General features: G+C 73.1%; 101 protein-coding genes and 3 tRNA genes (1 of these 104 only partly in view). 57 read left to right on the top strand and 47 right to left on the bottom strand.

The features are described from left to right. Positions 1-27: 27 nt before the first annotated feature. A complete protein-coding gene (locus tag BLW85_RS14370; protein ID WP_074992257.1) occupies positions 28-711 on the top strand; it encodes an HAD family hydrolase in 684 nt (227 codons plus the stop codon). 7 nt (positions 712-718) lie between these two features. On the opposite strand, the gene BLW85_RS14365 is transcribed toward BLW85_RS14370, so the two are convergent. Continuing rightward, complete coding sequence (locus BLW85_RS14365) at positions 719-1,645, bottom strand: dihydrodipicolinate synthase family protein (RefSeq protein WP_074992256.1); 927 nt, start codon at positions 1,643-1,645, stop codon at positions 719-721. Between the two features lie 270 nt (positions 1,646-1,915). Between BLW85_RS14365 and BLW85_RS14360 the strand changes: the two genes are divergently transcribed. From BLW85_RS14360 to BLW85_RS14350, 3 genes are read left to right on the top strand one after another with little or no spacing between them, the layout of a single operon-like run. Beyond that, positions 1,916-2,338: an RlpA-like double-psi beta-barrel domain-containing protein gene (locus tag BLW85_RS14360; RefSeq protein ID WP_074992255.1), complete on the top strand. Its 423-nt coding sequence runs from the start codon at positions 1,916-1,918 to the stop codon at positions 2,336-2,338. Positions 2,339-2,352: 14 nt separating this feature from the next. After that, a complete protein-coding gene (locus tag BLW85_RS14355; protein ID WP_074992254.1) occupies positions 2,353-2,961 on the top strand; it encodes a cell wall protein in 609 nt (202 codons plus the stop codon). A gap of 17 nt (positions 2,962-2,978) precedes the next feature. Further along, positions 2,979-3,860: a MauE/DoxX family redox-associated membrane protein gene (locus tag BLW85_RS14350; RefSeq protein ID WP_244174860.1), complete on the top strand. Its 882-nt coding sequence runs from the start codon at positions 2,979-2,981 to the stop codon at positions 3,858-3,860. A gap of 73 nt (positions 3,861-3,933) precedes the next feature. On the opposite strand, the gene BLW85_RS14345 is transcribed toward BLW85_RS14350, so the two are convergent. The 3 genes from BLW85_RS14345 to BLW85_RS14335 all read right to left on the bottom strand — a co-directional run bounded on the left by BLW85_RS14345 (position 3,934) and on the right by BLW85_RS14335 (position 5,703). Next, positions 3,934-4,617 (bottom strand): TetR-like C-terminal domain-containing protein, encoded by a 684-nt coding sequence (locus tag BLW85_RS14345; RefSeq protein WP_074992252.1) that lies wholly within the window; start codon positions 4,615-4,617, stop codon positions 3,934-3,936. Between the two features lie 67 nt (positions 4,618-4,684). Continuing rightward, complete coding sequence (locus BLW85_RS14340; protein WP_074992251.1) at positions 4,685-4,888, bottom strand: DUF397 domain-containing protein; 204 nt, start codon at positions 4,886-4,888, stop codon at positions 4,685-4,687. Further along, positions 4,870-5,703, bottom strand: coding sequence for a helix-turn-helix domain-containing protein (locus tag BLW85_RS14335; RefSeq protein WP_074992250.1), 834 nt, complete (start codon positions 5,701-5,703; stop codon positions 4,870-4,872). Before BLW85_RS14335 ends, BLW85_RS14340 begins: the two co-directional genes overlap by 19 nt. A 115-nt stretch (positions 5,704-5,818) precedes the next feature. Between BLW85_RS14335 and BLW85_RS14330 the strand changes: the two genes are divergently transcribed. The 4 genes from BLW85_RS14330 to BLW85_RS14320 all read left to right on the top strand — a co-directional run bounded on the left by BLW85_RS14330 (position 5,819) and on the right by BLW85_RS14320 (position 7,955). Continuing rightward, complete coding sequence (locus BLW85_RS14330) at positions 5,819-6,034, top strand: hypothetical protein (RefSeq protein WP_070025171.1); 216 nt, start codon at positions 5,819-5,821, stop codon at positions 6,032-6,034. Continuing rightward, a complete protein-coding gene (locus BLW85_RS39390; protein ID WP_070025172.1) occupies positions 6,031-6,249 on the top strand; it encodes a hypothetical protein in 219 nt (72 codons plus the stop codon). The genes BLW85_RS14330 and BLW85_RS39390 overlap by 4 nt, the downstream gene beginning before the upstream one ends. Before the next feature lie 75 nt (positions 6,250-6,324). After that, a complete protein-coding gene (recO, locus tag BLW85_RS14325) occupies positions 6,325-7,074 on the top strand; it encodes a DNA repair protein RecO (RefSeq protein WP_070025173.1) in 750 nt (249 codons plus the stop codon). Positions 7,075-7,115: 41 nt separating this feature from the next. Continuing rightward, a complete protein-coding gene (locus BLW85_RS14320) occupies positions 7,116-7,955 on the top strand; it encodes an isoprenyl transferase (RefSeq protein ID WP_070025174.1) in 840 nt (279 codons plus the stop codon). An 83-nt stretch (positions 7,956-8,038) separates the two neighbouring features. On the opposite strand, the gene BLW85_RS14315 is transcribed toward BLW85_RS14320, so the two are convergent. Genes BLW85_RS14315 through BLW85_RS14300 form a run of 4 tightly spaced genes read right to left on the bottom strand, consistent with a single transcriptional unit; the run spans position 8,039 to position 11,152 of the window. Continuing rightward, complete coding sequence (locus tag BLW85_RS14315; RefSeq protein WP_070025175.1) at positions 8,039-8,455, bottom strand: Fur family transcriptional regulator; 417 nt, start codon at positions 8,453-8,455, stop codon at positions 8,039-8,041. A 59-nt stretch (positions 8,456-8,514) separates the two neighbouring features. After that, entirely contained in the window at positions 8,515-9,408 is an 894-nt protein-coding gene (locus tag BLW85_RS14310) for a metal ABC transporter permease (RefSeq protein WP_070025176.1), read from the bottom strand. Next, on the bottom strand, positions 9,408-10,181 hold the full coding sequence (locus BLW85_RS14305) for a metal ABC transporter ATP-binding protein (protein WP_074992249.1): 774 nt from the start codon (positions 10,179-10,181) through the stop codon (positions 9,408-9,410). Before BLW85_RS14305 ends, BLW85_RS14310 begins: the two co-directional genes overlap by 1 nt. A gap of 11 nt (positions 10,182-10,192) precedes the next feature. Continuing rightward, positions 10,193-11,152 (bottom strand): metal ABC transporter substrate-binding protein, encoded by a 960-nt coding sequence (locus tag BLW85_RS14300; protein ID WP_074992248.1) that lies wholly within the window; start codon positions 11,150-11,152, stop codon positions 10,193-10,195. Positions 11,153-11,313: 161 nt separating this feature from the next. Between BLW85_RS14300 and BLW85_RS14295 the strand changes: the two genes are divergently transcribed. Further along, a complete protein-coding gene (locus tag BLW85_RS14295) occupies positions 11,314-12,696 on the top strand; it encodes a glycine--tRNA ligase (RefSeq protein ID WP_070025179.1) in 1,383 nt (460 codons plus the stop codon). 93 nt (positions 12,697-12,789) lie between these two features. Here the strand turns inward: BLW85_RS14295 and BLW85_RS14290 are convergent, their stop codons facing one another. Both BLW85_RS14290 and BLW85_RS14285 read right to left on the bottom strand, forming a co-directional pair. Next, positions 12,790-14,070 (bottom strand): MFS transporter, encoded by a 1,281-nt coding sequence (locus BLW85_RS14290; RefSeq protein ID WP_074992247.1) that lies wholly within the window; start codon positions 14,068-14,070, stop codon positions 12,790-12,792. 65 nt (positions 14,071-14,135) lie between these two features. Continuing rightward, positions 14,136-15,191 (bottom strand): chitinase, encoded by a 1,056-nt coding sequence (locus tag BLW85_RS14285; protein WP_074992246.1) that lies wholly within the window; start codon positions 15,189-15,191, stop codon positions 14,136-14,138. A 214-nt stretch (positions 15,192-15,405) separates the two neighbouring features. Between BLW85_RS14285 and BLW85_RS14280 the strand changes: the two genes are divergently transcribed. Both BLW85_RS14280 and BLW85_RS14275 read left to right on the top strand, forming a co-directional pair. Then, positions 15,406-16,422, top strand: coding sequence for an aldo/keto reductase (locus BLW85_RS14280; RefSeq protein ID WP_070025182.1), 1,017 nt, complete (start codon positions 15,406-15,408; stop codon positions 16,420-16,422). Between the two features lie 26 nt (positions 16,423-16,448). Further along, positions 16,449-17,036 carry a TetR/AcrR family transcriptional regulator gene (locus tag BLW85_RS14275; protein ID WP_070025183.1) on the top strand — a complete coding sequence of 196 codons (588 nt, stop codon included), beginning with the start codon at positions 16,449-16,451 and terminating at the stop codon, positions 17,034-17,036. Here BLW85_RS14275 and BLW85_RS14270 read toward each other — a convergent pair. Further along, positions 17,029-17,562: a hypothetical protein gene (locus BLW85_RS14270; protein ID WP_074992245.1), complete on the bottom strand. Its 534-nt coding sequence runs from the start codon at positions 17,560-17,562 to the stop codon at positions 17,029-17,031. The genes BLW85_RS14275 and BLW85_RS14270 overlap by 8 nt on opposite strands. Positions 17,563-17,869: 307 nt before the next feature. Further along, positions 17,870-19,306, bottom strand: coding sequence for an MFS transporter (locus tag BLW85_RS14265; protein ID WP_070025185.1), 1,437 nt, complete (start codon positions 19,304-19,306; stop codon positions 17,870-17,872). Between the two features lie 101 nt (positions 19,307-19,407). On the opposite strand from BLW85_RS14265, the gene BLW85_RS14260 reads away from it, so the two are divergent. Next, positions 19,408-20,283 (top strand): helix-turn-helix transcriptional regulator, encoded by an 876-nt coding sequence (locus tag BLW85_RS14260; protein ID WP_074992244.1) that lies wholly within the window; start codon positions 19,408-19,410, stop codon positions 20,281-20,283. Between the two features lie 135 nt (positions 20,284-20,418). Beyond that, a complete protein-coding gene (locus tag BLW85_RS14255; protein WP_074992243.1) occupies positions 20,419-21,786 on the top strand; it encodes a S53 family peptidase in 1,368 nt (455 codons plus the stop codon). 72 nt (positions 21,787-21,858) lie between these two features. On the opposite strand, the gene BLW85_RS14250 is transcribed toward BLW85_RS14255, so the two are convergent. Beyond that, on the bottom strand, positions 21,859-23,304 hold the full coding sequence (locus BLW85_RS14250) for an MFS transporter (protein WP_074996072.1): 1,446 nt from the start codon (positions 23,302-23,304) through the stop codon (positions 21,859-21,861). Between the two features lie 162 nt (positions 23,305-23,466). Between BLW85_RS14250 and dusB the strand changes: the two genes are divergently transcribed. Continuing rightward, positions 23,467-24,597, top strand: a complete 1,131-nt coding sequence (dusB, locus tag BLW85_RS14245) for a tRNA dihydrouridine synthase DusB (RefSeq protein WP_074992242.1) — start codon at positions 23,467-23,469, stop codon at positions 24,595-24,597. Between the two features lie 75 nt (positions 24,598-24,672). On the opposite strand, the gene BLW85_RS14240 is transcribed toward dusB, so the two are convergent. Next, complete coding sequence (locus BLW85_RS14240) at positions 24,673-26,610, bottom strand: amylo-alpha-1,6-glucosidase (protein ID WP_074992241.1); 1,938 nt, start codon at positions 26,608-26,610, stop codon at positions 24,673-24,675. After that, on the bottom strand, positions 26,607-28,025 hold the full coding sequence (locus BLW85_RS14235; RefSeq protein WP_074992240.1) for an MGH1-like glycoside hydrolase domain-containing protein: 1,419 nt from the start codon (positions 28,023-28,025) through the stop codon (positions 26,607-26,609). Before BLW85_RS14235 ends, BLW85_RS14240 begins: the two co-directional genes overlap by 4 nt. A gap of 140 nt (positions 28,026-28,165) precedes the next feature. Here BLW85_RS14235 and BLW85_RS14230 point away from each other — a divergent pair, with 140 nt between their 5' ends. Together BLW85_RS14230 and ppdK are read left to right on the top strand one after the other, a co-directional pair. Continuing rightward, positions 28,166-29,395 (top strand): ROK family protein, encoded by a 1,230-nt coding sequence (locus BLW85_RS14230; RefSeq protein ID WP_177330077.1) that lies wholly within the window; start codon positions 28,166-28,168, stop codon positions 29,393-29,395. Positions 29,396-29,808: 413 nt separating this feature from the next. Next, positions 29,809-32,529 (top strand): pyruvate, phosphate dikinase, encoded by a 2,721-nt coding sequence (ppdK, locus tag BLW85_RS14225; RefSeq protein ID WP_070025192.1) that lies wholly within the window; start codon positions 29,809-29,811, stop codon positions 32,527-32,529. Positions 32,530-32,689: 160 nt separating this feature from the next. Here ppdK and BLW85_RS14220 read toward each other — a convergent pair whose 3' ends face one another. After that, the gene (locus BLW85_RS14220) at positions 32,690-33,025 is read right to left on the bottom strand and encodes an EthD domain-containing protein (RefSeq protein WP_070025193.1); all 336 of its coding nucleotides are present in this window, start codon (positions 33,023-33,025) and stop codon (positions 32,690-32,692) included. A gap of 68 nt (positions 33,026-33,093) precedes the next feature. Here BLW85_RS14220 and BLW85_RS14215 point away from each other — a divergent pair, with 68 nt between their 5' ends. Next, the gene (locus tag BLW85_RS14215; RefSeq protein WP_070025194.1) at positions 33,094-33,468 is read left to right on the top strand and encodes a MerR family transcriptional regulator; all 375 of its coding nucleotides are present in this window, start codon (positions 33,094-33,096) and stop codon (positions 33,466-33,468) included. Between the two features lie 156 nt (positions 33,469-33,624). Here BLW85_RS14215 and BLW85_RS14210 read toward each other — a convergent pair whose 3' ends face one another. Next, the gene (locus tag BLW85_RS14210) at positions 33,625-33,945 is read right to left on the bottom strand and encodes a hypothetical protein (protein WP_074992239.1); all 321 of its coding nucleotides are present in this window, start codon (positions 33,943-33,945) and stop codon (positions 33,625-33,627) included. A gap of 195 nt (positions 33,946-34,140) precedes the next feature. On the opposite strand from BLW85_RS14210, the gene BLW85_RS14205 reads away from it, so the two are divergent. From BLW85_RS14205 to BLW85_RS14195, 3 genes are read left to right on the top strand one after another with little or no spacing between them, the layout of a single operon-like run. Then, complete coding sequence (locus BLW85_RS14205) at positions 34,141-35,397, top strand: ABC transporter substrate-binding protein (RefSeq protein WP_208624840.1); 1,257 nt, start codon at positions 34,141-34,143, stop codon at positions 35,395-35,397. Continuing rightward, on the top strand, positions 35,394-36,296 hold the full coding sequence (locus BLW85_RS14200; RefSeq protein WP_074992238.1) for a carbohydrate ABC transporter permease: 903 nt from the start codon (positions 35,394-35,396) through the stop codon (positions 36,294-36,296). The genes BLW85_RS14205 and BLW85_RS14200 overlap by 4 nt, the downstream gene beginning before the upstream one ends. Then, positions 36,289-37,122, top strand: a complete 834-nt coding sequence (locus BLW85_RS14195; protein WP_070025196.1) for a carbohydrate ABC transporter permease — start codon at positions 36,289-36,291, stop codon at positions 37,120-37,122. Before BLW85_RS14200 ends, BLW85_RS14195 begins: the two co-directional genes overlap by 8 nt. 10 nt (positions 37,123-37,132) lie before the next feature. Here the strand turns inward: BLW85_RS14195 and BLW85_RS14190 are convergent, their stop codons facing one another. Together BLW85_RS14190 and BLW85_RS14185 are read right to left on the bottom strand one after the other, a co-directional pair. Continuing rightward, positions 37,133-37,807 (bottom strand): class F sortase, encoded by a 675-nt coding sequence (locus BLW85_RS14190; protein ID WP_074992237.1) that lies wholly within the window; start codon positions 37,805-37,807, stop codon positions 37,133-37,135. A gap of 154 nt (positions 37,808-37,961) precedes the next feature. Next, complete coding sequence (locus BLW85_RS14185; RefSeq protein ID WP_070025198.1) at positions 37,962-38,516, bottom strand: hypothetical protein; 555 nt, start codon at positions 38,514-38,516, stop codon at positions 37,962-37,964. A 625-nt stretch (positions 38,517-39,141) separates the two neighbouring features. On the opposite strand from BLW85_RS14185, the gene BLW85_RS39795 reads away from it, so the two are divergent. The 16 genes from BLW85_RS39795 (at position 39,142) to BLW85_RS14105 (ending at position 52,672) form a co-directional block, all read left to right on the top strand. After that, positions 39,142-39,330 carry a hypothetical protein gene (locus BLW85_RS39795; protein ID WP_070025199.1) on the top strand — a complete coding sequence of 63 codons (189 nt, stop codon included), beginning with the start codon at positions 39,142-39,144 and terminating at the stop codon, positions 39,328-39,330. Between the two features lie 78 nt (positions 39,331-39,408). Then, positions 39,409-40,515 (top strand): PqqD family protein, encoded by a 1,107-nt coding sequence (locus tag BLW85_RS14175; RefSeq protein ID WP_341867940.1) that lies wholly within the window; start codon positions 39,409-39,411, stop codon positions 40,513-40,515. A gap of 15 nt (positions 40,516-40,530) precedes the next feature. Then, positions 40,531-41,886: a TldD/PmbA family protein gene (locus BLW85_RS14170; RefSeq protein WP_074992235.1), complete on the top strand. Its 1,356-nt coding sequence runs from the start codon at positions 40,531-40,533 to the stop codon at positions 41,884-41,886. Continuing rightward, positions 41,883-43,217, top strand: coding sequence for a metallopeptidase TldD-related protein (locus BLW85_RS14165; RefSeq protein WP_074992234.1), 1,335 nt, complete (start codon positions 41,883-41,885; stop codon positions 43,215-43,217). The genes BLW85_RS14170 and BLW85_RS14165 overlap by 4 nt, the downstream gene beginning before the upstream one ends. Next, positions 43,214-44,161 carry an ABC transporter ATP-binding protein gene (locus tag BLW85_RS14160; RefSeq protein WP_070025203.1) on the top strand — a complete coding sequence of 316 codons (948 nt, stop codon included), beginning with the start codon at positions 43,214-43,216 and terminating at the stop codon, positions 44,159-44,161. The genes BLW85_RS14165 and BLW85_RS14160 overlap by 4 nt, the downstream gene beginning before the upstream one ends. Next, a complete protein-coding gene (locus BLW85_RS14155) occupies positions 44,158-44,949 on the top strand; it encodes an ABC transporter permease (RefSeq protein ID WP_070025204.1) in 792 nt (263 codons plus the stop codon). Before BLW85_RS14160 ends, BLW85_RS14155 begins: the two co-directional genes overlap by 4 nt. A 2-nt stretch (positions 44,950-44,951) precedes the next feature. Further along, on the top strand, positions 44,952-45,740 hold the full coding sequence (locus BLW85_RS14150) for an ABC transporter permease (RefSeq protein WP_070025205.1): 789 nt from the start codon (positions 44,952-44,954) through the stop codon (positions 45,738-45,740). Between the two features lie 50 nt (positions 45,741-45,790). Then, complete coding sequence (locus tag BLW85_RS14145; protein WP_239697830.1) at positions 45,791-47,071, top strand: hypothetical protein; 1,281 nt, start codon at positions 45,791-45,793, stop codon at positions 47,069-47,071. Between the two features lie 45 nt (positions 47,072-47,116). Continuing rightward, the gene (locus BLW85_RS14140) at positions 47,117-48,058 is read left to right on the top strand and encodes a nucleoside-diphosphate kinase (RefSeq protein ID WP_074992233.1); all 942 of its coding nucleotides are present in this window, start codon (positions 47,117-47,119) and stop codon (positions 48,056-48,058) included. Further along, positions 48,055-48,273, top strand: coding sequence for a (2Fe-2S)-binding protein (locus BLW85_RS14135; protein WP_070025207.1), 219 nt, complete (start codon positions 48,055-48,057; stop codon positions 48,271-48,273). The genes BLW85_RS14140 and BLW85_RS14135 overlap by 4 nt, the downstream gene beginning before the upstream one ends. Next, positions 48,260-49,231, top strand: coding sequence for an acetylxylan esterase (locus BLW85_RS14130; RefSeq protein WP_074992232.1), 972 nt, complete (start codon positions 48,260-48,262; stop codon positions 49,229-49,231). Before BLW85_RS14135 ends, BLW85_RS14130 begins: the two co-directional genes overlap by 14 nt. After that, positions 49,228-50,184 carry a nucleoside-diphosphate kinase gene (locus BLW85_RS14125; RefSeq protein WP_070025209.1) on the top strand — a complete coding sequence of 319 codons (957 nt, stop codon included), beginning with the start codon at positions 49,228-49,230 and terminating at the stop codon, positions 50,182-50,184. The genes BLW85_RS14130 and BLW85_RS14125 overlap by 4 nt, the downstream gene beginning before the upstream one ends. Beyond that, entirely contained in the window at positions 50,181-50,834 is a 654-nt protein-coding gene (locus BLW85_RS14120) for an MOSC domain-containing protein (protein ID WP_074992231.1), read from the top strand. The genes BLW85_RS14125 and BLW85_RS14120 overlap by 4 nt, the downstream gene beginning before the upstream one ends. Beyond that, complete coding sequence (locus BLW85_RS14115; RefSeq protein WP_070025211.1) at positions 50,831-51,496, top strand: hypothetical protein; 666 nt, start codon at positions 50,831-50,833, stop codon at positions 51,494-51,496. The genes BLW85_RS14120 and BLW85_RS14115 overlap by 4 nt, the downstream gene beginning before the upstream one ends. Continuing rightward, entirely contained in the window at positions 51,484-52,212 is a 729-nt protein-coding gene (locus BLW85_RS14110) for an HAD family hydrolase (protein ID WP_070025212.1), read from the top strand. The genes BLW85_RS14115 and BLW85_RS14110 overlap by 13 nt, the downstream gene beginning before the upstream one ends. Beyond that, positions 52,196-52,672, top strand: a complete 477-nt coding sequence (locus BLW85_RS14105) for a CYTH domain-containing protein (protein ID WP_079172334.1) — start codon at positions 52,196-52,198, stop codon at positions 52,670-52,672. The genes BLW85_RS14110 and BLW85_RS14105 overlap by 17 nt, the downstream gene beginning before the upstream one ends. Positions 52,673-52,769: 97 nt before the next feature. On the opposite strand, the gene BLW85_RS14100 is transcribed toward BLW85_RS14105, so the two are convergent. Further along, the gene (locus tag BLW85_RS14100) at positions 52,770-54,257 is read right to left on the bottom strand and encodes a membrane-associated oxidoreductase (RefSeq protein WP_074992230.1); all 1,488 of its coding nucleotides are present in this window, start codon (positions 54,255-54,257) and stop codon (positions 52,770-52,772) included. Positions 54,258-54,259: 2 nt separating this feature from the next. Continuing rightward, a complete protein-coding gene (locus tag BLW85_RS14095; protein ID WP_074992229.1) occupies positions 54,260-54,961 on the bottom strand; it encodes a SanA/YdcF family protein in 702 nt (233 codons plus the stop codon). Between the two features lie 182 nt (positions 54,962-55,143). Between BLW85_RS14095 and BLW85_RS14090 the strand changes: the two genes are divergently transcribed. The 4 genes from BLW85_RS14090 (at position 55,144) to BLW85_RS14075 (ending at position 60,924) form a co-directional block, all read left to right on the top strand. Beyond that, entirely contained in the window at positions 55,144-56,418 is a 1,275-nt protein-coding gene (locus BLW85_RS14090; protein WP_074996070.1) for a deoxyguanosinetriphosphate triphosphohydrolase, read from the top strand. Between the two features lie 104 nt (positions 56,419-56,522). Then, positions 56,523-57,788, top strand: coding sequence for an NAD(P)/FAD-dependent oxidoreductase (locus tag BLW85_RS14085; RefSeq protein WP_074992228.1), 1,266 nt, complete (start codon positions 56,523-56,525; stop codon positions 57,786-57,788). Between the two features lie 46 nt (positions 57,789-57,834). Beyond that, on the top strand, positions 57,835-59,742 hold the full coding sequence (dnaG, locus tag BLW85_RS14080) for a DNA primase (protein WP_070025216.1): 1,908 nt from the start codon (positions 57,835-57,837) through the stop codon (positions 59,740-59,742). A gap of 78 nt (positions 59,743-59,820) precedes the next feature. Next, complete coding sequence (locus BLW85_RS14075) at positions 59,821-60,924, top strand: RNA polymerase sigma factor (protein ID WP_403420185.1); 1,104 nt, start codon at positions 59,821-59,823, stop codon at positions 60,922-60,924. 48 nt (positions 60,925-60,972) lie between these two features. Here the strand turns inward: BLW85_RS14075 and BLW85_RS14070 are convergent, their stop codons facing one another. From BLW85_RS14070 to BLW85_RS14055, 4 genes are all read right to left on the bottom strand, one after another. Further along, positions 60,973-62,901 carry an ABC transporter ATP-binding protein gene (locus BLW85_RS14070; RefSeq protein ID WP_074992227.1) on the bottom strand — a complete coding sequence of 643 codons (1,929 nt, stop codon included), beginning with the start codon at positions 62,899-62,901 and terminating at the stop codon, positions 60,973-60,975. Then, the gene (locus BLW85_RS14065; RefSeq protein WP_074992226.1) at positions 62,901-64,634 is read right to left on the bottom strand and encodes an ABC transporter ATP-binding protein; all 1,734 of its coding nucleotides are present in this window, start codon (positions 64,632-64,634) and stop codon (positions 62,901-62,903) included. The genes BLW85_RS14070 and BLW85_RS14065 overlap by 1 nt, the downstream gene beginning before the upstream one ends. 163 nt (positions 64,635-64,797) lie before the next feature. Continuing rightward, positions 64,798-66,246, bottom strand: a complete 1,449-nt coding sequence (locus tag BLW85_RS14060) for an FGGY family carbohydrate kinase (RefSeq protein WP_070025219.1) — start codon at positions 66,244-66,246, stop codon at positions 64,798-64,800. Positions 66,247-66,300: 54 nt separating this feature from the next. Then, complete coding sequence (locus BLW85_RS14055) at positions 66,301-66,606, bottom strand: hypothetical protein (protein ID WP_070025220.1); 306 nt, start codon at positions 66,604-66,606, stop codon at positions 66,301-66,303. Between the two features lie 159 nt (positions 66,607-66,765). Between BLW85_RS14055 and BLW85_RS14050 the strand changes: the two genes are divergently transcribed. From BLW85_RS14050 to BLW85_RS14035, 4 genes are all read left to right on the top strand, one after another. Then, positions 66,766-66,838: transfer RNA gene (locus tag BLW85_RS14050), tRNA-Asn, on the top strand. 6 nt (positions 66,839-66,844) lie between these two features. Beyond that, positions 66,845-66,917: transfer RNA gene (locus BLW85_RS14045), tRNA-Asn, on the top strand. 177 nt (positions 66,918-67,094) lie between these two features. Then, positions 67,095-67,168: transfer RNA gene (locus BLW85_RS14040), tRNA-Ile, on the top strand. Between the two features lie 223 nt (positions 67,169-67,391). Continuing rightward, on the top strand, positions 67,392-68,459 hold the full coding sequence (locus BLW85_RS14035) for a fatty acid desaturase family protein (RefSeq protein WP_074992225.1): 1,068 nt from the start codon (positions 67,392-67,394) through the stop codon (positions 68,457-68,459). A 306-nt stretch (positions 68,460-68,765) separates the two neighbouring features. On the opposite strand, the gene BLW85_RS14030 is transcribed toward BLW85_RS14035, so the two are convergent. Then, positions 68,766-69,455, bottom strand: a complete 690-nt coding sequence (locus BLW85_RS14030) for an ANTAR domain-containing protein (protein ID WP_074992224.1) — start codon at positions 69,453-69,455, stop codon at positions 68,766-68,768. 174 nt (positions 69,456-69,629) lie between these two features. Here BLW85_RS14030 and BLW85_RS14025 point away from each other — a divergent pair, with 174 nt between their 5' ends. Then, a complete protein-coding gene (locus BLW85_RS14025; RefSeq protein ID WP_074992223.1) occupies positions 69,630-70,595 on the top strand; it encodes an anti-sigma factor RsbA family regulatory protein in 966 nt (321 codons plus the stop codon). 89 nt (positions 70,596-70,684) lie between these two features. Here BLW85_RS14025 and BLW85_RS14020 read toward each other — a convergent pair whose 3' ends face one another. Both BLW85_RS14020 and BLW85_RS14015 read right to left on the bottom strand, forming a co-directional pair. After that, the gene (locus BLW85_RS14020) at positions 70,685-71,212 is read right to left on the bottom strand and encodes a GNAT family N-acetyltransferase (protein ID WP_074992222.1); all 528 of its coding nucleotides are present in this window, start codon (positions 71,210-71,212) and stop codon (positions 70,685-70,687) included. 100 nt (positions 71,213-71,312) lie between these two features. Beyond that, the gene (locus BLW85_RS14015) at positions 71,313-72,161 is read right to left on the bottom strand and encodes an EamA family transporter (RefSeq protein ID WP_107409118.1); all 849 of its coding nucleotides are present in this window, start codon (positions 72,159-72,161) and stop codon (positions 71,313-71,315) included. A gap of 58 nt (positions 72,162-72,219) precedes the next feature. On the opposite strand from BLW85_RS14015, the gene BLW85_RS14010 reads away from it, so the two are divergent. After that, complete coding sequence (locus BLW85_RS14010; protein ID WP_074992221.1) at positions 72,220-73,083, top strand: MurR/RpiR family transcriptional regulator; 864 nt, start codon at positions 72,220-72,222, stop codon at positions 73,081-73,083. 18 nt (positions 73,084-73,101) lie between these two features. Here the strand turns inward: BLW85_RS14010 and BLW85_RS14005 are convergent, their stop codons facing one another. The 5 genes from BLW85_RS14005 to BLW85_RS13985 all read right to left on the bottom strand — a co-directional run bounded on the left by BLW85_RS14005 (position 73,102) and on the right by BLW85_RS13985 (position 81,334). Then, positions 73,102-74,139 (bottom strand): rod shape-determining protein, encoded by a 1,038-nt coding sequence (locus tag BLW85_RS14005; protein WP_070025224.1) that lies wholly within the window; start codon positions 74,137-74,139, stop codon positions 73,102-73,104. A 134-nt stretch (positions 74,140-74,273) separates the two neighbouring features. Further along, positions 74,274-78,080, bottom strand: a complete 3,807-nt coding sequence (locus BLW85_RS14000; protein WP_074992219.1) for an SAV_2336 N-terminal domain-related protein — start codon at positions 78,078-78,080, stop codon at positions 74,274-74,276. Beyond that, positions 78,070-79,113, bottom strand: a complete 1,044-nt coding sequence (locus BLW85_RS13995) for an AAA family ATPase (RefSeq protein ID WP_070025226.1) — start codon at positions 79,111-79,113, stop codon at positions 78,070-78,072. Before BLW85_RS13995 ends, BLW85_RS14000 begins: the two co-directional genes overlap by 11 nt. A 32-nt stretch (positions 79,114-79,145) precedes the next feature. Continuing rightward, the gene (locus BLW85_RS13990; protein WP_074992218.1) at positions 79,146-80,945 is read right to left on the bottom strand and encodes a VMAP-C domain-containing protein; all 1,800 of its coding nucleotides are present in this window, start codon (positions 80,943-80,945) and stop codon (positions 79,146-79,148) included. After that, positions 80,942-81,334, bottom strand: coding sequence for a CU044_2847 family protein (locus tag BLW85_RS13985; protein WP_074992217.1), 393 nt, complete (start codon positions 81,332-81,334; stop codon positions 80,942-80,944). The genes BLW85_RS13990 and BLW85_RS13985 overlap by 4 nt, the downstream gene beginning before the upstream one ends. Positions 81,335-81,573: 239 nt before the next feature. On the opposite strand from BLW85_RS13985, the gene BLW85_RS13980 reads away from it, so the two are divergent. Beyond that, positions 81,574-85,215, top strand: a complete 3,642-nt coding sequence (locus BLW85_RS13980; RefSeq protein ID WP_074992212.1) for a S8 family serine peptidase — start codon at positions 81,574-81,576, stop codon at positions 85,213-85,215. Positions 85,216-85,222: 7 nt separating this feature from the next. Here the strand turns inward: BLW85_RS13980 and BLW85_RS13975 are convergent, their stop codons facing one another. Genes BLW85_RS13975 through BLW85_RS13965 form a run of 3 tightly spaced genes read right to left on the bottom strand, consistent with a single transcriptional unit; the run spans position 85,223 to position 89,097 of the window. Beyond that, positions 85,223-86,566 carry a carboxyl transferase domain-containing protein gene (locus BLW85_RS13975; RefSeq protein WP_074992211.1) on the bottom strand — a complete coding sequence of 448 codons (1,344 nt, stop codon included), beginning with the start codon at positions 86,564-86,566 and terminating at the stop codon, positions 85,223-85,225. Beyond that, complete coding sequence (locus tag BLW85_RS13970; protein WP_070025231.1) at positions 86,559-88,004, bottom strand: acyl-CoA synthetase; 1,446 nt, start codon at positions 88,002-88,004, stop codon at positions 86,559-86,561. The genes BLW85_RS13975 and BLW85_RS13970 overlap by 8 nt, the downstream gene beginning before the upstream one ends. A 40-nt stretch (positions 88,005-88,044) precedes the next feature. Then, positions 88,045-89,097, bottom strand: a complete 1,053-nt coding sequence (locus BLW85_RS13965) for a MerR family transcriptional regulator (RefSeq protein WP_070025232.1) — start codon at positions 89,095-89,097, stop codon at positions 88,045-88,047. Between the two features lie 134 nt (positions 89,098-89,231). Between BLW85_RS13965 and BLW85_RS13960 the strand changes: the two genes are divergently transcribed. After that, positions 89,232-90,122: an ATP-grasp domain-containing protein gene (locus BLW85_RS13960; protein WP_074996069.1), complete on the top strand. Its 891-nt coding sequence runs from the start codon at positions 89,232-89,234 to the stop codon at positions 90,120-90,122. Here BLW85_RS13960 and BLW85_RS13955 read toward each other — a convergent pair. After that, the gene (locus tag BLW85_RS13955; protein ID WP_071828764.1) at positions 90,119-91,027 is read right to left on the bottom strand and encodes a LysR family transcriptional regulator; all 909 of its coding nucleotides are present in this window, start codon (positions 91,025-91,027) and stop codon (positions 90,119-90,121) included. The genes BLW85_RS13960 and BLW85_RS13955 overlap by 4 nt on opposite strands. A 101-nt stretch (positions 91,028-91,128) precedes the next feature. Here BLW85_RS13955 and BLW85_RS13950 point away from each other — a divergent pair, with 101 nt between their 5' ends. Next, positions 91,129-91,959, top strand: coding sequence for an SDR family NAD(P)-dependent oxidoreductase (locus BLW85_RS13950; protein ID WP_074992210.1), 831 nt, complete (start codon positions 91,129-91,131; stop codon positions 91,957-91,959). 11 nt (positions 91,960-91,970) lie between these two features. Here BLW85_RS13950 and BLW85_RS13945 read toward each other — a convergent pair whose 3' ends face one another. The 4 genes from BLW85_RS13945 to BLW85_RS13930 all read right to left on the bottom strand — a co-directional run bounded on the left by BLW85_RS13945 (position 91,971) and on the right by BLW85_RS13930 (position 97,489). Further along, positions 91,971-92,537, bottom strand: coding sequence for a hypothetical protein (locus BLW85_RS13945; protein WP_070025235.1), 567 nt, complete (start codon positions 92,535-92,537; stop codon positions 91,971-91,973). Between the two features lie 20 nt (positions 92,538-92,557). Further along, positions 92,558-93,784, bottom strand: a complete 1,227-nt coding sequence (locus BLW85_RS13940) for an MAB_1171c family putative transporter (protein WP_070025236.1) — start codon at positions 93,782-93,784, stop codon at positions 92,558-92,560. Then, the gene (locus tag BLW85_RS13935) at positions 93,781-94,407 is read right to left on the bottom strand and encodes a toxin-antitoxin system, toxin component family protein (protein ID WP_208624839.1); all 627 of its coding nucleotides are present in this window, start codon (positions 94,405-94,407) and stop codon (positions 93,781-93,783) included. Before BLW85_RS13935 ends, BLW85_RS13940 begins: the two co-directional genes overlap by 4 nt. Positions 94,408-94,522: 115 nt before the next feature. Further along, complete coding sequence (locus BLW85_RS13930) at positions 94,523-97,489, bottom strand: glycoside hydrolase family 35 protein (RefSeq protein ID WP_074992208.1); 2,967 nt, start codon at positions 97,487-97,489, stop codon at positions 94,523-94,525. Positions 97,490-97,563: 74 nt separating this feature from the next. On the opposite strand from BLW85_RS13930, the gene BLW85_RS13925 reads away from it, so the two are divergent. Next, a complete protein-coding gene (locus BLW85_RS13925; RefSeq protein ID WP_070025238.1) occupies positions 97,564-98,022 on the top strand; it encodes an RrF2 family transcriptional regulator in 459 nt (152 codons plus the stop codon). Positions 98,023-98,074: 52 nt separating this feature from the next. On the opposite strand, the gene BLW85_RS13920 is transcribed toward BLW85_RS13925, so the two are convergent. Continuing rightward, a complete protein-coding gene (locus BLW85_RS13920; protein WP_079172333.1) occupies positions 98,075-100,594 on the bottom strand; it encodes an SdrD B-like domain-containing protein in 2,520 nt (839 codons plus the stop codon). A gap of 188 nt (positions 100,595-100,782) precedes the next feature. On the opposite strand from BLW85_RS13920, the gene BLW85_RS13915 reads away from it, so the two are divergent. Then, the gene (locus BLW85_RS13915) at positions 100,783-101,535 is read left to right on the top strand and encodes a hypothetical protein (protein WP_244174859.1); all 753 of its coding nucleotides are present in this window, start codon (positions 100,783-100,785) and stop codon (positions 101,533-101,535) included. Positions 101,536-101,554: 19 nt separating this feature from the next. Here the strand turns inward: BLW85_RS13915 and BLW85_RS13910 are convergent, their stop codons facing one another. After that, complete coding sequence (locus BLW85_RS13910) at positions 101,555-102,898, bottom strand: right-handed parallel beta-helix repeat-containing protein (RefSeq protein ID WP_074992204.1); 1,344 nt, start codon at positions 102,896-102,898, stop codon at positions 101,555-101,557. 88 nt (positions 102,899-102,986) lie between these two features. Here BLW85_RS13910 and BLW85_RS13905 point away from each other — a divergent pair, with 88 nt between their 5' ends. Both BLW85_RS13905 and BLW85_RS13900 read left to right on the top strand, forming a co-directional pair. After that, positions 102,987-104,156 carry a Dyp-type peroxidase gene (locus BLW85_RS13905; RefSeq protein WP_074992202.1) on the top strand — a complete coding sequence of 390 codons (1,170 nt, stop codon included), beginning with the start codon at positions 102,987-102,989 and terminating at the stop codon, positions 104,154-104,156. Positions 104,157-104,294: 138 nt separating this feature from the next. Beyond that, on the top strand, positions 104,295-105,266 hold the full coding sequence (locus BLW85_RS13900) for an AraC-like ligand-binding domain-containing protein (protein WP_074992200.1): 972 nt from the start codon (positions 104,295-104,297) through the stop codon (positions 105,264-105,266). Here BLW85_RS13900 and BLW85_RS13895 read toward each other — a convergent pair. Next, a complete protein-coding gene (locus BLW85_RS13895) occupies positions 105,260-105,676 on the bottom strand; it encodes a hypothetical protein (protein ID WP_070025242.1) in 417 nt (138 codons plus the stop codon). The two genes, BLW85_RS13900 and BLW85_RS13895, sit on opposite strands and share 7 nt — an antisense overlap. 234 nt (positions 105,677-105,910) lie before the next feature. Between BLW85_RS13895 and BLW85_RS13890 the strand changes: the two genes are divergently transcribed. Together BLW85_RS13890 and BLW85_RS13885 are read left to right on the top strand one after the other, a co-directional pair. Next, positions 105,911-106,618: an SCO2400 family protein gene (locus BLW85_RS13890; RefSeq protein ID WP_070025243.1), complete on the top strand. Its 708-nt coding sequence runs from the start codon at positions 105,911-105,913 to the stop codon at positions 106,616-106,618. Between the two features lie 129 nt (positions 106,619-106,747). Continuing rightward, positions 106,748-107,908 carry a serine hydrolase domain-containing protein gene (locus BLW85_RS13885; protein ID WP_070025244.1) on the top strand — a complete coding sequence of 387 codons (1,161 nt, stop codon included), beginning with the start codon at positions 106,748-106,750 and terminating at the stop codon, positions 107,906-107,908. An 8-nt stretch (positions 107,909-107,916) separates the two neighbouring features. Here BLW85_RS13885 and BLW85_RS13880 read toward each other — a convergent pair whose 3' ends face one another. After that, positions 107,917-108,336, bottom strand: coding sequence for an organic hydroperoxide resistance protein (locus tag BLW85_RS13880; protein ID WP_070025245.1), 420 nt, complete (start codon positions 108,334-108,336; stop codon positions 107,917-107,919). A 95-nt stretch (positions 108,337-108,431) separates the two neighbouring features. Next, positions 108,432-109,442, bottom strand: coding sequence for an NADP-dependent oxidoreductase (locus BLW85_RS13875; RefSeq protein WP_074992198.1), 1,011 nt, complete (start codon positions 109,440-109,442; stop codon positions 108,432-108,434). 89 nt (positions 109,443-109,531) lie between these two features. Here BLW85_RS13875 and BLW85_RS13870 point away from each other — a divergent pair, with 89 nt between their 5' ends. Together BLW85_RS13870 and BLW85_RS13865 are read left to right on the top strand one after the other, a co-directional pair. Beyond that, positions 109,532-109,966 carry a MarR family winged helix-turn-helix transcriptional regulator gene (locus BLW85_RS13870; protein WP_070025261.1) on the top strand — a complete coding sequence of 145 codons (435 nt, stop codon included), beginning with the start codon at positions 109,532-109,534 and terminating at the stop codon, positions 109,964-109,966. 35 nt (positions 109,967-110,001) lie between these two features. Then, positions 110,002-110,787: an EI24 domain-containing protein gene (locus BLW85_RS13865; RefSeq protein ID WP_070025247.1), complete on the top strand. Its 786-nt coding sequence runs from the start codon at positions 110,002-110,004 to the stop codon at positions 110,785-110,787. 13 nt (positions 110,788-110,800) lie between these two features. Here the strand turns inward: BLW85_RS13865 and BLW85_RS13860 are convergent, their stop codons facing one another. Beyond that, positions 110,801-111,766, bottom strand: partial view of a GlxA family transcriptional regulator gene (locus BLW85_RS13860; protein ID WP_070025248.1) — the 3' portion only. 27 nt of this gene lie beyond the right edge of the window; the window shows 966 of its 993 coding nt (coding positions 28-993); its start codon lies beyond the right edge, outside the window — the gene reads right to left on this strand; the stop codon is at positions 110,801-110,803.

Raw genomic sequence — 111,766 nt, 5'->3', positions numbered from 1 at the left:
TTCAAGCGAGGTGCATAGGAGGCCACTGTGACCACCACGGCCCAACTGCTCGACTGGTCGCCACGAGCCGTCGTCTTCGACTGCGACGGCACTCTGATGGACAGCGAACGCCATTGGCAGGAAGCCCGAAACCTGGCCTTCCGGGAATTCGGGCTCCAACCGCCACCCGGCTTCGCGGAACAGGCCAAGGGAGTGCACTACGCGGACTGCGGCCGGCTGATGGCCGAGTCGGTGCACAAGCCCGAGCTGACGGACGGCCTGACGGCGGCCCTCCTGGACCACTTCCTGGAGCTGGTCACCGACGACCCGGTGACCATGCCGGGCGCCGCCCACCTCGTCCGGCTGCTGGCCGGCCGGCTGCCGCTGGCCGTGGCCAGCAACTGCCCGATGGTGGTGGTGGAGGGCAGCCTGGAGCGGGCCGGGCTGCGCGGGTACTTCCAGCACATCGTCGTCCCGGACACCGGGGACGCCGAGGTGCGCCCCAAACCGTGGCCCGACGTCTACGACCTCGCGGCCCGCCTGTGCGGTGTCCCGCCGGAGGAGGCGCTGGCCGTCGAGGACTCCCTCACCGGCGTGGAGGCGGCCCGCACCGCCGGACTGAGGGTGCTCGGGGTCGGCCCCCGCCCGCCCGGCGACGGCGCGGAGCGGGCCGACCTGTGGCTGCCCTCGCTGCACACGCCCGAGCTGCTGACGTGGGCCGAGGCGCACTGAGGCGGGGTCACAGCAGCCCGGCGCAGGCGAGGAACTTGGCGACCTTCTCCGTCTCCTCGCCGGACAGCGGCACCTGCGGCTCGGCCGTGACCGGACAGTCGATCACGCCCCGCAGGTGCAGGGCCGCCTTGAACGCGCCGAGCGCGGAGGAACCGCCGCCCATCCGCGCCGGATCACCGACCGCCGTCAGCCCGAACAGCGCGCACAGCCGCTCCTGTTCGGCCCGCGCCCCCTCCCAGTCGCCCGCCCGGCACTGCCGGTACAGCCGCACGTACCCGTGCGGGTCGACGTTGGCGAGCCCCGGCACCGCCCCGTCCGCGCCCAGTGCCAGCGCGGCGTCGGCGATCAGTTCCGAGCCGGTGAGCACGCCGAAGCCGGGGTGGGTGCGGGCGCCGGTGACCAGCTCCCGGAAGGCCGCCAGGTCCCCGCTGGAGTCCTTGATCCCGGCCAGCACCCCGTCCCCGGCGAGGCCGAGGACCAGCTCGGCCGGGAGCTTGGTGTGCACGGCGACCGGGATGTCGTAGGCGATCACCGGCACCGGGCTCAGGGCCGCGATCCGGCGGTAGTGGTGCACGATCTCCGAGGGGTGGGTGCGGGCGTAGAAGGGCGCGGTGACCACCACCGCCCCGGCCCCGGCCGCCGTGACCGCCCGCACGTGGTCGAGGACCCGGGGGGTGGTCATGTCGATGGCCCCGGCCAGCACCGGCAGCTGCCCGCCCAGGTGCCCGGCGACCGTCTCGACCACCCGCCGCCGCTGCGCGTCCGTGAGGAAGGCCGCCTCCGATGTCGAGCCGAGCACGAAAAGCCCGTGCACCCCCGCCCCCACCAGATGGTCCACCAGCCGCAGCAGCGAGGGCACGTCCACCTCCCGTTCGGGCGTCAGGGGCGTGCAGACGGGCGGGACGACTCCGGTGAGCGGCGCGGGGAAGGTCATCGACGGCTCCTGCGGGCTGGGTCGGGGATCGAGGGGTCCTCCTCCCAGGATGGTGACAGGGCGAGCGGTGTGCCAGGCGCGACGCGGCCGGCCGCACGGGCCGGGTCCGTCAACCGGTCCCTCTCCCGACCCCTGGCCAACGCGCGTAGAAACGAGCATCATTGGCAGGCGCCAACGCGCGACCCCCGCACCGTTTCGTTCGTCGTTTTGTCATGCACGCGCCATAGATCGCGGTGCCCGTGATCTCCCCGTCGACGAAGGGACACAGCAATGGCTTGCGGATCCACCAGTCTTTGGGCAGGAGAGACCTCCTGGTTCTGCTGCGGCAGTTCCTGGGGACCCTGCGGCAGCACCGGAACCGGTGCCTGCGGCACCTGCCAGTCCGGCAAGAACATGGCCGCCTGGCCCAATCTCTCGGCGGCCTGCTGGAGCGTCACCAACCCGGCGGCCTGCGGCGAGAACATGCCCAGACGCGGCTGCGGTTCGGTCGTCAACGTCAAGCACCAGTGCTCCGGCGCCACGGTCTGCGTCACCCTCGCCGACTGCGGCCCCAACACCCAGATGTGGTGCAGCGAGCAGACCTGCTGCAACGGCGCCTGCCGCACCCACCGGGTCATCGACCTGACGCCCGCCGCCTACTCCGCCATCGGCAGCCTCAGCTCCGGGCTGCTTCCCGTCTACATCTACGAGTGAGGAGGGACCCCGTCATGAGCGAACGCCACGGACTCGACCGGCGCCGTCTGCTGACCAGCGCGGCGCTCGGCGGTGCCACCATCGTGGGCGCCTCCGCGCTCGGCGGCCTGGACGCGGACGCCGCCTTCGCCGCCCCCATGCCCTCCCTCGACCCGGCGGTCTCCACGTCGGTGTTCGTCGACGGGCGGGTCAGCCAGATCAGACGCGGCGTCCTCGACGTCGTCGAGGCGGACGGCACGCACCAGCTGATCCAGCTCACCAACGCCACCAGCATCTGGAAGCTGGAGACCGTCACCGCCGAGGCCGTCGAGGTCGGCGACGGCCTGTACGCGCGCGGTGTGCAGATGCCCGACGGCAGCGTGGCCGCCGACGCGGTCTGGGTGAACATCGTCAACCTCTACGTCACCGTCCGCGGCATCGAACGCTCCCGGCTGCATCTGAGCCACGGCCGCAACGCCGTGGTCGGCAACATCGTGGCGAAGAGGACCACCGCCTCCTTCCGCGGCGGCGCCCTCACCTCCGACCTCTCCCAGCTGCGGATCGGGCACCACGCGCAGGTGCTCGGCGCCTGGCGGCCCGCCGACGACAGCGTGGACATCGCCCGTATCAGCGTCGGGCACTGAGGCAGGGGGATACGGAAGTGAGCGCATCGCTCGCCATGAACATCGCCCCGCTGCTGCTCGGCGCCCTGCTCGCCGGCACCGGCGCGGCCAAGGCGTTCGGCCGGCAGGTCGCGGCGCAGGCGGCCGGCACCGTGCTGGTCCGCGTCCTGAACGACGGCCGCCGCGCCACGCTCGTCCTGCGGGCCACCGGCGTACTCGAACTCGTCGTCGCCGCCGTGCTGTTGGGAGTGCCGGCCACCCCGGTGCCCGGCGTCGCCGCCCTGGTCCTGGGCGTCGGCTTCCTCGGCTACCTCGGCTACGCCCGGGTCACCGCCCCGCGGTCGTCCTGCGGGTGCACCGCCCGCGGCAACGGCCCGATCACCTGGCGGGCCTTCGTCCGCGCGGGGCTGGTCGCGGCGGGCGGCGCCGCGGCGGTCGGAGCCCGCACGGCCTGGTGGAGCCAGGTGGTTCGCGACCCGGTGGCGTCGGTGCTCTTCCTCGCCGCCGTCACCGCCGTCCTGGTCGCGGTCTCCAGCGACCTCGACCACCTGTGGCTGGTCCCGCTGCGCCGGACGCGGCTGAAGGTCTTCGGGCACCCGCTCGCCCCGGGCCGGGACGACGAGGTGCCGGTGGCCGCCTCCGTCGAACTGCTGGAGCGCTCGCTGGCCTGGGTGGCCGCCGCCCCCGTCGTCCGCTCCGGGCTGATCGACCACTGGGAGTCCGACGGCTGGCGCTTCCTCCAGTACGCGGGGGTTCACGACCCGGAGGGCGCCGCGCGTCCGGTCACCGTGCTGTTCGCGGTGGACCCGCGGCAGACCAGGGACACCACCGACAACCCGGCGATCCGCGTCACCCTGATCGACGACCGGACCGACGAGCCGGTGCCGGCCGACCTGCTCGGCGCCCTGCCCACGGGCTGAACCGCGGGGCGCCGCCGGGTGCGACCGCACGGGCCGCCCGCTCCCGAACCGGGAAGCGGGCGGCCCCTGCGGGTCAGTGGGGCAGGCCGATGTACTGGCCCATGGCCGTCGCCGCGTGCGTGAAGAAGGCGGCCGGGTCCGCGGCCACGCCCGCGATGTGGCCGTTGACCTCGAAGCCGACCATGCCGTGCAGCTGGGTCCAGATGATCAGCATGCGGGTGATGACGGGAGCGGGCAGGCCGCTCAGCATGCCCTGGGCCAGCGGCTCGATCGTGCGGGCCATGCCCTCGGACAGCTCCGGCATGGGGACGTGGTCCACCGCGAGCCGTCCGGCCGCGAGCGCCTCGCGCACCAGGCCGAGCAGGACGAGTACGGTCCGGGCGCCCGCGACCATCGTCTCCGGCGGGGCGTCGTAGCCGGGCACGGGTCGGCCCCAGATCAGCACGTACTCCTCCGGGTGGGCGAGCGCCCACTCGCGCACGCCCTCGCACGTGGCGACCCAGCGGCCCAGCAGGTCGGCGCCCGCCTTCTCCGCGTCGGCCGCGGCCCGCTCCGCGCTGTCGCCCATGGCGTTGTAGGCGGCCAGGACGAGATCGGTCAGCAGGCTGTCCCGGTCGGGGAACCGCTCCGTTATCGACGCCGGGTCGAGTCCGGCGTCCCGGGCCAGTCCGCTCGGGTCGAGGTCGACCTGGTGACGAGCCGCCAGGCGACGGCCCGCCTCGGCCTTCAGGAGGTCGTGAGCATCGGAAGTCGTCATGATCCCGACCCTGCCAGAGGTCGTTGGGCGCGTCGATTACGTCCGGGGTAATGCGGCGCGAATGCGCCTAGTTCTGGCCGGTGACGGAACCGACGAAGGCCGCCCACGCGACCGGACCGATGAGCAGCACCGGCCCGGTGGGCAGCTTGCTGTCGCGGACGGGGACGGCACCGGGGACTCCGTCGGCGACTTCGAGGCAGTCTTCGCTGGCGTCACCGGTGCTGTAGGTGCTCTTGCGCCAACGTGCGTTGGTCAGCTCGTACTCACGCATCGTCTGTAGTCCTCCGCCGCCGACTGGATCAGGGCCAGGGACGCCTCCGGCGACAGCGCGGCGGCCCTGATGTGATCGTAAGACGCCCAGGTCCGCCTAACCAGCGTCGGATCGTCCAGGAGACTTCCCGAAGCCACGCCTTCTGTATAGATAGTTGGCGGTGCGTCCTCGAAGTTCATCAACTTCATCATCTTGCCCATGCGGGGGTGCGCCCCTGCCGCGAAGGGCAGCACCTGCATCGCCACCTTGCGCTCCCGCATCAGAGATGCGATGTACTCCAGCTGGTGTGCCATGACCGCCTGGCCGCCGACTGGGATGCGCAGGGCCGTTTCGTGGAGCACCGCCCAATACTTGGGGCGTGTAGCGTCCTTCAGGAGCCGTGTCCGGTCCATTCGTACGTTGACCAGATCCTCGATGTACTCGTCGGTGGCGAACGGATTGCCTGCCAGGAACACGGCACGTGCGTAGTCGGAGGTCTGGAGGAGTCCCGGGATCACCGTCGGCGCGTACTCGTAGATTTCCGTCGCGAGCCGCTCCAGCTCAACCACGTGTGCGAAGTAAGCCGCGTACGGCTGCTCCTTGATGAGCTTCTTCCACAGCCGTTCGAAAAAGCCGTCGGTTTGTAGGATCTCGTCGATCCGCTGGGCCACGTCCAACTGCGGTTTCCTGATCGCCTGTTCGAACTGGCCGATGTAGCCGCCAGAGACAAAGACCCGCACCCCCAGCTCCGCCTGGGTGAGCGCCGCGTTCTCCCGCCGCCGTTTCAGTTCCGCGCCGAAGAACTCCCATGCCGCCTGCCGTGAACCGTTGGCCATGGCCAACCCCCTTTGACTGACTCGTACTTGTAGGGCCTGGATGGTCGCCGAGTGTAGAGCCGGAGCGTCACCATGGATGTGCGAAGCGTGAAAACCGAAAGAAAAGGGGAGCGGTATGGCGAAGCATTCGGCGATGTGTGTCCAGGAGGCGGAGGACGCGGTGCAGGAATTGCGGGGCGCGCTCGCGAGCGCCGGAATCGTGTTGCCCTCACTCGGTCTCGACCCGGTGATGCTCGCCCGGGAGTCGCCCTGCCCGCTGGTGGAATTGGGGCGGTGTTCCGTGGACGTCGCACGGCGGCTCGCCGTCGTGGTCGCGGGGGTGGCGGGGTGAAACCGCCGCCGGTCGGGAGCCATGCCGTCGACACCGGGTCCGGACGGGTGGGGATCGTGATGGCGTACGAGGGGGCCGGCGTGTGGCTGCGGCCCTACGGCGGCGGGCGGGAGTGGGAGGCCGAGGTGGGGGCCGTGCGGGCGGCCAGTCCCGCCGAGCGCATCCGGGCGGAGACGGCGTACGTCAACGCCCGCAGCCGGGGCGAGGTGCCCTGACCCGCCGCCGTACGGGCGCCCGGCGCCGCCGCCACCGGCGGCCGGGCGCCCGCGCCCATGGGGGAGAATGGGGCCATGAGTCTGTTCCGCGACGACGGCATCGTGCTGCGCACCCAGAAGCTGGGCGAGGCGGACCGGATCATCACCCTGCTCACGCGCGGTCACGGGCGGGTACGCGCCGTGGCGCGGGGCGTGCGGCGCACGAAGTCGAAGTTCGGGGCCCGGCTGGAGCCCTTCTCCCACGTGGACGTGCAGTTCTTCGCGCGCGGCAGCGAGCTGGTGGGGCGCGGGCTGCCGCTGTGCACGCAGAGTGAGACCATCGCCCCGTACGGTGGCGGGATCGTCACCGACTACGCGCGCTACACCGCCGGTACGGCCATGCTGGAGACCGCCGAGCGGTTCACCGACCACGAGGGGGAGCCGGCCGTGCAGCAGTACCTGCTGCTGGTCGGCGCGCTGCGCACGCTGGCCCGCGGCGAGCACGCCCCGCACCTCGTGCTCGACGCCTTCCTGCTGCGCTCCCTCGCGGTCAACGGGTACGCGCCGAGCTTCGGCGACTGCGCCAAGTGCGGCATGCCGGGTCCGAACAGGTTCTTCTCGGTCGCCTCCGGTGGCTCCGTGTGTGCCGACTGCCGGGTGCCCGGGAGCGTCGTACCCTCGCCGGGGACCCTGGTCCTGCTGGGTGCGCTGCTTACGGGAGACTGGGAGACGGCCGACGCCGCCGAGGCGCGGTACGTCCGCGAGGGCAGCGGACTCGTCTCCGCGTACCTGCACTGGCACCTGGAGCGCGGGCTGCGGTCGCTGCGCTACGTGGAAAAGTCCTGAAAGCCGTCGAGAGTCACACGTCGTAAGGGGAGTCGGAGCACATGGTGGTACGCGGGATCCTGGGGCGCCAGCGGCGCGAGTACACGGCACCGGAGCCGCACCCCTCGGGCGCCCGTCCGCCGAAGCTGCCCGACGAGCTGGTCCCGGAGCACGTGGCGATCATCATGGACGGCAACGGGCGGTGGGCCAAGAAGCGGGGGCTGCCGCGCACCGAGGGGCACAAGGTCGGCGCCGAGCAGGTGCTCGACGTGCTCCAGGGGGCGATCGAGATCGGCGTGCGCAACGTCTCGCTGTACGCCTTCTCCACCGAGAACTGGCGGCGCTCGCCCGAAGAGGTCCGCTTCCTGATGAACTTCAACCGCGACTTCATCCGCAAGAGCCGGGACCAGCTCGACGGGCTGGGCGTGCGGGTGCGGTGGGTCGGCCGGATGCCCAAGCTGTGGAAGTCGGTCGCCAAGGAACTCCAGGTCGCGCAGGAGCAGACCCAGGACAACGACCGGATCACCCTGTACTTCTGCATGAACTACGGCGGCCGGGCCGAACTCGCCGACGCGGCACGGGCGTTGGCCGAGGACGTGAAGGCCGGGCGGCTCGATCCGTCCAAGGTGAACGAGAAGACGATCCAGAAGTACCTGTACTACCCGGACATGCCGGACGTGGATCTCTTCCTGCGGCCCAGCGGTGAGCAGCGGGTGTCCAACTACCTGCTGTGGCAGAGCGCCTATGCCGAGATGGTCTTCCAGGACGTGCTGTGGCCGGACTTCGACCGGCGCGACCTGTGGCGGGCCTGCGTCGAGTTCGCCTCCCGCGACCGGCGCTTCGGCGGGGCCATCCCGAACGAGGAGCTGCTGGCGATGGAGGGCAACACCCCCGCGTCGTAGGGGTGGCGCCGGGGGCGCGGCCGGGTCAGGGTCTTTCGTTTGGATCAGGCCGGGCTGATCCGGCCTGATCCAAACGAGAGGCCCTAGTCGCTCCGGTCCGCGCACTCCGCGCACGTACCGAAGATCTCGACCGTGTGGGCCACGTTCACGTAGCCGTGTTCGGAGGCGATCGCCTCGGCCCACTTCTCCACCGCCGGGCCCTCCACCTCGACCGCCTTGCCGCAGGTCCGGCAGACGAGGTGGTGGTGGTGCTCGCCGGTGGAGCAGCGGCGGTAGACGGACTCGCCGTCGGACGTGCGCAGGACGTCGACCTCGCCGGCCTCGGCGAGGGACTGGAGGGTGCGGTAGACCGTCGTGAGGCCGACGGAGTCGCCCTTGTGCTTGAGCATGTCGTGGAGCTCCTGCGCGCTGCGGAACTCGTCCACCTCGCCCAGTGCCGCCGCCACTGCTGCCCGCTGCCGGGTCGCGCGGCCCTTCACGGGCGGTCCAGCGGTCGTCACCGTTGCCTCCTCACGTCACACCCTGACCGGGCCATTGTGCCAGCCCGGACCGCCCGGGGTCAGGCGTTGATCTCCTCCCCGGCGCCTCGCGCGGCCGGAATCACGCACTCCGCCGGGTCCCCCGGGGGGCCGCCCGCACGGGCGCGCCGACGGGCCACGGGCGTGGCGAGCACGGCCAGGGCGACGAACGCGGCGATGGTCAGCAGGACGATCGTCGCGCCGGGCGGCACGTCCTGGTAGAACGACGTGATCGTGCCGCTCACCGTCACCGTCACGCCGATCGCCACCGCGATCGCGAACGTCGCGGCGAAGCTGCGGGTGAGCTGCTGGGCCGCCGCCACCGGGACCACCATCAGCGCGGAGACCAGCAGCAGGCCGACGACGCGCATCGCGACCGTGACCGTGACCGCCGCCGTGACCGCCGTCAGCAGGTTCAGCGCGCGCACCGGCAGGCCCGTCACCCGCGCGAACTCCTCGTCGTGGCTCACCGCGAACAGCTGGCGGCGCAGGCCCACGGTGACCACGACCACGAACGCGGCCAGCAGGCAGATCGCCAGCACGTCCGACCGGGAGACCGTGGACAGGGAGCCGAAGAGGTACGTCGTCAGGTTCGCGTTGGAGCCCGTCGGGGCCATGTTGATGAACATCACGCCGCCCGCCATGCCGCCGTAGAAGAGCATGGCGAGGGCGATGTCGCCGCGGGTCCTGCCGTACCAGCGGATCAGCTCCATCAGGAGGGCGCCCAGCACGGAGACCGCCGTCGCCATCCAGACCGGGGAGGCGGACAGCAGGAAGCCGAGGCCGACGCCGGTCATCGCCACGTGGCCGATGCCGTCGCCCATCAGGGCCTGGCGGCGCTGGACGAGGTAGATGCCGATGGCGGGCGCGGTGACGCCGACCAGGACGGCGGCGAGCAGGGCCCGCTGCATGAAGGCGTAGTTCAGGAAGTCCATCAGCTCAGCAGTCCCGTGCGGATCGGATCGGTGGTCCCGGGGGCGTGCGGGTGCACGTGGTCGTGGCCGGGGAGGGCGTGCTGGCCCACGGCCCGCGGGGGCGGGCCGTCGTGCAGGACGCAGCCGTCCCGCAGCACGACCGCCCGGTCGATCAGGGGTTCCAGGGGGCCGAGTTCGTGCAGTACGAGGAGGACCGTCGTACCCGCCTCCACCTGGGCCTTCAGCGTCCGCGCCAGGATCTCCTGGCTGGCCAGGTCGACGCCCGCCATCGGCTCGTCCATGATCAGCAGCTCGGGCCGGCCGACGAGCGCGCGGGCGATCAGGACGCGCTGGTGCTGGCCGCCGGAGAGGGCGGTCACCGCGTCCTTGGCGCGGTCCGCCATGCCGACCCGCTCCAGGGCGTCCCGTACCGCCTGCCGGTCGCCGCCGCGGAAGAGGCCGAAGCCGGTGCGGGCGAGGCGGCCGGAGGAGACGATCTCGGTGACCGTCGCCGGGACGCCGCCCGCGGCCGTGGTGCGCTGCGGCACGTAGCCCACGCGGGCCCAGTCGCGGAAGGCGCGCCGGGGAGTGCCGAAGAGTTCGACGGTGCCGGCGGTGACGGGCACCTGGCCGATGACGGTGCGGACCGCCGTGGACTTGCCCGAGCCGTTGGCGCCGAGCAGGGCGACGACCTCGCCGCGGCGGACGGCGAGGTCGATGCCGCGCAGGACGGGACGGCCGCCGAGGTCGGCCCGGACGCCGCGCAGGGATATGACAGGCTCGCTGGTCTCCATGGGATCTCCCGTCACTTGGCGCCCAGCGCCTGCTGGAGCGCCTTGAGGTTGGCGTTCTGGACGGAGAAGTAGTCCGTGCCGCGGGACTTGGCCGTGATGCCCTCGATCGGGTCCAGGACGTCGGTCTTCAGGCCCGCGTCGTGCGCGATGGTCTTCGCGGTCTTGTCGCTGACGAGCGTCTCGTAGAAGACGGTGGAGACGTGGTCGGCCTTCGCCATGTGCTCCAGGTCCCGCACGCGCGCGGCGCTGGGCTCGGAGTCCGGGTCGAGGCCGTTGATCGCCTCCTCGGTGAGGCCGTAGCGCTCGGCGAGGTAGCCGAAGGCGGCGTGCGTGGTGACGAAGACCTTGGACCGGGTGTGCGCGAGGCCGTCGCGGAACCGCCGGTCGAGGTCGTCGAGCTGCTTGACCAGGGCGGCGGTGTTCTTCTGGTAGTCCGCCGCGTGCTGGGGGTCGGCCTTCTCGAAGGCCTTGCCGACGCCCTGGGCGACCTGCGCGTAGCGCACCGGGTCCAGCCAGATGTGCGGGTCCTTGCCCGCCGATTCCTCGCCCGGCCGGTCGTCGTGCGCGGCCGCGTGGCCGCCGACCTCGTTGCCGTGCGCCTCCAGCGTGGTCAGGGAGGCGGCGTCGATCTTCGTCGGCACCGAGGACTGGGCGACCGCGTCGTCCACGGAGGGCTGGAGGTTCTTGAGGTAGAGGACGGCGTCGGAGTCGTCGATCGCGGCGATCTGCTTGGGGCTGATCTCCAGATCGTGCGGCTCCTGGCCGGGCGTGGTGAGACTGGTGACGTGGACGTGGTCGCCGCCGATCCGCTCGGCGAGGAACGACATCGGATAGAAGGACGCGATGACGTCGAGCCTGCCGTCGCCGGTCGCCCCGGAGCCGCTCCCCGAGCAGGCGGTGAGGGTGCCGGCACCGAGGACGGCGACGGCGGCGAGGGCGGCGGCGGACAGCGGACGTCGACGTATGTTCATGACAGTCATTTTCAACAAAAATGGAAACCGTTGTCAACAAGCCCCTGTGCGGGGTCCCAGGCGGGGGCCGATTTGGTCGTGGGGGAGCCTGCGCCGGTAACCTGAATCATTCGCTGGAAGCATCTCGCTTCAACGCCCGTCGTCGTAATGAAGAGAGCACCGTGGCCGCCGACAAGATCGACACCATCGTCAGCCTGAGCAAGCGCCGTGGCTTCGTTTTCCCGTGCAGTGAGATCTACGGCGGCCAGCGTGCCGCCTGGGACTACGGACCGCTCGGTGTCGAGCTGAAGGAGAACATCAAGCGTCAGTGGTGGCGCTACATGGTGACGTCGCGCGAGGACGTGGTCGGCATCGACTCGTCCGTCATCCTGGCCCCCGAGGTCTGGGTCGCGTCCGGCCACGTCGCCACGTTCACGGACCCGCTGACCGAGTGCACCGCGTGTCACAAGCGGTTCCGTGCCGACCACCTCGAAGAGGCCTACGAGGAGAAGAAGGGCCACGCCCCGGCGAACGGCCTGGCCGACATCAACTGCCCGAACTGCGGCAACAAGGGCCAGTTCACCGAGCCCAAGCAGTTCTCCGGCCTGCTGTCGACGCACCTCGGCCCGACCCAGGACAGCGGCTCCGTCGCCTACCTGCGGCCCGAGACCGCGCAGGGCATCTTCACCAACTTCGCCCAGGTGCAGACCGCCTCGCGCCGCAAGCCGCCGTTCGGCATCGCCCAGATGGGCAAGTCGTTCCGCAACGAGATCACGCCGGGCAACTTCATCTTCCGCACCCGTGAGTTCGAGCAGATGGAGATGGAGTTCTTCGTCAAGCCGGGCGAGGACGAGAAGTGGCAGGAGTACTGGATGGAGCAGCGCTGGGCCTGGTACACCGGGCTCGGTCTCCGCGAGGAGAACATGCGCTGGTACGAGCACCCGAAGGAGAAGCTCTCCCACTACTCCAAGCGCACCGCCGACATCGAGTACCGCTTCCGGTTCGGCGGCTCGGAGTGGGGCGAGCTGGAGGGCGTCGCCAACCGCACCGACTACGACCTCTCCTCGCACGCCAAGGCATCCGGCCAGGACCTGTCGTACTACGACCAGGAGAACCAGGAGCGCTGGACGCCGTACGTCATCGAGCCGGCGGCCGGTGTCGGCCGGACGATGCTGGCGTTCCTGCTCGACGCGTACGTCGAGGACGAGGCGCCGAACGCCAAGGGCAAGATGGAGAAGCGCACCGTGCTGCGCCTCGACCACCGTCTCGCCCCGGTGAAGGTGGCCGTCCTGCCGCTGTCGCGCAACGCCGAGCTGTCCCCGAAGGCCAAGGGCCTCGCGCAGGCGCTGCGGCAGAACTGGAACATCGAGTTCGACGACGCGGGCGCGATCGGCCGCCGGTACCGCCGGCAGGACGAGATCGGCACGCCGTACTGCGTGACCGTCGACTTCGACACCCTCGAGGACAACGCGGTGACGGTCCGCGAGCGGGACACGATGAAGCAGGAGCGTGTGTCGCTGGACCAGATCGAGGGCTACCTGGCCCAGCGCCTCGTCGGCTGCTGATCCCGGTCCTCTCCGGCCTCGCGCCCGCCCCCCGGTCGATCCGTTCGGCCGGGGGGCGGGCGTTTTCGCGCATCCGACGGGCCCCGCGTCCGGTCAGGGCGTGCCCGCCGCCTCGTCCCGCGGCACCCCGCCGAGCGGACGGGTGCCGTCCGGGGCGGTGACGCGGGGCCGTTCGAGGCGCAGGTCGCGCACCCCGGGCGCCAGCGCGGTGCCGGCGCAGACGACGGCGACCAGGACGGCCGCGGCCGCGAAGGGCGGCTCGGCGCCCCAGGCGTGCAGGGCGATCGGGGCCAGGATCACGCCGAGCGGCTGCGCGGCGAGCGAGACCAGCCAGTCGTAGGAGGCGACCCGGGCGAGCACGTGCGGCGGAATGGCCGTCTGCACCGCGGTCTGCCAGGTGGGGTTGAGGAAGCCGAGGCCCGCCATCGCGATGCCGTACCCGGCGACGAGCACGGGCACCGGTGCCGCGACGGCGAACAGGGCCAGGGGCAGGGCGTAGCTCGCCAGGACCAGGTTGCCGGCCAGGATCGGGCGCCGGGGCCGGGCCCGTCCGGCCACCAGCGAGCCGGCCAGCAGGCCGATGCCGCCCGCCTGGGTCACCGCGATCCACGTGCCCTGTCCGCCGAGCCGGGTGACCGCGACGAGCGGACCGAGGGTGAGCAGCACGTTGGCGGCGAAGTTCCAGGTCGCGTGTGCGATCAGGCTGATCCAGTACCAGTCCCGGGCGCGCACCTCGGCCCAGCCCTCGGCCAGTCCCGCGAGGACCGGGCGCCGGGTGCCGGCCGGCGCCGCCTCCCCGTCCAGCCGGACGAGCAGCATCATGGTCGCGCTGACCGCGAAGGCGGCCGAGTCGAGCACGAACACCCAGCCGGTGCCGACCGCCCAGATCGACGCGCCGGCCAGGGCGGGGCCCGCCAGCTGGGAGATGCTCTTGGCCACCCCCATGAGCGAGTTGGCCTTCTGCCGCCGCGCCCCCGAGCCGGGCACCGCGCGGATGACGAGCGGCGAGAGATTGGCGAGACCGACGGCCGAGGCGACCCCCGCCACCGCCTGGGCCACGGCGATCAGCGCGATCGAGGGGTGCGGACCGACCAGCTGGACGGCGACCATCGCCTGCGTCAGCACCCGGACCAGATCGGCGGCGAAGGCCACCCGGCGGGTGTCGTAGCGGTCGGCCAGCACGCCGGCCACGGGCAGCGTGAGCAGCCGTGCCCCCAGCGCGCAGCCGAGCACCACGGCCAGCGAGGTCGCCGAACCGGTCACCTCCACCACGGCGAGACTCAGCGCGGTGGGCACCAGCGCGTCGCTGAGCGTGGACATGGTGCGGCTGACGAAGAGGAGCCGGAAGTCACGTGAACGAAGAGGGTGAGTCACCCCGCAACTAAACACCTGGGCGTCACCGAGCAGGTCTCACCCGCCGCCCCCGGACCTCCGGATGCTCAACGGCCCTGGAGCGCCTTGACGTTGTCGCCGAAGGTCCAGTTCTTCGAGCCGTCCCAGTTGACGGACCAGTCCATCAGGCCCTTGAGGGACGTGCCGTAGTGCTGCCAGGACTGGGAGACCAGGGACGGGGACATGTAGCCGCCGCCCGCGCCGGGCTGCGCGGGCAGGCCCGGGACCTGCTTGTCGTAGGGCACCTTGATCGTCGTGCCCTGCACCACCAGGCCCTTGTTCAGGCAGTCGGTCTGGGCGGTGAAGCCCGCCACCGTGCCGGCCCCGTAGGAGTCACCGGAGCAGCCGTACATGCTGCCGTTGTAGTACTGCATGTTCAGCCACCACAGCCGGCCGTTGTCGGCGTACTTCTTGATGATCGGCAGGTAGGCGCCCCAGATCGAGCCGTAGGTGATGCTTCCGCCGGTGACGTACGCCGTCTCCGGGGCCATCGTCAGGCCGAAGCCGGCGGGCATCCGGGCCAGGATGCCGTCGATGATGCGGATCAGGTTGGACTGGGACGCGGACAGCTGGTTGATGTCGCCGCTGCCGGTCAGACCCGTCTCGATGTCGATGTCGACGCCGTCGAAGTTGTACTGCTTCAGGATCGGCACGATCGTCGAGACGAACTTGTCCGCCACGGCGGTGGAGTTGAGGTCGATGCCCGCCGTCGCGCCCCCGATGGACAGCAGCACCGTCTCGCCGGCGGCCTTCGCGGCGCACATCTCCGCGGGCGTGGGCACCTTCACCCCGGAGTCCATGCCGTCCTGCCACAGCGCCGTGTCGTCGGAGAGGATCACCGGGAAGGCCGCGTTGATCACGTTGTAGCCGTGGGCGGGGATGCGGGAGTCGGTGATCGGGGTCCAGCCGAAGGGCGGGTGGACCCCGTTGGCGGCGCCGTCCCAGTTCTCCCAGTAGCCCTGGAGCACCTTGCCGGCCGGGCGGGACTTCACCGCGCAGGTGTCGGCGGCCGCGGTGGCCGAGGCGGTGGTGGCGGCGGGGAGCTGGGTGAGGCAGGCGGTCGCGAGCGCGGCGGCGAGCAGGGACAGGGTGCGACGGAACATGCGGGGCCTCCCGGTGGGGTGCGGTGAGGTGCCGGAGTCGGGGTCTCGGTGGCTCGGGTCTCGGGTCTCGGGCGTGGGGTGTTCTGCGCATGACAGTGGTCTGGTCCACCTCGTTCGTCAATAGGTCTGGACCAAAGAGCCGTGAGGAGCGATGGCTGACGGATGACAGCTGACAGATATTGAAATCTGTCAGCTGTCATGCCATTCTTGAGGCATGACGACGACGATGCACACCCGCTCTCTCGGCACCACCGGTCCCCACGTCTCCGCCCTCGGCCTCGGCTGCATGGGCATGTCCGCGCTGTACGGCGACGCCGACCGCGCCGAGTCCATCGCGACCATCCACGCCGCCCTGGAGGCCGGCGTCACCCTGCTGGACACCGGCGACTTCTACGCCATGGGCCACAACGAGATGCTGATCGGCGAGGCCCTGCGCGCCGCACCCGCCGCGCGCCGCGAACAGGCCCTGGTCAGCGTGAAGTTCGGCGCCCTGCGCGACCCGGACGGCGGCTGGAGCGGCTACGACGGCCGGCCCGCCGCCGTGAAGAACTTCGCCGCCTACTCCCTCCAGCGCCTCGGCGTCGACCACATCGACGTCTACCGGATCGCCCGCATCGACCCGGACGTGCCGATCGAGGAGACCGTCGGCGCCATCGCCGAACTGATCGAGAAGGGGTACGTGCGGCACGTCGGCCTCAGCGAGGTCGGCGCCGACACCATCCGCCGGGCCGCCGCCACCGCGCCGGTCTCGGACCTCCAGATCGAGTACTCGCTGATCTCGCGCGGCATCGAGCGGGAGATCCTGCCGACCGTCCGCGAACTGGGCATCGGCGTCACCGCGTACGGCGTGCTGTCCCGCGGCCTGATCTCCGGCCACTTCGGCCGCGACCGGCAACTGGCCGCGAACGACTTCCGCGCCCACTCGCCCCGCTTCCAGGGCGAGAACCTCCAGCACAACCTGAACCTGGTCGACGCGCTGCGCGCGATCGCCGAGCGCAAGGGCGCCACCGTCGCGCAGACCGCCATCGCCTGGGTGCTCTCGCGCGGCACCGACATCGTGCCGCTGATCGGCGCCCGCACCCGCGAGCGGCTGGCCGAGTCGCTGGGCGCGCTGGAGGTCACCCTGGACGCGGCCGACCTGGCGGCGATCGAGGAGGCCGTGCCGGCGGACGCGGCGGCCGGCGACCGCTACCCGAGCGCGCAGATGGCACACCTCGACAGCGAGCGCTGATCCCGCCGCCGGGTACGGTCTAGAACATGGCACCGACCAGCGAGACCCTGACCGCCGAGCGCATCCTCGAAGCGACCGAGGAGGTGCTGCGCCGCCACGGCCCGGCCAAGGCCACCGTGGTGGACGTGGCCCGCGCGCTCGGCGTCAGCCACGGCAGTGTCTACCGGCACTTCCGCACCAAGGCCGCGCTGCGCGAGGCGGTCACCAAGCGCTGGCTGGACCGGACCTCGGAGAAGCTCGCCCGGATCGTCGACGCGACCGAGCGGGACCCCGCGGCCCGGCTGCGGGACTGGCTCACCGCCCTGTTCGAGGCCAAGCGGCACAAGGCGGGCGACGATCCGGAACTGTTCGCCACGTACACGGTGCTGACCGACGAGAACGGCGCGGTCGTCGGCGAGCACATAGCCGAACTGACCGCGCAGCTGACGCGCATCATCACGGAAGGAGCCGGGTCGGGCACCTTCGCGGTGCCCGACCCGGCGGTTGCGGCCCGGGCCGTCTTCCAGGCCACCGGTCGTTTCCACGATCCCTGCTACGCCAGGGAGTGGACCCGGCCCGGGGTCGGCGAGGAATTCACGGCCCTGGTGGACCTGTTGGTGCGGGGTCTCAGCTGACCCGGACGACGATCGCCGCGGACTGGACGCGGCCGTCGCGGGTCACCACGCGCACCGTCTCGGTGCCCCGGGCGGTGAACGTCCGGCGGATGGTGAAGGTGCCGTTGCGGTTGACGAGAGCCGTGGTGCGCAGGGTGGTCCAGTGGCCGTTCACCCGGCGCTGGAGGACCAGCGTGGTGCCGGCCCGGACGTCCCGGACGCGACCGGTGAAGGCCACGGCGCGGCCGCGCCGCACGGACACCTCACGGGTCGAGACGGTGATGGAGCCCCGCGTGACCGTGCGCGTCGGCCGCGGCGCCATGGTCTCGGTGCGCGTCGCCCGCGGGCGCTCGGTGCGGGTCGGCATCGGAGCCGTGCGGGTGCGCATCGGGCTCGGCGTCGTGGTGGACATGCCCGTGCGGGTCGGGCTCGGGGTGGGGGTCGGGGCGGCGAAGGCTGCAGCCGTACCGCCGGAGAGCAGCGCCACAGTGATGGCGCCGGTGCCCAGCGCACGGCCGTAGCGGTGGTGGCGGAGTACGGAGGTCATGGTTCTCTCCTGTCGCTCGATCGTCGCTCGATCGGACGTCATCCAGGCTGACCCGACTTCGCTCCGTCGGCCACTCGAAGCGCTGCGTAACCGCCCTCGGTGATCTGTGTACACGCAGGTCGGGGGCGTATTGCGGGAGTTTTCCGAAGGCCCTTTCCCGGCCCGGGGCGAGCGGGGGCGGCACCGACCCGGGTTGCGCCGTACGGCGGTGCCCGGGTAGTGGCCCGGTGACGCCCCGCGGGCGCCCCCGGTGCTCCGCGGGGCCGCCGCCCCCTCACGGACGGCTCTCGGACGTCTCGCGGATGCCCTACGGCAGCTCCCCGACCGCCCGCGGCAGCCGCAGTCCGAGCAGCCCCGTCAGCGCGATCCCGCCCACCTGCGCGAGCAGCGTGATCAGCAGGGCGTCGCGCATGCCCAGGTGCGGGACCAGCGCGAGGAACAGCGTGCCCAGCGTGGCCACGCCCAGGGCGAGCGCCGACTGCTGGGTGGTGACCATCACCCCGCCGCCCACCCCGGCCCGGGCCGGCGGCACCTCGGACAGCACGATCCGCATGACGTTGGGGAGTTGGAGCGCCTGACCGGCCCCGGCCACGGCCATCCCCGGCACCAGCGCGACCACGTCGAGGTGCGGCCACTGGCGCCACACGGTGAGCGCGATCAGCAGCACGCCGACGCCCTGGACGAGGGACCCGGCGCTGACCACCCGGGTGCCGTAGCGGCCGATCAGCCGGGGCCCGGCGAGCGAGGTGAACAGGAACACCACGGCCATCGGAGCCAGCGCGAGCCCGGCCGGCACCGGACCGAGCCGGGCACCCTGCTGGAGCGCCAGCGCGATCACGAACATGAAGCCGCTGAAGCCGACCGCGAACGGCACGATCAGCACCAGCCCGCGCCGCAGCGACGCCGGCCCCAGCAGGCTCGGCGGCACCAGCGGGGTCCGCCCCGCCCGGTCCGCCCGCCGCTCCACCAGCCAGAAGGCGGCCGCCGCGAACGGGAACGCGGCCAGCGACAGCCAGGTCCACAGGGGCCAGCCCGTCGCCTCGCCCTCGGTGAGCGGGGCGAGCAGCGTCAGCAGGGACAGCCCGAGCAGCACGGTGCCGGGCCCGTCCACGGGCTCCGGGTGCTGCGAGCGGGTCTCGGGCATCACCCGCACGGCCAGGACCAGCCCGAGGACCACCACCGGCACGTTGACCAGGAACACCGCCCGCCAGCCGGTCCCGGCGACGTCGGCGGCGACCAGGACCCCGCCGAGTATCTGCCCGGCCACCATGGCCAGACCGGCCGTGGCGCCGTACAGGCTCATCGCCCTGGCCCGGCGCGCGCCGCGGGTCGCGGACTGGATGGTGGCGAGGACCTGCGGCAGCATCGCGGCGGCCGCGGCGCCCTGCGCCACCCGCGCGGCCACCAGCGGCCAGGCGCCGGGCGCGAGTCCGCAGGCCAGCGAGGTCAGCCCGAAGGCCGCCATGCCGCCGAGGAACAGCCGGCGGCGGCCGAACAGGTCCCCGAGCCGGCCGCCGAGCACCAGCAGCACGGCGTACGCCACCCCGTACCCCGCGACCACCAGCTCCAGCACGGCCTCGCCCGCGTGGAGGTCCGCGCCCATGGTCGGCAGGGCCACGTTGACGATGAAGAAGTCGACCAGCGGCAGCGCCGCGGCCAGCAGAACGGTGAACAGTCCGAGCCCGCCGAGCGCGGGCGGCGCGGTCGCCCGGCGTACGGCGTCGGCGGTGATGGTCTCACTCATGCCACCGAGCCTGCGGCCCGGCCCAGACGGGTACCAGAGTGTTCTCATCCTGGTACCAGCACCACCTGGAAACAGGATGGCCGCACCGGCACCCTGGAACCATGACGAGCACGGTCACCGTCCGGCAGCAGGACGCCGCCGCCGCGGGCGCGGAGATCCGGCGGCACGAACTGGCCGCCTTCCTGCGCAGCCGGCGCGAGCGCATCAGCCCCGAGCAGGTCGGGCTGCCGCGCGGCCCCCGCCGGCGCACGCCGGGGCTGCGCCGCGAGGAGGTGGCGCACCTGTCCGCGGTCGGCGTCACCTGGTACACCTGGCTCGAACAGGCCCGCAACATCCAGGTCTCCGTGCAGGTGCTCGACGCCCTCGCGCGCACCCTGCGGCTCGACGCCGGCGAGCGCGCCCACCTGTTCCAGCTGGCCGGCGCCAACGACCCGTCGCCCGCGGCGAGTTGTTCGAGCGTCACCCCGGCGATCCGGGAGCTGCTGGAGCGCCTCGAACCGGTCCCGGCCGCCGTGCAGAACAGCCGGTACGACATCGTCGCCTACAACCGGACCTACGGCCGCCTCATGGGCGACCTGGACGCGATCCCGCCCGAGGACCGCAACTGCGTGCTGCTCGCCTACACCAACGCCGACTGGCAGGCGGCGATCGTGCACCTGGAGGAGAGCCAGCGGCTGATGGCCGCCCGGCTGCGCGCCTCCCTCGCCGGTCATCTCGGGGAGCCCGCCTGGAAGATGCTGCTTGCGCGGCTGGAGGAGTCGCCGGTGTTCCGGGAGCACTGGGAGCGCTACGAGGTGGTGCGCCACCGCTCCAGGACCAAGGAGTTCCTCAACCCCTACGTGGGCCACCTGACGCTGGAGCACACCGATCTGTGGCTGGCCCCCGAGGCGGGCTTCCGGATGGTGACGTACACGCCGGGCAACGAGGTGTCGCGGGAGCGCCTGGAGCGGCTCCACCTGCTGGCGCGGGGGAGTTGAACGGTCCCCCGGGTACGGGTGGGCTTTCGGTAAAAGGTTCGACATCTACGGTTCAACAGGGTTGTCCTGTGCATGACCCGCCCGATGGGATGCGCACGACCACTTCGGTCGACACCGCATCTCTCAGGGGACTTCATGCACATAGCCCGTACCGGGCGAGGCGTCGCGGCCGCCACCGCGACCGCCGCCGCTCTCGTCGCCGCCGCGCTGGCCACCGCCGCCCCCGCAGGCGTCGCCGCCGCCCCCGCCGCCGTGCCGCACACCTTCGCGGCTCCGGCCGTCGCCGGGCACACCCTGGCCCACGACGTGGACAGCCCGATCTCCATCGCGCAGTGCCAGGCCAAGTGGCACATCAACTGCTACACGCCGTTGCAGTACCGCACCGCGTACCACCTCGACTCGCTGTACCGCAAGGGCGTCACCGGCAAGGGGCGCACGATCGTCATCGTCGACTCGTTCGGCTCCCCGACGATCCAGCACGACCTGGACGTCTACAGCAAGCAGTTCGGCATGCCGAGCACCAAGGTCGACGTGGTCAAGTGGGGCAAGGTGCCCCCCTTCGACCCGAAGAACTCCGACATGACGGGCTGGGCCGGCGAGTCCACCCTGGACGTCGAGATGGCGCACGCGGTGGCGCCGGGCGCGAAGATCGTCCTGGTGGAGACCGGCGTCGCCGAGACCGAGGGCGTCACCGGTCTGCCGGAGATGATGAGCGCCGAGAAGTCCCTGATCGACCACGGTGTCGGCGACGTCATCACGCAGAGCTTCGGCGCGACGGAGAACACCTTCCCGGGCTTCGGCAAGGGCGACTTCTCCAGCATCCGCAACCTGCGGTACGCCTTCGAGGACGCGGCCCGCAAGCACGTGACCGTGCTCGCCTCCTCCGGCGACGGCGGCGCCACCGACAGCACCGCGGACGGCAAGGGCTACTACAAGGAGCGGGTCAACTCCTGGCCCTCCGCCGACCCGCTGGTGACCTCCGTCGGCGGCACCCAGCTGCACCTGGACGAGCAGGGCAAGCGGATCGCGCCGGACAGCGTCTACAACGACTACGGCGCGGGCGGCGGCGGCCAGTCCCACGTTTTCACCCGGCCGGACTTCCAGAACGGGGTGAAGAAGGTCGTCGGCAGCCGCCGCGGCACCCCGGACGTCTCGATGGCCGCCGCGGTCAACGGCGGGGCCTGGGTGTACTCCAGCTACGACCCGACCGCGGTCGGCTGGGACGTCTACGGCGGCACCAGCGAGGCCAGCCCGCTCTTCTCGGGCATCGTGGCCCTCGCCGACCAGGTGGCCGGACACCGCGTGGGCGACATCAACGCGGCGCTCTACAGCCTGGCCAAGCACAAGGGCACCGGCATCGTGGACGTCAACGACGGTACGGACAACAGCTACCAGGGCGTCACCGGCTACAAGGCCGTCGACGGCTACGACATGGCCACCGGCGTCGGCACGGTGGACGCGCCCGCCTTCGTCGCGGCGCTGGCGAAGGCCTCCCGCCACTGAGGCGCAGCCCTCGGACACGAGTGAGCCGGCCCGGGATCGCGTACCCGGGCCGGCTCCGGCGTGTGCGGGCGGCTACCGGCCGGCGGCGACCACCTGCCGGATCTCGGAGGTCTCCAGCCGCGCCGCCGTCCGCTCGGCGGTGCGGTGGGCCCAGCGGCCGCTGGTGAGCAGGCCCAGGACGAGCACGGCGACACCGCAGACGGTGAGGATCCACCAGCCGGGACGGGCGGCGGAGACGAACGCGGCGCGGTAGGACGACGCGCCGATGCCGGAGGCGAGCACGGCGCCGATCACCGCGACGCCGAGGGCCTGGCCGAGCTGCCGGCTGGTGGAGGCGACGGCGGCGGCGACCCCGGCCTGGGTGCGGGGCATGCCGGAGACGGCCGTGTTGGTGATCGGCGCGTTGACGAAGCCGAAGCCGACGCCGAACAGCACGTAGCCGAGGAACAGGGTGACGTTCGAGGTCTCCGCCTCGAACACCGCGAACAGGACGGCGCTCACGGTCATCGCGGTACCGGCGATCAGCAGCGGCACCCGGGGGCCGCGCGTGCCGACCAGCCGGCCGGACAGCGGCGCGCACAGGAACGTCGGCACGGCCATGGGCAGCATCCACAGGCCCGCGTGCAGGGCGTCGAGGCCGCGCACGTTCTGGAGGTACAGCGTCGACATGAACAGGAAGCCGCCGAGCGCGGAGAAGGCGCAGATGGCGATCACGGTCGCGCCGCTGAACGGAGCGGAGCGGAAGAAGCGCAGGTCGATGAGGGGTTCGGCACGCCTGGGCTCGTACCAGAGCAGGGCCGCGAGGGCCAGGGCGGCGATCACGAAGTACGGCGCGACCGAGCCGGTACCGGACTCCGGCGCCTGGATGATGCCGTACGTCAGCGCGCCGAACAGGGCGATGACCAGCACCTGCCCGGCCGGGTCGGGACGGCGGGCCTTGGGGGCGCGGGACTCCGGCACGAAGCGCAGGGTGAGCAGCAGGGCCGCCAGGCCGATCGGAAGGTTGATCCAGAAGATCGCGCGCCAGCTCACGCTCTGCACGAGCAGCCCGCCGACCAGCGGTCCCGCGGCCATGGATATGCCGACCACGGCGCCCCAGGCGCCGATCGCGCGGGCGCGCTCACGGGCGTCGGTGAAGGTGTTGGTGATGATCGACATCGCGACCGGGTTGAGCATCGAGCCGCCCACCGCCTGGATCATGCGGAAGACGACGAGCAGCGACAGGTCGGGCGCGAGCGAACAGAGCACCGAGCCGATGGTGAAGACCGTGAGACCGGCCATGAAGACGCGCTTGCGGCCGATCCGGTCGGCCGTGGAACCCGCCAGCATCAGCAGCGAGGCGAGGACGAGGGTGTAGGCGTCGATGGTCCACTGCAGACCCGAAGTGGTGGCGTGCAGATCGCGCTGCATGGAGGGCAGCGCCACGTTCAGCACGGTGTTGTCGAGGCTCACGATCAGCAGGCTCATGCAGCAGATCGCAAGCACGAGCATGCGCCTGCGGTGACTCAACTCTGGCATGGCCGTCATCGTACGCCGATTTCGATAGTGCGTCTAACTAATGACTATTACACGGTGTCGGGCGGATTCCGGGCATGCGAGGGCTGGCACCCCGGCCGGTGAGGGACAATGGGTCCTGTCCCACGCCGTTCTTCCGTTGTACAGCCGTTCCGGAGCCGTCTGATGACCCACCCGCTGACCATCGGCCCGCACGCCGTGACGCCGCCCGTGGTGCTCGCACCCATGGCGGGCATCACCAACGCCCCCTTCCGCACCCTGTGCCGGGAGTTCAGCGGGGGCAAGGGCCTGTTCGTCAGCGAGATGATCACGACCCGGGCGCTGGTCGAGCGCAACGAGAAGACCATGCAGCTGATCCACTTCGACGCGAGCGAGACGCCGCGCTCCATCCAGCTGTACGGCGTGGACCCGGCGACCGTCGGCAAGGCCGTCCGCATGATCGCGGAGGAGGACCTCGCCGACCACATCGACCTGAACTTCGGCTGCCCGGTGCCCAAGGTGACCCGCAAGGGCGGCGGCTCGGCGCTGCCGTACAAGCGGAACCTGCTGCGGGCGATCCTGCGCGAGGCGGTCTCCGGCGCGGGCGACCTGCCGGTGACGATGAAGATGCGCAAGGGCATCGACGACGACCACATGACCTACCTCGACGCCGGCCGCATCGCCGTCGAGGAGGGCGTGACGGCGATCGCGCTGCACGGCCGTACCGCCGCGCAGCACTACGGCGGCACCGCCGACTGGTCGGCCATCGCGCGCCTGAAGGAGCACGTGCCCGAGATCCCCGTGCTCGGCAACGGCGACATCTGGTCCGCGCAGGACGCGCTGCGCATGGTCCGCGAGACCGGGTGCGACGGGGTGGTCGTGGGCCGGGGCTGCCTGGGGCGGCCGTGGCTGTTCGCGGACCTCGTCGCCGCGTTCGAGGGGCGCACCGACCACCGGCGGCCCACGCTGCGGGAGGTCGCCGACGTGATGGTGCGGCACGCCCGGCTGCTGGGGGAGTGGCTCGGGGACGAGTCCAAGGGCGTGATCGACTTCCGCAAGCACGTCGCCTGGTACCTGAAGGGCTTCGCCGTCGGTTCCGAGATGCGCAAGCGGCTCGCGATCACCTCGTCCCTGGAGGAACTGCGGGCCGGCCTCGACGAACTGGACCTCGCCCAGGAGTGGCCCGCCGGCGCGGACGGCCCGCGCGGCCGGACCTCCGGCAACAACCGGGTGGTGCTGCCGGACGGCTGGCTGAAGGACCCCTACGACTGCGCGGGCGTGAGCGCGGACGCGGAACTGGACACGTCGGGCGGCTGAGCCGTCCTCGCCCGCCCGGTCCGCGCCGCTCCCGGCTGCTCCCGGGGCTGCTCCCGCCCCGGCCGCCGATCCGGCTCAGGCGCCCCCCACCGCCGTCAGCAGCGCCAGGGGCGCCGCCGCCGAGCGTGACTCGCGGGCGCAGGCGTGCGGATAGGGGACCGGCTCGGGGTGCGTGGAGCGCGGGTAGCCCGCCAGCACCTCGGGGAGGCGGTGGCCGCCGGCCGTGGCGGCGTCGACCAGGGCGTGCGCGATGGCCCGCGCCTCGTCGTGCAGGCCGTAGCGGGCCAGGCCGAGGGCGATCAGGGCGTTGTCGTGCGGCCAGACCGAGCCGCGGTGGTACGAGAGCGGATGGTAGGCGGGCTGGCCCGCGGCCAGCGTGCGCACCCCCCAGCCGGAGAAGAAGTCGGGTTCCAGCAGCCGGCGGCCCACCACCTCGCCGTACTCCTTGTCCAGCAGGCCGGTCCACAGCAGGTGTCCCGCGTCCGAGGCCAGCGCGTCGATCCGGCGGCCCTCGCCGTCCAGGGCCAGCGCCGGGAAGGAACGGTCCGGCAGCCAGAAGTCCCGCTGGAAGCGGTCGCGCAGATCGGCGGCCGACTGCTCCAGCAGCGCCGCGTACGTCCCGTCGGACCACACCGTGCGCGCCACCCACGCCGTGCGGCGCAGCGCGTCGTACGCGTACCCCTGGGCGCCCGCCGCCATCACCGCCCCGCTCGGCCGGGTGCCGTCGGCGCAGCAGATCGCGCCCGGGGAGTCCTTCCAGTTCTGGTTGGCGAGGCCGCCCTCGTCGGCGCGGTAGACGAGGTAGCCGCGGGAGGTGAGGCCGCCGTGGTCCAGCATCCAGGAGACGGCGGCGCGCGCGTGCGGCTCCAGCCGGCGGGCGAGGGCCGGGTCGCCGGTCTGCTCGGTGTAGGCGCCGAGGAGGATCAGGAAGAGCGGCGTCGCGTCGACCGAGCCGTAGTAACGGCCGTACGGCACCTGCCCGAAGTGCGCCAGTTCCCCGTGCCGTACCTCGTGCACGATCTTGCCCGGCTGCGCGGTCCCCGAGGCGCCGGCGCCGGTCGCCTGGGTCGCGGCGAGGGCGAGGAGGGTGCCGGCGGCCGGGCCGGTGCGGTACGGGAGCGCGAACAGGGAGGTGAGCAGGGCGTCCCGGGCGAGCAGCGTGAGGTACCAGGGGGCGCCGCCGGCCGGCACCCGCAGCTCCTCGCCGTCCGGCCCGGTGGCCGGGATCTGGAGTCCCGCGAGGTCCGTCAGGCCCCGGGCGCAGGCCGCCGCCAGCTCCGGCCAGCCGGTGGGGAAGGCCACGTCCTGTACGAACGCGTCCTGTTCGGCGGTGAGTTGGCCGTGCACGGCGGCCGGGTCGCGGGGCACGCGCAGCGCGCGCCGGTCGCCGTGCGGGCGCGCCATCACCCGCAGCACCAGCTCGCGCGTGCCGTGCGGGGGCAGCTCCAGCGTCCACACCAGCCGGCGGGCGCCGGTGCCGGTCTCCTCCACGGCGTCCGGCGCCGGGTCGGCCGTGATGGTCGTGCAGGACCGCCATTCCGCGCGCCGGTAGGTGAACTCGATGCCGTCGTCCATGACGACCCGGGAGCGCAGGGCGCCCGCCTTGACGTAGGTGCGGTGGTCGGGGCGCAGCTCGAACTGGTCGGTGAAGTCGGCGTCGGCGGTGATGGCCAGCCGGATGGTGGTGGGCACCGGGCGGTTGCTGGTCACCCGCACCGTCTCCACGAACGAGCTGTCACCGGCCGCCTGTTCACGGAAGAGGGTGTGCGCCGGGGGCTCCGGCCGGCCGCCGCGCGGGACGAGGACACAACGCGCGGTGTCGCCGTCCGCGACCGGCGTGAGCACCTCGGGCACCGCGCCGTCCACGGTGAGCTGCCAGCGGCTGAGATGGCGGGCGTCGCGCACGAACAACCCGTCCGGGGAGCCGCCGCCCCGGACCCCGCTGATGTCGCCCCGATCGCCCACGGCGGCGAACGTCGCGCCGTGCACGAGCAGATGATGCCGGTCGGTCATCCCCGGTCCCTTCCCTCGTCACTTGTGTCGAACGTGCCGGTGCCTGACTTGGACACGCCCCCTTGCGGGCGCTTGAGAAGCTCTTTATGCAGGTCGAGTGCGAGTGCGGCGGTCCAGCCGAAGCCGCTCGCGCCACAGGCCTCGCCCGTGTACGGGTCGACGTACTCCGCGAAGCCGGTCTTCTCGGCCAGCTCCAGCAGCGCCGTGCGCAGCGCGTCGGCCGGTGCCGGCTCGCCGTGCAGCCGCAGCCCGCGCTCCAGCAGCCAGCCGGTGTTGAACCAGGCCGGCCCGCGCCAGTAGCGGTGCGGGTCGAACGCCTCCCCGAGCAGGTCGTAACTGGGCACGAGCCGGGTGCGGGTGCCGAGCCCGAAGTGGGGGCCGGCCAGGGTGCGGACGAGCGCGGCGGCCAACTCGCGGGGCAGGGACGGGAGGACGAGCGGGACGAGGCCGGACACGCCGCGTTCCGGGAGCAGGCCGCCGCCGCGCAGGTCCCGGCACAGGAACATCCCCGACCGCGGGCTCCACAGCCGGTCCACCAGCGCCGCCGTCAGCCGTTCGGCGCGGGCGTGGCGGGCGGTGGCGGTCGCGCCGAGTTCGGAGGCGATCAGCGCGAGGGCGTGTTCGGAGGCGACGAGCAGGGCGTTGAAGGCCGGGTCCTCGACGGCGAACTCGCCGTGCCCGTCGGCGTACCCGGCGTCCCGGTAGTCGGCGGCCAGCCGCACGTACCGTCCGTAGTCCAGGTCCGTCGGCCGGTCCTCGGGCGCGCCGTGGGCGAGGTCGGCGCGGCGGAAGGAGCGGGCCGGGGCGGGGGCGATCCGGGCGAGCGGGGCGTCCCAGCAGGGGCTGTTGTCCATCCCCTGCTCCCAGGGGTGCACCACGGACACCAGACCGCCGCCGCCCAGGTCGCGGCGGTGCAGCAGGTAGCGGTGCCAGGCGGCCAGTCGCGGGTAGACCCGGGCCAGGAAGCCCCGGGCGGCGGAGAGCCCGGGGTCGGCGCGGTGCACCAGCCAGGCCGCGAGCGCGTGCACCGGTGGCTGCACGATGCCCGACGTCTGTACGGTGCGCGGGGCGCCCGCGGCGCGTCCGGCGGTGGTGGAGCGCCAGAAGCCGGGGCCGGGGAAGTAGGCGCCGGACGGGACGGAGGGGTTGAAGACGATGTGCGGCACGCGCCCGTCGGCCCACTGGGCGGCCAGCAGCGTCTCCAGTTCGGTCTGGGCGCGCAGCGGCGACAGGTGCCGCAGCCCGATCGCGATGAACGCCGAGTCCCAGGACCACTGGTGCGGGTACAGACGGCGGGAGGGGACCGTCGAGCTGCCCGTCCAGTTGGCGTCCAGCACCCGCGCGGTAGCGGCGCACAGGCGGCAGTCGGACTCGTACTCCGCCCCAAGGGCGGTGAGTTGGGCGGTGCGGTCCACTCGGGGCTCCCCGGAGACGATGACGTCCGGACGGCCGCGCGACCCTCGGGTTCGGTCGTGGCCGTCGTCGAGTTACGCCTATTTAACAAGCAAAACCCACTATGTAATGCAGGCTTGGGAAACACAAGAGGGGGGTGCGCATGACCGGACGACCGGGCAGGACCGGGAGCCACACCAGGAGCGGCAGTCAGGCGGGCGCCGGCGATCTGCTCGAACTGGTGCGCAACGGACGGGCGGTGACCCGGGGCGCGCTCCAGGAGGCGACCGGACTGTCCCGCGCGACCGTCGGCCAGCGCCTGGACCGGCTGTTCCGGGCCGGCTGGCTGCGCGAGGGCGCCGGCGGCCCGGTCGGCTCCCCGCTCGGCGGACGCCCGTCCATCACCCTGGAGTTCGACGGCTCCCACGCGGTCGTCCTCGCCGCCGACCTGGACACCCGGCACGCCCGGGCCGCCGTCCTCTCGCTGACCGGCGAACTCCTGGCCGAGCACTCCGGCACCCTGGTGCTCGAGGACGGCCCGGAGCCCGTGCTGGCCGAACTCGGGCGCTGGTTCGGCACGTTGCTGGAGAAGGCCGGGCGGCGCGCGGGCGAGGTGTGCGGGATCGGGCTCGCGGTGCCGGGTCCGGTGGAGAGCGAGACCGGCCGGGTGGTGCAGCCGCCGATGATGCCCGGCTGGGACGGCTACGACATAACCGGCCGCCTCTCGCGCGCCTTCACCGAACACACCGGGGCGGCGCCGGTCCCGGTCCTCGTGGACAACGACGCCAACCTCATGGCCTACGGCGAGCAGCGCGCGGGACACCCCGGCTGCGCGGCCTTCGTGCTGGTCAAGGTGTCCACGGGGATAGGTGCCGGGGTGGTGGTCGACGGCTCGATCTACCGGGGCGTCGACGGCGGCGCGGGCGACATCGGGCACATCCGGGTGGGCACGGACGCGCTGTGCCGCTGCGGTTCGTACGGCTGTCTGGCCGCCGTGGCGAGCGGCGGCGCGGTGGCCCGCCGGCTCGCGGCCTCCGGGGTGCCGGCCGCCTCCGGCTCGGACGTGCGGGAGCTGCTGGCGGCGGGGCACCCGGAGGCGGCGGCGCTGGCCCGGGAGGCCGGGCGCCGGGTCGGCGACGTGCTGGCGACCGTCGTCACGCTGCTCAATCCGGGCGTGCTGATGATCGCGGGCGATCTGGCCGGAACCCCCTTCCTCACCGGTGTCCGGGAGCTGCTGTACCAGCGGGCGCTGCCGCGCTCCACGGCCCATCTGGACGTGGTCACCTCCCGGCTGGGGGAGCGGGCGGGGCTCATCGGAGCGGGGGCGCTGGTGGTGGAGCACCTGTACGCGCCGGAGCGTGTGGAGGAGCGGCTGAGGGCGCTCGGGGTGTGACGGGGGCGCGGTCCACGAGGCGGTCCACAAGGCGGTCCGGATGGTGAAATCCCGGGCACTGTGGCAGCGTGATTCTCGCCACCCCTGATAAGGGTTGCGCTCATATGAGCAGACAAATGGCGGCTGCACTTCTCAAAGGGTGGCACTGGGTGCCACCCTTTGATCGTTCATCGATCGAAATCAATCGTGGATGCAGTCGCTCATTTGAGCGTCAAACCGCGCTTCCGGGTGAGTTTGCGTTCAAGAAGTGAAGACATAACAGCGGTCGGGCTTGCCAAGCTTTGACTTTCGATCCGCTGGCGGACGAGTGGTTACATGCGCATGACGCGCAAGTGGACGTACCCATGTGCCTTCGATCTGGGTATGTTCCTCGCCGTCAGGGCAGCCACCGTGGCCTCAAGGAGTCGAGTCCCGTGTCGGAAAACAAAGCACCCCAGGTAGCGAAGTTCGTTTACGACTTCACCGAGGGAAACAAGGACCTCAAAGACCTCCTCGGTGGCAAGGGCGCCAACCTCGCCGAGATGACCAACCTCGGCCTTCCGGTTCCTCCCGGTTTCACCATCACCACGGAGGCCTGCAAGGTCTACCTGGAGAGCGGCGAGGAGCCGACGGCACTGCGTGACGAGGTGAGTGCGCACCTCGACGCCCTCGAGGCCCGCATGGGCAAGAAGCTCGGCCAGGCGGACGACCCGCTGCTGGTGTCGGTCCGTTCGGGCGCCAAGTTCTCCATGCCCGGCATGATGGACACGGTCCTCAACATCGGTCTGTCGGACAAGTCGGTGCAGGGCCTGGCCAAGCAGGCCGGCGACGAGCGTTTCGCCTGGGACTCCTACCGCCGCCTCATCCAGATGTTCGGCAAGACCGTCCTCGGCGTCGAGGGCGACCTCTTCGAGGAGGCGCTCGAGGCGGCCAAGGCCGCCAAGAAGGTCACGGTCGACACCGACCTGGAGGCCGCGGACCTGAAGAAGCTGGTCACCACCTTCAAGAAGATCGTCAAGAAGGAGGCCGGCCGGGACTTCCCGCAGGACCCGCGGGAGCAGATGGACCTCGCCATCAAGGCCGTCTTCGAGTCCTGGAACGGCGACCGCGCCAAGCTCTACCGCCGCCAGGAGCGCATCCCGCACGACCTCGGCACCGCCGTCAACGTCTGCTCGATGGTCTTCGGCAACCTCGGCCCCGACTCCGGCACCGGCGTCGCCTTCACCCGCGACCCCGCCTCCGGCCACCAGGGCGTCTACGGCGACTACCTGCAGAACGCCCAGGGCGAGGACGTGGTGGCGGGCATCCGTAACACCGTCGCGCTGGCGGAGCTGGAGCAGATCGACAAGAAGTCGTACGACCAGCTGATGCAGATCATGGAGACGCTGGAGAACCACTACAAGGACCTGTGCGACATCGAGTTCACGATCGAGCGCGGCCGGCTGTGGATGCTCCAGACCCGGGTCGGCAAGCGCACCGCGGGCGCCGCCTTCCGCATCGCCACCCAGCTGGTCGACCAGGGCCTGATCGACGAGACCGAGGCGCTCCAGCGCGTCACCGGCGCCCAGCTGGCCCAGCTGATGTTCCCGCGCTTCGACGAGAAGGCGAAGGTCGAGCAGGTCGGCCGGGGCATCGCCGCGTCGCCGGGCGCGGCCGTCGGCAAGGCGGTCTTCGACTCGTACACCGCCGTCAAGTGGTCCCGCTCGGGTGAGAAGGTCATCCTGGTGCGCCGGGAGACCAACCCCGACGACCTGGACGGCATGATCGCGGCCGAGGGCATCCTCACCTCGCGCGGCGGCAAGACCTCCCACGCGGCCGTCGTCGCCCGCGGCATGGGCAAGACCTGTGTCTGCGGCGCGGAGGACCTGGAGGTCGACACCAAGCGGCGCCGGATGACGGTCCCCGGCGGCCATGTGGTCGAGGAGGGCGACGTCATCTCCATCGACGGCTCCACGGGCAAGGTCTACCTGGGCGAGGTCCCGGTGGTCCCGTCGCCGGTCGTGGAGTACTTCGAGGGCCGGATGCACCCGGGCGCGGACGACGCCGACGAGCTGGTCGAGGCCGTGCACCGGATGATGGCCTTCGCCGACCGCAAGCGCCGGCTGCGGGTGCGGGCCAACGCGGACAACGCCGAGGACGCGCTGCGCGCCCGCCGTTTCGGCGCCCAGGGCATCGGCCTGTGCCGCACCGAGCACATGTTCCTCGGCGAGCGGCGCGAGATGGTCGAGAAGCTGATCCTCGCGGACACCGCGGCGGAGCGCGAGTCGGCCCTGTCCGAGCTGCTGCCCCTGCAGAAGAAGGACTTCGTCGAGCTGTTCGAGGCGATGGACGGGCTGCCCGTCACCATCCGCCTCCTCGACCCGCCGCTGCACGAGTTCCTGCCCGACATCACCGAACTGTCGGTGCGGGTGGCGCTGGCCGAGTCCCGCCAGGAGCCGCACGAGAACGACCTGCGCCTGCTCCAGGCCGTGCACCGGCTGCACGAGCAGAACCCGATGCTGGGCCTGCGCGGCGTCCGCCTCGGCCTGGTCATCCCCGGTCTGTTCGCCATGCAGGTCCGCGCGATCGCCGAGGCGGCCGCGGAGCGCAAGGCGGCCAAGGGCGACCCGCGCGCGGAGATCATGATCCCGCTGGTGGGCACGGTCCAGGAGCTGGAGATCGTCCGCGAGGAGGCCGACAAGGTCATCGCGGAGGTGCAGGCGGCCACGGGCACGGAGCTGAAGCTGGCGATCGGCACCATGATCGAGCTGCCGCGCGCCGCGCTGACCGCCGGGCAGATCGCGGAGGCGGCGGAGTTCTTCTCCTTCGGCACCAACGACCTCACGCAGACCGTCTGGGGCTTCAGCCGCGACGACGTCGAGGCCTCCTTCTTCACGGCCTACCTGGAGAAGGGCATCTTCGGCGTCTCCCCCTTCGAGACCATCGACAAGGACGGCGTGGGCTCCCTGGTGAAGGCCGCCGCGGAGGCCGGCCGGCGCACCCGGCCCGACCTCAAGCTCGGCGTCTGCGGCGAGCACGGCGGCGACCCGGAGTCGGTCCACTTCTTCCACGAGGCCGGCCTCGACTACGTCTCCTGCTCCCCCTTCCGCATCCCGGTCGCCCGCCTCGAAGCGGGCCGCGCGGCGACGCAGTCCACGGGCAGCGACCACCGCTGATCCCGGGCGGGACACGAACCCCGGGCCCGCCGTCGGTCCCCGACCCTCATCCGATCGACGGCGGTCCCGGCGCACGAAAGAGAGGGGCGGCATCCCTGTGCGGGGGGTGCCGCCCCTCGGCGCCACCAGGCCGCTCCGGCCGGGTCTCCGAACCGGTCCGTCAGATGACCTGCTTCTCCTCGGTGACCATCACGGCCACCGAATCCATGTCGATGAAGCGTGCTTCGTCGGGGTTGACCAGCGTCCGGTAGTTCTCGGAGGCGAAGAAGGCGTCGTGGTCCTCCCAGTTCTCGAACCAGATCTCCGTCAGGCCGTCGTAGGCCCGGGGCGGGTACTTCTCGGCGGGGACCGGGTGGGACACGGTGTACTTGCGCACGTAGCGCTCCGCCTCCGGGATGGAGGTGAACAGCGGCGCGTGCCGGTTCCGGTGGTGCTCGACGAAACGCTCGTACGACATGCCCTCGACGCGGTTGATCATGAAAATGAGCTTCAGCATGGAGTTAACCTAAAAGCTCACATTGATGTCAGGGGCAAGTGAGTCGGCAGCGTCGTGAGGAGTTCGGCATGCGGATCGGTGAACTGTCCGCCCGGACCGGAGCCAGCCGCCGGTCGCTGCGCTACTACGAGGAACAGGGTCTGCTCGCCAGCTCCCGCTCGCCCAGCGGACAGCGCCATTACGAGGACGAGCACGTCCAGCGGGTGCGTCTCATCCAGGCGTTCCTGGCAGCCGGCTTGCCCAGCGGCACCATCGCCGAGATGACGCCCTGCATGTCCGAGCCGACCGAGGACAGGGCGCGGCGGGCACTGGAGATCATGGGCCGCGAGCGGACCCGGCTGTCCGAGGCCATCGACGGCCTCGCCGCCGCCAGGGACGCGCTGGACCACCTCATCGAGGAGAACCAGGCGTACCTGTCACGATCGGCGGACGACGGTCCGTGACCCGGGGACGTCCGGATCGGCGAGCGGACCGGAGGAAGACGCATGCGACGTGGGGTCCGGCCGGGTAGCCGGCCGCGGTCTGTGTGGCGCAAACAGCGCGGTCGGCCAGGACCACGTCCGCCCTGGAGCCCTCCCACGGGTTCCAGGCCGTTCGTGTCACTTCCTGCGGACGACTTCCAGCGCCAGCGCCATGCTGGTGAGCAGTACGAACGCCACGAGTGAGGCGAAGAACAGAGCCTCGATCCAGCTTGCGTTCGCACCGGTGAGCGTGCCGTCCGCGGAGGCGCATGTCACCTCTGGAGGGAAGCTCTGCCGACGCAGCTCGCCGCAGGCGTTGGGCAGGTCGTCATTGACGACGTACGCGTTCACCCAGCACAGCACCCAGCTGAGGAGGCAGACGCCCGCAGAAGCCAGGGAGACGCCCCATAACGCGGTCGGGTGGTGCGCTGTCCGGGAATCCGTCGGCGGTGTCGTCATGGCCGGCAGCGTACCGGCACGATCTTCGAGGGCCTCCGGCCCTCGAAGCCCACGGTCCGGCGCGGCGGCCGTGAGCTGCGGTTGTGTCACACAGCGTCCGTCCCGAGTGACACACCGCAGTAACACCCCTTTCGTAATCGCCGCGCATGGTTGATCGTTGGGCCGTGCGTTGAGGACCGACGTCAGGGGGAGAGCATGACGATCAGCCGTAGGACGCTGCTGGGCGCGGGTGCCGGGGCCGGGATCGCGGTGCTGAGCGCGTGTGGGTCCAACACCGGGCGCGGCGGCGGGAGTTCTGGCGGGACGACGCTCGCGCAGTGGTATCACCAGTACGGGGAGCCCGGGACCGAGCAGGCCGTCGAGCGGTATGCCGCGGCCTACAAGAAGGCGCACGTCACGGTTCAGTGGCGGCCGGGGGACTACGACCGGCAGACCGCCGCCGCGCTGCTCACCGACTCCGGGCCCGATGTCTTCGAGGTCAACGGGCCCTCCCTCGACCAGATCCAGGGCCGGCAGGTGGAGGATCTGACCGAGCTGGTGGCGGGGGTCGAGGACGACTTCAACAGCGCCGTGCTCGCACCCAAGACGTACCGGGGGCGGGTCTACGGGATTCCGCAGACCATCGACATGCAGATGCTCTACTACCGCAAGAGCCTGCTGGCCGACGCCGGGGTGCGGCCGCCCGAGACCCTCGACGAACTGGTCGACGCCGCGCGCGAACTGACGAGCAGGAAGGTGAAGGGGCTGTTCCTCGGCAACGACGGCGGCGCGGGCGTGCTCGGCGGAACCCCCCTGTACGCGGCGGGACTCACGCTGGTCACCAAGGACGGCAAGGCCGGCTTCGACGACCCGGCGGCCGCCCGCACCCTCGGCAAGCTGCGCCGGCTGTACGCCGAGAAGTCCCTGCTGCTCGGCGCTCCCGCCGACTGGTCCGACCCGTCCGCCTTCCTCCAGGGGCTGACCGCGATGCAGTGGTCCGGACTGTGGGTGCTGCCGCAGGTGCAGAAGGAACTGGGCGACGACTTCGGGGTGCTGCCGTTCCCGAAGGACGGCGCCGCCGGCCGGCCCTCCGTGCCCGTCGGGGCGTACGGCGCCGCCGTCAGCGCGCGCGGCAGGCACAAGGAGGCCGCCAAGGAGTACGTGAAGTGGCTGTGGGTCGAACGGACCGACTACCAGGAGGACTTCGCCCTCTCCTACGGGTTCCACATCCCGGCCCGGATCTCCCTCGCCCAGAAGGCCGCCAAACTGAGGACCGGCGCCGCCGCCGACGCCGTACGGTTCACCACCGAGCACGGCGACGCCCAGCCGCTGCTGTGGACCCCCGCGAGCCAGGTCGCCTACCAGGACGCGCTGAGCAGGATCATCAAGGACGGGGCGAACCCGGAGAGCGAACTGCGGAGCGTCGTACGGAAGGTGTCCGCCGAACTCGACCGCGTCACGCACACGTCGTGAGGCGCCGAAGGGCCCTGTGGTTCTGGGTCTTCGTGGGACCGTTCGCGATCGGGCTCGCGCTGTTCACCTACGTTCCGCTGCTGTGGAGCGTCGGCCTGAGCTTCTTCGACGCCCACAACACCGTGACGCCCACGCACTTCGTCGGCCTGGACAACTACACGGCGATGCTGCGGGACGGCGCGTTCACCGGCAGCCTGGGCACGTTCCTCGTCTTCACCGCCTTCATCGTGCCCGTCACCTTCGCCCTCTCCCTCTCCCTCGCCCTGATGGTCAACCGGGTGCGCCGGGCCCGCGCCTTCTTCCGGTCGGTGTTCTTCCTGCCCGCCGCGTGCAGTTACGTCGTGGCCGCCCTGATCTGGAAGATGTCGATCTTCAACGGGGTGCGGTTCGGGCTCGCCAACACCCTGCTCGGCTGGTTCCACACCGACCCCGTGGCCTGGCTGTCGACCACCGATCCGCCCTGGTACTGGCTGGTCATCGTGACCGTACGGCTGTGGCTGCAAGCCGGGTTCTACATGATCCTGTTCCTCGCCGGGCTCCAGCGGATCGACCCGGTGCTCTACGAGGCCGCCGCAGTGGACGGGGCCCGGCCCGGCTGGACCGTGCTGCGGCACATCACGCTGCCCCAGCTGCGGGCCACCTCGGTCGCGGTGGCGCTGCTGCTCGTCATCAACGCCTTCCAGGCGTTCGACGAGTTCTACAACCTGCTGTCCGACGCGCGGGGTTATCCGCCGTACGCCCGCCCGCCGCTCGTCTACCTCTACTACACCGCCCTCGGACAGGGGCAGAACCTGGGACTCGGCAGCGCGGGGGCCGTCATCCTCGCGCTGATCATCGCCGTCGTCACGGTGGGACAGGCGCGCTGGCTGCGACTGGGGAGGACGGAAGCCGATGGATGACGCCCTGGTACGGGCCGGGCGGGCGCTGCGCGCGGTGCTGCTCGTGGTGCTCGCGCTGCTCTTCCTGATCCCCTTCTACCTGCTGGTCCGCAACGGGCTCTCCAGCGAGCAGGACATCACCTCGCCCTCGTGGACCCTCTTCCCGAGCGAGGTGCGGTGGGGCAACGTACGGGAGCTGTTCGACGACCCGTCCGTGCCGTTCGCCCGCTCGCTGCTCAACTCCGCGCTGATCGCCCTCGCCACCACCCTCGGCACCCTCCTGCTGGCCTCGCTCGCCGGGTACGGCCTCGCCCGCATCCCCTACCGGCACGCGAACAAGGTGTTCTACGGCGTCCTCGGCACCCTGCTGGTCCCGGCCGCCGTCACCTTCGTGCCGAGCTTCGTGCTGGTGTCCACGCTGGGCTGGATCTCCACGCTGCGCGGCCTGATCGTGCCGACCCTGTTCTCGGCGTTCGCCTGCTTCGTCTTCCGGCAGTACTTCCTCGGGTTCCCGAGGGAACTGGAGGACGCGGCACAGGTCGACGGGCTCGGGTACTGGCGGACGTACTGGCTGGTGGTCGTCCCGAACGCGCGACCGGTGTTCGCGGCGGTCGGCACCATCGTCTTCCTCGGCGCCTGGAACTCCTTCCTGTGGCCGCTGGTGATCGGACAGGACCAGAGCGCCTGGACGGTCCAGGTGGCGCTGTCCTCCTTCACCACCGCCCAAGTGGTGCGGCTGCACGAGCTGTTCATCGCGGCGGCGGTGTCGATCCTGCCGCTGCTGCTGGTGTTCCTGTGCTTCCAGCGGTGGATCGTGGCGGGGGTGGAGCGCTCGGGGATCGACTGACGCCGGCCGCTCAGCGGCTGCCGGTCAGATGGGCGAAGACGACCACGTTGCCCTGGTAGCCGGTGGTCTTCGAGTAGCCGCCGCCGCAGGTGATCACGCGCAGTTCGGGGCGGCGGGCGGCGCCGTAGACCTTCCGGTCGGGGAAGGCGCTGGCGGCGTAGACCTCGACGGCCTCCACGGTGAACTCGGCCACGGTGCCGTCCCTGCGGTCGATCTCGATCCGGGCGTCCCGCTTGAGCGCGCCGAGGTCGTAGAAGACGGCGGGGCCCTCCTTGTTATCCACGTGTCCGGCGACGACCGCGGTGCCGGTCTCGCCGGGCATGGTGCCGGCCTCGTACCAGCCGGCCAGGTTCTTGTCCTGGGCGGGCGGCACGTCCAGGCTGCCCGAGGGGGTGAGGGCGAGGCCCATCAGGGGCGCGTTCACCCGGATCGACGCAATCCTGATGCGCAGCGGCGGCGACGGCGGGAGCGCGGGCGCGGTGAGACGTTCCTCTCCGGGGTCGGGGCGGCCCTCCGCGGCCGTCGGCTGCGGGGGCGCGTGCGTGTCGCCGAGCAGCCAGACCCCCGCGGCCAGGGCCACGACGGTGACCGCGGCTATCGCGGTGTCCCCGAGCCTGCGCGCCCGGTGCCCGCGCGGGCGGCGGGCGCCCCGGGCACGGCTCGCGGGCAGGCGTGTGCTGCGCATGGCAACCCCTCTCCCGGGGGCGGACCCCCGCAGTGGACCTGGGGCGGTCCCGCCCGGTGCGGCGGGACCCCCTCCCCCTCCGGGCCGCGAGGGGCATCGGACCCGGAGGGGGCGGGACGTGCGGTACCGGCGGACGGACAGCGGAGGGTGTCCGTCAGATCCCGTCGCCTCTCGCCCGGCGATGCAGGAGCCAGGTACCGCCCGCGGCTGCGACGGCCAGTGCCGCCACGCCCGCCGCGGTCTGCACGGGGTCGGGACCGAGCGCGCCGCCGACCCCCGTCTTCACGCTTCCCCGCGGCTGCACCTGGTCGTGCGCCGCGCTCAGGGCGACCACCAGGTCGCCCGTCACCTGCCTGGTGCCCTCCGCGCACTTCGCGACGATCTCGTACGTCCCCGGCTGCGCGCTCGGCGGCACCTGGAACTGACCGATCGCCTCGCCCTGGTGGGTGGTCGGCGCCAGGGTGAAGACACCGGCGCCCACCGCGCCCGCGTCCCCGGTCGCGCCGCCCTTGTCGCCGCACGCGGCGGTGTTCACCGTGACCTGGCCGCCGGGCATCGCGGTGGCCGGGTACACCTCCAGGCTGCCCGTGGGGGCACCGAAGGGCCGGGCCGCCGGCCGCGGGACGCCGCCGTGGGCGGGCGCGGTGGCGAGCGCCGCCGTGGCCACGGCGAGCGCGGTACCGGTCAGCAGACGGGCGGTGCGTCGCATGGTGCTCCCCGAGCTTGTCCGACTGATGTGTCTCGTGCCCTTCCGAGGTAACGGGGTCATGGCCGGATCCGCTTGCCGAGAGAGCGCCCGGACTGCGGTGAACGGGTGGCGCCCCGGCTGCCCGTACGGCGTAGCCCCCGGGGAGTTCCGGCAGGTCAGGGGCGGTCTGCCAGGAAATGGGAGAAGAAAGTACGAAGAGCACACGAATGGAGCGACGAGGGCGGTTGAACGGGTGACCACGCTCCGCCCGGCCGTTCGCACCGCCAAAAAGGACATACGTCTGATCTGTGTCGCCCAGGTGAACCGGAATGAAACCCGGCGGCAGAAAGATCTTGACTCCGGGTGCGGCCACGGTTAAGTTTTTGACGCGCCTTCGGGGGAAGGTGCCATAGAACCGGGGGGCTCTTTGATCGGAACGCCGGCCGCGACAGGCCCGAGAAGTTCCTGATTCTTCTGCGCAGTTTCGCAGCTCTATCGCATTCCTCATTCAAAGTCTTCGGCAGTTCGCCGTGCGGTGCCCGACGCCTCGCACGGACTGTCGAATGGGGTTTTCTGTCATGCCCATGACTAGATGGCCCCACCGCGCCCGCTGAGGGCGACACCCCAGCGGAGGGAGGTGGAAAGCATGGAGAACGTCGAGGTCATCGAACTGGAGGACGACATCGTGGAGTTCGAGTCCGCCGAGGACAACGCCGCGAACGTCGCCAACGTCGCCAACGTTGCGAACGTTGCGAACGTCGCCAATGTGGCGAACGTGGCCAACGTCGCGAACGTTGCCAACGTGGCGAACGTCGCGAACGTGGCGAACATCTGATGAGGCTGGGTGACGGGGAATTTCCCCGTCACCCCGTCTCCTCCCTGTCAAATTCCTGTGGAAAGGTAAACCCGAACTGTGGCGCGCTCGGTGATTGAAGAAAAGCTGCAAGCGGCCCGCGTATTGGCGGAGGCGCTTGCCGCCGACGACAATGGATCGATTGATTCCATGTATATTGCGGGAAGCCTGACGGCGGGCCTCGGAAATCCCACGAGCGATGCCGACCTTTTCGTTCTCTACGCGGACGAGTCCGCCATGGGCGACGACGTCACGCAGTACAACGTGAACGGACACCGGGTCGACGTCGAGCGCTACACCCTCGCCTTCGTCGAGGACGCGGTGGAGACGGTCACCTCGTTCGAGCTGCGCCGGGACAACCTGACCGACCTGCACAAACTGCCCGGCAAGCTGGACTTCGTCTGCCGCCTGTACACCTCCGAGACGGTGGCGCCCTCGCCCGCGCTCGACGGCTTCAAGCAGCGCATCGACGCCTCCGTCGCCACCATCCGCCAGGTGGCGGTCAATTACTCCGCCATCGCGGTCAACGGCCACCTCGAGGACTTCCTCGGCGCCTCCGTCGACGGCGATTTCGAGACAGCGGCTCTGGTCGGCCAGGAGCTGACCGCCTACGCGGGCAAGGCCGTCGCGGCGGCCTCCGGCGACCTCTACTACAGCAAGAAGTGGGTCTACAAGCAGCTCGACCGCACCCCCGTCGCCGGCTTCCCGAAGGACACCTTCGTCGAGTTCCAGCGCGGCAACTGGACCGACCGCGGCGACCGCGCCGCCGAAGAGCTCGTCTTCTTCGTGCAGACCTGCGTCGCCGCCGCCCAGCTGCTCAGCCGCCAGGGCGTGTCCCTGGACGCCTGGCCGTGGGCCGGACCGGCCGAGCCGGCCGCGGACGGCCTGTGGCGCAACCCCTCGTACAACGTCCTCGGACAGCGCGAGGGCATCCTGCTGCACTGGGAGCTGCGCCGCCAGCTGATGCTGCGCGACCCCGCGGCCTTCGTCTGGGCGCTGTGCGACGGCCGCAGCGCGCAGGGTGTCGTCGACGCCGTGCAGGGGCTGGCCGAGCACGTCCCCGCGCTCAAGACCATGACCCCCGAGCGCGTCGAGCGGCTGCTGGAGTCGCTGCGCTCACGCGACCTCGTGGGCGACGCACCGTACTCCGTCCTCGGCACCATCTGATCGGCAGCGAGACCCATGGCAGCGACGACGACCCGGCCGACCGGCACCGAGGACCTGCTGGAGACGGCCCAGTGGGCCATCGAACGGCTCGGCACCCGCGCGCAGTACGCGCAGGCCTACGCGGAGCGCACCCTGGAGGTGCGCGTGGAGTGCCTGGACGGCGAGGTGCTCGCCACCTGCGTGGAGCCCCGCGAGGGCCTCGCGTGCATGGTCCGCGAGGACGGCCGCTGGCGCCACCGGGCCTTCTCCGTCGCCCAGTTGCCGTCGCTGCCCACCTGGTCGGCGGCCGACCGGTCGGCGCCCGGCGCGGACCTGCCGGCCTGGCCGGACGCCCCGGACGCGCGGTTCACGCCCGTGGCCGCGCGGGACTGGCTGGTCCGGGGCGCCGCCCCGGCCCACTCCCTGCGCACCATGGAGGACTTCACCCTGCGCAGCATCGCCGTCGTGGACACCGACGGCGTGCGGTCGGCCGGCACCACCCGCGTCGTACGGCGCCGCGCCGAGGCCACCGTCACCCACGACGGGAACCGCTACCGGGGGCTCAGCCGCTGGCTCCAGCGCGGCCCGGGGGCCGGCACCGCCGACCGTGACGCCGTACCGCAGGACGTGGCCCGGATCGCCGTGGAGCACGCGCACGACTCCGCGCGGGCCACCCTCGGCGGGCGCCACCGCACCCCCGTGGTCTTCGGCCCCTCCGCCGCCGTCGGCCTGCTGCACGAGCTGATCGGACACGCGCTCGAAGCCGACAACTTCGCGATGCGCAGCGACTACGTCGCGGGGCTGCGCAAGCCCGGCGCCGTGCCCGCCTCGGTGACGATGTACGACGACCCCACCCTCGCCGACGGCTACGGCTCGTACGACATCGACGACGAGGGCATCGCCGGCACCGTCACCACGCTCGTCGCCGACGGCGAACTCGGCGCCCCGCTGTCCAGCGTCCGCACGGCCCAGCGCCACGGCCGGCCGTCCACCGGCAACGGCCGCCGCCGCGACTACCGCGCCCTGCCGCTGCCCCGCGCCAGCAACACCGTGCTGGCCCGCGGCACCGACGACCCGGCCGCCCTGCTGGCGCCCTCCGCCCAGGGCCTGCTGCACGTCGGCTGCCTCGGGGCCGGGATGATCCACCTCAGCTCCGGCGAGTTCCACTTCGCCGCGCTGAACTGCACCTACGTCACCCCCGACGGCCACCGCGTCCCGGTGCGCGACGTCAGCCTGTTCGGCGACGCGCTGGAGACCCTCGCCCGCGTCGAGGGCATCGGCACGGACTTCGGCGGCGACAGCGTCACCTGCGGAAAGCAGGGCCAGATGATCGGCATCGGGCTGTTCTCGCCCTCGATGCGGTTCTCCGCACTGGATTGGAGCGCGGCGTGAAGACCCTCGAACCCCGCCTCGACCAGGCGCTCGCCGTGGCCGAGGCGGTCCGGTCGGCCCTGCGGCCGGCGGAGCACGCGGCGACGTTCCTGGAGCGCACCGCCCGGCGCCGGCTGGTGTGCGACGCCACCGGCAAGAAGCAACTCCTCGTCGAGGACCCGCCGTTCAGCGGATTCGTCCGGCTGGAACGCGACGGCCGGGAGCTGTACCTCAACGCAGGCCGGCTCACCGAGCCCAGCGCCGCACGGCTGCTGGCGGCCGGGCGCCCGCTCTTCCATCTCGGCAGCCCCGCGGCCGACCCCGACCGGGCGCACGCCCACCGGGCCGACGGCGGCCCGCGCACCCCGGCGGAGCGCCTCGACATGGCCCGGGCCGCCGAGCGCACCGACGCGCTGACGGCGGCCATCGCCGCCGGGCTGCTCCCCGGGCAGAGCGTGGCCGCCCTGCACGTGAGCGACGTGCTGCGCGAGTCCGTCTTCCTGGACAGCGCCGCGGCCCGCCTCCAGGACCAGTGCTACGGCGTCGAACTGACCGCCGTCGTCACCGACGGAACCGGCACGCACGCGGTGTCGGCCACCCGATACGCCGCCGCGCTCGACGACATCGACCTGACCGGGTTCGGCCGCGAACTGGCCCTGCTGCACACCGGGATGGGCACCGGCACGCACACCTTCACGGGCAGCCGCGTCGTGTTCACGCCGTCCGCCGTCGCCCAGGTGCTGCGCGCCCTGGTGAACACGATCCTGCTCAACCCCGTCGCCGACCCCGCGCCGCTGGCCACCACCCTGGTGGACGAGGGCCCGCGCGCGGCGGGCTACGGCGCCGTCGCCTTCGACTGCGAGGGCACCGCGACCGGAGTCACCCGGCTGGTCGGCCGCGACGGACGCCAGCGCGCCGTCGCCACCCGCAAGACCCCGTCCGGGCCGGGCGAACCGCGGCCGCCGCTGACCGGCCACGCGTGGTGGAACCCGCTGAAGAACTTCCCCCAGACGACGGCCGGCAACGTCCGGCTGACCCCCACCCCGGACACCACCGCCGACGCCCTGCTCGCGGGCGAGCGCTGCGTGGTCGTGGACGCCCGCACCCTGGGCGTCGAGGAGTTCCGCTCGGGCGGTCAGCTCGCGTTCCGGCTCCTGGCCGCCCAGGCCGTGGACGGCGTCCCGGGGCAGGCCTGCACTCCGATGTCCGTCGAGGGGTCGGCCATCGACTTCCTCGCCGCGGTCACGGCCGTCGCCGACACCGTGTCCTACTTCCCCGGCCAGATATCGGCGGGCGGGGCCTACCTGGAGATGGACATCACCGGGATCACCTCGAAGGTAATGGGATCATGACAGTTTCCAGCCAAGGGCTCGAAGCCCGCGGCCTCGTACGCGAGTTCACGACGAAGGACGGCTCGGTACGCCGGGCGGTCGACGACGTGACCCTGGTCGTACGGCCCGGCGAACTCGTCTCCGTGCTCGGCCCCAACGGCGCCGGCAAGACCACCACGGTCAAGATGCTGACCGGGCTGCTCCTGCCGACCGCGGGCCAGGTCCTGATCGACGGGCACGACGTGGTGCGCGACCGCCGTCGCGCCGCCCTGGCCTGCGGATTCAGCCTCGGCGGCGACACCGGCCTGTACCCGCGGCTGACGGCCGCGCAGAACCTGGAGTTCTTCGGCCTCATGTACGGCCTGCGCGGCTCCCGCCTCGCGGGGCGCACCCGTGAACTCCTGGCCGAAGTGGACCTCGCGGACCGCTCCGGCGACCTCGTGGGCTCCTTCTCGCGCGGCATGAAGCAGCGGCTGCACCTGGCCCGCGCCCTGCTGCACGAGCCGTCCGTGCTCATCCTGGACGAGCCCTCCGCGGGCCTCGACCCCCAGTCCGCCGCCACCATGCGCGCCCTCGTCGCGCGGCTGACCGGCGAGGGCCGCAGCATCCTGCTGACCACCCACGACATGCGCGAGGCCGAGGAACTGAGCCGCCGCATCGTCCTGATGAAGGACGGCCGCGTCCACGTGGAGTCCACGGCGGGCGAACTGCGGCTGAACGCGGCGAACCGGCTGGGCCACGTCGTCAACGCGGTGTTCTCCGCCGCCGAGGCCCCCGAGGGCGTGCGGGACTGCCCCGGAGCGCTGCGCGTCGAGCGGGACGGCTCCGCCGTCACCCTGCGCGTCACCGACGGCGCCGCCGCCGTGCAGTGGCTGCTGGCCGCCTTCCCCGGGCAGACCACCAGCGTCGCCGTCACCCCGCCCACCCTCGAAGAGGTCTTCCTGGACATGGTGGCCGCGTCATGACCACCGTACGCACCGCACCCGTGAGGCGGCCGCGGACCGGTTCCGGGGCGACCTACGCCCGGGCGGTCGTGGACCAGCTGCGGATGCACGCGACCAGCCCCATGGCCATCTTCTCGACGCTCGCGATGCCCTGTGTGTTCGCCTTCGTCGTGCACGCCAACGCCACGCGCGGCTTCTCCCGCCACACCACCAGCGACATGGCCGTCGGCTCGGCGGGCATCGGCATGCTCGACTCGATCATCGTGCTGGTGCTGTTCAGCATGATGGGCGAGAAGCAGTGGAAGACGCTGTACGCCGCCCTCGGCAGCCCCGGCGGCCTGGTCCCCGTGGTCCTCGGCCGGCTGACCGGCACCGCCGTCCAGTCGCTCACCGCGCTGCCCGGCACCCTGATCGTCCTCGGCCTGCTCTTCGGCGTCGACGGCGGCTTCGACTGGACGCGCTGGCTCGTCGGCGGCGTCCTGCTCGCCTTCGCCACCGCCTCCATGATCGGGCTGCTCGGCTTCGTGGTCCTGCGCTTCCCGTTCTCGGCCGGCATGACCAACGGACTGACCGGTCTGATCATGGCGCTCAGCGCCCTGATCGTGCCCCAGTCCGCGCTGCCGGCGCCCGTGCGGAAGGTCGCCCTGATCGTGCCGCAGTCGCACGTGATGGCCTGGATCCGGGGCGCGGGCGCGGACCAGCTGCCGGCGGCGGTGGGCCTCACCGCCGTCTTCTGCGCCCTGGTCGTGGTCGCCGTGCGGCGCCTGGAGAAGACCGTCCGCCACGACGCCCTTCCGCTGGAGGCCTGACCATGCGCACCCCCGCCTCCCGCACCGGCGCCACACGTGCCGCGCTGCGCGGTTCGGCCCTGTCCTACCGGGCCCTGTTCACCTGGTTCAACCCGCTGGGCTACCTCAGCTCGCGCATCGTGCGCCCGATCGGCATGGCCATCGCCTTCACCTCGCTCGCCACCCACTACGGCGCCGGCGCCGCCCGCATGCTGGTCGCCTCCAGCCTGCTCGCGGGCGCGGGCGCGGTCGTCTACGGGATGGCCCTGTCGGTCGGCAACGAGCGCTCCTTCAACACCCTCGGCGTCTGGCTCGCCTCGCCCCAGAACAAGGTCGCCGCCGCCTGCCAGCGGGCCCTGCCGCACATCGTGGACGGCTTCGTCGGCGGCCTGTGCACGTACCTCGTGTGCAGCCTGCTGTACACCACCCTGCCCATCGGCATCCCGCAGTACGCCGCGCTGCTGGCCGTCGGCGTGCTGACGACCGCGGGGTTCGGGCTGACCCTCTCGGCCCTCGCCCTGCTCATCGAGGACCTGTTCGTCGGGCCCAACATGGCCGAACTCGTCCTCATGGTGCTGTCGGGGACCCTGGTGCCCCAGAGCCGGCTCCCCGGCTTCCTGGTCCCGCTGAGCGAGGCGATGCCGCTCAGCCATGTGATGCGGGCCGTCGACGGCCTCCTCGCCGGGCGGGCGCACAACGTGTCCCTGGTCGTCGAACTCGCCGTCGGCGCCGCATGGGCCCTCGCCGGTGTGCTCTTCGTGCATCTGGCCGCCCGCCGCGCGACCGCCCGTGTCGCGCTCGGCAACGCCTGAACAGTCCGGAAGAGAAACGCCTGAACAGTCCCGGAAAAGAAAGAAGACAAGTGAACAACAGCCTGCCATCCACCTGGTCCGCGAACGCCTGGATCGACCCGCGCGGCACCTTCTCCGGTCCGGTACAGCACCAGGACGGCCTGATCACCCCCGGCCCGCTGACGGCCGCGCCGCTCGGCGACACCGAGCCGTACCTGGTCCCCTCGCTCCCCGTCGAGGTGCACTGCCACGGCCTGGGCAGCGTCGACTTCTCCAACTTCGCGGAGATCGACCTCTTCGAGGTCGACAAGCACGCCGCCTCCGAGGGCCTGCTGTGCATCCCGACCCTGTACCTGCGCCAGGAACGCCTCGACGGATTCGTCGAGTTCATGCGGGGCTTCGCCGCGCTGAAGGCCGACGGCAAGCTCCCGTTCGTGCCGGCCATCGCCCTGGAGGGCCCGCTCGTCGCCAGCTTCGGCGGCACCCCGGCCAGCTCCGTGTGGGCGCCCTCCAAGGAGGAGTGGGAGAAGCTCGCGAGCTGCGGCCCGCTGGGCCTCGTCTACATCATGCTGTCGCCGGACGCCCTCCAGTCCAGCTCGTACCTGGCCGCCCAGTTCACCCCGGACCACCCGTCCCTGGAGTGGATCGTCACCCGCCTCGTGGAGAGCGGCGTCCGCCCGGCGCTGGGGCACTTCGCCAAGGAGAACCCGCAGCTCGGCGCCGACTGCATCGAGGAGGTGCTGGCCGCGGCCGAGGCCGCCGAGTGCCCGCACGACGGCGTCCGGGTCGTCACCGACCACCTCTTCAACGAGATGCCGCTGCTGATCAAGCACGCGTTCCGCACCTCCAAGGCGCGCGCCAACCGGGACGCGCTGCTCGCCCAGTACGACCTGCCGTCCTGGAACCTCGCCGACCTGCACGAGCAGGTCGGACCGGTGCCGGCCGCCATCATGCGCGGCGCGCACGCCGGCCGCATCGCCGCCTGCCTCAACTTCGACGGCGAGCACGTCGACTTCGCCATCGCCAAGCGGGCCATCGAGATCGTCGGACCGCGCAACATGATGCTGATGACGGACCGCAGCGACGTCGCCCGGCTGGCCGGCCAGGACCTGCACCAGGAGCCCGGCAGCGACCTGTGGTACCAGGAGCAGGGCGTGGTCGCCGCCGGCACCCAGCCCATCGACCAGCAGATCGCCAACGTCCGCGCCCTGGGCGTGCCCGAGGCCGACATCTGGCACCTGGTCTCCTTCACCGCGTACCGCACCTTCTTCCCGGGGGTGGACCTCGCCGCCGGCCGGTTCGCGCAGGGCTGCCACGTGGATGCCGAGCGGCAGCGCCGCGCCCTGATCTGAGCGCGCCCACCCGAAGAGAACGAGGCGAACATGAGGAGCACAGGAATGGAGACGCAGCGTTCCGCCGAGCGCCCCCACGACATACCGCCCGGCCTGCTGGCGGCCGTCACCCGCTCGCCGGTCAAGGAGCGGCTGTTCGGTACGGACACCTACACCCGGGAGGCCGCCTGGACGTTCGGCGACCACACGGACGAACTGCTGCGCACCGCCCTTTGCGTCCTCAAGCCCGATGCCGCTGTAGGGCGGCGCTACGGCACCGCCCTACAGGCACTGCGCGACAACGGGTTCCGCCCGGTCGACGTGGTGCGCTTCCGGCACGACCGGCTGACCATCCGCGAGACCTGGCGCTTCCAGCTCAACTTCGCCGACCGCGAGCGCATCGCCACCATGGAGCTGTACCTGCGTTCCCTGGACTGCGTGCTGCTCGTGCTGCGCGACGAGCGGCACCGGCCCGGCGCCGTACCGGCCGCCGTCCGGCTGGCCTCTCTCAAGGGCCCGGCGACCGCCGAACGGCGCAGGCCGGAGCACCTGCGCGAGCGGCTGGGCGCGCTCAACGGGCTGTTCAACTTCATCCACACCACCGACGAGCCCCTCGACGTGCTGCGCGACCTCGGGCTGCTGCTCGAACCCGGGCGCCGCGAACGGGTCCGCGACCGGATGGTGTCCGGCCACGACGCCACCGACGAGGTGACCCGCGTCTTCGCGGACGTCGAGGACACCGTCGCCCCCCACGACCTCGACCCCGACCGCAGCTGGCGGCGCCTCGAAGAGGCCGGCTCGCCGGCCGGGGCACTCGCCCGGCTGCGCGCCCGGGGCACCGCCGTCACCGCCGCCGAACTGCTCCAGGCGGCCCACCACCCGGACGCCGACCCCGGCGACCTGTGGGACCTGCTGTCGGTGCTGACCGCCACCGTGCGCTTCAACACCCCCGGCATCGAGCGCATCTACCCCAACGTGCTGCTCACCGCGTGGCAGGAGCAGGCATGAGCGGCGGCAGCATCTGCGTCTGCTACCAGGTCGGCGAGGACGAGATCGTCGGCTGGATCCGCCGGGGCGTCACGACCGTCGAGGGGCTGGGGGAGTGCTGCGGCGCCGGGCGGGGCTGCGGCGACTGCCACGAGATGCTGGAGGAACTGGTCGAGGACTTCGGCGACCCGGCCGTGAGCGACCTCGAAAAGGCGGCGAGCCATGCCCGGCGATGAACTCGGGCGGTTCTGGCACGCCACCCTCACCGAGGCCGCCGAGCTGCCCCTCGACGTACAACTGACCTCCGTGGCCACGCCGTTGGCGGGCTGCGACGTGTACGACGTCTCCTTCGCCGGGGCGCACGGCCACCGCGTCGCGGCCTGGCTGATCCTGCCCGGGAGCCGCGCGGCCGACGGTCCGGCGCCGTGCACCGTCCAGTTCCTCGGCTACGGCGAAGGCCGCGGCCACGTCCTGGACAGCGTGCTGTGGCCCGCCCTCGGCTACGCCACGCTCGTCGTGGACACCCGCGGCCAGAGCGGCGCGGGCGGCCGCGCGGGCGCCACCCCGGACCCCGTCGGCCTCACCCACCCCCAGGTGCCGGGCTTCGTCACGCGCGGCATCCTCGACCCCGCCACGTACTACTACCGGGACGCGTACGTCGACGCGGTGCGCGCCGTCGCCGTGGCCGCCGGGCACCCGGGCGTCGACGCCGGCCGCATCGCCACCACCGGCCGCAGCCAGGGCGGCCAACTGGCCCTGGCGGCGGCGGTGCTGAGCCCGCTGGTCGGCGCCGCGCTCGTCGAGTCGCCCTTCCTCGCCGCGCTGCCCGATCCGACCCGGGTCCCCGACCGGCAGCCCTACCGGGAGCTGCTGCGCTTCGCCGAGTCCTACCCGGACCTGGTGCCGCGCGCGGCGCGGACGCTCGCTCTCTTCGACGTCGCCGAGCTGGCGGCGTACGGCCGCTGCCCGGCGCTGTTCTCCGTGGCCGGCCAAGACCAGCGCTGCCTGCCGGAGACCGGTTACGCCGCACACGCCCGCTACCCGGCGCCCAAACGGCTGCTGACCTGGCCGCTGGCCGAGCACGCCGCGCCCAACACCCCGCTCCGGCTCGCCGAGGCGGAGTTCCTGGCCGGCGTCTTCGCCCAGGCCGCCCCGCCCGCCCCCGCGTTCTGGCAGGAAGGACACGACAGATGAGACGCCTGCATCCGCAGAGTCCGCCCGTCTCCCGGCTGACCGAGGTCCCCGCCGGCCTCCTGGAGACCGTCACCTGGTCGGAGCGCAAGGCCGATCTCTACGCGGTCGACCAGTACTTCCGCGAGGCCGTCTGGACCTTCGGGGACATCACCGAGCGGATGCTCGGCATCGCGCTGTGCATGCTCAAGTCCGAGGCGACCGCGGGGCGCAGGCTGCGGCCCGCGCTGCGGATCCTGCGGGAGGCGGGCTTCCACCCGGTGGACGCGGTGCGCTTCCGGCACGACCGGATGACGATCCGCGAGGTCTGGCGCTACCAGTTCAACATCGCGAGCCGCGAGCGCATCGAGGCCATGGACGTCATCCTGCCCAGCACCGAGACGGTGGCGCTGGTCCTGCGGGACGAGCACTGGCGGCCGGGGGCCGTCCCCGCCGCCGTACGGCTCAACGCGCTCAAGGGCCCGGCCGACCCGGCCCAGCGCGAGCCGGAGCACCTGCGCCACCAACTGGGCGTGGTCAGCGGCCTGTTCAACTTCACGCACATCTCGGACGAGCCCGCGGACGTGCTGCGCGAACTCGCCGTCATCTGCGACGAGCCCCGGCGCGAGCTGATCCGCCGCCGCATCCTGGACGATCACGACGCCCGCCCCGACGCCCTGGAGATCTTCCAGGAGCTGGAGGACCGGCACCCCGAGCACGACTTCGACCTGGAGGCCAGCTGGCGCCGGCTCGCCGCGGCCGACGGGCCGCTCGCGGCGGAGGGCGGCCGGCGCCCCGGCCTCAGGGAGATGCTCGACCTGACCCACCGCACGTCCCTGGACGATCCGCACCGCTGGGACCTGCTGACCGTCGTCACCCATCTGCTGACCGCGATGAACGTCGAGGGCGTGACCCCCACCGTGCCCAACGTCACGCAGGCCTGGCGGCCGCGGCGACTGGACGGGGTCGCCTCGTGACCGCCGTGCTCACCACCCTCAACCTCGCCGTGGAACGGCGGGGCCCCTGGGCCACCCTCGGCTACAGCGGCATCGACAAGCGGCCGGTGGCCCACCGGGTCATGGCCCGCCACGAGGGACTCGAAGGCGACCTGGTCGCCGACCGGCGGGTGCACGGCGGCCCCGACAAGGCGGTGTACGCCTTCGCCCGCGAGGACGCCGTCTTCTGGGAGGAGGAGCTGGGCCGCGAGATCCGTCCGGGCAACTTCGGCGAGAACCTCTCGACCACCGGCCTGGACATCACCGGCGCCGAGGTCGGTGAGCGCTGGGCCATCGGCGAGGCGGTCTTCGAGGTCATCCGGGCCCGCAAGCCCTGCCGCGTCTTCGCGGGCTTCTGGGACGTCCCGGACCTGGTCAAGCGCTTCATCGCGCACGGCGCCCCGGGCGCCTACCTGCGTGTGCTGAAGGAGGGAACCATCGGGGCGGGTGATCCCATCGAGATCATCGAGCGGCCCGGACACGGGGTGACCATCGGCTACATGCTCAGGGCGCTGACCACCGAGCCGCACCTGATGCCCCGCTTCCTGGACGCCCCCCAGATGCTGCCCAAACACCACGAGAAGGCCCGCAAGTGGCTGGCCACGCACCCCCAGGAGACATCCGTCCGATGACCACCACCGCATCCCAGCCCCTGATCGACCCGGCCCGCCTGGCCGCCCTCGACTGGTCCGACATGCCCGCCCTGCACCGGCCGATGGAGGACCTCCTCGAAGCGCTGGTGACCCACCCGACCTGGCTCAACGACGCCTTCGACCATGTGCTGGCCACCCCGGAGCTGCTGAACCAGTGCGAGCGGCTCCAGGAGCTCGACCGGGTCGTCCTCGTCAACGACAAGGCCAGCGACGTACGGATCAGGCTGCACGTCTTCACCGGCAGCGACTTCGACCGGCCGCACAACCACCGCTGGAGCTTCGGCTCGCGCATCCTGCACGGCAGCTACCAGCACCACCTCTACGGCGACTACGACGAGCTGGATCCCGACACCCGGATCGGCACGCCGGCCCTGGTGCGCGAGGAGGTCGCCGGCTCCGGCTATGTGATCCGGCACACGATGGTGCACACCGTCGCCTCCCCGCCCGACACCACCTCCCTGATCGTCCGCGGCCCCTCCGAGAAGAACCGCTTCCTCGTGATGAACCGCGACAACGGCGAGGCCTGGTGGCAGTACGGCCAGAAGGACGAGAAGCCCGAGGACCAGGCCCGGCGCCGGCTCGGCGCCGAGCGCGTCGAGGAGATCCGGCAGCTGCTGATCAGCCAGGGATGCATCCGTTGACCGCGACCGCCACCCCCCGCACGGCCGTCTCGCTCGTCATCTTCGACTGCGACGGCGTACTCGTCGACAGCGAGCCGATCGCGGTGCGCACCCATGTCGCCCTGGGCGCCGAACTGGGCTGGCCGCTGAGCGAGTCCGACGTCATGAACCGCTTCGTCGGCCGCTCGACCACCTCGATCGGCGAGCAGATCGCCGAGCGGCTCGGCGCCGAGACCGCCCGGATCTGGGACGAGCGGTTCCGGGAGATGCACGCCAAGGCGGTGGACGAGGACCTCACCGCGGTCGACGGCATCACCGAGGCCCTGGACGGCCTGGAGGCCGCGGGCCTGGGCGCGCGGCACTGGTGCATCGCCTCCAGCGGCAGCCACGAGAAGATGCGGCACACCCTCGGCCGGGTCGGGCTCTACGAGCGGTTCGAGGGCCGTGTCTTCAGCGCCCACGAGGTGGCGCGGGGCAAGCCCGCGCCGGACCTCTTCCTGCACGCCGCACGGCGGATGGGCGTCGACCCGTCCCGGTGCGTCGTGGTGGAGGACAGCAGGTTCGGCGTCCAGGCGGCCGCCGCCGCCGGGATGCGCTCCTTCGGGTACGCGGGCGGCCTCACCCCGGCCGAATGGCTCACGGGGACCGCGACGGCCGTCTTCACCGACATGCGCCGGCTGCCGGAGCTGGTCGCCGCGCACGGCACGGGGGAGGTGTCCGGTGCCGCTGGAGATTGAGCGCAAGTTCCTGCTCGGCGCGGAGCCGGTGCCGCCCGCCGTGGCGACCGAGCCCATCGAACAGGGCTATCTCGCGGTCACCGGCACGGGCACCGAGGTGCGGGTGCGCCGCATCGCGGGCCGGTGCGTCCTCGGGGTCAAGCACGGACATGGCGAGCTGTCCCGGGTCGAGGTCGAACTCCCGCTCACCGAGTCGGAGTTCGGCGATCTGTGGCCGGCCACGGCGGGTGCCCGGCTGGTGAAGACCCGGCACTCCGTGCCCGTCCGCGACACCCTCGCCTACGTCGACGTGTACGAGGAGGAGCTGTCCGGTCTGCGCACCGTCGAGGTCGAGTTCCCCTCGGAGGAGGCGGCGCGGGCCTTCACCCCGCCGCGGTGGTTCGGACCGGAGATCACCGGCGACAAGCGGTACCGCAACCGCCGGCTGGCGACGGAGGGCCTCGGCCCGCTCGCGCCCTGACGGTCACGGCCGCCGCCCCGCACCCGCCCGGGCGCGGGGCGGCGCCGGTTCGACCGCGACACCGGCCGCCGGAGGACATCGCCTCCCCGCCCGGTTCCTACTGCCGGTTCAGCGAGCGCGTGATGCCCGCCGCGATCGTCGTCGCCAGGACCCAGCCCAGGGCGATCAGCAGAAAGGACAGCCACTGGTAGGCGCCGCGCGGGGCGAACGCCGGTTCCTGGCCGAAGTCGATGACGGGGAGCAGCAGGTCGAGGGTGTAGAAGAGCGGGTTGAAGGCGGGCGCCCCGGACGGTTTGAGGGCCGGCGGGTGGTGCAGGGCGAAGACCAGGGTGCCCGTGCACAGCAGGAGCAGCAGCCAGCCCGCGGCACGCATCGGGCGGAAGCCGTAGCCGACGGCCGCGTCCTGGAGGCAGCCCCACAGCCGGGCGTACGGCGGCAGGGTGCGGCGGTGCCGGCGCAGCTTGGCCAGCTGGACGGTGCGGGCCGCGGCGTCGTCCCCCACCGTGCGGTACGCCGTGGTCAACTGCTCGTAGGGTTGCGGGAGATAGCCGTCCGGTTCGCGCTCCAGCAGCGGCAGCCGCTGCTCGGCGGGCAGGTGCGGGGTGAGCACCCGGTAGGCCAGCCCGTCGAGTTGCACCCGGTCCGGCCACACCCCGGGCGGCACGTGCAGCAGATCGAGCTGCGCGCGGCGCAGATTGACGGTCCCCTCGATCGGCGCGGCCTCCCGCAGCCACAGCTCCCCGATGACGCCGCTGCTGGCGCGCAGCGCCTGCCCGCCCGGGTTGGCGAGCCGCGCGTGCGCCAGGTTGAGCTGGCGGGGGATGCGGGCGCCGCCCAGATTGACCCGGCCGCGGACGCGCAGCCGCATCGCGTGCAGATCGGTGCCGACCGCCAGGACCTCGGCGTGCAGCGCGGTGTCGCCGGGGGCGTCCAGCACCGCGTCGTTGAGGTTCACCTGCCCGCCGACGACGGCTCCGTTCAGCTGCACCCTGCCGTGCGCCACCAGCCCCGGCGCCCAGACGTCCGTGCCCACCTCCGCGTGGTTGAGCTGGAGCACGGGCTCCGCCGGGGTCTCGCCGGGCGTGCCCAGCCGCGCGCCGTTGGCGAAGAACGCCCCCGCCAGCTTGGCCCCTTGCAGCCGCACCGGTCCCGTGAACCGGCAGCAGGTGATCCGCAGGACCCCGTCGGCGCGCAGCGCCCCGGCCGTCAGCCCCGGCAGCACCGAGTCGCTGAGGACCAGGGCGCCCACCCGCGCCCCGTACAGGTCCGGCGCCTGCTCGAAGTGGCAGGAGCGCAGCCGCACCGGGTGGGCGACGGTGCCGTACCGGAGGTCGAGGCGGCCGGTGACGCGGGCGCCCGTCACCTTCAGGCCGGCCGTACGGCCCTCCCGTACCGGCCCGGTCAGCAGCAACTCGCGCAGGAACTCGGCCCGCAGGGTGCGCTCGGGCCCCCATCCGGCGCCCCGCGCGGGATCGTCGTCCGCGTCCTCGGGGGAGTCGGGCCGCTCCCGCAGGTCGACCCCCTCGCCGAGCGGAAAGGCGTCCCGGACCCGCCGCTCGGCGGGCGTCAGATCCGTGATCTCCACGCTCAGCCGTCCCCGCGCCGGTCCGGACCCCCGGACGCCGCCAGCGCCTTGGCGATCCCCTGCTCCCGGGGCCCGAGGAACGTCGGGTCCGGCCGGAACACCACGTCCAGTGCCGCCTTGCCCGCCGCGAACACCTCGCGCGCGCCGCCGTAGTACCAGGTCGCGTCGTGCTTGGCGTCGACCCCGACGCCGTAGGAGTCCACCCCCGCCGCCTCGCACAGCGCCACCGCCCGGCGGATGTGGAAGCCCTGGCTGACCAGCACCGCGCGGTCGACGCCGAAGATCTTCCGGGCCCGCACACAGGAGTCCCAGGTGTCGAACCCGGCGTAGTCGCGCACGACTTTCCCGCCCGGCACCCCGTGCCGGGTGAGGTAGGCGCGCATGGCGTCCGGCTCGTCGTAGTCCTTGCGGCTGTTGTCCCCGGTGACCAGCACGGCCCTGACCCGGCCCGCGTGGTACAGCGCCGCCGCCGCGTCCAGCCGGTGCGCCAGGTACGGCGAGGGCCCGCCGTTCCACAGCCCGGCTCCGAACACCACCGCGACCGGCGCCGACGGCACGTCGGCCACCGTGCGCAGCCGGTCCGCCGTGGACGTGAACAGCCAGGTGGCCGGGGCCAGCGCCAGCACACAGGCGGCCATCGCGGCCTGCACCAGCCGCCGCTGCCCGGCGCGCGTGCGCGGCAGCCGCGGTCGACGGATCCTCATACAGCCCCCCTCGCTACGGATTCCGGAGTCCGGTTCCGACCATGGAGGACGCCGCCCGCGCCGATCCGGTTCGCTCCGGTGTGCGATTCCGCTTCGCCGCGGCGGCCGGATTCCCCAACGCGCCGTCCGACTGGGCCACCCGGCACCCCCCGTTTGTCACCCGCGGCGCTTACTGTCGGAGCATGGCAGGCAGCGCACCCCCCGATCCCTACGGTCCCGCCGCCCTGGAGCGCTGGGCCCCCGAGCCCGACAAACGCCCGGGGCGCACCGCCTTCCAGCGGGACCGGGCCCGCGTCCTGCACTCCGCCGCGCTGCGCCGCCTCGCCGGCAAGACCCAGGTCGTCACCCCGGGCAGCCACAGCCAGGCCTGGGACGCCAGCCCCCGCACCCGGCTCACCCACTCCCTGGAGTGCGCCCAGGTCGGCCGGGAACTGGGCGCCGCCCTCGGCTGCGACCCCGATCTGGTCGAGGCGGCCTGCCTCTCCCACGACCTGGGCCACCCGCCCTTCGGCCACAACGGCGAAGCGGCGCTGAACGAGTTCGCGGACGACTGCGGCGGCTTCGAGGGCAACGCCCAGTCCCTGCGGCTGCTCACCCGCATCGAACCCAAGCGGTTCACCGCGGAGGGCTCCGTCGGCCTCAACCTCACCCGCGCCACCCTCGACGCCGCCACCAAGTACCCCTGGCCGCGCGGCGCCCACCCGACCGACCCGGCCTCCGCGAAGTTCGGGGTGTACGAGGACGACCGCCCGGTCTTCGACTGGGTCAGGGCCGAGGCCCCCGGCCTCCGCACCTGCTTCGAGGCACAGGTCATGGACTGGTCCGACGACGTGGCCTACTCGGTGCACGACGTCGAGGACGGCCTGCACGCCGGCCACATCGACCCCAACTGCCTGTACGCCGAGCCCGAACGGCAGGCGGTGTTCGAGGTGGCCGTCGGCCGCTACGTCCCCGCGGACACCGATCCCGCCGAACTCGCCGAGGCCCTCGACCGCCTCCAGGCCGCCGAGTGGTGGCCGCACGGCTACGACGGCAGCGCGGTCGCCCAGGCCCGGCTCAAGGACGCCACCAGCCAGCTCATCGGCCGCTTCTGCCTGGCCGCCGAGGGCGCCACGCGCGCCGCGTACGGCAGCGGCCGGCTCACCCGCTACGGCGCCGAACTGGTCGTACCCCGCGCGACCCGGACGGAGTGCGCGGTGCTCAAGGCGGTCGCCGACCGGTACGTGATGCAGCGCGCCGAGCAGGAGCGGCTCCGCGCCGACCAGCGGGTCATCGTCGCCGAGCTGGCCGAGGCGCTCACCGCCCGCGCCCCGGACGGCCTGGACCCGCAGTTCCGCGCCCTGTTCGACAAGGCGTCCGACGACCACGCGCGCAAGCGGGTGATCGTCGACCAGATCGCGTCCCTCACCGACGCCTCCGCGCTCTCGCTGCACGCGAGACTGACGGGGCACATGTGAGAGGAACGTGTCACCGGTGGCCTGATCGGGTCACTCCCCCTTCCCGCAGCACGCCCGGTGCGGGACGCTCGCATGTGGCGGCACCCTTACGAGGAGGCAGACAAGTGGTCGACGCGGATCAGACATTCGTGATCGTCGGCGGTGGTCTCGCGGGAGCGAAGGCGGCCGAGACGCTCCGCGCGGAAGGCTTCACCGGCAGGGTGATACTGATCTGCGACGAACGCGACCACCCCTACGAGCGCCCGCCGCTGTCCAAGGGCTTCCTGCTCGGCAAGGAGGAGCGCGACAGCGTCTTCGTGCACGAGCCCGCCTGGTACGCGCGCAACGACATCGAGCTGCACCTCGGCCAGAGCGTCGACCGCATCGACCGTACGGCCAAGACGGTGCGCTACGGCGACGACGGCACCCTCGTCCGCTACGACAAGCTGCTCCTCGCGACCGGCGCCGAGCCCCGCCGCCTGGACATCCCCGGCACCGACCTGGCCGGCGTGCACCATCTGCGCCGCCTCGCCCACGCCGAACGGCTCAAGGGCGTGCTGGCCTCCCTCGGCCGGGACAACGGACACCTGGTGATCGCCGGCGCCGGCTGGATCGGCCTGGAGATCGCCGCGGCGGCCCGCGAGTACGGCGCGGAGGTCACGGTGATCGAACCGGAGCCGACCCCGCTGCACGGCGTGCTCGGCCCCGAGCTGGGCAACGTCTTCGCCCAGCTGCACCGCGAGCACGGGGTCCGCTTCCACTTCGGGCGCCGGCTCACCGAGATCGTCGGCCAGGACGGCATGGTCCTCGCCGTGCGCACCGACGACGGCGAGGAGCACCCGGCGCACGACGTCCTCGCGGCGATCGGCGCCACCCCCCGGGTCGCGCTCGCCCAGGCCGCGGGCCTGGAGATCGCCGAGCGGGCACGCGGCGGCGGCATCGTGGTGGACGAGCGGCTGCGCACCTCCGACCCCGACATCCACGCGGCCGGGGACGTCGCCGCCTTCCCGCTGGCACTGTTCGACGAGCGGATCCGGGTCGAGCACTGGGCCAACGCGCTCAACGGCGGACCGGCCGCCGCGCGCTCGATGCTCGGACAGGACTCGGTGTACGACCGGGTGCCGTACTTCTTCACCGACCAGTACGACCTGGGCATGGAGTACAGCGGGTGGGCGCCGCCGGGCACGTACGACCAGGTGGTCATCCGGGGCGACATGGGCCGGCGCGAGTTCATCGCGTTCTGGCTGCGGGAGGGCAGGGTGCTGGCCGGGATGAACGTGAACGTGTGGAACGTCACGGAGCCGATCCAGAAGCTGGTGCGCGCCCGGAGCCGGGTCGACACGGACGCGCTCGCCGACCCCCACGTGCCCCTGGACCGCCTGCTCCCCTGAGCCCCGGCCGCCCCGGGACCGTCCGCGCGCCCCGTAGAATTCATCCGTGGCAGGACGGATCAACGACGAGGACGTGAAGGCGGTACGGGACGCGGTCCCGATCGACGCCGTGGTCTCCGAATACCTCCAGCTGCGCAACGCGGGCGGCGGCAACCTCAAGGGGCTGTGCCCGTTCCACGACGAGAAGTCGCCGTCCTTCCAGGTCAGCCCCAGCAAGGGACTCTTCCACTGCTTCGGCTGCCAGGAGGGCGGCGACACCATCACCTTCGTGATGAAGGTGGACCACCTCTCCTTCTCGGAGGCGGTGGAGCGGCTCGCCGCCCAGGCCGGGATCACGCTGCGCTACGAGGAGGGCGGGTACAACCCGGCCCACCAGCGCGGCGAGCGGATCCGGCTGGTCGAGGCGCACAAGATCGCCGCGCAGTGGTACGCCGAGCAGCTGGCCACCAGCCCCGAGGCGGAGACCGGCCGGGTCTTCCTCGCCGAGCGCGGCTTCGACCAGGCCGCGGCGGTGCACTTCGGCGTCGGGTACAGCCCCCAGGGCTGGGACCACCTCACCCGCTACCTGCGCGGCAAGGGCTTCAGCGACAAGGAACTGATCCTCTCCGGCCTGGCCCAGGAGGGCCGGCGCGGGCCCATCGACCGCTTCCGGGGCCGGCTGATGTGGCCGATCCGGGACATCGGCGGCGACGTCGTCGGCTTCGGCGCGCGCAAGCTCTACGAGTCGGACAACGGCCCCAAGTACCTGAACACCCCCGAGACCGCGATCTACAAGAAGTCGCAGGTCCTGTACGGCATCGACCTGGCGAAGAAGGAGATCGCGAAGGCCAGCCGGGCGGTGGTGGTCGAGGGCTACACCGACGTCATGGCCTGCCACCTCGCCGGGGTGACCACGGCCATCGCGACCTGCGGCACGGCTTTCGGCGGCGAGCACATCAAGATCCTGCGCCGGCTGCTGATGGACAACGGATCGGCGCGGGTGATCTTCACCTTCGACGGCGACGCGGCCGGGCAGAAGGCCGCCCTGCGCGCGTTCGAGGACGACCAGAAGTTCGCCGCCGAGACGTACATCGCGATCGCGCCGGACGGCATGGACCCGTGCGAGCTGCGCCTGGCCAAGGGCGACGAGGCGGTGGCCGACCTGGTCGAACCCCGCACCCCGCTGTTCGAGTTCGCGCTGCGGCAGATCGTGAGCCGGTACGACCTGGACACCTCCGGGGGGCGGGCCGCCGCGCTCGACGAGGCGGCGCCGATCGTGGCCCGGATCAAGAACAGCGGCGCGCAGCACGAGGTCGCGGTGGAGCTGGCCGGGCTGCTGGGCATCCTGGACACCCAGTTCGTGGTCCGCCGGGTGGCCCAGCTGGCCCGCTGGGCCCGGGACCGGGGCGGCAGGGGCCCCCAGCAGGAGCGCCCGCGCGGCCCGGAGCAGCAGTGGGCGTCGGCCCCGCGCCCGGCGAACTCCGGCCCGGCCCTCACACTGCGCAACCCGGTGTACGCCGCCGAACGCGAACTGCTCAAACTCGCCCTCCAGCGCCCCGAGTTGGTCTCCCCGGCGTTCGACGCCTACGGGGTGGACGAGTTCACCGCCCCGCCCTACGCCGCCGTACGCCAGGCCATCGCGGAGGCGGGCGGCGCGGAGTACGGGGTGGCCGACCCGCAGGAGTACCTGGTCCGCGTCCGCGAGGCCGCGCCGGACGACACCGTGCGCGCCATGGTCACCGAACTGGCCGTCGAACCGATCCTGCGCCGCACCGTGGACGAGACCTACGCCGGCACGGTCCTGGTCCAGATCCGCCGCCGCGCCGTGGAACGCCGCATCCGCGACATCGAGTACCAGATGACCCGGCTGTCCGCCGGCGGCGACCCGGCCCAACTGGCCGCGGTCCAGAACGAGATGTGGGTCCTCCAGCAGTACGACCAGTCCCTGCGGGCGCGGGGCGCGGAGGCGCTCTGAGCAGCTGCCGACCGGCGGTCGTCAGCAGCGGGTCACGGACCGGATGCAAAAAGTCATCGCACGCCCCTCGTGGGAGCGATGTGTCGTACCCCACACTGTTGGGGGTGCCCGAGTCCGGTGAACATCCTGGAGGTCGCCCTCGTGCAGACCCAGACCCTCACCCCCGCCGACAGCAGCACCGGCGCCCGCGCGGACGAACCGGACGCGGACCCGGACCTCCTCGTGGCCGTTCCCCCGCAGGGCCGTGCTCCCCTGCATCCGGAGAACGGGGGGCCCACCGCCGACCTGTTCCGGCAGTACCTGCGCGAGATCGGCCGCATCCCGCTGCTCACCGCCGCCGAGGAGGTCGAACTCGCCCGCCGGGTGGAGGCCGGCCTGTTCGCGGAGGAGAAGCTGGGCAGCACCCCCGACCTGGACAGCGGGCTGGCGCACGACCTGGACCGGCTGGTGGTCATGGGGCGGGTGGCCAAGCGACGGCTGATCGAGGCCAACCTGCGGCTCGTCGTGTCCGTCGCCAAGCGGTACGTGGGACGCGGGCTGACCATGCTCGACCTCGTCCAGGAGGGCAACCTCGGGCTCATCCGGGCCGTGGAGAAGTTCGACTACGCCCGCGGCTACAAGTTCTCCACCTACGCCACCTGGTGGATCCGCCAGGCCATGTCCCGCGCCCTCGCCGACCAGGCCCGCACCATCCGCGTGCCGGTGCACGTCGTGGAGCTGATCAACCGGGTGGTACGGGTGCAGCGCCGGATGCTCCAGGAGCGGGGGTACGAACCGACGCCCGAGGAGGTCGCCGCCCACCTCGACCTCCCGCCCGAGCGGGTCGGCGAGGTGCTGCGCCTCGCCCAGGAGCCGGTCTCGCTGCACGCCCCGGTCGGCGAGGAGGACGACGTGGCGCTCGGCGACCTCATCGAGGACGGCGACGCCGCGAGCCCCGTGGAGTCCGCCGCGTTCCTCCTGCTCAAGCAGCACCTGGAGGCGGTGCTGTCCACGCTGGGCGAGCGCGAGCGCAAGGTCGTACAGCTGCGCTACGGCCTCCTCGACGGCCGCCCCCGCACCCTGGAGGAGATCGGCCGCCTCTTCGGCGTCACCCGCGAACGGATACGCCAGATCGAGTCCAAGACCCTCGCCAAGCTCAGGGACCACGCCTACGCGGACCAGCTGAGGGGCTACCTGGACTGACGAAAAGAGGGGGCCGCCTCGCGACGACCCCCTCTTCCCGACCTCCGGTCAGTCGACCTCGGCCACCGCCTGCGCGAACTGCGCCTGGTACAGCCGGGCGTACGCCCCGCCCGCCGCCAGCAGGTCGGCGTGCGCGCCCTGTTCGACGATGGAGCCGTTCTCCATGACGAGGATCGTGTCCGCGTCCCGGATCGTGGAGAGCCGGTGCGCGATCACGAACGAGGTGCGCCCGGCGGCCAGTTTGGCCATCGCCTTCTGGATCAGCACCTCGGTGCGGGTGTCCACGGAACTCGTCGCCTCGTCCAGGACCAGGATCACCGGGTCGGACAGGAACGCGCGCGCGATGGTGATGAGCTGCTTCTCACCGGCGCTCACCCCCGTGCCCTCGTCGTCGATCACGGTGTCGTACCCGTCGGGCAGCGTCCGGACGAACCGGTCGGCGTGCGCCGCCCGCGCGGCCTCCTCGATCTCGCCCCGGGTCACCTCGCGGGAGGCGCCGTACGCGATGTTCTCCGCGATGGTGCCGCCGAACAGCCAGGTGTCCTGGAGCACCATGCCGATCCCGGACCGCAGTTCGTCCCGGGTCATCCGGCGCACGTCCACCCCGTCCAGGGTGATCCGCCCGCCGGAGACGTCGTAGAACCGCATGAGCAGGTTGACCAGCGTGGTCTTGCCGGCGCCCGTGGGGCCCACGATGGCCACCGTGTGCCCGGGTTCCACCGTGAGCGAGAGATCCTCGATCAGCGGCTTGTCCGGGTCGTACCGGAAGGACACGTGCTCCAGCTCCACGCGCCCGCGCAGCTGTTCCGGCCGCTCGCCGGGCACCGGGTCCGCCTCCTGCTCCTCCGCGTCCAGGAGTTCGAAGACCCGCTCGGCCGAGGCCACGCCGGACTGCACCAGGTTCGCCATGGAGGCGACCTGCGTCAGCGGCATCGAGAACTGCCGCGAGTACTGGATGAAGGCCTGCACATCACCGATGGACAGCGCGCCGGACGCGACCCGCAGCCCGCCGACGACCGCCACCAGCACGTAGTTCAGGTTCGACACGAACATCATCAGCGGCTGCATCACACCGCTGTTGAACTGCGCCTTGAACGCGGCCTCGTACAGCGCCTCGTTCTGCTCGGCGAACTGCTTCGCCGACTCCTCCTGCCGCCCGAACACCTTCACCAGCGTGTGCCCGGTGTACATCTCCTCCACATGGGCGTTGAGCGCGCCCGTCGAACGCCACTGCTGCACGAAGTGCGGCTGCGAACGCTTGCCGACCCGGGTGGCGACGACGAAGGACAGCGGCACGGTCACCAGCGCGACCAGCGCCAGGATCCAGGAGACGTAGAACATCATCACCAGCACGCCGATGATGGTCAGCACCGAGTTGATCAGCTGGCCCATCGACTGCTGGAGCGTCTGCCCGATGTTGTCGATGTCGTTGGTGGCCCGCGACAGCACCTCGCCGCGCTGGCGCTTGTCGAAGTACGACAGCGGCAGCCGCGAAAGCTTCGTCTGCACGGACTCGCGCAGCCGGTACATCGTGCGGTTCACCGTCCGGTTGACCAGCCGGGTGGCGACGGCCATCAGCAGACCGGCGACGAGGAAGGTGCCGAGCGCCAGCAGCAGCACGTCGCCGACCGCGCCGAAGTCGATGCCCTTGCCGGGCGTGAAGTCGGTGCTCTGGAGCATGTCCGCGATGGAGCCCTTGCCCTCGGCCCGCATCCCGGCCAGCACCTGCTCCTTGGTGGCCCCGGCGGGCATCTGCCGGCCGATGATGCCGGCGAACACCAGGTCGGTGGCCTTGCCCAGGATCTTCGGGCCGATCACGCTCAGCGTCACGCTGACGACCACGCACAGCAGCAGCAGGCAGACGGTGGCCCGCTCGGGCCGGAACTGGGCGACCAGCCGTTTGCCGGACCCCTTGAAGTCCATCGACCGCTGGTCGGGACTCCCCCCGGCCATCATGCGTCCCATGGGCCCGGCCATCAGGCGGCCTCCGCTTCCGTCAGCTGGGAGAGCACGATCTCCCGGTAGGTCTCGTTGCCCGCCATCAGTTCCTGGTGCCGGCCGGAGCCGACCACCCGGCCCTCGTCCAGGACGATGATCCGGTCCGCGTCCCGGATGGTCGCCACCCGCTGGGCGACGATCACGACGGTCGCCTCCGCGGTCTCCCGGGCCAGCGCGGCGCGCAGGGCCGCGTCGGTGGCGTAGTCGAGCGCGGAGAAGGAGTCGTCGAAGAGGTAGATCTCGGGGCGCTGCACGAGGGTGCGCGCGATGGCGAGCCGCTGGCGCTGGCCGCCCGACACATTGGTGCCGCCCTGGGCGATCGGCGCGTCCAGACCGCCCTCCAGCCTGCTCACGAACTCCTTGGCCTGCGCCACCTCCAGCGCGTGCCACAGCTCCTCGTCCGTGGCGTCCGGATTGCCGTAGCGCAGGTTGGTGGCGACGGTGCCCGCGAACAGGTACGGCTTCTGCGGGACCAGCCCGACCGTCCGGGCCAGCAGCGCCGGCTCGACCTCGCGGACGTCCACGCCGTTCACCAGGACCTCGCCCTCGGTGGCGTCGAACAGCCGGGGGACCAGCCCGAGCAGGGTGGACTTGCCGCTGCCGGTGGAGCCGATCACGGCCGTGGTCTCGCCGGGCCGGGCCACCAGCTCGACGGAGCGCAGCACCGGCTCCTCGGCACCCGGATAGCGGAAGCCGGCCGCGCGGATCTCCAGGTGCCCGTGCCGGCGCAGCTCGGTGACCGGGGCGAGCGGCGGCAGCACGCTGGAACCGGTCTCCAGCACCTCCTGGATGCGCTCGGCGCACACCTCCGCGCGCGGCACCATCATGAACATGAAGGTGGCCATCATCACGGACATCACGATCTGCATCAGATAGGCGAGGAACGCGGTCAGGTCGCCGATCTGCATCCCGCCGCTGTCGATGCGGTGCGCGCCGAACCACACCACCGCGATGGACGACACGTTCACCACCGTCATCACCATCGGGAACATCAGCGACAGCAGCCGTCCGGTGGCCAGCTGCATCTCGGTCAGCTCGCCGTTGACCCGCCCGAAGCGGGCCTGCTCGTACTCGTCGCGGACGAAGGCGCGGATCACCCGGTTGCCGGTGATCTGCTCGCGCAGCACCCGGTTCACCTTGTCGAGACGGGTCTGCATGGTGCGGAACAGCGGCCGCAGCCGGCGCACGATCAGCGTCACGCACACCGCCAGCACCGGGACGACCGCGACCAGCACCCCGGACAGCGGCACGTCCAGGCCGAGGGCCAGCACGATGCCGCCGACGCACATGATGGGCGCCGACACCATCAGCGTGAACGTCATCAGGACCAGCATCTGGACCTGCTGCACGTCGTTGGTCGTACGGGTGATGAGCGAGGGCGCGCCGAAGTGGCCCACCTCGCGGGCGGAGAAGGACTGCACCCGGTCGAAGACGGCACCGCGCACGTCCCGGCCGAGTGCCGAGGCGGTCCGCGCGCCCAGGTAGACGGCACCGATGTTGCACACGACCTGCACCAGCGAGATGCCGATCATCAGGGCGCCGAACGACAGGATGTAGCCCGTGTCGCCCTTCACGACGCCGTTGTCGATGATGTGGGCGTTCAGGGTGGGCAGGTACAGGGTGGCGCAGGTCTGCACGAACTGGAGCAGCACCTGCAAGGTGATGGGTTTCTTGTAGGGCCTGAGATAGGTCCGTAGAAGTCGTATGAGCACGCTACGTCTCTCGGAGTCGGCGACAGGGGCAGTCGGATTGCCCCTGGCCCCTATCGTCGGACACTCCACCCGCGTTACCTCAACCGATTAACCCAACAGCGGATTTCCGTACGGCCTTATGGGTGTTGGTGGTTACGGTGCGGTTTGCGGCATTTGGTACGACTCACTGGAACGCGCCGGGGTGGGTCTGCTCCCGCACCGCCGTGAACTGCTGCCGCACCGCCTGCCCGACGGCCAGCTCCTCGCCCGGCTCCAGCACCTGCGCCGCCGCGCCCTGCCAGGCCGGCGGGGTGCGCGGATCGAGGGTGCCCTGCGACACGCCCAGCGCCCAGGCCGCCTGCCGGGCCGCGCCGATCGCCGTGTAGTCCGCGGGCTGCGGCACGACGACCTGCGCCCCGAACAGCGAGGGCGCCGCGGCCTGCACGGCGGGCAGTTCGGCGGCCGGGCCCAGCAGGAAGATCCGCCGCACCTCCACGCCCCGCCCGCGCAGCACGTCCAGCGCGTCGGCCAGCCCGCACAGCATGCCCTCGAACGCGGCCCGCGCCAGGTGCTCCGGCTTCATCGACTCGCGCCGCAGCCCGGCGAGGGTGCCCGCGGTGTGCGGCAGGTTCGGCGTGCGCTCGCCCTCCAGATAGGGGAGCAGGACCAGGCCGTGCGCGCCCGGCGTGGACTTCATCGCCAGCTCGGACAGGGCCTCCAGGTCCGGCAGGCCGAGGAGTTCGGCGGTGCCGCGCAGGGTGCGTACGGCGTTCAGCGTGGTGACGACCGGCAGGTGCATGCCGGTGGCGTCGGCGAGCGAGGTGATCATCCCGGACTGGTCGGCCAGCGCCTCCGGGTGCACGGCCATCACCGAGCCCGAGGCGCCGAGCGAGACCACCGCGTCTCCGAGCCCGATCCCGAGCCCGAACGCGGCGGCCATGGTCTCCCCGGTGCCGGCCGAGATCAGCAGCCCCTCCGGGGTGGTGCCGGCCGCCTCCGCCGGGCCGATCACCTCCGGCAGCATCGCCTGGTGGCCGAGCGCCAGCTCGACCAGGTCGGAGCGGTAGACACCGGTGGCCGCGGACCAGTAACCGGTGCCGGAGGCCCCGCCGCGGTCGGTGGTACGGCGCACCGGGCGCCCGAGCAGCTGCCACACCAGCCAGTCGTGGGCCTGGAGCAGCACGGCGACGCGCCGCGCGTTCTCCGGCTCGTTCTTGGCCAGCCAGCGCAGCTTGGTGACGGGGTGCGCGGACTGCGGCACACAGCCGACGGCGTGCGCCCAGGCCTCCCGGCCGCCGAGCGCGTCCACCAGGTCGGCCGCGGCGACCTGTGCGCGCCGGTCCCCGCCGGTCATCGCCGGGCGCACGGTGTTGCCCTGGGCGTCCAGCGGGACCAGCGCGTTCTGCTGCGCGGAGACACCGATGGCCTGGACCCCCTCCAGCAGTCCGCCGCCCGCGGCTTCACCGAGGGAGAGGAGCCAGGCCTGGGGGTCGACGTCGCTGGGGCGGGTGCCTTCCGGCGGCTCGACGGGATGGGGGGCGTACCCCTGCCTGAGTACGGCACCGGTGTCTGTGTCGCAGACCACGATGCGGGTGAAATCAGGTGAGCTGTCCAAACCGGCGACTATCCCCATGCGGACGATTTTGCCGCATCACCGCGCCGGCTCCGGTCCCCGGGCGCCGCCGGGTCAGGTGGCGCTGGTGCCCCAGTCGTCCCCCGCGGTGCCGCCCGTGGTGCGGTCCTTCAGGGAGCGGACCCGCTGGGCGACCGAGTCCGGGACGCGGTCGCCGACCTTGTCCGAGACCGTGTGGAACGCCTTGCCCGCGTAAGCGCGGCCCTGCTGGGCCGCGGTCTCGGCGGTGTTGCGTACGGCGGGGTTCTGGGCGATCTGACGAGCGGACTTCTTCAGCTGCTCGTAGCGCTCGTGTCCGGCCCGTGTGCCGAGTACGTAACCGATGGCCAGTCCGGCGATGAACGTGAGCCGGTAGCGCATGGCTGCCACCCTTCCCGTGCGTGGTTGTCTGGTGCGACGCAGGTGCCCGAGGGTACCGATTGGCGGAGCACCCCCCTGCTTGCGCTAATGTATGTGTCGCAGCGAGCGACCGCCCCCTGGCGAATACCCGGGGAGGTCCGTTCGATGCAGACGAGGCGATCCTCCGTAGCTCAATTGGCAGAGCAGCCGGCTGTTAACCGGCAGGTTACTGGTTCGAGTCCAGTCGGGGGAGCTTCGGTCCTCCGTAGCTCAATTGGCAGAGCAGCCGGCTGTTAACCGGCAGGTTACTGGTTCGAGTCCAGTCGGGGGAGCACGCTGAACGAGGGCCCCTCAGGGGTCCTTTTTCATGCCCGCGGGAACCGTCGTGGCCCGCGCCGATGTCCTCGAGGTCATGAGCGGCGCGCAGGCCGACCATCCGAAGCAGGAGATCGTATGAGCGGCTATGCTGCGGCAGACGGCGCGCACACTTGTACGTGACACGCCGCTATGGGGCGGTAGCTCAGCCGGTTAGAGCAGCGGACTCATAATCCGTCGGCCGTGGGTTCGAGTCCCACCCGCCCCACCGCAGGGCTCTCCCGCGCAACCGTTTCTATCCGCGGGGACCCGAGAACGGGGGCCGCCACTCCACAGTGGCGGCCCCCGTTCATTCGTTCAGACCAGGAAAACGCCGCACCGCCCGGGCCGGGGTGTGGTCAGCCCCCTGGCCCGACCGGGGGGCAGGCCCCCCTGCCGCCCGGTGGCTGGCAGGCTGTCCCGCGCGGACGGCCGTCGCGAGACTCGACGGCATGACGATTTCCACACAGGAACCCGTGGCCGCGGGAACATCCGCCGCCGTCGGCAGCGACTTCGCCCGCCTCTCCCGGCGCATCACCGAGGCGGGTCTGCTGGAGCGGCGCCCCGGTTACTACACGCTGCGCCTCGGTGTGGTGATCGGGCTGCTGGCGGCGGGCTGGGGGGCCTTCCTCGCGCTCGGCGACACCTGGTGGCAGCTCCTGGTCGCCGCCTTCCTGGCGCTGGCCTTCGGTCAAGTGGCCCTGGTCGCCCACGACCTGGCCCACCGGCAGGTCTTCCGGCGGCGCCGGCCGAGCGAGGTCTGGGGCCGGCTCTTCGGCAACCTCGGCATCGGCATGAGCTACGGCTGGTGGATGAACAAGCACACCCGCCACCACGCCAACCCCAACCACGAGGACCTCGACCCCGACGTCGCCCCGGACATCCTGGTGTGGTCCACCGACCAGGCCCGTGCCAGCAGCGGCGCGGCCCGCCTCATCGGCGGCCACCAGGCGTACCTCTTCTTCCCGCTGCTGACCCTGGAGGGCTTCAACCTGCACGTCGCGAGCGTGCGGGCCCTGCGTTCGCCGTCGATGAAGAGCCGGCTGCTGGAGGGCTCCCTGCTCTTCCTGCACCTGGCGGCCTACCTGTCCGCGCTGTTCGTGGTGCTCCCGCCGGGCAAGGCGGTGGCGTTCCTCGCCGTGCACCAGTGCCTGTTCGGCGTCTACCTCGGCTGCACCTTCGCGCCGAACCACAAGGGCATGCCGACCTTCAGCGGCGACGAACGGCCCGACTTCCTGCGCCGCCAGGTGCTCACCTCCCGCAACGTGCGCGGTGGACGGCTCACCGACGTGCTGCTCGGCGGGCTCAACTACCAGATAGAGCACCACCTGTTCCCGAGCATGCCCACCCCGCACCTGCGGCGCGCCCGGCCCGTGGTGCGCCGGTACTGCGCCGAGATCGGCGTGCCCTACCACGAGACCGGACTGCTCCGCTCCTACCGCGAGGCGCTCGCCCATCTGCACCGGGTGGGGGAACCGATCAGGCGGCGACGCGGGGCGGCGAGGGGAAGCCAGGCGTAAGTGGGCGAGGACGGGAGCCGGTTGACCCGGGCGCGGCCGGTCGTCGCACACGGCGCGCCTGTGGCCGGTTCCCCGCGGTGACGCCCGGTCACGGAAAGGGCGGGAAGAACCCGCGCACTTCGGCGGATGCCGGTCACCGAGGCTTGAAGCCCACCCGGCGTGGGCACGGACCTCCTACCGGTGTCGGGAGGAGACGTCATGGACCGTCGGATCCGGGTACGCGTCAGCCGGCGGCCCACCGCGCCGCGCGAGCAGGAGATCGACCGCAGGACGCCGTCGGGGCGCGTGCTGCCGTACTGACCGTCGTCACACGCGCGCCCGGGAGGCATGGCGGGCCGCCGCCGCGCGCAGGGCCGCCCGCAAGGGGTCCGGCGGGGGCGGGCCGTCGGGCGCCGCGCTGGCGATGACCGCGGCGGCGATGTGGCGCAGCTTGGTGTTGGTGCGCTGCGAGGTCTCGCGCAGGATGTCCCAGGCCGTGTCCGGGGTGCAGCCGTGGGCGGCCATCAGGACGCCGCGGGCCTGGTCGATCACCGGGCGGGAGTCCAGGGCGTGACGCAGCTGGGCGATCTCCGCGCGCAGCACGGCCAGCTGCTCGGCGCGTTCCCGGGCCACCGCGGAGACCGTGCGCTCGGGGGAGCCCGGGGGCGGGCCGGTGCGCAGCGGGTCGGTGGTGTCCAGGCCGATCAGCTCCAGGACCCGGCGCGGCTGGCCCCGCCAGCGGCACGTGGTGACCCGTACGCCCTGCCGGACGCCGTACTCGGTCAGCAGGTCCAGCAGGGCGAGCCCGGTGGTGTCCATGAAGGTCACCCCGGCCAGGTCCAGCTCCACCTCGGTGATGCCCGACGGCAGCGCGGCGAGGGTCTCGGCGACGGTGTCCGGGGCCCCGTGGACCAGTTCGCCGTGCGCCGCGAGGAGCGCCCGGCGGCCCTCGGTACGGCCGTCGATCGCCAGGGCGTTCAGCAGCAGGCCGTGGGCTGCTGGTCCCGCTGAGGTCATGTCTCCCCTCCCGATCGGTCCTTGGCGCCACGCCGGTCGCCTGCCCTCGTTGCCGACGGCTACACCCGCGGCCCGCGCCCCGGAGCGCCGGGCGCGATCCGTGCCACCCTGTTCCCCTGGGGCTGCGCCGGCCCGCATGGACCTGGCCGGGAAGGGCAGGCGCGGCCGTGGTCCATGCCCCCCGGGAAGCGAGGTGTCCCCGTGCACGCAGCGGCCGAGCCGTTCGTCCATCCCGCGCTGTTCTACGGCGACCCGCACGCCTACCTGGCCGGTACGGTCCCCTTCGTGCGCGCCGGGCTGGCCGCGGGCGAGCCGGTCGCCGTCGCCGTGCCGGGGGAGCGGCTGCGGCTGATCCGGGACGCGCTGGGGGCGGACGGCGAGGGGGTGCGGTTCCTGGACATGCGGGAGGTGGGCCGCAACCCCGGCCGGATCATCCCCGGGGTGCTGCGCGCCTTCGCGGACGCCCAGCCGCCCGGGCGGCGCGCCCGGATCATCGGCGAGCCCGTCTGGGCGGGGCGCGGCCCGGCCGAGTACCCGGCCTGCGTCCAGCACGAGGCGCTGATCAACGCGGCGTTCCAGGGGCGCGAGGTCACCATCCTGTGCCCGTACGACACCGCCGGACTGGACGCGCGGGCCCTGGCCGACGCCTGGGCCACCCATCCGGTCGTCGTCGAGGGCGGCGAGGAGCGGCCCAGCGCGGTCTACGACCCGGAGGGCGTCGTGGCCCGCTGCAACGTGCCGCTGCCGCCCGCCCCGCCTCCCGGCCCCGGGGTGCTCCGCGTCGCCTTCGACGAGGACCGGCTGCCCGCCGCCCGGCACCTGGCCACGGGCCACGGCGGCGGGCTGGGGCTGACCGGTGAGGCGCTGGAGAACCTGGCGCTGGTCACCGCCGAGCTGACCACCAACAGCGTGCTGCACGGCGGCGGTTCGGGCACGCTGACCGTGTGGGCCGAGGACGGCCTGGTGCTGTGCGAGGTCCGCGACCGGGGCCGGCTCACCGACCCGCTGGCCGGCCGCCGCCCCGCCGGCCGCGACCAGCGCGGCGGCCGCGGGCTGCTGCTGGTCAACCTGGTGTCGGACCTGGTGCGCGTGCACACCGGCCCGGACGGCACGACCGTCCGCTGCTACCTCGGCGGTTAGCGTCTTACCGATCGTTTCGGAATGAGCTGGGCTGTGGGTCCTGGGCTCGACGGTCTTGGTCGGCAGGGGGTCTCGGGTGAAACGATCAGTCAGTCGCCCAGGACGCGCTCCCACAGCAGCGCGTCCCGCCAGTTCCCGTCGAGAAAGATCGAGGAGTGCGCGACGCCGTACGGGCTGAACCCGTTGCGGCGCAGCACCCGTTGCGACGGCAGGTTCTCGAGATTGGTGGACGCCTCGGCGCGATGCAGCCCGAGTTCGTCCGTCATCACCCGGAGTACGAGCCCGACGGCGCGCCCGGCGTGCCCTTGATTCTGGGCGACGCCGGCGATCCAGTATCCGACTGAGCCGCGGCGCAGGTGCGGCTGCGGCAGGATGCCGCCGACGGTGACCTGCCCGATCACCTGGTTGCCGGCGAGTACCACGCCCGGCCAGACCGTGCCGGCCCGGTATCCGGCCAGCAGCCTGTCGATCCGCTCCGCCTGGCCCTCCGGGGTGAAGAACTCGGCTGGCTGGTCCGGTTCCCACGGCCGGAAAGCCTCGAAGTCCCGCACCCGGTGCGCGGCGATCGGGGCAGCATCGGTGGGCTCTATCAGGCGGATCCTGGTGCTGTTGCGCATCGGCTGCTCCTCGTCGCGGTGCGTCGGATGGGACCGGCCAGCCTATGCGAGCCGCAGGAGCCGACCCTTCTGGCCGACCGCTTCGTTCTGAAAGGATCAGTCAGTGCATCAGACCGATCCCGGTCAGCACCACCGCTCCCGCCACCAGCCGCAGTCGGCCGAAGGGTTCGCGGAACACGAGGGTGGCGATGACCGCGGCGACGAGGATGCCGGTCTCGCGCAGGGCGGCGACCGCGGCGACCTGGCCGTGGGCCTGTGCCCAGACGACCAGGCCGTACGCCGTCATGGACAGCACCCCGCCGGCCAGCCCGGTGCCGGCGACGGGGCGGAGCTGGGCGAGCAGCCGCCCGCGGCGCCGGGCCAGCGCGATCAGCGGTATGACCGGGCCCTGGAGCAGGAACAGCCAGGCGGTGTAGGCGAGCACGTCGGAGGAGTGCCGTACGCCCACGCTGTCGACCAGGGTGTACGAGGCGATGATCGTGCCCGAGCCGAGTGCCGCGCCGAGGGCCGGCAGCTGGGCGCGGCCGATCCGGCCCGAGGCCAGCGCGAGGGCGGCCAGGCCCCCGGAGACCAGCAGCACGCCCGTCGCCTGGACGGGGCTCAGCGTCCCGCCGAGGAGGGTGACCGAGGCGATGGCCACCAGGAGCGGGGCGACCCCGCGTGCCAGCGGGTACATCTGTCCGAAGTCGCCCAGTTCGTAGGCGCGCAGCAGGAACAGCTGCGAGGCGACCTGGAGTGCGGCAGAGGCGGCCAGGAACGGCCAGGCCCCCGCCGGGGGCAGTGGTGTGCAGCAGACCAGGACGGTCGCGCAGCCGGTGCACGCGAGGCTGATCAGGGTGAAGCCGATCAGCTTGTCGGGTATCCGGTGGGCTATCGAGTTCCAGACGGCGTGCAGCACCGCGGCCGTGAGGACGGCGGCGAGCACTCCGGCGGACAGGGTGGCCGGCATGGCGAGGCGACTCCTGGCGGGGAGGGTGTGGAATTGAATTCCACGCTAGACTAAAGCCATGGAACAGAATTCCGCCACCGGGGGAACCGCCGGTACGGGCTCCCTCCCCGCACGGGTGCGGGCCCGGCTGCCGGAGCTGCGCGAGACCGAGGCCCGTGTGGCGCGGGTGGTGCTCGACCAGGGCGCGGCCCTGGTCCACCTCAGCGTCAGCGACGTCGCCGCGCTGGCCGGCACCGCGTCCTCCACGGTCGTGCGCACCTGCCAGCGGCTCGGCTTCCGGGGCTTCCAGGAACTGAAGATCGAGGCCGCCCGGCACACCGCGCCACCGCCACCGCCACCGGTCGACGAGCCCGCCGCGCACGCCCTCGCCGCCACCCTGCACGCCTCCCGCGACGCCCTGGACGGCGTCGCCGCCACCCTCGACACCGCCGCCCTCGCCGCCGCGGCCGAGGCCCTGCACACCGCGTCCCGCGTGGTCGTCGTGGCCGCCGGGCTGTCCGGCGCGGTCGCCCTGGACGCCGCCTACCGGCTGCGCGCCCTCGGCTGCGTCGTCGACGCGCCGCCCGACCCGCTGACCGCCCAGCTCGCCGCCGCGCAACTGCCGCCGGACGGGGTGCTGTTCGCCATCAGCCACACCGGGGCCACCCGTACCATGGTCGACGCCGCCCGCCGCGCCCGGCAGGCAGGCGCCACCGTCGTCACCGTCACCAGCTACGCCCGCTCACCGCTGAGCGAGACCAGCGGCCATGTCCTGGTGGCCGGCGGGCAGGACCTCGTCTTCGGCCTGGAGACCTCCGCCAGCCGGATCGCCCATCTCGCCGCGGTGGACGCCCTCACCCACCTCCTGATGGGGCTGCGCCCCGAAACCGCCCGCCACCACCTCGACCTGTCCGCCGACATCACGGCCGACCACGCCTACTGACGTGCCGGGGGCGGCGGTTCAGGCGGCCAGCGGGTCCAGGACCAGCGGCTCGATCCGGCCCTCCAGCATCTCGCCCAGCCCCCGGGCGGCACACAGGTCCGGGCGCTCGGCGATGAACACCGGCATCCGGGTGGCCTCGCGCACCATCTGGTCGAAGCCGGGCAGCAGCGCCGAACCGCCGACCATGATGATCCCGCGGTCGGCGAGATCGGCCACCAGGTCCGGCGGGCACTCGCGCAGCACCTTGCCGATGCCGTCCAGGACGGCCGTCAGCGGGGTCTGGATCGCGTTGCGCACGGCCGCGGTGTCGACCCGCACGTTCCGGGCGAGTCCCGTGGCCACGTCCCGCCCGTTGATCTCGGTCTGGGCCGGGCCCTGCGGGGTGAGCCCGTTCTCGGACAGGGCCAGCTGGAGCGGCCGTACCGACTGGCTGGGCAGCACCAGCTGGTGCGCGTGCCGCAGGTGCTGCACGATCGCCTGGTCCACCGCCTCCCCGCCCACCGGAATCCGCTCGGCGGTGACGATCGAGCCCAGCGACAGCACCGCGACCTGGGTGGCCGCCGCCCCGCACACCATGATCATGGTGGCCTCGGGCCGCTCCACCGGCAGCCCGCAGCCCACGGCCGCCGCGATCAGCGTGTCCACCAGCTCCACCCGGCGCGCACCGAGCCCGACCAGCGTCTCCACCGTCGCCCGCTGGGCCAGCGGATCCGCGTCGTGCGGGGTGCAGGCGGCGGCCCGCAGCCGGGCCTTGCGGCGCAGCGCGCGGCGCATCTTGTCGCCGATCAGATGCCGCAGCATGCGCTGGGCCATCTCGATGTCGACCACCGTGCCGCCGGAGATCGGCCGTACGACCCTGATGTAGTGCGGCGTCCGCCCGGTCATCTGCTCCGCGAAATCGCCCACCGCGATCAGCGAGCCGGAACGGATGTTCACGGCCGCGACCGAGGGCTGGTCCACGACGAGTCCGGCGCCCTTCACATACACCCGGGTGCGGGCCGCGCCCAGGTCGACGGCGAAGTGGCAGCGGCGCAACTGCTCCAGGCTGACGGTCACGGCGGTTCCTCCCGGCGGGGCTTTCCTTCTCCCTGCATCCTGTGCGGGGCCGGTGCGCGGGCGCCTTCTGAGGGGGGCCGGGCGGGGCGCCGCCGAACGGGGGGCATCGCCCGGCCCGCCGGAGTGTCGCCGGGTCAGCCGGTGCGGATCGCCTCCAGCAGCGGTTCGAGCGAGGACACCACGGCCGCACCGCCGCCCTCGCGCAGCCGCCGCTGCCCGGGGGCCGTGGGGGCGAACCCGACGAAGGGCAGCCCGAGCCGCTGGGCCGCGGTCAGCTCGGCGACCGAGGAACCGAGCAGGACCGCCGTGTGCGCGGGGACGTCGAGGTGCTCCAGGGCCCGGCGCAGCGAGTCCGGGTCCGGGGTCAGCAGCCCGAGGTCCTTGCGGCGCGCGTGCACACCGGCCAGCGGCAGCTTGTGGGGCGCGAGGCCCCGGTGCACCGCCCGCGAACTCACGTCCGACACCACACTCACCCGCCGCCCGGACCGGTGCAGCGCCCGCACCAGCGCGAGCGAGAGGTGCGTCATGGGCGCGTCGGGCACGGCGGCCAGCTCCAGCTCGTCCAGCCGGTCCCGCAGCAGCGGCCCGACCGGCTCCCGGGCGAACGCGCGCAGCAGGTCCAGCGGATGCGGGAACGCCCCCGTGACCGTCGGCAGCGGCCGCCCCGCCAGCGCGTCCCCGGGAGCGCGGTGATCGGCCACGACGTTCAGCAGGTCCAGTACGGCCGCCCGCGCGCCCTGCACCGTGAACAGCCGGGCGAGCGGCCCGTCGAAGCCGACCAGCACGCACTCGGCCCGGGTGAGGAGGGCCGCCGGGGGCGGGGCGGCGGCGGGCGCGGACCCCTGGGCGCCCTCCGGGCCCAGCCGCACGCGGCACGACACGGCGAGCCCCGGCACCGGCCAGTCCCGCACCGCCTCGTCGACCGCCCGCTGCGCCGAGCCCGCCCGGCGCGCCGGATGCCGGCGGGTGATCGCGGCCGCCGTGGCGCGCAGATGCTCCAGCAGCAGCGCGGAGACACCGGCGACACCGGCCCGGACGAAGGCCACCGGATCGGTCACCTGCCAGGCCAGCTCGGCGACCGCGGTGAACGCGGCCTTCCCCGCGCTGGGCAGCGACAGGGTGTGCCGGGCCTGCTGCACGGTGAGGTCCACCGTGTAGTACGTCTCCGCGCGCGGCGGCAGGGAGCCGTACGGCTGGATCGGGTCGAACACGGTGAGGGGGCCGTCGGCGCGGGTGTGCACGATGGCGGTGCGGCCCGGGGTGGGGACGCCCAGCTCGCGCAGGTCCCGGGTGATGAACGGGCCGCGCACCAGCTCGCGTTCGCCCCCCTCCCGGGGCTCGGGACCGAGGCGGCAGTACCAGGCCGCCGGGGGCGCCTCGGGGTCGTCGTCGCGGTAGAGCGGTTCGAAGGGCCGGGCGTCCCGGGCGGCGGAGCTGGCGGCGAACTCGTCGTAGAGCGCGGGCGGTACGACGACGTCGACGCCCGTGGCAGCCGCCGCCGGGGACACGGACACCGGCCCGAACGCCACCCGCAGCCGGGCCGGCCGCGTCAGTCCGGCCAGCGCGTGCGGGAGTTCGCGCAACACCGCGACCAGCACGGGCAGCAGATAGGCGTCGGACGCGGTGCGCACCCGGTAGCCGTCCGGGCGGACGTCCACCCGGAACCGGTCGTAGGGCAGGGAACGGGACAGGATCTCGTGCACGGCGGCTTCGAGGGTGATGCGGACCTCGGGCCGCCCGGCGAGGTCGTCGGTGGTGAAGAGGATGCCGGTGTCCGGGCCGGGGCGGACGGCCCCGGCCGGCTCCAGGGGCCGCGTCGGCTCGAAGGGTGTGCCGGGATACTGGTCGAGCATGATCGCCGCGAGCGTCTCCAGTACCTCGGAGGCGCTCTCCTGGACGATCGGCGCGGAGTCCAGGCAGGTCAGCACGGGACCGTTCGGAGAGAGGACGATGGAACGGCTGGTCACTTCGCCGCGCGGCTCCTCCCCGAAGCGCACGGCGAGGGCCGTGTCGCCGATCTCCCGCAGCAGGGCGCGCAACTCGTCACGGGACGGCCGGTTCGCGTCGTCGGCCAGGCACTCGTCCAGCGTCGGCCCCGCCACGAACTCCCGCACCAGGTAGGGGGTTCCGTCGGCGAAGCCGTGATCGAGGACGCGCGCGATCCCCGGGTGGTCCACCGCGCCGAGGCCCCGGCACAGCTCGGTGAAGGGCACCACGGTCTCGTCCGGGGCGTACCGGCACACCACGACCGGGGCGTTCCCCTCCCGGGTGTCCTCGGCGACCCAACCCCGTTCGCCCGCCCGGGACTTCCGGGTCAGCCGGTACCGCCCCGCGAACAACCCCGCCCCGGCCCCCGGCGCCAGCCGCCGCACGCTCTCCGCGCTGAGCGTGGCGACGACCTCGCGCTCCACGGGCGTCGGCATGCCCCGCTCGGACGGGATGCGCACCCAGAAGTCGCCGCGCGCCACCCCGGCCAGTTCGTCGATGAACTCGCCCATCCGGTCGAGGAGTTCGACCGTGCGGCCGCGTTCGCTGTGCGGCAGCCCGAGCAGCAGCAGTTCGCGTACGCCCTCCCGGAAGGCGTAGGAGCCGGGCGGGGCGCCCGGCAGCGCGGTCAGCAGGCCGCTGAGCACGACCTCGGCCAGATGCCCAGGGCGCGGGTCCTTCTCCACGGCGGCCTGCACCAGCCGCATCACCGGCAGGTCGGGGCGGCCCACGGCGAGGTGCCCGGCCAGCCGGAACGCCTCCGGGGAGGCCGTCGCCCGGAACCGCAGCACCAGTTCCTCGGCGGACAGCCGGCCGATGTCCGTGCGGTCCTGCGCGCTCGCCGGCAGCGGTCCGCCCAGCCAGGCCGCCGCGGCCGGGAACCGGGTGCCGCCCGGTGTCGTGAGCACACCGGCCCAGTGCGCCAGCCAGCTCGGCTCCGGCTCCAGCACCGGGAGCGGCACGGCACCCTCCGGACGGCCGAACTCCGGTTCCTCGTACGGGGTGAAGGCGAGCGCGGCCGTGGGCGCCACCGGGTGCGGGGCCGACAGCAGGCCGGGGGCCGCGGGCAGCGCCGACTCCCGCCACAGGTGCTCGGGCAACGGCTGGACGACGGCCAGCGGCATCCGGCGCGCCCAGCGGTGCAGGGTGGCGTACCAGCGGGTGCCGGCCGGGCCCTGCCGCCACTGCGGGCCCATGCAGTCGCTGATCAGCAGGGTGACGGTGCGGCCGTCGGCCGGGATCCGCCCCTCGGCGCCGCGCAGGGTGCCGTCCGCGTCGGCGCGGCACAGGGTGACCGTGCGGAACGCGCCCGACTGCGCCAGGGCGGTGTGCAGTTCACGGATCAGGGGGCGCCAGACCGGCATCGTGGGACCGGCGTCGTACACCAGGTTCAGGCTCAGCCAGCGCTCCCGGGCGGGGCGCAGCACGGGCAGCCAGTGGTCGGGGTCGGCGCCGAGGCGGGCGATGCGGTCGGCGGTCGCCCGCTCGTCCAGCTCCCGGCCCACGGGCGCGTCGACCCGGCGCCGCAGAACGCGCAGCGCCCGCTGGAGGGCGAGCGGATGGCGCAGCATCGGGGGCGCCGGGGCCAGCAGCGAGGCGCCCGGCGGCCCGTCCGCCGGGGCGGGGGAGGGCCGGTGCGCGGGGAGCCGCACGGGGACCCGGGCGGGCGGCCCGGGGGCGGAATCCGGCGGAGCCTGCTCGCGCGGCGGCCGTTTCCGGGCGGGCGCGTCCACGGCCGCGGGGGCCGGGGCGCGGTCCGGGTCCTCGCGCGCGGGGGCGGGGGCCTCGCGGGTGTCGTCCGCGCCGGGTCCGGGCCCCATGCGCCGGGCCAGCCACAGCAGTTCGGCCAGCTCGCGCGGGGTCGGGGGGACGCCGTGGGCCGCCTCGGCCAGTACGGCGGCGAGGCGGGCCAGCGCGTCCGGGGTGTCCCGGGAGCCGGGGCCGTCAGAAGACATCGGACTGTGTGCTCTGCCCCAGGTGCGGCATCAGCTGCTCGGCCAGCCGGTCCAGGGACTCGGCGGTCAGCTCGCCGGTGCCGGCCAGATAGATCGCGTTGAGGAGCTGGTCGGTGGCCAGGTCGCCCGCGCTGGTGCGCTCCAGGAAGCGGGTGATCAGGCTCCGCGCGTACGCGTCGGGCTCGCCCAGGTGGGCGCGGACGATGTCGGCGAGGTGCCGGTCGTCGGGCTGGCGCAGCCGCAGCGTGACGCAGCGGCGCAGGAAGGCGGGCGGGAACTCGCGCTCGCCGTTGCTGGTCAGCACGACGAACGGGAAGGCCCGGCAGCGGACCCGGCCGCGCGCCACCGGGACCCGCTCGTCCGTGCCGTCGGCGGGCACCCGGGCGATGCCGTCCGGGGACAGCTCGGCGGCGCGCACCAGCTCCGGGATCTCGTACTGGCCCTCCTCCAGGACGTTCAGCAGGTCGTTGGGCAGATCGAGGTCGCTCTTGTCGATCTCGTCGATGAGCAGCGCGCGGGGGCGGGCGTACGGCAGCAGGGCGGTGCCGAGCGGGCCGAGGCGCAGATGGTGCTCGATGCCGGTGTCGTCGGCCGCGGGCCCGGCGGCCTCGGGCCGGTCCTGGCGGGCGGCCTGCTGCCGGGCCGCGTACAGGCGGGAGAGGGGGTCGTACTGGTAGAGGCCGTCGTGCAGGGTGCTGCGGCTGGTGATGTTCCAGCGCAGCACCGGGCCGAGCCGCAGCTCCCGGGCCACGGCGTACACCAGCGACGACTTGCCGGTGCCGGGCGGCCCGGTGACCAGCAGCGGGCGGCGCAGGTACAGGGCCGCGTTGACCAGCTGCACCGTCTCCTCGGTGGCCCGGTACGTCATGGCGCGGTGCAGCCGGTCGGGGGAGACGGCGGACAGGTCGGCGGTCGCGTCGGGCGCGGCGAGCGGCGGGCCGCCGTCGAAGGCGCGCCAGGGCGGCGGCGGGGGCAGCTTCTCGATGCCGTCGTGCGGCTCGTTCGTACCGGTGTAGACGGGCCACAGGGGCATGGCTTCTTCTTCTCCGTGGGGGGTGCGGGCGGTCAGTCGACGGGTGAGTGCAGGCTCGCGGCGGGCTCGGGGAAGCAGCGCGGGTCGTCCCAGAGCAGTTGCAGGTCCCTCGCCCAGTGCCGGTCCGGTTCGTCGGCGGCGTCCGCGGTCATCCGTAACGACAGGATGTGGCGGGGGAGTTCGGCGGGCGGTACGCCGGCGACGGCGGCGGTCAGCTGGTCGAGGAAGACGGTGCCGGGGCAGGGGGAGGGGGCCTCGGCGAGGACGGTGGTGTGCGGCCGGCCGGCCCCGGCCCGCCGCTGCCCGTGCTCGCTCCAGGCCAGCCGCGGATCCTCGTGCCCGCACCCCGTGCCCGGCTCTTCGCCGTGGACCGCCGCCGGGCACCCCGTGCGGGACCACACCAGCACCGGGACCGGCACGTTGAGGCCCACCTCGAAGTGCTCCCGGGCCGCCGCGGGCGGGACCGCGAACCCGGCGAGTCCGGCGTCGCCGTCCCACAGCCGCTTGCGCAGGCTCGGCGGCCGCTCCTGGCTGCCGCACTCGACACGGTGCACCTCGACCGGGAGCCCGGCGTCCAGCTGCTGCCACTTCTTGTGCAGCCTGCGCCGCAGCCGCCCGCTGCGGTGCCGGGCGCGGTCGGTGACCACGAGGGGGTAGGCGCAGCCCAGGGGGGTGCTGTCGTCCGCGCCGCACTCCCAGTGCGCCACCGCCTCGTTGAGCCACTCGCGCGGCAGCACGAACGTCACCAGTTCCTCGGCGTCCGGGTCGAGATGGGCGACGGCCTCGTCGATGCGGCGCTGCACGTACGCCCGCACCCCGGTGCGCGGCAGCCGGCGGGTGCCCACCGGGCGGCGCTGTCCGTCGCGGTACGCCGACACCTCCACGGTCACCTGGTCGGGCCCGGCGCCGCTGTGGTCGATCTCCACCACGACCGGCGCCCAGGCCGTGGCGGCCGCGCTCGCGTGCGGCGCCGCGCGCGGGGCCGGCGGGCCCGGGTCCACCAGCTCCCGCAGCCGCCCGGCGAACCGGTCGACCGCCGCCGGGTCGGGCACCTCCCACTGCACGTACGCGGCGGCCGCGCCGAGCGTGGGGAAGCCGCCCTCGGGCAGCGGCGGCCCGAAGGCGCCCACCGCGTCCACGTACATCCGGTTGGGATCGCACTCCCGGCCGGCCCCCGCGGCCCGCCGCAGCAGCGCGTACAACTCCCGCAGCACATCGGTGTCATGGCCCGGGGTGGGCACCAGTGAACCCAGCTCCGGCCAGTACCGGGCCAGCACGTCCAGCGGCAGCATCCGGCCCTTGAGCACGTTCGGCGCGTCCGAGGCCGCGGTGACCATGCCGACCACCCGGCCGTCGGGCAGCGTCGCCGCCGCCCCGCTGAACCCGGCCTCGATCGGCTGCCCGTGCCCCTGCCAGGACACCAGCTCCAGCCACTCGCCCGCGATCAACTGCCCCGAGACGGCCCGGTATTCGGCGAGCGTCCCCTCGTCGTAACCGGCCGGGAAGCCATAGGCGACGAGCTTCGGGTACGGCTCGGTGTACGCGCGCTCGGGCGGCGCGAAGCGGGCCGGGACCAGCGGCACCTCCCGCTCCAGTTCGAGCACGGCCAGATCGCCCGGGTCGGTGGGGCCGCCCGCCCAGCCGCCGTGCGCGACGACCGACGCGGACAGCTCGCCCAGCTCGCGCGCGTGCGGGAAGACCACCGTCACCGGGTCCTGGTCGCTCCAGTGCACGACATGGGCGCAGGTGAGCACCCGGCGCGGGGTGACCAGGAAGCCCGCTCCCACCTCCTGGCCACAGTGGATGCGGGCATGCCAGGCGGCACTGTTCATGGGCGGTCGGCGGCCTCCGTGTCGGACACGGCCTGACCCGGCACGGCGGGCACGGGGCCGGCCGGCGCCGCCGCCCCGGGCGACCAGCTGAGCTTGACGGTCAACTGCCCCTCGGCGGAGCCCTTGGCGATGATCGCACCGGCCTCCGCGGACATCTTCACGCCGAACTCGATCTCCACCGAGTCGGGCCGCAGGGCGCCGTCGCGGAAGACCCGCAGCGCGGCCTCCGCCGCCGCCCGCACCCCGTCCAGCGCGTCCTCGAAGGTGCCGGCCGCCCGCAGCACCCCGTCGCCGCGCGAGACCAGCCGGGTGCCGGGCCGGGTAGTACCGACCCCCTCCACCACGACGCGGGCGCCGTCCTGTGTCGTGAACTCCACCAAGCCGTCCATGACGCCGATTCCGTTCCCCCTCGTCGCTGACCTGTGGGCAAACCCCATGCTACGGACCGTGCTTGGGCCGTCCCACTTCTTTGCCGCGTGGCGGGCCGACCGGTGATCGTGGCGGGAACCCGCCAGGGTGACAACCCGCCACCTCCGCGCCACTGTGCCGTCACACCGGCCGCACCACACTCGACCCAGCACTCGACGCACGGCACGCAGCGGCAGTTTCGACGTGGAAGAGGGCGTGGATGACCAGAGGACCAGTAAGACGCCGGGCCGTCCTGCTGTCGGCGGGGCTCGCGCTCGCCGTACTGCCGGCACCCGGGGCGAGCGCCGCGGCGGCCGGACCCGCCCCGGCCGCCGGACCGGCCCCGGCGCCGACGGCGCACCAGGACCAGCGGACCGTCACCCTCGTCACCGGCGACAAGGTGACCGTCACCGACCTCGGGCAGGGCAGGCAGACCGTCACCGTGCGACGCCCCCCGGGCGCCACCGGAGCGGTGCGCAGCCGGCGCAGCGGCGGCGACCTCACCGTCGTACCGGACGAGGCACTGCCGTACCTGCGCTCCGGAAGGCTGGACCGGCGGCTGTTCGACGTGAGCGCGCTGATCCGCCAGGGACTCACCGACGCCAAGGCCAAGTCCCTCCCGTTGATCGTGAGTTACGGCGGCAACACCCGCACCGCCGCCGCGGCCCCGGCCGGCACCACCCGCACCCGGAACCTGCCCAGCGTGCGCGGTGCCGCCGTCGAGGCGGGCAGGGGGTCCGCGTTCTGGCGGTCCTTCACCCGCGGCGACGGCGTCGACAAGGTGTGGCTGGACGGGCGGGTCGAGGCCGACATGGCCGAGAGCAACGCCCAGATCGGCACCCGGACCGCCTGGGACGCGGGCCTGACCGGCAAGGGCGTCACCGTCGCCGTGCTGGACTCCGGCGCCGACCTCACCCACCCCGACCTCGCCGGCCGGGTGAGCCTGACCAAGAGCTTCGTCGACGGCGAGGACATCGCCGACCACCTCGGCCACGGCACCCACGTCACCTCCACCGTCGGCGGCAGCGGCGCCGCCTCCGACGGCAAGGAGAAGGGCGTGGCCCCGGACGCGACGCTCGCCGTCGGCAAGGTGCTCGGCGACCAGGGCTCGGGCAGCGAGTCCCAGATCATCGCGGGCATGGAGTGGGCCGCGCGGGACGTGCACGCCCGGATCGTCTCCATGAGCCTCGGCTCCACCGAGGCGAGCGACGGCACCGACCCGATGGCCCAGGCGGTCGACAGCCTCTCCCGGGAGACCGGCGCGCTCTTCGTCGTCGCCGCGGGCAACACCGGCGCTCCCTCCTCCATCGGCTCGCCCGGCGCCGCCGACGACGCCCTCACCGTCGGCGCGGTGGACTCCGCCGACCAGCCCGCCTACTTCACCAGCGCGGGCCCCCGCCTCGGCGACAACGCCCTCAAGCCCGACCTGTCCGCCCCCGGCGTCGACATCCTCGCCGCCCGCTCCGGGCTCACCGACGGCAGCGGCTACTACACGAGCATGAGCGGCACCTCCATGGCGACCCCGCACGTCGCCGGGGTGGCCGCCCTGCTCGCCCAGGAGCACCCCGACTGGACCGGCGCCCAGCTGAAGGACGCGCTGATGTCCACCTCCACGCGCCTGGACGTCTCCGCCTACACCGCGGGCGCCGGCCGGGTGAGCGTCCCGGACGCCGTCCGGGCCACGCTGACCGCCACCGGCAGCGCCGACCTCGGCTTCCACAGCTGGCCCTACGACGCCGACAAGCCGGCCACCCGGACCCTCGCCTACACCAACTCCGCCGACCACGACCTCACGCTGAAGCTGTCGGCACAGGGCGCCCCGGACGGCGTCGTCACCCTGGCCGACACCGAACTCACCGTCCCGGCCCACGGCACCGCCACCACCACCGTCACCGGTGACGCCGGCAAGGCGCCGGTCGGCACCACCAGCGGGCAGATCGTGGCCGCCGACGACACCGGCACGGTACGCGCGCACACCGTGTTCGGGCTGGTCAAGGAGGACGAGCGGTACACGCTCACCGTCCACGTCAAGGACCGTTCCGGCGCGCCCACCGCGGCCGACCTCACCGTGCAGCGGCTGGCGCAGGGCGTGGACCCCGAGTCGGACCACGTCGGCGACTCCGGCACCCTGCGGCTGCGCCTGAAGCCCGGCACGTACGCCCTGACCTCGTTCCTCGACGTGCGCGGCAGCCACGGCCCCGACTCGCTCGGCATCGGCTTCCTCGCCGCCCCCGAGGTGGACCTCACCCACGACACCGACGTCACCCTGGACGGCAGCACCCTGAGAGAGGTGAAGGCCGCGGTGCCCCGGCGCACCGAGACCCACCAGATCCTCATGGAGTACGACCGCGCCGCCGGCGGCGCCGACCTGTTCGGCGCGGTCCAGGTGCCCCTCACCTACGACAGCGTCTTCGCCGCCCCCACCCCGAAGGTCACCCGGGGCAGCTTCGAGTACCGCACCGTGTGGCGGCTGGCCAAGCCCCAGCTGGAGGTCAAGGGCATCGGCGAGGCGACCGTACAGGCGGGCGGCACGCTGACCGACGGCCGGCGCGAGCTGCCGCTGACGGACGTCGGCGACGGCCCGGTCCCCGCGTCCGCGCGCGGCGGGGCGGTGCTGGCGCGGCTCGCCGACGGCGCCGATCCGGCCGCCCTCGCCCAGTCCGCCCAGGACGCGGGCGCCGAGGCGCTGTTCGTCACGGACGACGCGCCGGGCCGGCTGATGGACTGGTGGGGCACCGACGACAACGCCGACCGCCCCCTGGTGATCGCCACCGTGAACCAGGCGGACGCGGCCCGGCTGCGCGCCGCGGGGCACGTCGACATGACCGGCACCCGCAACTCGCCCTACGTGTACGACCTGTCCGACGGCCACCGGGGCGCCATCCCGGACCGCGACCTCACCTACGCGCCCACGGGCCGCGACCTCGCCGCCCTCCAGGTGTCCTTCCACGCCCCCCGGCCGGCGAGCGGCGGCGAGTTCCGCTACTCGATCACCGACGCCTTCCCCGTCGGCATCGGCTTCCAGGAGAGCGTGGACCTGCCCGCCCGGCGCACCGACTACGTCTCCACCGGCCCCGGCCAGCTGTGGCACGAGTCCGTCACCCTGGGCGAGGGCACCCTGGAGGAACGCAGCGGGCTGGTGCGCTACGACGGCGGCAGCCGGCCCCGGCTCGACTGGTTCCGGCCGGTGTGGCACCCCTGGCTGGGCAGCGGACTCGGCTGGGGCCAGCAACGCGCCGGTGACCAGATCCAGTTGAACACCCCCGGCTGGGGCGACTCGGGCCCCGACCACACCGGCTTCGGCGACGTGTGGGGCGACAGCGGCATGAGCCAGACCACCTCGGTGTACCTGGACGGCGTCCTGGCCGACCGCCGCGAGGACTCGACCGCGTACGTGACGGACGCGCCGGCCGACGAGCACACCTACAAGGTCGTCACCGACACCGCCCTCGACCCGGCCCGCTGGCAGCTCGCCACCGAGGGCCACACCGCGTGGACGTTCCGCTCCGCGCGGACGGCCGACGACCACTGGACCTCCCTGCCGCTGATCAACCTCTCCTACGGCCTCGACACGGACCTCGCGGGCACCGTGCCGGCCGGGCGGCCGCTGCCGGTCACGCTGGGCGCGCGGTACGTGGCGGGCGCGGCCGGCACCGGGACGCTCGGCGGGGGCCGGCTGGAGGTGTCGTACGACGAGGGCACGAGCTGGCACGCGGTGCCGCTGGCCGGGTCCGGCACCGAGTGGCGCGGCACGCTGGACGTGCCGCGCGGCGCCGCCTCCGTGTCGCTGCGGGCCACGGCCCGCGACGACCGGGGCGGATCGGTGACGCAGGAGATCATCCGGGCGGTCGGCGTCCGGTAGGGACCGGTCAGGGGCCCTGGACGATGCCCCTGACCAGCCCCAGCTCCACCAGGTCCTGCGGGCGGACGCGGAGCTGGTCGGCGGTCGGCTCGACGGCCTGCGGCGGGCGTTTGAGGATGGCCGCCGCCTGCTCCGGGGCGATCACCGAGAAGTAACTGTCCGGCGTGGCCCAGGTGTTGCCGGGAGCGGCCAGGGCCAGGGCCCCGCCGGAGCCGCCCTCGCCGATCACCAGCGTGGTGACCGGCACCCGGGCGGCGGCCACCGCGCCGAACACCTCGGCGATCGCCGCGCCCGCCCCCTGCCGCTCGGCCTCCGCGTCGTTGGCGGCACCGGGCGTGTCCACCAGGGTCAGCACGGGTATCCCGAGCCGGTCCGCCAGCCGGATCAGCCGGGCCGCCGTCCGGTACCCGGCGGGCCGGGTCGCCGTCCCGGTCTGCGCGGCGAACGCGACCGTACGGCCGTCCCGCTCGCCGAAGCCGCAGAGCATCCCCTCGGGGTCGGCGCCGCCGCACCGGTCGCCGCCGAGGTGGGCCCGGTGGGTGAAGTAGGCGTCCAGGTAGGCGTGCGCCCGGGGGCGTTCGGGGGAGCGGGCGCGCCGGACGGCCGCCCAGCCGCTGTCCGGGAGGCCGGTGGTGCCCAGGGCCGCCGGGACGGGAGCCGGTACGGCCTCGCCCGGGCGGGACAGCAGCCGCAGCCACGTCCCCAGCGCCTCCTTCAGGTCCTCCGGCCGCACCACCGCGTCCGCCGATCCCACCGCCACCTGCGACTCGGCCGTGTAGGCGGCGGGATCGGCGCCGGCCGGGCGGACGCGGGAGCCGGCGAAGCCCACCTGGGCGCCGGGCAGGGCGAGGATCACGTCCGCGCCGGCCCCGAGGGTGGCCCAGCCGCCCCCGGTGGTCGGGTCCCGCAGGACCGCTATCTGGGCCCGGCCCGCCTCCCGGGTGAGCACCGACTGCCGGGCCACCCGCTGGAGCTGGGTCAGCGCGACCATGCCCTCCTGCATCCGGCTGCCCCCGGTCGCGATCAGCGGCACGACGGGCAGGTGGTGGTCCCGGGCGTACGTGTACGCCGCCGCCAGCCGGTCCCCGGTGCGTTCGCCCAGGGAGCCGCCGAGGAAGCCGAACTCGAACGCGATCAGCACGGCCCGGGCGCCGGTCACGGTCGCGGTGCCGCAGACCACCGACTCCTCCTCGCCGGTGCGCTCGGCGGCGCGGGCGCGCGAGGCGTCGTACCCCTGCCAGCGCAGCGGTCCGTCGGGGGCGGACTCCCGGGCGGGCGCCGGGAGTCCGGTGAAGCTGCCGTCGTCCGCGACGAGGGCGAGCATCTCGCGCGCGGAGCGCCGGTCAGCCATCGGCCAGCGCCCGCTTCATGATCTTGCCCATGTCGTTGCGCGGCAGGGCGTCCAGGTAGCGCACGACGCGGGGCCGCTTGTGCGGGGCGAGCCGCCGGGCCACGTGCCCGGCCAACTCCTCGGTGCCCGGCGGCGCCTGCGGATCGACCGGGACGATCCAGGCGACGATCCGCTCCCCGAGATCGGCGTCCGGCTCCCCGGTGACCGCCGCCTCCCGCACCCCCGGGTGTTCCAGCAGCGCGTTCTCGATCTCGCCCGCCCCGATCTTGTAGCCACCGCTCTTGATCAGGTCGGTCGCCTTGCGCCCCACGATCCGCACGTACCCGTCGGGCTCGCGCACCGCCATGTCCCCGGTGCGGAACCAGCCGTCGGCGGTGAACGCGGCGGCCGTGGCGTCGGGCCGGTTCAGATACTCGGTGAACAGGTTCGGCCCGCGCACCTGGATCTCCCCGACGGTCTCCCCGTCGAGGGCGGCGATCTCCGAGCCGTCCTCCTCCACCAGCCGCAGCCGCACACCGGGCAGCGGCACCCCGACCGTTCCGGCGCGGGGCTCCCCGTCGGCGCGCACGCTGGTGTTCATCAGCGTCTCGGTCATGCCGTAACGCTCGATCACCCGGCGCCCGGTGGCCGCCGCGATCCGCTCGTGGTCGTGGACCGGCAGCGCGGCCGAGCCCGAGACCAGCAGCCGGGCACCGCCGAGCGCCTCGGCCAGTTCCGGGTCGCCCGGCAGGGCCTCGGCGATGCGGTGGTACATCGTCGGCACCCCGAACAGCATGGTCGCGCCGTCGGCCAGCTCGCGCGCCACGCCCTCGGTGGAGAACCGGCCCAGGTGCCGCACCGAGCCGCCGCGCCGCAGCGGCCCGAGGACACCGAGCACCAGCCCGTGCACATGGAACAGCGGCAGCCCGTGCACCAGCACGTCCGCCGCCGTCCACCGCCAGGCCTCCGCCAGCGCGTCCAGCGTCGCGGCGAGGGCCCGCCGGGGCAGTACGGCACCCTTGGGCGGGCCGGTGGTGCCGGAGGTGTAGACGATCAGCGCCGGGTCCTCGTCGGACACGCCGGCGGACGGGACCGGGGCGACGGCGGCCGCGTCCACGTCGACGCGCTCCAGCTCCCCCAGGGCGGCGGGCAGCCGGGCGCCCGGCGCGGCCAGCACCGTCCGGGGCGCGCTGTCGGAGACGATGTGCGCCAGCTCCTTCTCGCCCGACTTCGGGTTGAGCGGCACGGCGGCGGCCCCGGCGAGCAGCACCCCGGTCACGGCGACGGCCGTCTCCAGCTCGGGCGTGGCCCACACGGCCACCCGCCCGGCCCCGGCGATCCGCGCCGCCACGGCCCCGGCGGCCCCGGCCAGCTCGCCGTACGTCGACGACCGCTCGCCGAACCGCACCGCGACCCGCGTGGGCGGACCGTCCGTCAGGGCGGGAAAGAGGGAGGACACGCGGCGGACTCCTTCGCTCTCGGGACCATCTGCGTCCTTCCTACACCACCGGGTCCCCGGGGGTCGCCGGCCGTCCGGCCGCGGCGGGCGCGGTGACGTCGGCGACCACACAGGTCACGTTGTCGGGGGCGCCCGCCGCGAGGGCCGCGTCCACCAGCGCCCGCACCGTGCCCCCGGGCCCGGCGCCGCCCCCCAGCAGCCGCGCGATCCGGGCGTCGGGCACCGCCTCCGTGAGACCGTCCGAGCACAGCAGGTACCGGTCGTCCGGCAGCGGCTCCTGGAGGCGCAGGTCCGGCACCGGATCGGCCCCGCCGGTCAGGGCCTTGAGCAGCATCAGCGAGCGGGGTTCGACGCGATGGTCCTGGGTGAACCGGTACAGCTCGCCGTCGCGCAGCAGGTACGCCCGCGAGTCCCCGATGTGCGCGAGGGCCAGCCGGGACCCGGTCCACAGCAGGGCGGTCAGCGTGGTGCCGGCGTCGTTCGCGCCGCCGGTCAGGTTCCGCACCGCCTCGCCCGCGCGGCGCACCGCGTCCTCCAGGGCGCCCAGCACCCCGTCCGCGGGCGGCTCCTGCGCCTCGTCCAGGAAGCGCAGCGCCGCCACCGCCGCGCCGCTCGCGGACCGGCCCGCCGGGCCGAACCCGTCGGCCACGGCGAGCAGTCTGCGGCCCGCGTACACGGTGTCCTGGTTGGCCGGGCGCACCAGCCCGCGGTCGGTGTGCGCCGAGTGCCGAAGTTCCAGCATGGTCATGGGTTCCCTTCCCGGTTCGCCGGTCAGCTCCGCGACGAGGAACGCGGCGAGGTCCCGCCGTACGGCCGTCTCCGCCTCGACCCGCGCCCAGTACGCGCCGATCTCCCGCGCGGCCTCGGCCGGCGGCAGCGCGCACACGGCGCGTATCCCGGCCAGCGGCATCCCGAGCCGCCGCAGCCAGGCCACGAGCCGGGCCCGGCCCAACTGGCCGGCGGCGTAGTACCGGTAGCCGGTGTCCGGGTCGACCCGGGCGGGCCGCAGCAGCTCCGACTCGTCGTACAGCCGCAGCGCCTTCGGCGACAGCCGGCTCAGCCTGGCGAACGCCCCGATCGTCAGCAGTTCCATCGCATCCGCGCCTCTCGTCGTCCGCCACCGATGCTGGGGCTTCACCGAAGGTGAAGGTCAAACCCCCTGTCCCGGTTCCGGGCCGCTTGTTAGCCTCGCCGGTGTTCGAACCGCCGTACGACAGGGAGTCCGCCGTGCCCCGCATAGCCCTCGCCACCTACGACCCCGGTGCCGGGCCGAGCAAGGACCGTGATCTGCCGGTGCTGGTGCGGGCCCTGAACGACGCCGGGGCGCGGGCGGACGCCCCCTTCTGGGACGACCCGGACGTGGACTGGGCCGGGTACGACCTGGTCGTCATCCGCTCGCCCTGGGACTACAGCTGGCGCGCCGAGGAGTTCGCGCACTGGCTGGAGCGGGTGGGGCGGGTGACCCGGGTCGCCAACCCGCTCGACGTCGTGCGCTGGAACACCGACAAGCGGTACCTGGGCGACCTGGCCGCGGCCGGGGTGCCCACCGTGCCCACGCGCTACATGGCCCCGGGCGAGCCCGTCGCCCTGCCGTCCGACCACGAGTACGTGATCAAGCCGACGTCCGGCGCGGGCGCCCGCTTCGCCGCCCGCTACACCCCCGCCGAGCACGACACGGCGCTGCGGCAGCTCGCCCGGATGCACGCCGAGGGCTTCACCGCGATGGTGCAGCCCTACCTCACGGGCATCGACGTCACCGGGGAACGGGCGCTCCAGTTCTTCGGCGGCCGGCTGCTGCACGCGAGCCGCAAGGCGGCCGTGCTCACGCCCGGGACACCGTACGACGCCGACAAGGTCGCCCACCCGGACCTCACCCCCTGGCAGCCGACGGACGCCGAACTCGCCGTCGCCGAGAAGGCGTTGGCGGCGGTGCCCACCCGCGCTCCGCTGCTCTACGCCCGCGTGGACCTCGCCGACGGCCCGGACGGCGCGCCCCGCCTGATGGAACTGGAACTGGTGGAGCCGAACCTCTTCCTCTTCCTGCACCCGGACTCGGTGCCGCACGTGGCGACGGCGATCCTGGCCGAGGCCGAGGCCGAGGCCGAGGCCCCGGCCTAACCGCCGACCGTCTCGCGGCACGCCCCCGCGTACGCCCGTACCAGCGGACGCTCCCCGGCCTCGCGCCGCCAGGCCAGCGCGTACCGGCTGGGTCCCACCCCCCGGACCGGGCGGGTGACGACCCCGCCCAGGCTGATCAGCGGCGCGTTGCCCGCCGCGACCAGACAGATCCCGAGCCCCGCGACCAGTGCTTCGTACGTCTCCTCCGCCCCGGCGATCTCCGCGCCGATCCGCGCCGGCCGGCCCGCACGGGCGTCCAGGGCGAGCCAGTGGTCGCGCAGCACCCCCGCGCCGGGCGGCAGGGCGAGGAACGGCTCGTCCAGCAGCTCGGCGAAGTCCAGTTCGGTGCGGGCGGCGAGCGGGTGCGTCTCCGGCAGGGCCACCAGCCGGGCCTCCCGCGCGACGACGACCCAGTCGTACCGCTCCTCGTCCGGCAGCGGCAGCCAGACGAACGCGGCGTCCACGGCCTGGCCCGCGAGACCCGCCGTCGGGTCCTCCCAGCTCGACTGGCGCAGCCGGACGGTGACATCGGGGTGGGCGGCGGTGAAGCGGGAGCGGATGGCCGGCAGCAGCCCGCCCCGGCCCGGGCTGGTGCTCATGCCCACGGTGAGCGTGGCCCGCTGGGCCGCCTTGGCCGCCTCCACGGCGTCCGCGCCCGCCGCCCACGCGGCCAGCACCGCCCGGGCGTGCGGCAGCAGCGCCTCGCCCGCGGCCGTCAGCGCCACCCCGTGCCGGTCCCGGCACAGCAGATCGGCCCCCAACTGCCGCTCCAGCGCCCGGATCTGCTTGCTGAGCGCGGGCTGGGAGACGTACAGCCGTTCGGCCGCGCGGGTGAAGTGCAGTTCCTCGGCGACGGCGACGAAGTACCGCAGATCCCGTGCGTGCACATCAAGGGTCATAGCCATGGGTTATCACCAGGGGTCTTGGACGGGCAACGGGGCACGGCGCGAAGCTGGTGCGCATCGGGGGACGGCACGGGGCCGCCCGCGGGACCAGGGGAGCTGACATGAACAAGGTATGGCTGGTGACCGGGGCGAGCAGCGGGTTCGGGCGGACCATCACCGAAGCGGCCGTAGCCGCCGGTGACGTGGTGGTCGGCGCGGCCCGGCGCCCCGAGGCCCTGGACGACCTGGTCGCCGCGCACCCCGACCAGGTCGAGGCGCTGCGCCTGGACGTGACCGACATCGCCGCGGCGGAGGCGGCCGTGGCGGACGTACTGACCCGGCACGGCCGGATCGACGTGCTGGTCAACAACGCGGGCCGCGCCCATGTCGGGGCCGTCGAGGAGACCGGCGACCAGGAGCTGCGGGACCTGTTCGACCTGCACTTCTTCGGTCCCGCGGCGCTGGTGCGGGCGGTGCTGCCCGCCATGCGGGAGCGGCGCTCCGGGGCGATCGTGCAGATGAGCAGCATGGGCGGCCAGCTGTCCTTCGCGGGCTTCGGGGCGTACAGCGCGACCAAGTTCGCGCTGGAGGGCATGTCCGAGGCGCTCGCGGACGAGGTCGCCGAGTACGGCGTCAAGGTGCTGATCGTGGAGCCGGGCGCCTTCCGCACCTCCCTCTTCGACGCCCGCCGCACCGCGGTCAGCGCCGACAGCGGGCTGTACGCCAGGGTCGGCGAGACCCGCGGCGACGTGGCGGAGGGCGACGGCGCCCAGCCAGGCGACCCCGCCAAGGCCGCGGCCCTCGTCCTCGCCGCGCTGGAGGCCGACCGCACACCGCTGCGGCTGCCGCTCGGGGACGACGGGGTGAGCGCGGTGCTGGCCCATCTCGACCAGGTCCGCGCGGACGTGACCGAGTGGGAGAAGCGGACCCGGGCGACGGGCTTCGACGACTGAGCCGGTGGCGCTCAGGCCACGACGGCGGTCCGCTGGAGCAGGCCCCAGGTGAACTCGGCGACCACCTCGCGCGGCACGCCGGCACGGTCGGGCGCGGTGAGGGCGAGGCCCCAGCGGGTCGGGGCGGTGCCCTCCAGCGGGCGGGCCGGCGGGAAGGCGCGGGCGGCCTCGTCCACGGTGCAGGACCAAGGGGTGAGGTCGTCCAGGGTGTGCAGGGCCGGTACGGGAGCGCCGGGCGCGCGGACCAGCCACTCGTTCCACACGGCGCCGCCCGGCCCCACCAGCACCTCGAAGCGCAGCTCGGGCCAGAGGGGAAGGGCCCAGCGGCGGGCCTCGCAGTCGACGTCGCCCAGTCTGCGCGGCAGCACGGCCTCCGGCTCGCCGAGGACCGAGCGGTAGCGGGCGGCGGCGGACCGGGACCGCGGCGAACGCACCATCGCCTGCCAGCGCTTGTTGGCCTCCCGCATGTCCGCGGCCGACACCCCGAGCCGCCGTCTGGCCTCGTCCACCAGAACGGGGTTGTGATCGCTCATCCGCCGCAGCAACACCAGTTGGAAATCAAGGGCCACGCCTCCCATGGTGCGCCCTCGGGGACCCGTCACTCGGGCACCCGGACACCGGAGCGCGGCACGGCCCCCGCGAGGACGCGGACCGCCGCCACCTCCCGGCGCCGGCGCAGCGCCCCGGAGATCTCCCCGATCTCCCGCAGCAGCGCCGAGGGATCGGCGTCCGCCGCCGGGGCCGCCCCGCCCCGGCCCCGCTCGACGGCGTCCAGGACGCCCACCGCCGCGGCCAGCGCCCGCGCCCGCGCCGGGTCGTGGCCGAGGGACACCGCCGCCGCGTACGCCCGCCGCTCCAGCCCGGCGTCCAGCCGCCGCGCCAGCGGCAGCAGCGCGTCCCGGATGAACGTCTCCCGCCGCGTCAGCCGCAACCCGGCCGGCGCCCGCAGCGCGAAGCGGGGCCCCGGGACACCGCCGGCGTCCCGCAGCAGCCGGTACAGCGGCCCCAGCCGGTGATGGGCGAGCCGCAGGCGCAGCCGGTCGTGCAGGGCCTGGCCGGCGTGCGGCAGGATGAACCCGGCGGCCAGCAGGATCGCCGCGAGCGAGGCCACCGGCGGTGCCAGGTTCGTGCTCAGCCAGTCCGGGGAGCGCCCGCACCACCGCGCGACGACGGCGCCGAGCTTCGCCCCGTCGTAGAGCAGGCTCAGCGCGTACCCCCCGCCCAGCAGCCGCAGCCCCCACCGCAGCCAGACGTCCAGCCCCCGGTCACCGGCCCAGTCCCGGATCAGCCGGAGGCTCAGCGCGCACGCGACGGCGTGCGCCAGCAGATAGAGCAGGATCTCCTCGCGCATGAACGGCGTGCGCGCGTAGTACGTGTCCAGGTCCCGCACCCGCTCCACCGGCACGTCGGCGAGCAGGAACAGCACCCACAGCAGGGCGATCACCCCGGAGTACACCGAGACCACCCAGCGCGTCGCCCGCCGCGTGACCGCCGACCGCTCGGGCAGCCCGTTGCGCCAGGTGACGATGAACAGCAGACACGCCCCCGAGTTCGCGGCGATCAGCGAATAGCACCAGGGAGCCGCGAAGTTGGCGACCCCGGTCAGCCGGTTCAGCCACGCGATCATCGACGGCATGCAGAACACGAACACCGCGGCGGCGAGCACCAGCACCCCGCCGACCGCGCGCAGCAGCGGGTCCCGCCACAGCCGGATGATCGTGGGCAGCTTGAGCACCAGCGCGGCGGTCAGCAACACCGTGGGGACCCAGAAGGAGATGTACAGGTGGCCGAGCAGCGCCGACGGATCCAGCGCCAGCGTGCTCACCGTGCGGCTCCGCCCCGTCCGCGGTAGCCGAGGGCGCGCTGCGGCGGGGCGGTCGCGGCATCCCCCAAACCGGCGCCGGGAGCGGCCCCGGTTCCGGTGAGCCGGGGCCGCAGCAGCGTGGCGAGCCGGTGCCCGAAGTCGTCGGCCTCCGCCTCGTCCGCCTCCCGGGACCCGTTGCGCGCCGCCACCGTCAGCGCCGTGTCCGGCCAGCCCGGCGTCTTCGCGAACGCCCGCGCCGCCGCGTCCCCGGCGAGGTGATGGTGCCGGTGCCCGGCGTGCAGGTGCCACAACTCATGGCCCAGGATGACCAGTTGCTGCACGTCCTCGGCCCGCTCCTCCACGATCACCAGGTCGAAGTCCGCGAACTCCACCCACAGACCCGTGACCTCGATCTCGTCCGGGAAGCGTTCGAACCGCAGCTCCAGCGGCCGGCCGCCGCGCAGCGCGCTCATCTCCTCGCACAGCGCCCGGCACAGCCCCCGTACGTCGCCGGGCGCTTCGGGCCGGGCGCGGACGGCCGCGGACAGCTCGCCCGCGAGGGTGCGCATGGCCGAGCCGGGCCCCGGGCGCCGCAGCCGTGCGGTCAGCCGGGCCGCCCGCCCCCGCGCGTCCGCGATGCCCATCCGTGCCCCTTCCCGCCGACAGCCCAACCGTCCGAGCGTACGCGCCGGGATATGCCCCCGTCACGCGGTCGCACGCCCCCGGCCCGCGGCGACCGCCCCTCCCCGACGCGCCGTCTCAGCGGCCGGGCGACGGCACCACCGACACCTCGGTCCCGCCGAGCGCCCGGCCGAGCAGCGACAGCCGCACCGTCCCCGGCCCCGACAGCGTCGTGAACTCCGAGAGCACCGCCAGCGCCAGCGTGTTCTCGCCCCGCGTCCGCAGGATGCCGTTGGGCAGCACGAACGTGTGCTGCGGGCCCACGTTGTTGATGTACTGCCCGAGGTTCCAGCCGTTGAGGAAGATCTGCGCCCGGTACGCGCGGTACGGATCGTCTTCCAGCGTCAGCCCCACGGACGCGTCGACGTCGCCGGGCACCGCCAGCCGGAAGGACGTCCGGTACCAGGTCACCCCCTGGTACCGCGCCGCCACCGGGAAGCGCACCGGCTCCCAGTCGCGGTCCGCGAAGCCCGGCAGGTGCCAGCCCTCCCGCTCCCCGTGCAGCCCGCCGTTGTTCAGCGGGCCGCGCACCGGGTCCGGCCGCCCCTCGCCCTGGATGCGCCAGACGACCTCGGGCGACGCCCCCGTGAAGACGGCCGCCGTCAGCCCGCGGGCCGCCTTGTGGGCGTCGTCGGCCCTGCCGTCCTGGTCGTGCTGCATCCGCCGCACGAGCACCGACAGCACATGCCGGCCGGGGGAGCGCAGCTCCGCGCGCACCGGGAAGGCGGCCGTGTCCGTCCAGGTGCCCTTGCGGAGGGTGTCCCGGTCCGGCACCGGCATCCGGTGCGTGCCCAGCGGTTCGCCGTCCAGCCAGGCCATCAGCAGGCCCTGCGTGCCGGTGCTGTAGCCGAGCGCGACCTCCTCGATGCCGCGGGCGTCGTCGAAGGTGCCCCGGTACCAGACGTCGCCGTAGTGGAAGCCGTAGTCGTCGGCGAAGAGCACCGGCTGCCCGGCGGGCACCGCGGTGGTGCTGAACGACGTCTTCTTGTCGGCGGTCCGCCAGCCGGAGTCGTCGTAGCCGGGCCCCGCCTCCGGGTTCTCCCGCCGCATCCGCCAGCCGCCGAGCCGGGGCAGCCGCACCTCGGGCACGCCGGGCAGCGGGCCGGTGGTCATCAGGCTGCCGGACAGGGTCACCCGCACCGGCAGCCGGCGGCCGTTCCACACCAGGGTGTCGATGCCGCGCGGCCCCCACACCTCCATGCTGGTGGTCTCGGCGATGTCACCGGTCAGATGGACCTCGCGGCCGCGCACCTCGGCGTGGCGCAGCAGGGCGGGGCCGTAGACCAGCACGGTGCCGGACGGGGTGTCGTACGGGAACAGGCGTACGGCGGTGGCGTCGTCGGCGAGCAGGAGCAGCAGCGGGCGGTCCCGCCCGCCCTTCTCCACCAGCACCCGGATCAGACCGCCCTGCCCCAGCGGCGCGTTGACGTGCAGCCCGGTGTCGTCCAGGACCCACGCGGCCTCCGGGTCCAGGCGCAGCACGTCGGGCTCGTCGGGGCAGTCGACCAGCAGCTCGGCCATCTCGCCCTTGGGCCCGGTGAACACGGCGATGTCCTGCCGGCCCGCGGTCACGCGCATCGACGGCTGGACGCTCGCGTACTTCAGCTTCCGCGGCCCCAGCGAGAGGTTCGCGGCCACCAGCCTGGCGTCCCGGGCGGGCACGCTGACCCGCAGGTCGCCCGCGGCGGTCGGCAGATCGGCGGTGACCGTGTCGTCGCCGTCGTTGCGGGCGACGTACACATGGGCGCCGGTGTCCGGGTTGGTCAGGTGGTAGACCTTCAGACCCTCGGCCCGCACGTCCGCCGCGCGGTCCAGCTTCGCGAAGTCCGGGACGCGTTGCAGCAGATGACCGAGCTGGTGCATCGGCGCGATCTTGTCGGTGACCTGGCGGGCCTCGTCGATGGCCGCGCCGTAGTCGTACGACGTGTAGACGACCGGCGCGGGCAGCCAGCCCCACGAGGTCCCGCCGAAGGTCATGTAGACGTTGTGCAGGGTCAGGCCGTTGGCCAGGTTGGTCAGGTAGAAGCGGCGCTCGTAGGCGGCGTCCCGGGTGCGCCGCGCCTGCGCGTACCCCTTGCCGTCGAAGAAGGCGCCGCCCCACGGGTCGAACCAGCCGCCGCCGAACTCGGGCACGAACCCGGGCGTCGACGGCGAGGCGCTCGCCCCGCCCTTGGCGCCGCCGGGCCCGAACGTCCCCCAGTCCGGCGGGGTCGCCTGCGGCGAGGGGTACCCGTCGAAGCCGTACAGCCAGCCGCCGCGCTCCGAGCCGGTGTCGAACGAACCGGGGGTCCAATAGCCGTTGCGGCCCTTGTCGTTGTGGAACAGCGGTACGTCGATGCCGTCGGCGCGCACCTTCTTGTACAGGTGGGACATGTAGGCGCGGCTGCCGGCCGAACCCACCCGCGCGTCGTACTCGTTCTCGATCTGGTAGAGCAGCACGGTGCCGGTGCCCTGGGTGAACAGGTGCGCGCGGGCGATGCGGTTCACCTGCGTCAGCCACTCGTCGACGTGCGCCAGGTACTCCGGGTCGTCGGACCGGGCCCGGCCCTCGGCCGCGGTCAGCCAGCCGGGGAAACCGCCGCCGTCCACCTCGGCGTTGATGTAGGGGCCGGGCCGCAGGATGACGTACAGCCCGGTCTCGGCGGCCGTGCGCAGGAACAGGTCCAGGTCCCGGACACCGGTGAAGTCGTACCGGCCGGGCGCCGGCGAGTGGTAGTTCCAGGCCACGTAGACGCTGACGGCGTTGTAGCCGTGCGCCCGCATCTTCTGGAGCACGTCCCGCCACAGGGACGGGCTGGGCAGCCGGAAGGGGTGCAGCTCGCCGGACCAGACCACCAGCCGTTTGCCGTCGACCAGCAGGGAGTAGCGGTCGTACCCGATGGTGTGCCGCTCGCCGTCCGCGCCGGGCGGGGCGGGCGCCGGACCGGTCGGCACGGTGCGCGCCGCGAACGCCGAGGACGCCCCCGGGCCGCCGCTGCCGCCCAGGGCGAGACCGAGCGCGGCCGAACCGGCCAGGGCACTGAAGGTACGTCTGCTGAGCGCCAAGGTGGAGCCTCCGGGCGATCTTACGGGGCGCGGATGCGGCCATTCTCCACGCGGGGGCGTCCCACAATGGACCCATGAGGATCTCGGCACGGGCGGACTACGCGGTACGGGCGGTACTGGAGTTGGCCGTACGGCAGGGTAACGGCCCGGTGAAAGCAGAGGAAATCGCGGCCGCGCAGGGGATCCCGCACAAGTTCCTGGAGGGCATCCTCGGCGATCTGCGCCGCGCCGGGGTGGTGGACAGCAGGCGCGGCGGGGGTGGCGGTTACCGGCTCGCGCGCCCGGACACGGCGATCACCGTGGCGGACGTGATCCGCGCGGTGGACGGCCCGATCGTCTCGGTGCGCGGCGAACGCCCCACGGGGCTCTCCTACACGGGTACGGCCGAACCCCTGCTCCCCCTGTGGATCGCGCTGCGCGCCAACGTCCGCCGCATCCTGGAGGGCGTCACGGTCGCGGACCTGGCGGCGGGCGCCTTGCCGGAACCCGTACGGTCCCTGGCGGCGGAACCGGCGGCCTGGGAGAACCCCTGACGCGCGACGGGCCGGTGCGAGGCACCGGCCCGTCCCTGGGGTGGAGCGTGTGTCAGCGGCGGCGTCCGGCCAGACGCCTACGGCTCACGTAGACGACGGCCGTGCCCGCGCCGAGCAGCAGGGCGACGAGGGAGACCAGCCTTCCCACGTTCGCCATGCCGGTGCTGGCGAGGGGCCCGCCGCCACCCTGGTGCGTGCCGCCCCCCGGAGCGGCGGGCGTACCGGCGGCCGGCGGTGCCGAGGCCGGGGGAGTGGACGCCGGGGGACCGGACGACGGCGGGGCGGAGGGCGTCGGCGGCACCTTCGTGGGGATGTAGACGCCGGCGTCGATGGTGTGGTCGACACCGCCGGGCTTCGCCGGCGCGGTGACCGGCGCCGATCCCTTGCACAGCCGGCCGGAGCGGGGCGGGGTCACATTGGAGTCGTGCGCCCGGTCGGCGCCGGCCCGCGGCAGGGTGAACCGCAGCTTGGTGGCCGGCGGCTGTCCCGGCACATCGGTGGTGTCCGCGGTGCACACGTCGAACTCCACGGTGTACTTCGCGCCCGGCGTCAGCTGGTAGTCGGCGCCGACGCCGCCGAAGTAGTACTCGCCGTCCGCGTCGGTCCTGGTCGTGGCGACCTGCTTGCCGTCGGCGTCCAGCAGGTTGATCGTGGCGTCCGGCAGCAGCACCTGCCCGGCGTCCTGGATGCCGTTGTGGTCGCCGTCGTACCAGACCACGTTGCCGATCTGGATCGGGGCGTTCGCCGCGGCGTACGCGATGTCGCCGAGGCCGCCGGCCTTGCCGAACCCGTTCTGGTTCAGGCCGATGAACTGGTAGGCGTTGGCGTTCGGGTCGTTGCCCGGGCCCGCGCCGGTGGTGATGTCGTAGTAACCGGTCCCGTCGGTGGCGACATGGGCGGTCGGGTCCATCTGCGTGGTGACGACCCACTGCTGCTGCGGGATGTAGGCGACCGAGCCCAGCGAGCTCTCCTGGTGCGGACCGGGCTGGTCCGGCGCGCCGAGGTTCGGGAAGAAGTCACCGGGGAAGTACTCGACGACACCGGCGGACTCGGCACCGTCGACGACGGCGCCGGTCGCGTGGTTCGGGCAGTTCCCGGTGCCTTCCCACGCGTACCCGCCCTCGGGATCGGCGCAGGCCATGGTGATGTCACCGCCGGCCATGCCGTTCTCCGGGGTGTCGTCGCCCTGCCTCGGGTCCAGCCCGCCCCAGCTGACCACGTCCATGAACCGGTCGCGGAAGCCGAGGATCAGGGAGCCGTCGCGGGCGAAGGCCATGCTGGCCAGCTCCGGCTGCGGGTCGATCATCGTCCCGTTCACCTTGAGGCTGTCCCAGTCCTTCAGGCTGGAGTTCCACGGGTTCCAGAAGTGGGCCTGGGGGAAGGCGGAGTCGCCGGAGAGGACGTTCCCGCGCTCGTAGGTCAGCGGGTGGGTCAGCACGGGGGTGAACCGCTTGCCGTCGTAGGTGGAGACGACGACATTCAGGTCCTCGCGCTTCTGTGTGCTCTCCGCGCTGCACACGCCGCCGACGTAGAGGGTGTTGTCGTGGGCGGCCAGGCCGAACGGCCGCCAGTCGGCGGACGAGGCGCAGCCCGGGTCGGGGATCGGCACGGTCGCCCTGGGCGCCGAGGCGGTCGTCCCGGTCGCGTCGAAGCTCACCAGCGAGCGGGTGCGCAGGTTCACCGCGTACAGGGTCCGGCCGTCCTCGGACAGGGCGAGACCGCCGATGGACTCCTTGCCCGGCGCGTCGGTGAACCCGGCGTCCTTGATCATGCGGGCGGTGTCGTGCGCGGTGACCGTGGCGCCCGGCACCTTCGCGAACAGCTTCGGGGCGCCCCCGCCGGTGGTCGGCACGGTGTAGATCGCGTCACCGCCGTCCGGCCCGTACGGGGTGTAGCGGCGGGCGAACTCCGACTGGAACAGCCGCTGGTGGCCGCGGTCGTAGGCGAGCCCGAAGGTCGTGCCCACCTGCTCCTGCGTGGCGAGCACGTCCGGGCAGGCCGTCTGGTCGGGGCAGGTGCCGCGGGTCTTGGTCCCGAAGGCCACCAGTGCCCGGGTGTCGGTTCCGCCGGCGGCGTTCTGCACCGGCACGAAGTACCGCGTGTCCGGCAGCGCGTAGTCAGCCGGGTTCCAGACGCCGGTGATCACCGAGGCGTTCTTGCCGCCCGAGACGTCCACGAACGTGGTGAAGCTGTCGAAGTGGTTCTCCGCCGTCGAGGCCGGCGCCGCCCGCAGGTAGCCGCTGTAGGGCGCCGGTACCGTGACGTCCACGCGGTACCGGCCGCCGGTCAGCGAGGCCGACGGGGCGACCACGACCTTTCCGGTGGCGTCCGTGACGCCCGAGACGTGATGTCCCGCGGCGTCGGTGACGGTGACCTTCATTCCTCGTTGCGGCACGTCCATGGTCGTGTTGATCACGCCGGTGCCGAAGAAGTCCCGCAGTGTCTCGACGGTCAGTGTGCCGTCGGAGGTCGAGGCGCCGGCCTGCTCGGCGCCCGTCGCGATCATGCCTGTGGCACCGCCCGTCAGCAACAGACAGGACAGGCCCACCCGCACCAGCCTACGTAATGGCATCGCATTCCTTTGCGTCGTCTACGTCATCGCCCGACTCGGCACAACTCGACAGCAATCCCCGTGCGAACCATACAAGTTGACGCACTGTCATTTATACGGAAACGGAAAAGTCGGGGAGGTGGTGGAAGGGCCTGTTAGCATCCCGGCGCGTGCGGACCATGAAGAGCAAACGGGGTCTTCCGCGGCGCGTGGCAGACGGACGCCGCCGCCGGCCGAAGTTACGCTGGGCGGTGGCCGGGCTCGCCCTCGCGGCCGCCGCGGCGACCGCGTTCGTCCTCGTCGGGAACGGCGGCGATGCGAGCGGCAGGCGCGCGTTGACGCCGGACGAGGCGAACCGGCTGGCGATCACGCGGTTCCGCAACTACCAGGCGGGCGGCCGCGCGGTGACGATCACCGTGCCGAGCGCGGCGGGCGGGCTGGTCGTCACCGGGTCCGTCGACTACCGCGCCGAGATCGGGTACGGAGTGGTGCACGGCAGCGGGCGCGACGCGTCCGGCGACGGGCTGATCCAGTGGACGGCCACCACCGTCCTGGTCCACCCCATGGCCGACGCCCCCGCCACGGCGCCGCCGTCGCCGCCCGCGTCCGGCTGGTACCGGCGCCCGCTCCAGAAGTCCGGCAGTTCCCTGGACAGTTCGCTGGCCATCACGCTCGGCCTCGGCAGCGACCGGCCGGACAACGCCGAACTGCTGCCGCAGAACGGTGCCGCCCGGCTCGGCCACGACACCGTGCACGGCCGTCCGGTGGACGTGATGACCGGCCCGGACGCCCGTGCCAGGGCCGGTACGGCGGACACCGTGCGCTACTGGATCGGCTCGGACGGCACGATGTACCGGGTGCAGGCCGGCGTGGCGTCCGAATCCCGGCCGCTCGTCATCGACTTCGGCACCGGCGGGTACACACCGGTGCGGCCCGCACCCGGCATCACCCCCACGCGCTAGCTGTATTGACCCGCGGCGATCACGGAGTCTTCACTCGTGCCCCCGCCGCGAGCAGCGACGGCGGCGGCAGCGGGACGTCCGCGGTGTCCGGCAGCGCCGGGACGGCCGGGACCGTGGTGGCGCCGGCGGTGGTGGCGTTCGGGAACTGCGGCTGCGGGCCGGGCGCGGCCACGTCGGTGAACGGGATGCCCCGGGGCGCCGCCGGCTTCGACCAGGTGCCGGACGGCGTGGGCGAGCCGGCGGGCGGCGGACAGGCCGCGGTGGCCGCGAGCCGGGCGGGCACGGTGGTGCGCAGCGTGTTGCCGCTCAGGCAGTTGCCCTTGCCGCGGGTGGCGGAGGGGAACGTCCAGCCGACGTCGACGCCGTTGGCGGCGAAGGTGTTGTCCGTGATCCGGTTGTCGTCGGAGGGCAGGTCGGCGGTCGCGGTGATCACGAACCCGGCGTCGGCGTTCCCGGTGATCCGGTTGCGCAGGAACCGGTTGCCGCTGCCGCCGTCGACCCCGACGCCGATGCCCCAGCCCCCGTCGGCCTGTTCGGGGGTCCCCGGCTGCTGGTTGTCCGCGATCAGGTTGCCGGCGACGACCGCGCCGCGCTGCGGCAGCAGCTTCTCCTGGTGGTCGGAGTCGGTGGTCAGGCCGACGCGGTTGCCGACGAACCGGTTGCCCACCACGTACATGTCCCCGCCGGCGTTGGTGCCCTCGTAGCCGACCGCGTTGAGCTCGGCGATGTTGTCCCGCACCACGACCCGGCACGGCTTGCACTGCCCGACGTAGATCCCCGAGTCGGCCCCGCCCGAGGCGTAGGAGTGCTCGATGACCCCGTTCTGCGCGGAGAACGCGTAGATGCCGTACAGCCCGTTGCGGGTCGCGGTCACGTACGAGACCAGGAACGACTTCAGGAAGGAGACGGGCTCGTCGCCGGTGTCGTAGCCGCCGCTGCGCCCCGGCAGCCCGGCGACGGCCGCCGCCGAGCCGGTCACCAGCACGCCGTTCTGCGTGTTGTTCCGCACGGTCAGGTTCTCCACGGCCACCCCGGGCGCCGCGACGACGACACCGTTCGGCTGCCGCAACCGTCCGTCGATGACGACCTTCTCCCGCGACTCGCCGCGCAGGGTGACGCGCGGCGTCCTGATCCTCACCGACTCGTGGTACTCGCCCGGCGCGACCAGCACCAGGTCGCCGGGCCGGGCCAGGGTCACCGCGTCCGAGATCGTCGGGGCGTCGGCGGGCACGTGGATCGTCACCCGGGCGCCGTCCGGCCGCCGTCCCTTGGCCGCGCCGTCGTCCCCGCCGCTGCCGCAGCCGGCCACCAGCGTCAGGGTGCCGAGTACCGCCGCCATCACGCGTAGAGCTAATCGAGGCATGATCCCAGAATGGCACGACGGACGAATTCCGCGCGGAAAACCGGAAGTTGGGCGTCATGTGCGAATCGGGTATGGCACTCTGCACCCCATGCGCCGAGCCGATCACCACCCGTCACGCCGCGCGTTCCTCGATGTCACCGGCGCGCTGGTGGCCACCGGCCTGGCCGCCGGGTGCACCGCGGACGCCGCCCGTCCGGGCCGGGCGGGCCCGGCGGCGACCGGCACGGCACGGGTGCCCGCGAGGGGCCGGCACCAGGCGGGCGTCACCCTTCCCCAGCCGGCCCAGCACCATCTGCTGGCCGTGGTGGCCGACCTCGGCGCCGGCGTGGCCCCCGGCCCGCTGCTCGCCGAACTCGGCACCGCCATCGCCGCGTTGACCTCCGGCAAGGATTCGCGCCTGCTCGGGCTGGAGCCGGGCGACCTCACCGTGACCGTCGGCGTGGGCCCGCGGCTGGTGCGCGCGGCCGGCGCCTCGCTGCCCGGCGCGACGGACCTCCCGCGGTTCACCCGCGAGCGGATCGCCCCCCGCGCGCGCGGCGGGGACCTGCTGCTCCAGATCTGCGCGAGCGACGCCCCGGTCGTACCGGTCGCCGCCGCCGCGCTCCTGCACCAGGCCGGTGACCGCGTCCGCGAACGCTGGCGGCAGTCGGGCCACCGCGGCGCGGACGTGCCTGTCGGCGAGGGCCTGGCCGCACCCCGCAACCTGCTCGGTTTCATCGACGGCATCGTGGGTCCGCACACCGCCGCCGAACAGCGGCGCGACCTGTGGCTGGCCGGGCCTCCCGCGGTCGCCGGGGGCACCATCGCCGTGCTGCGGCGCATGGAGCTGGACCTGCCGCGCTTCGCCGCCCTGCCGGTGGCCCGCCAGGAGGCGGTCTTCGGACGGCGCCGGGACAGCGGAGCGCCCCTGTCCGGCGGCCCCGCGGCCGCGGGCCCGGAACTCGGCGCCAAGACGCCCGACGGACGCTATCTCGTGCCCGCGGACGCCCATGCGCGCAGGGCGCACGCCTCCGTGGTCGGGGTCGGCCTCATGCTCCGCCGCTCCTACGGCATCGACGAGCCCGCCCCCGGGCTGCTCTTCATCAGCTTCCAGAACGACCTGCGGACCTTCACCGCCACCCTCGCCCACATGGACGTCTCCGACGCGCTGCTGCCCTTCACCACGACGACCGCGAGCGCGACGTTCCTGATCCTGCCGGGCTTCGACCGCGGGCACCCGCTCGGTTCCGGCCTGTTCGGCCGATCGCCCTCCGGCTGATCACCGTGCGGCCGTCCCCGTCCGGCCGTTCACCCCCGCACCCGCAAGCGAGTTGTCCGATTTGGCGCTTGTTTGATGGGATCTGGTGGTCGGAAGGTGGAGGTGAGCGCATAAATCGGTAGACGGGGGAATGGTGCCATGCTCGAAGACGTCTTCGACGCCGAGAACCTGCCGGTGCGGGACCGGGTGGAGGCATGGCGGGAGATCACGGCGAGCGCGTTGATCCCCAACGAGTTCCGGATCGACCCGGCGGCCGAGTTCCGGGCGTCGCTGCGGGCCGCGAACCTCGGCGGCGCGCAGGTGGCGGCCATGACCTACGGGTCGCACCGGACCCGGCGCACCCCCCGGCTGATCCGGCGGTCCGACCCCGAGATGTACGCGGTGGGGCTCGTCCTGCGGGGCGTGCAGGGCATCCTCCAGGACCAGTGCCACGCCTCCCTCGACGCGGGCGAGCTGGTCGTGTACTCCACCTCGCACCCGTTCGAGGCCGTGGTGGACGTCGGGGACGGCGTCGCGGCCTCCGTGGTGGTGCAGGTTCCGAGGGCCCTGGTGCCGTTGCCGCCGAACCGGGTGAACCGGCTGCTGGCCGCGCGGCTGCCGGGCCACGAGGGGGTGGGGCGGCTGCTCGCGGGCTTCCTCGTCCACCTGTCCACGGACACCGGGCCGTGCCGCCCCGCCGACGGCCACCGGCTCGGCGGTGTCCTCGTGGACCTGCTCACCGCGTGGCTGGCGCACCACGCCGACGCGGTGGACCGGACACCGGCCGAGACCCGCCGGGGCGTCCAGCTGCTGGAGGTCCAGCACTTCATCCGCCGCCACCTGGGCGACGCCGGACTGACGCCGGCCGCCGTGGCCGCCGCCCACCACATCTCCCTGCGGTCCCTGCACCGCCTCTTTCGCGAGCACGCCGCGGGCACGACGGTCGCCGCGTACATCCGCGACCAGCGGCTGGCCGCCGCGCGCCGCGACCTCGCCGACCCGCGGCTGGCCTCCCGGCCCGTGCACGCGACGGCGGCCCGGTGGGGCTTCCCCCGGGCCGCCGACTTCACCCGCGCCTTCCGCACCGCGTACGGCACGACGCCGAGCGAGTACCGCGCGTCGGCTCAGTAGGCGATCCAGCCCTTGGACGAGGACGTGCGGTTGAACTGGAGGTAGAAGCCCGAGCCGTGCAGGACGCCCTTGGCGACGACCGTCCAGACGCCCGCCCTGGCCGACGTCCAGCCGTTGCACGCGCCGGTCTTCTTGAAGCAGACCTTGACGCTGAGGCTGACGTCGGACTTCACGTTGATGTCGTTGCAGCTGGTGGTCGTGTAGGCCCACTTTCCGGTGGCGGGCCAGTGCGCGTTGCTGCTGCCGCCGCCCGCCGTGCTGGTGTAGTACCTGGCGGTGTCGTAACAGGACGCCTTGACCGCCGGGCCCGCCTTCGGCGCGGCGCCGGCCGGTGCGGCCGCGAGCATGGTGCCGCCCGCCACCAGGACGGCGGCGAGGGCGGCGGGTGCGATACGGGTACGGGTGCGCATGGAGCTTCCCCCTTGACTGAGCGGTTCGGTCAGGGGAAATGCTGACGGCCGCCACCCCGCGGCGCGTTAGCACCGAGCGCCGACGGCTTGGCACTGCGTGCCTGCCGCGGGGGAGGGCGGTGCGGGCCGGGACCGCGGTCCCGGTGTCCTTCGGCGATCCCTTCGAACCCGCACCGAACCTTCACGGTCGTGCCTAGGAACGTGACGCGGGTGGACCTTAGTCTTCCGCGCGTCATGGACTACTGCCTCCCGTGCCGACGGCACCTCAACGGCGCCCTGGTCTGCCCCGGGTGCGGCACACCGGCCGACCGGCCCGCGGTCCCCGCGTGGGAGGAACGGGACCGGGAGGGCCCGGACCGGGAGAAGGCGGCGGAGACGGAGCCGGCGGAGACGGAGCCGCCGGGGGAACCCGTACGGTCCCGCTCGGAACGGCGTGGCCGCAGGGCCGCCGCCCACCGTCGCCGCCGTCGCCGCACCCTCCTGGTCGCCGCGGGCCTCCTGCTGGCGGCGGGCGGACTCGGGGCGGCCGAACTCGGCACGGACGCACCCCTGGCGCCGTTCGCCGGGGGCGGTGCGGACACGCCCGCCGCGGACGCCTCGGCGGGCGCCGGCGCGAGCGGCGCGGGCGGCGCCGCGTCCCCGGGCGGCCGTGCTGCCGTGCCGTCCCCGGGCGGTGCCGCTCCTTCCGCCTCCGGCTCCCCGGCGGCACGGGCGTCCGCGTCCGCCTCCGGTTCCGCGTCCCCCTCGGCCGGCACCTCCGCCACCGCCACGGACGAGCCGCCGTCGTCCCCGGCCGCCGGCAGCGGCGGCGCACCGGCCCCCACGAGCCCCGCCACCCCGCCGGCCACCGCCCCCGCCACCAGCCCTCCGGCCTCCGCGCCGCCACCCCCCGCGCCCTCGCCCACCCGCACCTGCTCACGCTTCCTGTGGTGGTGCGGCTGAGCCGGTCCGCTGCCACGCGCCTCTTCCGTGCCATCGGCCATCCGGGGCATCGGTGACACCGTCGGGCCTTTCGGGCGGTTGAGCCGGGCAGGAACACCGGTCGAGCAGAGGTCGAGTGGAGGAGAGCGGATGACGCGGGACATCACCGTGCGCGGCACGGTCGCCGAGGGCTACGAGGCGGTGCGCGAGGAGTTCGCCGCCTTAGTCGCGGGCGAACGCGAGGACTACGAGGGCCAGTTGTGTGCCTACGTGCACGGGCGGCGGGTCGTGGACCTGTGGGCGGGTGATGGCGCGGCGGGCGACGCGCTGTACGGCGTGTTCTCCGCGGGCAAGGGTGCCGCGCACCTCGTCGCGGCGCTGCTGGCGCAGGACGGCACGCTGGAGCTGGACCGCAAAGTCACTTACTACTGGCCCGAGTTCGGAGCCGAGGGCAAGTGCGAGCTGACGTTGCGGGACCTGCTGGCGCACCGGGCCGGACTGGTCGGCACCGACGCCGGCTTCACCCGCGCGGAGCTGGCCGACGACCGTGCGATCGCCGAACACCTTGCCGACCAGCGGCCGTTCTGGCGTCCGGGCGCCGCCTTCGGCTACCACGCCCTGGTCATCTGCGCATTGACGGGGGAGGTGGTGCGCCGGGCCACCGGACGCACCGTCCAGGAGCTCTACGAGGACCGGATTCGCGCCCCCTACGCCCTCGACCTGCACCTGGGCCTGCCCGCCGTGGAGGAGTCCCGCTTCCGCCCGGTCCAGCCGCCGCTGCCCACCCCCGAGCAGCAGGCGGCCGTCGACGCGCTGCGCGCCGGTCCGCACACCCTCTCGGCGATCGCCTTCAACCGGCACGCGGCCGAACCGACCGAACTGGAGCGGCTGCACGACGACCCGCTGATCCGCGCCAAGGGCCCCGCCTCGGTGGGCGCGGTCGGCTCGGCGCGGGGGCTGGCGCGGATGTACGCGGCGATGATCGGCGAGGTGGACGGCAAGGCGCCGCTGCTGAAGCCGGACACGGTCGCGGAGTTCGGCCGCATCCACTCGGTCGGCCACGACCTGGTGACCCGCACCCACAAGACCTTCGGGCTCGGCTTCCAGGCCACCGCCGACCTCTGGTACCCGTTCCTGGGCGCGGGCGCGCTCGGGCACAGCGGCGCGTGCGGCGCCCAGGCATTCGCCGACCCCCGCAGCGGCCTCGCCTACGGCTACACCCGCCGCCGCTTCCTCTTCCCCTACGGGGCCGCCCCGGAGAACGCCCGGCTGGCGCGGGCGGTGCACAGAGCGGCGCTGGCCGTGGGCTGACCCGCGGTTCAGGCCAGCGTGACGGTGATGTTCCCGCGCGTCGCCTTCGAGTACGGGCACACCTGGTGGGCCTTGTCCACCAGGGCCCGGGCGGTGGCCGCGTCGGCGTTCGGGATGTGCGCGGAGATCTCCACGATGATCCCGAAGCCCTCCTCGTTCCTGCCGATCCCGACCTTCGCGGTCACGGTCGAGCCGGAGACGTCGGCGCCCTCCTGCCGGGCCACGACGGCCAGCGCGCCCTGGAAGCAGGCGCTGTACCCGGCGGCGAACAGCTGCTCCGGATTGGTCCCGGCGCCGCTGCCGCCCATCTCCGCGGGCGGGTTGACGACGACGTCGAGCCTGCCGTCGTCGGTGGCGACACGGCCGTCCCGGCCGTTCTCGGCGGTGGCGACGGCCGTGTACAGCACATCGGACTGGGTGATGGGCATGCGGTGTCCTCCTGGTCGGTCCGCCGCCGACTCGCGCCCACGATCGACGGCGGATTTCGGAAAGAAGTTACCGCAAGACGGAAGCTCTGGGGAGGTCAGAGCTTGACGATCATCTTCCCGGTGTTGTCCCCGCGCAGCAGTCCGAGGAACGCCTCCAGGGTGTTCTCGATGCCGTCGACCACGGTCTCCCGGTACTTCAGCCGCCCCGACGCCACCCAGGGGCCGACCTCGCGCACGAACTCCGGCTGGAGGTCGCGGTGGTCGTTGACGAGGAAGCCCTCGATCCGGCCGCGCGTCTGGATCAGCCGGGCGAGATTGCGCGGGCCGGGCGCGGGCTCGGTGTTGTTGTAGACCGAGATCATGCCGCAGATGGCGATCCGGCCGCCCTCGCGCAGCGACCCGATCGCCGCCTCCAGGTGGTCGCCGCCGACGTTGTCGAAGTACACGTCGATGCCGTCCGGCGCCGCCTCGCGCAGCTGCTCGGAGACCGGCCCGTCCTTGTAGTTGAACGCGGCGTCGAAGCCGTACTCCTCCACCAGCAGGCGCACCTTCTCGTCCGAACCGGCCGAGCCGATCACCCGCGCGGCGCCCTTGAGCTTGGCGATCTGCCCGACCTGGCTGCCCACGGCGCCCGCCGCGCCGGAGACGAAGACGATGTCGCCCTCCTTGAAGGCGGCGGTGCGCAGCAGGCCCGCGTAGGCGGTCAGCCCGGTCATGCCGAGCACGCCCAGGTACGACGACAGGGGCGCGGCCTCGGGATCGACCTTGACGGCGTGCTCCGCGCCGATGGCGGCGTACTCGCGCCAGCCGAGGGGGTGCAGCACGTGGTCGCCGACGGAGAAGCCCTCGGCGCGGGACTCGATCACCTCGCCGACCGCGCCGCCCTGCATCGCCTTGCCCAGCTCGAAGGGGGGCACGTACGACTTCTGGGCGCTCATCCGGCCGCGCATGTACGGGTCCACGGAGAGGTATGTGTTCCGCACCAGCACCTGGCCCTCGCGCGGGGTCGGGAGCGGGGACTCGACCAGCGCGAAGTCCTCGGGCTTCGGCCAGCCGACGGGCCGGCTGAGCAGGTGCCATTCGCGGTTGACGGTCGTCGCGGTCATCACGGGAAGCCTTTCGTTTACTTCAGTGCCTGAAACAACGGTGCAGCTGAATATTTCATGTTGTCAAGTAAAGGGGTACGCTGGTGGGCATGGCCACACCGCACCACACCCGTCCGGACCAGCTGACCACGGACGTCGTCGAACTCATCGCCGAGGTCGTCGCGCGCTACCACGCGGACTACGACGAGGCCGCCTCGGCCCACGCGCTCACCGGTGCCCAGGCCAAACTGCTCAGCCTGCTCGCGCTCGGACCGACGCCCATGCGCAAGCTCGCGCAGAAGATGAAGTGCGAGCCGTCGAACGTGACCGGGATCGTGGACCGCCTGGAGGCCCGCCGGCTGGCCGAGCGCCGCGCCGACCCCGCCGACCGCCGGGTGAAGGTGGCCGCCGCCACGGAGGAGGGGCTGCGGGTGGCCCGGGACCTGCGCGAGGGCCTGCGCTTCGCGCGCGAGCCGCTGGCCGGGCTGTCGGAGGACGAGCGGCGCACCCTGCGGGACCTGCTGCGTCGCATGCTCGACGGGTGAACCTGCCGCCGGCGAGCTGTGGGTAGGGTTTCGCCATGCGTGATCTCGGGGTGGGTTTCCGTTTTCTTCTCGACGGCCAGCGGTGGGTGGTCCGGCACGGCCGGCAGTACGGCTTCGCGCTGCTGCCGGGCCTGATCGCGCTGGTCCTCTACGTGGTCGCGCTGATCGCCCTCGCGGTGTGGGGCGGGGACGCGGTGAGCTGGGCGACCCCGTTCGCGGACCACTGGGCGAGCCCCTGGCAGTCGCTGTTCCGCGGCTTCCTCACGGCGGTGCTGTTCGCGCTCGGCCTGCTGCTCGCCGTGCTCACCTTCACCGCGGTGACCCTGCTGATAGGCCAGCCGTTCTACGAGAACCTCTCCGAGCGGGTCGACGCCGACGTCTCGCCCGACGGCACGGCCCCCCGCTCGGACCTCCCCCTCGCGCGCGAGCTGTGGACGTCGGCCCGCGACAGCGTCCGGATCCTCGTCCGGGCGCTGGTCTGGGGCGTCCTGCTCTTCGCCCTGGGGCTGCTGCCGTTCGTCGGCCAGACCGTCGTGCCCGTCCTCGGCTTCTTCGTCACCGGCTTCTTCCTCACCGAGGAGCTGACCGCGGTCGCCCTCCAGCGCCGGGGCGTCGAACTCCGCGCCCGGCTCGCCCTGTTGCGCTCGCGCCGGATGCTGGTGTGGGGCTACGGAACGCCGCTCGGGCTGGCCTTCCTGGTGCCGTTCGTGGCGGTGTTCCTGATGCCGGGCGCGGTGGCCGGCGCCACGCTCCTCGCCCGGGAACTGCTGGGCGAGGACCGCGCGGAGGAGCTGGCACCGGCCGAGGAGCCCGCCTCCTGACGGCCCGCCCCGCTCAGTCGGCAGTGGTCCTGAACCGCCGCCGGTACTCGGTCGGCGTGGTGTCCAGCCTGCGCCGGAAGGCCCGGACCAGGGTGTCGAGGGTGCCGAACCCACAGGCGGCCGCGATGCGTTCGAGCGTGGCGTCGGTGGACTCCAGCTGGTTGCGCGCGTGTTCCACGCGCACCGACTCGATGTAGGCGTGCGGGGTCGTGCCCAGCTCGTTCTTGAAGATCCTGGTGAGCTGCCGGTCGCTGATGTGCGCGTGTTCCGCGAGCTGGGCGACGGTCAGCGGCTCGGCGATGTGGCGCAGCACGTAGTGGCGCAGATCCTCGATGCGCCGCGTCGTGGAGACCTGCTCCAGAGGGACGCTGAACTGGCTCTGCCCGCTGGGCCGTTTCAGGTACATCACCAGCTGCCGGGCGACCCGCAGCGCGACGGCCTCGCCGAGGTCGTCGGCGATCAGCGCGAGGGAGAGGTCGAGACAGGCGCTGATGCCCGCGCCGGTCCACACGTTCCCCTGCCGGATGAAGATCGGGTCGGCGTCGACCGCCACCGCCGGGTGGTCGGCGGCCAGTTGCCGCGCGGTCGACCAGTGCGTGGTGGCGCGCTTGCCGTCGAGCAGTCCGGCCGCCGCGAGGATGTGGGCGCCGACGCAGACGGAGGCCACCCTGCGGGTGCGGTCGGCGAGTTCCCGCACCCGCCGCACCAGCGCCGGGTCCACCAGCGGGTGCACGCGGTGGTCGCCGTCCACCTCCACCGCCCCCGGCACGATCACCGTGTCGATGCCGCGCGCCGCCAGTCCGTCGAAGGTGACGTCGGGCAGCACCCGCACCCCGGCGGCCGTGACCACCGGGTCCATGGTCTCGGCGGCGAGCACCACCTCGTACGCGGCCGCCTCCTCCGTCTCGCGCCGCGCGAGGTGGAAGACCTCCGGCGGCCCGGTGACGTCGAGCAGGTCGACCTGGTCGAACAGGACGAT

This window comes from Streptomyces misionensis (assembly GCF_900104815.1).
Lineage (GTDB): Bacteria > Actinomycetota > Actinomycetes > Streptomycetales > Streptomycetaceae > Streptomyces > Streptomyces misionensis.
The sequence above is the reverse complement of the archived record's forward strand: the minus strand, read 5'-3'. Positions and strand labels throughout refer to the sequence as shown.

What these genes read in the sequence shown, in the direction of transcription:
- BLW85_RS13925 (WP_070025238.1), top strand. Translation starts at nt 97,564, where the DNA reads ATGAGGATCTCGGCACGGGCGGACTACGCGGTACGGGCGGTACTGGAG.
- BLW85_RS14010 (WP_074992221.1), top strand. Translation starts at nt 72,220, where the DNA reads ATGGAACAGAATTCCGCCACCGGGGGAACCGCCGGTACGGGCTCCCTC.
- BLW85_RS14285 (WP_074992246.1), bottom strand. Translation starts at nt 15,191, where the DNA reads ATGTTCCGTCGCACCCTGTCCCTGCTCGCCGCCGCGCTCGCGACCGCC.
- BLW85_RS14190 (WP_074992237.1), bottom strand. Translation starts at nt 37,807, where the DNA reads ATGCGCAGCACACGCCTGCCCGCGAGCCGTGCCCGGGGCGCCCGCCGC.
- BLW85_RS14340 (WP_074992251.1), bottom strand. Translation starts at nt 4,888, where the DNA reads ATGCGTGAGTACGAGCTGACCAACGCACGTTGGCGCAAGAGCACCTAC.
- BLW85_RS13890 (WP_070025243.1), top strand. Translation starts at nt 105,911, where the DNA reads ATGGACTACTGCCTCCCGTGCCGACGGCACCTCAACGGCGCCCTGGTC.
- BLW85_RS14345 (WP_074992252.1), bottom strand. Translation starts at nt 4,617, where the DNA reads ATGACGACTTCCGATGCTCACGACCTCCTGAAGGCCGAGGCGGGCCGT.
- BLW85_RS13950 (WP_074992210.1), top strand. Translation starts at nt 91,129, where the DNA reads ATGAACAAGGTATGGCTGGTGACCGGGGCGAGCAGCGGGTTCGGGCGG.
- BLW85_RS14195 (WP_070025196.1), top strand. Translation starts at nt 36,289, where the DNA reads ATGGATGACGCCCTGGTACGGGCCGGGCGGGCGCTGCGCGCGGTGCTG.
- BLW85_RS14090 (WP_074996070.1), top strand. Translation starts at nt 55,144, where the DNA reads ATGGCAGGCAGCGCACCCCCCGATCCCTACGGTCCCGCCGCCCTGGAG.
- BLW85_RS14150 (WP_070025205.1), top strand. Translation starts at nt 44,952, where the DNA reads ATGCGCACCCCCGCCTCCCGCACCGGCGCCACACGTGCCGCGCTGCGC.
- BLW85_RS13910 (WP_074992204.1), bottom strand. Translation starts at nt 102,898, where the DNA reads ATGCCTCGATTAGCTCTACGCGTGATGGCGGCGGTACTCGGCACCCTG.
- BLW85_RS14015 (WP_107409118.1), bottom strand. Translation starts at nt 72,161, where the DNA reads ATGCCGGCCACCCTGTCCGCCGGAGTGCTCGCCGCCGTCCTCACGGCC.
- BLW85_RS14215 (WP_070025194.1), top strand. Translation starts at nt 33,094, where the DNA reads ATGCGGATCGGTGAACTGTCCGCCCGGACCGGAGCCAGCCGCCGGTCG.
- BLW85_RS14220 (WP_070025193.1), bottom strand. Translation starts at nt 33,025, where the DNA reads ATGCTGAAGCTCATTTTCATGATCAACCGCGTCGAGGGCATGTCGTAC.
- BLW85_RS13865 (WP_070025247.1), top strand. Translation starts at nt 110,002, where the DNA reads ATGCGTGATCTCGGGGTGGGTTTCCGTTTTCTTCTCGACGGCCAGCGG.
- BLW85_RS14095 (WP_074992229.1), bottom strand. Translation starts at nt 54,961, where the DNA reads ATGAGGATCCGTCGACCGCGGCTGCCGCGCACGCGCGCCGGGCAGCGG.
- BLW85_RS14185 (WP_070025198.1), bottom strand. Translation starts at nt 38,516, where the DNA reads ATGCGACGCACCGCCCGTCTGCTGACCGGTACCGCGCTCGCCGTGGCC.
- BLW85_RS14335 (WP_074992250.1), bottom strand. Translation starts at nt 5,703, where the DNA reads ATGGCCAACGGTTCACGGCAGGCGGCATGGGAGTTCTTCGGCGCGGAA.
- BLW85_RS14360 (WP_074992255.1), top strand. Translation starts at nt 1,916, where the DNA reads ATGGCTTGCGGATCCACCAGTCTTTGGGCAGGAGAGACCTCCTGGTTC.
- BLW85_RS14355 (WP_074992254.1), top strand. Translation starts at nt 2,353, where the DNA reads ATGAGCGAACGCCACGGACTCGACCGGCGCCGTCTGCTGACCAGCGCG.
- BLW85_RS13980 (WP_074992212.1), top strand. Translation starts at nt 81,574, where the DNA reads ATGACCAGAGGACCAGTAAGACGCCGGGCCGTCCTGCTGTCGGCGGGG.
- BLW85_RS14320 (WP_070025174.1), top strand. Translation starts at nt 7,116, where the DNA reads ATGGTGGTACGCGGGATCCTGGGGCGCCAGCGGCGCGAGTACACGGCA.
- BLW85_RS14205 (WP_208624840.1), top strand. Translation starts at nt 34,141, where the DNA reads ATGACGATCAGCCGTAGGACGCTGCTGGGCGCGGGTGCCGGGGCCGGG.
- BLW85_RS14020 (WP_074992222.1), bottom strand. Translation starts at nt 71,212, where the DNA reads ATGCGCAACAGCACCAGGATCCGCCTGATAGAGCCCACCGATGCTGCC.
- BLW85_RS14115 (WP_070025211.1), top strand. Translation starts at nt 50,831, where the DNA reads ATGACCACCACCGCATCCCAGCCCCTGATCGACCCGGCCCGCCTGGCC.
- BLW85_RS13985 (WP_074992217.1), bottom strand. Translation starts at nt 81,334, where the DNA reads ATGGACGGCTTGGTGGAGTTCACGACACAGGACGGCGCCCGCGTCGTG.
- BLW85_RS14260 (WP_074992244.1), top strand. Translation starts at nt 19,408, where the DNA reads ATGACGAGCACGGTCACCGTCCGGCAGCAGGACGCCGCCGCCGCGGGC.
- BLW85_RS13880 (WP_070025245.1), bottom strand. Translation starts at nt 108,336, where the DNA reads ATGCCCATCACCCAGTCCGATGTGCTGTACACGGCCGTCGCCACCGCC.
- BLW85_RS39795 (WP_070025199.1), top strand. Translation starts at nt 39,142, where the DNA reads ATGGAGAACGTCGAGGTCATCGAACTGGAGGACGACATCGTGGAGTTC.
- BLW85_RS14230 (WP_177330077.1), top strand. Translation starts at nt 28,166, where the DNA reads ATGACCGGACGACCGGGCAGGACCGGGAGCCACACCAGGAGCGGCAGT.
- BLW85_RS13965 (WP_070025232.1), bottom strand. Translation starts at nt 89,097, where the DNA reads ATGGAACTGCTGACGATCGGGGCGTTCGCCAGGCTGAGCCGGCTGTCG.
- BLW85_RS13920 (WP_079172333.1), bottom strand. Translation starts at nt 100,594, where the DNA reads ATGCCATTACGTAGGCTGGTGCGGGTGGGCCTGTCCTGTCTGTTGCTG.
- BLW85_RS13870 (WP_070025261.1), top strand. Translation starts at nt 109,532, where the DNA reads ATGGCCACACCGCACCACACCCGTCCGGACCAGCTGACCACGGACGTC.
- BLW85_RS14130 (WP_074992232.1), top strand. Translation starts at nt 48,260, where the DNA reads ATGCCCGGCGATGAACTCGGGCGGTTCTGGCACGCCACCCTCACCGAG.
- BLW85_RS14240 (WP_074992241.1), bottom strand. Translation starts at nt 26,610, where the DNA reads ATGACCGACCGGCATCATCTGCTCGTGCACGGCGCGACGTTCGCCGCC.
- BLW85_RS13990 (WP_074992218.1), bottom strand. Translation starts at nt 80,945, where the DNA reads ATGAACAGTGCCGCCTGGCATGCCCGCATCCACTGTGGCCAGGAGGTG.
- BLW85_RS14365 (WP_074992256.1), bottom strand. Translation starts at nt 1,645, where the DNA reads ATGACCTTCCCCGCGCCGCTCACCGGAGTCGTCCCGCCCGTCTGCACG.
- BLW85_RS14250 (WP_074996072.1), bottom strand. Translation starts at nt 23,304, where the DNA reads ATGCCAGAGTTGAGTCACCGCAGGCGCATGCTCGTGCTTGCGATCTGC.
- BLW85_RS14075 (WP_403420185.1), top strand. Translation starts at nt 59,821, where the DNA reads ATGTGTCGTACCCCACACTGTTGGGGGTGCCCGAGTCCGGTGAACATC.
- BLW85_RS13955 (WP_071828764.1), bottom strand. Translation starts at nt 91,027, where the DNA reads ATGGCTATGACCCTTGATGTGCACGCACGGGATCTGCGGTACTTCGTC.
- BLW85_RS14305 (WP_074992249.1), bottom strand. Translation starts at nt 10,181, where the DNA reads ATGGAGACCAGCGAGCCTGTCATATCCCTGCGCGGCGTCCGGGCCGAC.
- BLW85_RS14280 (WP_070025182.1), top strand. Translation starts at nt 15,406, where the DNA reads ATGACGACGACGATGCACACCCGCTCTCTCGGCACCACCGGTCCCCAC.
- BLW85_RS13885 (WP_070025244.1), top strand. Translation starts at nt 106,748, where the DNA reads ATGACGCGGGACATCACCGTGCGCGGCACGGTCGCCGAGGGCTACGAG.
- BLW85_RS13935 (WP_208624839.1), bottom strand. Translation starts at nt 94,407, where the DNA reads ATGGGCATCGCGGACGCGCGGGGGCGGGCGGCCCGGCTGACCGCACGG.
- BLW85_RS14055 (WP_070025220.1), bottom strand. Translation starts at nt 66,606, where the DNA reads ATGCGCTACCGGCTCACGTTCATCGCCGGACTGGCCATCGGTTACGTA.
- BLW85_RS13875 (WP_074992198.1), bottom strand. Translation starts at nt 109,442, where the DNA reads ATGACCGCGACGACCGTCAACCGCGAATGGCACCTGCTCAGCCGGCCC.
- dusB (WP_074992242.1), top strand. Translation starts at nt 23,467, where the DNA reads ATGACCCACCCGCTGACCATCGGCCCGCACGCCGTGACGCCGCCCGTG.
- BLW85_RS14030 (WP_074992224.1), bottom strand. Translation starts at nt 69,455, where the DNA reads ATGACCTCAGCGGGACCAGCAGCCCACGGCCTGCTGCTGAACGCCCTG.
- BLW85_RS14070 (WP_074992227.1), bottom strand. Translation starts at nt 62,901, where the DNA reads ATGGCCGGGCCCATGGGACGCATGATGGCCGGGGGGAGTCCCGACCAG.
- BLW85_RS14160 (WP_070025203.1), top strand. Translation starts at nt 43,214, where the DNA reads ATGACAGTTTCCAGCCAAGGGCTCGAAGCCCGCGGCCTCGTACGCGAG.
- BLW85_RS14140 (WP_074992233.1), top strand. Translation starts at nt 47,117, where the DNA reads ATGGAGACGCAGCGTTCCGCCGAGCGCCCCCACGACATACCGCCCGGC.
- BLW85_RS14170 (WP_074992235.1), top strand. Translation starts at nt 40,531, where the DNA reads ATGGCAGCGACGACGACCCGGCCGACCGGCACCGAGGACCTGCTGGAG.
- BLW85_RS14025 (WP_074992223.1), top strand. Translation starts at nt 69,630, where the DNA reads ATGCCCCCCGGGAAGCGAGGTGTCCCCGTGCACGCAGCGGCCGAGCCG.
- BLW85_RS13905 (WP_074992202.1), top strand. Translation starts at nt 102,987, where the DNA reads ATGCGCCGAGCCGATCACCACCCGTCACGCCGCGCGTTCCTCGATGTC.
- BLW85_RS14265 (WP_070025185.1), bottom strand. Translation starts at nt 19,306, where the DNA reads ATGAGTGAGACCATCACCGCCGACGCCGTACGCCGGGCGACCGCGCCG.
- BLW85_RS14275 (WP_070025183.1), top strand. Translation starts at nt 16,449, where the DNA reads ATGGCACCGACCAGCGAGACCCTGACCGCCGAGCGCATCCTCGAAGCG.
- BLW85_RS13995 (WP_070025226.1), bottom strand. Translation starts at nt 79,113, where the DNA reads ATGCCCCTGTGGCCCGTCTACACCGGTACGAACGAGCCGCACGACGGC.
- BLW85_RS14035 (WP_074992225.1), top strand. Translation starts at nt 67,392, where the DNA reads ATGACGATTTCCACACAGGAACCCGTGGCCGCGGGAACATCCGCCGCC.
- recO (WP_070025173.1), top strand. Translation starts at nt 6,325, where the DNA reads ATGAGTCTGTTCCGCGACGACGGCATCGTGCTGCGCACCCAGAAGCTG.
- BLW85_RS13900 (WP_074992200.1), top strand. Translation starts at nt 104,295, where the DNA reads ATGCTCGAAGACGTCTTCGACGCCGAGAACCTGCCGGTGCGGGACCGG.
- BLW85_RS13975 (WP_074992211.1), bottom strand. Translation starts at nt 86,566, where the DNA reads ATGGCTGACCGGCGCTCCGCGCGCGAGATGCTCGCCCTCGTCGCGGAC.
- BLW85_RS13895 (WP_070025242.1), bottom strand. Translation starts at nt 105,676, where the DNA reads ATGCGCACCCGTACCCGTATCGCACCCGCCGCCCTCGCCGCCGTCCTG.
- BLW85_RS14060 (WP_070025219.1), bottom strand. Translation starts at nt 66,246, where the DNA reads ATGGGGATAGTCGCCGGTTTGGACAGCTCACCTGATTTCACCCGCATC.
- BLW85_RS14270 (WP_074992245.1), bottom strand. Translation starts at nt 17,562, where the DNA reads ATGACCTCCGTACTCCGCCACCACCGCTACGGCCGTGCGCTGGGCACC.
- BLW85_RS14155 (WP_070025204.1), top strand. Translation starts at nt 44,158, where the DNA reads ATGACCACCGTACGCACCGCACCCGTGAGGCGGCCGCGGACCGGTTCC.
- BLW85_RS13945 (WP_070025235.1), bottom strand. Translation starts at nt 92,537, where the DNA reads ATGGGAGGCGTGGCCCTTGATTTCCAACTGGTGTTGCTGCGGCGGATG.
- BLW85_RS14300 (WP_074992248.1), bottom strand. Translation starts at nt 11,152, where the DNA reads ATGAACATACGTCGACGTCCGCTGTCCGCCGCCGCCCTCGCCGCCGTC.
- BLW85_RS14125 (WP_070025209.1), top strand. Translation starts at nt 49,228, where the DNA reads ATGAGACGCCTGCATCCGCAGAGTCCGCCCGTCTCCCGGCTGACCGAG.
- BLW85_RS14255 (WP_074992243.1), top strand. Translation starts at nt 20,419, where the DNA reads ATGCACATAGCCCGTACCGGGCGAGGCGTCGCGGCCGCCACCGCGACC.
- BLW85_RS14310 (WP_070025176.1), bottom strand. Translation starts at nt 9,408, where the DNA reads ATGGACTTCCTGAACTACGCCTTCATGCAGCGGGCCCTGCTCGCCGCC.
- BLW85_RS14110 (WP_070025212.1), top strand. Translation starts at nt 51,484, where the DNA reads ATGCATCCGTTGACCGCGACCGCCACCCCCCGCACGGCCGTCTCGCTC.
- BLW85_RS14000 (WP_074992219.1), bottom strand. Translation starts at nt 78,080, where the DNA reads ATGTCTTCTGACGGCCCCGGCTCCCGGGACACCCCGGACGCGCTGGCC.
- BLW85_RS14210 (WP_074992239.1), bottom strand. Translation starts at nt 33,945, where the DNA reads ATGACGACACCGCCGACGGATTCCCGGACAGCGCACCACCCGACCGCG.
- BLW85_RS14330 (WP_070025171.1), top strand. Translation starts at nt 5,819, where the DNA reads ATGGCGAAGCATTCGGCGATGTGTGTCCAGGAGGCGGAGGACGCGGTG.
- BLW85_RS14135 (WP_070025207.1), top strand. Translation starts at nt 48,055, where the DNA reads ATGAGCGGCGGCAGCATCTGCGTCTGCTACCAGGTCGGCGAGGACGAG.